104 protein-coding genes, 2 tRNA genes and 2 pseudogenes (2 of these 108 running past the window's edge) are annotated in these 113,823 nt (G+C 62.7%); 49 read left to right on the top strand and 59 right to left on the bottom strand.

The window, feature by feature from the left end:
* Positions 1-431: the end of a transglycosylase domain-containing protein gene (locus tag SJY33_RS10115; RefSeq protein ID WP_379922635.1), read on the top strand. It extends 1,762 nt beyond the left edge of the window; only the last 431 of its 2,193 coding nucleotides appear in the window; its start codon lies beyond the left edge, outside the window; the stop codon is at positions 429-431.
* A 79-nt stretch (positions 432-510) separates the two neighbouring features.
* Here the strand turns inward: SJY33_RS10115 and SJY33_RS10110 are convergent, their stop codons facing one another.
* The 3 genes from SJY33_RS10110 to hflK form a co-directional block, all read right to left on the bottom strand.
* Positions 511-2,052, bottom strand: a complete 1,542-nt coding sequence (locus tag SJY33_RS10110; RefSeq protein ID WP_379922634.1) for a Do family serine endopeptidase — start codon at positions 2,050-2,052, stop codon at positions 511-513.
* Between the two features lie 173 nt (positions 2,053-2,225).
* A complete protein-coding gene (gene hflC, locus SJY33_RS10105) occupies positions 2,226-3,071 on the bottom strand; it encodes a protease modulator HflC (RefSeq protein WP_379922633.1) in 846 nt (281 codons plus the stop codon).
* A gap of 4 nt (positions 3,072-3,075) precedes the next feature.
* Positions 3,076-4,242 carry an FtsH protease activity modulator HflK gene (gene hflK / locus SJY33_RS10100; RefSeq protein WP_379922632.1) on the bottom strand — a complete coding sequence of 389 codons (1,167 nt, stop codon included), beginning with the start codon at positions 4,240-4,242 and terminating at the stop codon, positions 3,076-3,078.
* Positions 4,243-4,317: 75 nt separating this feature from the next.
* Here hflK and SJY33_RS10095 point away from each other — a divergent pair, with 75 nt between their 5' ends.
* From SJY33_RS10095 to SJY33_RS10080, 4 genes are all read left to right on the top strand, one after another.
* On the top strand, positions 4,318-5,325 hold the full coding sequence (locus SJY33_RS10095) for an Mrp/NBP35 family ATP-binding protein (RefSeq protein WP_379922631.1): 1,008 nt from the start codon (positions 4,318-4,320) through the stop codon (positions 5,323-5,325).
* A 5-nt stretch (positions 5,326-5,330) separates the two neighbouring features.
* The gene (locus tag SJY33_RS10090; protein WP_379922630.1) at positions 5,331-7,616 is read left to right on the top strand and encodes a molybdopterin cofactor-binding domain-containing protein; all 2,286 of its coding nucleotides are present in this window, start codon (positions 5,331-5,333) and stop codon (positions 7,614-7,616) included.
* Positions 7,617-7,695: 79 nt separating this feature from the next.
* Positions 7,696-8,730 carry a ferrochelatase gene (hemH, locus tag SJY33_RS10085; RefSeq protein ID WP_379922629.1) on the top strand — a complete coding sequence of 345 codons (1,035 nt, stop codon included), beginning with the start codon at positions 7,696-7,698 and terminating at the stop codon, positions 8,728-8,730.
* A gap of 67 nt (positions 8,731-8,797) precedes the next feature.
* On the top strand, positions 8,798-10,213 hold the full coding sequence (locus SJY33_RS10080) for a cytochrome P450 (protein WP_379922628.1): 1,416 nt from the start codon (positions 8,798-8,800) through the stop codon (positions 10,211-10,213).
* A 32-nt stretch (positions 10,214-10,245) separates the two neighbouring features.
* Here the strand turns inward: SJY33_RS10080 and SJY33_RS10075 are convergent, their stop codons facing one another.
* On the bottom strand, positions 10,246-10,416 hold the full coding sequence (locus tag SJY33_RS10075; RefSeq protein ID WP_379922627.1) for a DUF1674 domain-containing protein: 171 nt from the start codon (positions 10,414-10,416) through the stop codon (positions 10,246-10,248).
* Between the two features lie 123 nt (positions 10,417-10,539).
* On the opposite strand from SJY33_RS10075, the gene SJY33_RS10070 reads away from it, so the two are divergent.
* Positions 10,540-11,793, top strand: coding sequence for an RsmB/NOP family class I SAM-dependent RNA methyltransferase (locus tag SJY33_RS10070; RefSeq protein ID WP_379922626.1), 1,254 nt, complete (start codon positions 10,540-10,542; stop codon positions 11,791-11,793).
* 186 nt (positions 11,794-11,979) lie between these two features.
* Positions 11,980-13,155: a serine hydrolase domain-containing protein gene (locus SJY33_RS10065; RefSeq protein WP_379922625.1), complete on the top strand. Its 1,176-nt coding sequence runs from the start codon at positions 11,980-11,982 to the stop codon at positions 13,153-13,155.
* A 166-nt stretch (positions 13,156-13,321) separates the two neighbouring features.
* Here the strand turns inward: SJY33_RS10065 and msrA are convergent, their stop codons facing one another.
* A complete protein-coding gene (msrA, locus tag SJY33_RS10060) occupies positions 13,322-13,876 on the bottom strand; it encodes a peptide-methionine (S)-S-oxide reductase MsrA (RefSeq protein ID WP_379922624.1) in 555 nt (184 codons plus the stop codon).
* 92 nt (positions 13,877-13,968) lie between these two features.
* Here msrA and SJY33_RS10055 point away from each other — a divergent pair, with 92 nt between their 5' ends.
* The 5 genes and pseudogenes from SJY33_RS10055 (at position 13,969) to SJY33_RS10035 (ending at position 17,186) form a co-directional block, all read left to right on the top strand.
* Positions 13,969-14,844 (top strand): class I SAM-dependent methyltransferase, encoded by an 876-nt coding sequence (locus tag SJY33_RS10055; RefSeq protein WP_379922623.1) that lies wholly within the window; start codon positions 13,969-13,971, stop codon positions 14,842-14,844.
* Between the two features lie 45 nt (positions 14,845-14,889).
* Positions 14,890-15,696, top strand: a pseudogene (locus tag SJY33_RS10050) (SIMPL domain-containing protein).
* A gap of 10 nt (positions 15,697-15,706) precedes the next feature.
* Positions 15,707-16,585: an N-carbamoylputrescine amidase gene (gene aguB / locus SJY33_RS10045; protein WP_379922622.1), complete on the top strand. Its 879-nt coding sequence runs from the start codon at positions 15,707-15,709 to the stop codon at positions 16,583-16,585.
* Positions 16,586-16,590: 5 nt separating this feature from the next.
* Positions 16,591-17,079 carry a 2-amino-4-hydroxy-6-hydroxymethyldihydropteridine diphosphokinase gene (gene folK / locus SJY33_RS10040; protein ID WP_379922621.1) on the top strand — a complete coding sequence of 163 codons (489 nt, stop codon included), beginning with the start codon at positions 16,591-16,593 and terminating at the stop codon, positions 17,077-17,079.
* 31 nt (positions 17,080-17,110) lie between these two features.
* Positions 17,111-17,186, top strand: a tRNA-Lys gene (locus SJY33_RS10035).
* A gap of 34 nt (positions 17,187-17,220) precedes the next feature.
* Here SJY33_RS10035 and SJY33_RS10030 read toward each other — a convergent pair.
* Entirely contained in the window at positions 17,221-17,544 is a 324-nt protein-coding gene (locus SJY33_RS10030; protein ID WP_379922620.1) for an MliC family protein, read from the bottom strand.
* Positions 17,545-17,596: 52 nt separating this feature from the next.
* On the bottom strand, positions 17,597-18,307 hold the full coding sequence (locus SJY33_RS10025; protein WP_379922619.1) for a queuosine precursor transporter: 711 nt from the start codon (positions 18,305-18,307) through the stop codon (positions 17,597-17,599).
* A 213-nt stretch (positions 18,308-18,520) separates the two neighbouring features.
* Between SJY33_RS10025 and SJY33_RS10020 the strand changes: the two genes are divergently transcribed.
* The 3 genes from SJY33_RS10020 (at position 18,521) to SJY33_RS10010 (ending at position 24,685) form a co-directional block, all read left to right on the top strand.
* Positions 18,521-20,002 (top strand): NupC/NupG family nucleoside CNT transporter, encoded by a 1,482-nt coding sequence (locus SJY33_RS10020; RefSeq protein ID WP_379922618.1) that lies wholly within the window; start codon positions 18,521-18,523, stop codon positions 20,000-20,002.
* A 55-nt stretch (positions 20,003-20,057) separates the two neighbouring features.
* Positions 20,058-20,987 (top strand): isopenicillin N synthase family dioxygenase, encoded by a 930-nt coding sequence (locus SJY33_RS10015; RefSeq protein WP_379922617.1) that lies wholly within the window; start codon positions 20,058-20,060, stop codon positions 20,985-20,987.
* Between the two features lie 263 nt (positions 20,988-21,250).
* On the top strand, positions 21,251-24,685 hold the full coding sequence (locus SJY33_RS10010; RefSeq protein WP_379922616.1) for a carboxypeptidase regulatory-like domain-containing protein: 3,435 nt from the start codon (positions 21,251-21,253) through the stop codon (positions 24,683-24,685).
* A 134-nt stretch (positions 24,686-24,819) separates the two neighbouring features.
* Here the strand turns inward: SJY33_RS10010 and SJY33_RS10005 are convergent, their stop codons facing one another.
* A complete protein-coding gene (locus SJY33_RS10005) occupies positions 24,820-27,978 on the bottom strand; it encodes an ATP-binding protein (protein ID WP_379922615.1) in 3,159 nt (1,052 codons plus the stop codon).
* A gap of 119 nt (positions 27,979-28,097) precedes the next feature.
* On the opposite strand from SJY33_RS10005, the gene SJY33_RS10000 reads away from it, so the two are divergent.
* From SJY33_RS10000 to SJY33_RS09990, 3 genes are all read left to right on the top strand, one after another.
* On the top strand, positions 28,098-28,823 hold the full coding sequence (locus SJY33_RS10000) for a TonB family protein (RefSeq protein WP_379922614.1): 726 nt from the start codon (positions 28,098-28,100) through the stop codon (positions 28,821-28,823).
* A gap of 86 nt (positions 28,824-28,909) precedes the next feature.
* The gene (locus SJY33_RS09995) at positions 28,910-29,950 is read left to right on the top strand and encodes a mannose-1-phosphate guanylyltransferase (protein WP_379922613.1); all 1,041 of its coding nucleotides are present in this window, start codon (positions 28,910-28,912) and stop codon (positions 29,948-29,950) included.
* Positions 29,950-30,753 (top strand): class I mannose-6-phosphate isomerase, encoded by an 804-nt coding sequence (locus SJY33_RS09990; RefSeq protein ID WP_379922612.1) that lies wholly within the window; start codon positions 29,950-29,952, stop codon positions 30,751-30,753. Before SJY33_RS09995 ends, SJY33_RS09990 begins: the two co-directional genes overlap by 1 nt.
* Before the next feature lie 7 nt (positions 30,754-30,760).
* On the opposite strand, the gene SJY33_RS09985 is transcribed toward SJY33_RS09990, so the two are convergent.
* The 4 genes from SJY33_RS09985 to SJY33_RS09970 form a co-directional block, all read right to left on the bottom strand.
* Entirely contained in the window at positions 30,761-31,120 is a 360-nt protein-coding gene (locus SJY33_RS09985) for a hypothetical protein (RefSeq protein ID WP_379922611.1), read from the bottom strand.
* A gap of 180 nt (positions 31,121-31,300) precedes the next feature.
* On the bottom strand, positions 31,301-31,600 hold the full coding sequence (locus tag SJY33_RS09980) for a polyhydroxyalkanoic acid system family protein (protein ID WP_379922610.1): 300 nt from the start codon (positions 31,598-31,600) through the stop codon (positions 31,301-31,303).
* Between the two features lie 3 nt (positions 31,601-31,603).
* Entirely contained in the window at positions 31,604-32,422 is an 819-nt protein-coding gene (locus SJY33_RS09975) for a hypothetical protein (RefSeq protein ID WP_379922609.1), read from the bottom strand.
* Positions 32,422-33,633, bottom strand: coding sequence for a toxic anion resistance protein (locus tag SJY33_RS09970; protein ID WP_379922608.1), 1,212 nt, complete (start codon positions 33,631-33,633; stop codon positions 32,422-32,424). Before SJY33_RS09970 ends, SJY33_RS09975 begins: the two co-directional genes overlap by 1 nt.
* Positions 33,634-33,867: 234 nt before the next feature.
* Between SJY33_RS09970 and SJY33_RS09965 the strand changes: the two genes are divergently transcribed.
* Positions 33,868-35,487 carry a TIGR00341 family protein gene (locus tag SJY33_RS09965; RefSeq protein ID WP_379922607.1) on the top strand — a complete coding sequence of 540 codons (1,620 nt, stop codon included), beginning with the start codon at positions 33,868-33,870 and terminating at the stop codon, positions 35,485-35,487.
* 2 nt (positions 35,488-35,489) lie between these two features.
* Here SJY33_RS09965 and SJY33_RS09960 read toward each other — a convergent pair whose 3' ends face one another.
* Positions 35,490-37,223 carry a fatty acyl-AMP ligase gene (locus SJY33_RS09960; protein ID WP_379922606.1) on the bottom strand — a complete coding sequence of 578 codons (1,734 nt, stop codon included), beginning with the start codon at positions 37,221-37,223 and terminating at the stop codon, positions 35,490-35,492.
* Between the two features lie 143 nt (positions 37,224-37,366).
* Between SJY33_RS09960 and SJY33_RS09955 the strand changes: the two genes are divergently transcribed.
* From SJY33_RS09955 to SJY33_RS09940, 4 genes are all read left to right on the top strand, one after another.
* Entirely contained in the window at positions 37,367-38,032 is a 666-nt protein-coding gene (locus SJY33_RS09955) for a regulatory protein RecX (protein WP_379922605.1), read from the top strand.
* The gene (locus SJY33_RS09950) at positions 38,026-38,532 is read left to right on the top strand and encodes a DUF192 domain-containing protein (RefSeq protein ID WP_379922604.1); all 507 of its coding nucleotides are present in this window, start codon (positions 38,026-38,028) and stop codon (positions 38,530-38,532) included. The genes SJY33_RS09955 and SJY33_RS09950 overlap by 7 nt, the downstream gene beginning before the upstream one ends.
* Positions 38,533-38,627: 95 nt before the next feature.
* A complete protein-coding gene (locus SJY33_RS09945; protein ID WP_379922603.1) occupies positions 38,628-39,059 on the top strand; it encodes an NADH:ubiquinone oxidoreductase subunit NDUFA12 in 432 nt (143 codons plus the stop codon).
* Positions 39,060-39,067: 8 nt separating this feature from the next.
* Positions 39,068-39,664, top strand: coding sequence for a DUF2155 domain-containing protein (locus tag SJY33_RS09940; RefSeq protein ID WP_379922602.1), 597 nt, complete (start codon positions 39,068-39,070; stop codon positions 39,662-39,664).
* A gap of 62 nt (positions 39,665-39,726) precedes the next feature.
* Here the strand turns inward: SJY33_RS09940 and aat are convergent.
* Positions 39,727-40,317, bottom strand: a pseudogene (aat, locus tag SJY33_RS09935) (leucyl/phenylalanyl-tRNA--protein transferase); the annotation flags it as partial.
* 81 nt (positions 40,318-40,398) lie between these two features.
* On the opposite strand from aat, the gene SJY33_RS09930 reads away from it, so the two are divergent.
* From SJY33_RS09930 to SJY33_RS09910, 5 genes are all read left to right on the top strand, one after another.
* A tRNA-Trp gene (locus SJY33_RS09930) sits at positions 40,399-40,474 on the top strand.
* A gap of 230 nt (positions 40,475-40,704) precedes the next feature.
* Positions 40,705-40,947, top strand: coding sequence for a preprotein translocase subunit SecE (gene secE / locus SJY33_RS09925; protein WP_379922601.1), 243 nt, complete (start codon positions 40,705-40,707; stop codon positions 40,945-40,947).
* 56 nt (positions 40,948-41,003) lie between these two features.
* On the top strand, positions 41,004-41,540 hold the full coding sequence (gene nusG, locus SJY33_RS09920) for a transcription termination/antitermination protein NusG (protein ID WP_379922600.1): 537 nt from the start codon (positions 41,004-41,006) through the stop codon (positions 41,538-41,540).
* 137 nt (positions 41,541-41,677) lie between these two features.
* Positions 41,678-41,878, top strand: a complete 201-nt coding sequence (locus tag SJY33_RS09915; RefSeq protein ID WP_379922599.1) for a hypothetical protein — start codon at positions 41,678-41,680, stop codon at positions 41,876-41,878.
* Positions 41,879-42,298: 420 nt separating this feature from the next.
* The gene (locus SJY33_RS09910) at positions 42,299-42,901 is read left to right on the top strand and encodes an L-2-amino-thiazoline-4-carboxylic acid hydrolase (protein ID WP_379922598.1); all 603 of its coding nucleotides are present in this window, start codon (positions 42,299-42,301) and stop codon (positions 42,899-42,901) included.
* 367 nt (positions 42,902-43,268) lie between these two features.
* Here SJY33_RS09910 and SJY33_RS09905 read toward each other — a convergent pair whose 3' ends face one another.
* The 9 genes from SJY33_RS09905 to SJY33_RS09865 form a co-directional block, all read right to left on the bottom strand.
* Entirely contained in the window at positions 43,269-43,997 is a 729-nt protein-coding gene (locus SJY33_RS09905; RefSeq protein ID WP_379922597.1) for an MFS transporter, read from the bottom strand.
* Between the two features lie 9 nt (positions 43,998-44,006).
* Positions 44,007-44,207, bottom strand: a complete 201-nt coding sequence (locus SJY33_RS09900; protein WP_379922596.1) for a hypothetical protein — start codon at positions 44,205-44,207, stop codon at positions 44,007-44,009.
* Complete coding sequence (locus tag SJY33_RS09895; protein ID WP_379922595.1) at positions 44,204-44,851, bottom strand: hypothetical protein; 648 nt, start codon at positions 44,849-44,851, stop codon at positions 44,204-44,206. The genes SJY33_RS09900 and SJY33_RS09895 overlap by 4 nt, the downstream gene beginning before the upstream one ends.
* Positions 44,835-46,199 carry an APC family permease gene (locus tag SJY33_RS09890; protein WP_379922594.1) on the bottom strand — a complete coding sequence of 455 codons (1,365 nt, stop codon included), beginning with the start codon at positions 46,197-46,199 and terminating at the stop codon, positions 44,835-44,837. Before SJY33_RS09890 ends, SJY33_RS09895 begins: the two co-directional genes overlap by 17 nt.
* Positions 46,192-46,560, bottom strand: coding sequence for a nuclear transport factor 2 family protein (locus SJY33_RS09885; RefSeq protein ID WP_379922593.1), 369 nt, complete (start codon positions 46,558-46,560; stop codon positions 46,192-46,194). The genes SJY33_RS09890 and SJY33_RS09885 overlap by 8 nt, the downstream gene beginning before the upstream one ends.
* A gap of 136 nt (positions 46,561-46,696) precedes the next feature.
* Complete coding sequence (locus SJY33_RS09880; RefSeq protein WP_379922592.1) at positions 46,697-47,152, bottom strand: hypothetical protein; 456 nt, start codon at positions 47,150-47,152, stop codon at positions 46,697-46,699.
* Between the two features lie 61 nt (positions 47,153-47,213).
* The gene (locus tag SJY33_RS09875) at positions 47,214-48,578 is read right to left on the bottom strand and encodes an MFS transporter (RefSeq protein WP_379922591.1); all 1,365 of its coding nucleotides are present in this window, start codon (positions 48,576-48,578) and stop codon (positions 47,214-47,216) included.
* On the bottom strand, positions 48,578-48,862 hold the full coding sequence (locus tag SJY33_RS09870) for a hypothetical protein (protein WP_379922590.1): 285 nt from the start codon (positions 48,860-48,862) through the stop codon (positions 48,578-48,580). The genes SJY33_RS09875 and SJY33_RS09870 overlap by 1 nt, the downstream gene beginning before the upstream one ends.
* Positions 48,863-49,035: 173 nt before the next feature.
* Positions 49,036-51,102, bottom strand: a complete 2,067-nt coding sequence (locus SJY33_RS09865) for a hypothetical protein (RefSeq protein ID WP_379922589.1) — start codon at positions 51,100-51,102, stop codon at positions 49,036-49,038.
* Between the two features lie 430 nt (positions 51,103-51,532).
* Here SJY33_RS09865 and SJY33_RS09860 point away from each other — a divergent pair, with 430 nt between their 5' ends.
* Entirely contained in the window at positions 51,533-52,165 is a 633-nt protein-coding gene (locus SJY33_RS09860) for a tyrosine-type recombinase/integrase (RefSeq protein ID WP_379923565.1), read from the top strand.
* Between the two features lie 682 nt (positions 52,166-52,847).
* Here the strand turns inward: SJY33_RS09860 and SJY33_RS09855 are convergent.
* Both SJY33_RS09855 and SJY33_RS09850 read right to left on the bottom strand, forming a co-directional pair.
* On the bottom strand, positions 52,848-53,036 hold the full coding sequence (locus SJY33_RS09855) for a GNAT family N-acetyltransferase (RefSeq protein ID WP_379923564.1): 189 nt from the start codon (positions 53,034-53,036) through the stop codon (positions 52,848-52,850).
* 141 nt (positions 53,037-53,177) lie between these two features.
* Positions 53,178-54,068: a LysR family transcriptional regulator gene (locus tag SJY33_RS09850; RefSeq protein ID WP_379922588.1), complete on the bottom strand. Its 891-nt coding sequence runs from the start codon at positions 54,066-54,068 to the stop codon at positions 53,178-53,180.
* A gap of 97 nt (positions 54,069-54,165) precedes the next feature.
* Here SJY33_RS09850 and SJY33_RS09845 point away from each other — a divergent pair, with 97 nt between their 5' ends.
* From SJY33_RS09845 to SJY33_RS09820, 6 genes are all read left to right on the top strand, one after another.
* Positions 54,166-55,281 carry an aldo/keto reductase gene (locus SJY33_RS09845; protein WP_379922587.1) on the top strand — a complete coding sequence of 372 codons (1,116 nt, stop codon included), beginning with the start codon at positions 54,166-54,168 and terminating at the stop codon, positions 55,279-55,281.
* 287 nt (positions 55,282-55,568) lie between these two features.
* Complete coding sequence (locus SJY33_RS09840; RefSeq protein ID WP_379922586.1) at positions 55,569-56,390, top strand: alpha/beta hydrolase; 822 nt, start codon at positions 55,569-55,571, stop codon at positions 56,388-56,390.
* A 373-nt stretch (positions 56,391-56,763) separates the two neighbouring features.
* Positions 56,764-57,483 carry a spore coat biosynthesis protein F gene (locus tag SJY33_RS09835; RefSeq protein ID WP_379922585.1) on the top strand — a complete coding sequence of 240 codons (720 nt, stop codon included), beginning with the start codon at positions 56,764-56,766 and terminating at the stop codon, positions 57,481-57,483.
* Between the two features lie 521 nt (positions 57,484-58,004).
* Complete coding sequence (gene rplK, locus SJY33_RS09830) at positions 58,005-58,436, top strand: 50S ribosomal protein L11 (protein WP_379922584.1); 432 nt, start codon at positions 58,005-58,007, stop codon at positions 58,434-58,436.
* A gap of 4 nt (positions 58,437-58,440) precedes the next feature.
* Positions 58,441-59,133, top strand: a complete 693-nt coding sequence (rplA, locus tag SJY33_RS09825; protein WP_379922583.1) for a 50S ribosomal protein L1 — start codon at positions 58,441-58,443, stop codon at positions 59,131-59,133.
* Between the two features lie 280 nt (positions 59,134-59,413).
* Positions 59,414-59,719 carry a hypothetical protein gene (locus SJY33_RS09820; protein WP_379922582.1) on the top strand — a complete coding sequence of 102 codons (306 nt, stop codon included), beginning with the start codon at positions 59,414-59,416 and terminating at the stop codon, positions 59,717-59,719.
* Here the strand turns inward: SJY33_RS09820 and SJY33_RS09815 are convergent.
* From SJY33_RS09815 to SJY33_RS09800, 4 genes are read right to left on the bottom strand one after another with little or no spacing between them, the layout of a single operon-like run.
* Positions 59,678-60,577 (bottom strand): GNAT family N-acetyltransferase, encoded by a 900-nt coding sequence (locus SJY33_RS09815; protein WP_379922581.1) that lies wholly within the window; start codon positions 60,575-60,577, stop codon positions 59,678-59,680. The genes SJY33_RS09820 and SJY33_RS09815 overlap by 42 nt on opposite strands.
* An 8-nt stretch (positions 60,578-60,585) precedes the next feature.
* Entirely contained in the window at positions 60,586-61,566 is a 981-nt protein-coding gene (locus SJY33_RS09810) for a hypothetical protein (RefSeq protein ID WP_379922580.1), read from the bottom strand.
* A gap of 58 nt (positions 61,567-61,624) precedes the next feature.
* Positions 61,625-62,386: a competence/damage-inducible protein A gene (locus SJY33_RS09805; RefSeq protein ID WP_379922579.1), complete on the bottom strand. Its 762-nt coding sequence runs from the start codon at positions 62,384-62,386 to the stop codon at positions 61,625-61,627.
* Between the two features lie 60 nt (positions 62,387-62,446).
* A complete protein-coding gene (locus tag SJY33_RS09800; protein WP_379922578.1) occupies positions 62,447-63,955 on the bottom strand; it encodes a flavin-containing monooxygenase in 1,509 nt (502 codons plus the stop codon).
* A gap of 138 nt (positions 63,956-64,093) precedes the next feature.
* Between SJY33_RS09800 and SJY33_RS09795 the strand changes: the two genes are divergently transcribed.
* The gene (locus SJY33_RS09795; RefSeq protein WP_379922577.1) at positions 64,094-66,136 is read left to right on the top strand and encodes a TonB-dependent receptor; all 2,043 of its coding nucleotides are present in this window, start codon (positions 64,094-64,096) and stop codon (positions 66,134-66,136) included.
* Between the two features lie 205 nt (positions 66,137-66,341).
* Positions 66,342-68,900 (top strand): TonB-dependent receptor, encoded by a 2,559-nt coding sequence (locus tag SJY33_RS09790; RefSeq protein ID WP_379922576.1) that lies wholly within the window; start codon positions 66,342-66,344, stop codon positions 68,898-68,900.
* 178 nt (positions 68,901-69,078) lie between these two features.
* On the opposite strand, the gene SJY33_RS09785 is transcribed toward SJY33_RS09790, so the two are convergent.
* Positions 69,079-70,242 (bottom strand): acyl-CoA dehydrogenase family protein, encoded by a 1,164-nt coding sequence (locus SJY33_RS09785; protein WP_379922574.1) that lies wholly within the window; start codon positions 70,240-70,242, stop codon positions 69,079-69,081.
* Positions 70,243-70,309: 67 nt separating this feature from the next.
* Positions 70,310-71,083 (bottom strand): crotonase/enoyl-CoA hydratase family protein, encoded by a 774-nt coding sequence (locus tag SJY33_RS09780; RefSeq protein WP_379922573.1) that lies wholly within the window; start codon positions 71,081-71,083, stop codon positions 70,310-70,312.
* A 123-nt stretch (positions 71,084-71,206) separates the two neighbouring features.
* Between SJY33_RS09780 and SJY33_RS09775 the strand changes: the two genes are divergently transcribed.
* The 4 genes from SJY33_RS09775 to SJY33_RS09760 all read left to right on the top strand — a co-directional run bounded on the left by SJY33_RS09775 (position 71,207) and on the right by SJY33_RS09760 (position 75,775).
* On the top strand, positions 71,207-72,475 hold the full coding sequence (locus SJY33_RS09775) for an acetyl-CoA C-acetyltransferase (RefSeq protein WP_379922572.1): 1,269 nt from the start codon (positions 71,207-71,209) through the stop codon (positions 72,473-72,475).
* Entirely contained in the window at positions 72,465-74,000 is a 1,536-nt protein-coding gene (locus tag SJY33_RS09770; protein WP_379922571.1) for an acetyl-CoA acetyltransferase, read from the top strand. Before SJY33_RS09775 ends, SJY33_RS09770 begins: the two co-directional genes overlap by 11 nt.
* Positions 74,001-74,084: 84 nt before the next feature.
* Positions 74,085-75,209, top strand: coding sequence for a 4-hydroxyphenylpyruvate dioxygenase (gene hppD, locus SJY33_RS09765; protein ID WP_379922570.1), 1,125 nt, complete (start codon positions 74,085-74,087; stop codon positions 75,207-75,209).
* Positions 75,206-75,775, top strand: coding sequence for a VOC family protein (locus tag SJY33_RS09760; protein WP_379922569.1), 570 nt, complete (start codon positions 75,206-75,208; stop codon positions 75,773-75,775). Before hppD ends, SJY33_RS09760 begins: the two co-directional genes overlap by 4 nt.
* A 9-nt stretch (positions 75,776-75,784) precedes the next feature.
* Here SJY33_RS09760 and SJY33_RS09755 read toward each other — a convergent pair whose 3' ends face one another.
* Together SJY33_RS09755 and SJY33_RS09750 are read right to left on the bottom strand one after the other, a co-directional pair.
* Positions 75,785-76,003, bottom strand: a complete 219-nt coding sequence (locus SJY33_RS09755; RefSeq protein WP_379922568.1) for an Arc family DNA-binding protein — start codon at positions 76,001-76,003, stop codon at positions 75,785-75,787.
* A gap of 3 nt (positions 76,004-76,006) precedes the next feature.
* Positions 76,007-76,909: an SPFH domain-containing protein gene (locus tag SJY33_RS09750; RefSeq protein WP_379922567.1), complete on the bottom strand. Its 903-nt coding sequence runs from the start codon at positions 76,907-76,909 to the stop codon at positions 76,007-76,009.
* Between the two features lie 199 nt (positions 76,910-77,108).
* Between SJY33_RS09750 and SJY33_RS09745 the strand changes: the two genes are divergently transcribed.
* Complete coding sequence (locus SJY33_RS09745; RefSeq protein ID WP_379922566.1) at positions 77,109-79,070, top strand: hypothetical protein; 1,962 nt, start codon at positions 77,109-77,111, stop codon at positions 79,068-79,070.
* 40 nt (positions 79,071-79,110) lie between these two features.
* Here SJY33_RS09745 and SJY33_RS09740 read toward each other — a convergent pair whose 3' ends face one another.
* On the bottom strand, positions 79,111-79,662 hold the full coding sequence (locus SJY33_RS09740; protein ID WP_379922565.1) for a DUF2306 domain-containing protein: 552 nt from the start codon (positions 79,660-79,662) through the stop codon (positions 79,111-79,113).
* A gap of 11 nt (positions 79,663-79,673) precedes the next feature.
* On the opposite strand from SJY33_RS09740, the gene SJY33_RS09735 reads away from it, so the two are divergent.
* Positions 79,674-80,672 carry a LytTR family transcriptional regulator DNA-binding domain-containing protein gene (locus SJY33_RS09735; protein ID WP_379922564.1) on the top strand — a complete coding sequence of 333 codons (999 nt, stop codon included), beginning with the start codon at positions 79,674-79,676 and terminating at the stop codon, positions 80,670-80,672.
* A 64-nt stretch (positions 80,673-80,736) separates the two neighbouring features.
* Here the strand turns inward: SJY33_RS09735 and katG are convergent, their stop codons facing one another.
* The 5 genes from katG to aroC form a co-directional block, all read right to left on the bottom strand.
* The gene (katG, locus tag SJY33_RS09730) at positions 80,737-82,953 is read right to left on the bottom strand and encodes a catalase/peroxidase HPI (RefSeq protein WP_379922563.1); all 2,217 of its coding nucleotides are present in this window, start codon (positions 82,951-82,953) and stop codon (positions 80,737-80,739) included.
* Between the two features lie 258 nt (positions 82,954-83,211).
* Positions 83,212-84,801 (bottom strand): alkyl hydroperoxide reductase subunit F, encoded by a 1,590-nt coding sequence (gene ahpF, locus SJY33_RS09725; RefSeq protein WP_379922562.1) that lies wholly within the window; start codon positions 84,799-84,801, stop codon positions 83,212-83,214.
* A 212-nt stretch (positions 84,802-85,013) separates the two neighbouring features.
* Complete coding sequence (gene ahpC, locus SJY33_RS09720; protein ID WP_379922561.1) at positions 85,014-85,580, bottom strand: alkyl hydroperoxide reductase subunit C; 567 nt, start codon at positions 85,578-85,580, stop codon at positions 85,014-85,016.
* 215 nt (positions 85,581-85,795) lie between these two features.
* A complete protein-coding gene (locus SJY33_RS09715) occupies positions 85,796-86,626 on the bottom strand; it encodes an alpha/beta fold hydrolase (protein ID WP_379922560.1) in 831 nt (276 codons plus the stop codon).
* 137 nt (positions 86,627-86,763) lie between these two features.
* The gene (aroC, locus tag SJY33_RS09710; protein ID WP_379922559.1) at positions 86,764-87,834 is read right to left on the bottom strand and encodes a chorismate synthase; all 1,071 of its coding nucleotides are present in this window, start codon (positions 87,832-87,834) and stop codon (positions 86,764-86,766) included.
* A 255-nt stretch (positions 87,835-88,089) separates the two neighbouring features.
* Here aroC and ruvA point away from each other — a divergent pair, with 255 nt between their 5' ends.
* Genes ruvA through ruvB form a run of 3 tightly spaced genes read left to right on the top strand, consistent with a single transcriptional unit; the run spans position 88,090 to position 90,286 of the window.
* Positions 88,090-88,698 carry a Holliday junction branch migration protein RuvA gene (gene ruvA / locus SJY33_RS09705; RefSeq protein ID WP_379922558.1) on the top strand — a complete coding sequence of 203 codons (609 nt, stop codon included), beginning with the start codon at positions 88,090-88,092 and terminating at the stop codon, positions 88,696-88,698.
* Between the two features lie 11 nt (positions 88,699-88,709).
* On the top strand, positions 88,710-89,255 hold the full coding sequence (locus SJY33_RS09700; RefSeq protein WP_379922557.1) for a DsrE family protein: 546 nt from the start codon (positions 88,710-88,712) through the stop codon (positions 89,253-89,255).
* Entirely contained in the window at positions 89,252-90,286 is a 1,035-nt protein-coding gene (gene ruvB, locus SJY33_RS09695) for a Holliday junction branch migration DNA helicase RuvB (RefSeq protein WP_379922556.1), read from the top strand. Before SJY33_RS09700 ends, ruvB begins: the two co-directional genes overlap by 4 nt.
* 578 nt (positions 90,287-90,864) lie before the next feature.
* Here the strand turns inward: ruvB and SJY33_RS09690 are convergent.
* The 4 genes from SJY33_RS09690 to SJY33_RS09675 form a co-directional block, all read right to left on the bottom strand.
* The gene (locus SJY33_RS09690) at positions 90,865-91,830 is read right to left on the bottom strand and encodes a hypothetical protein (protein WP_379922555.1); all 966 of its coding nucleotides are present in this window, start codon (positions 91,828-91,830) and stop codon (positions 90,865-90,867) included.
* 53 nt (positions 91,831-91,883) lie between these two features.
* Positions 91,884-92,378: a rhodanese-like domain-containing protein gene (locus SJY33_RS09685; protein ID WP_379922554.1), complete on the bottom strand. Its 495-nt coding sequence runs from the start codon at positions 92,376-92,378 to the stop codon at positions 91,884-91,886.
* 8 nt (positions 92,379-92,386) lie between these two features.
* Positions 92,387-95,059 carry an aconitate hydratase AcnA gene (acnA, locus tag SJY33_RS09680; protein WP_379922553.1) on the bottom strand — a complete coding sequence of 891 codons (2,673 nt, stop codon included), beginning with the start codon at positions 95,057-95,059 and terminating at the stop codon, positions 92,387-92,389.
* A gap of 128 nt (positions 95,060-95,187) precedes the next feature.
* Complete coding sequence (locus tag SJY33_RS09675; RefSeq protein WP_379922552.1) at positions 95,188-96,078, bottom strand: DMT family transporter; 891 nt, start codon at positions 96,076-96,078, stop codon at positions 95,188-95,190.
* A 181-nt stretch (positions 96,079-96,259) separates the two neighbouring features.
* Here SJY33_RS09675 and SJY33_RS09670 point away from each other — a divergent pair, with 181 nt between their 5' ends.
* Positions 96,260-97,669 carry a L,D-transpeptidase family protein gene (locus tag SJY33_RS09670; RefSeq protein WP_379922551.1) on the top strand — a complete coding sequence of 470 codons (1,410 nt, stop codon included), beginning with the start codon at positions 96,260-96,262 and terminating at the stop codon, positions 97,667-97,669.
* An 87-nt stretch (positions 97,670-97,756) separates the two neighbouring features.
* On the opposite strand, the gene SJY33_RS09665 is transcribed toward SJY33_RS09670, so the two are convergent.
* From SJY33_RS09665 to SJY33_RS09635, 7 genes are all read right to left on the bottom strand, one after another.
* Positions 97,757-98,458: a murein L,D-transpeptidase catalytic domain-containing protein gene (locus SJY33_RS09665; RefSeq protein WP_379922550.1), complete on the bottom strand. Its 702-nt coding sequence runs from the start codon at positions 98,456-98,458 to the stop codon at positions 97,757-97,759.
* A gap of 70 nt (positions 98,459-98,528) precedes the next feature.
* Positions 98,529-99,452 carry a histone deacetylase gene (locus SJY33_RS09660; RefSeq protein ID WP_379922549.1) on the bottom strand — a complete coding sequence of 308 codons (924 nt, stop codon included), beginning with the start codon at positions 99,450-99,452 and terminating at the stop codon, positions 98,529-98,531.
* Between the two features lie 161 nt (positions 99,453-99,613).
* On the bottom strand, positions 99,614-100,159 hold the full coding sequence (locus SJY33_RS09655) for a manganese efflux pump MntP family protein (protein ID WP_379922548.1): 546 nt from the start codon (positions 100,157-100,159) through the stop codon (positions 99,614-99,616).
* A complete protein-coding gene (locus SJY33_RS09650) occupies positions 100,156-100,653 on the bottom strand; it encodes a thioredoxin family protein (RefSeq protein ID WP_379922547.1) in 498 nt (165 codons plus the stop codon). Before SJY33_RS09650 ends, SJY33_RS09655 begins: the two co-directional genes overlap by 4 nt.
* Complete coding sequence (ispG, locus tag SJY33_RS09645) at positions 100,650-101,807, bottom strand: flavodoxin-dependent (E)-4-hydroxy-3-methylbut-2-enyl-diphosphate synthase (RefSeq protein WP_379922546.1); 1,158 nt, start codon at positions 101,805-101,807, stop codon at positions 100,650-100,652. The genes SJY33_RS09650 and ispG overlap by 4 nt, the downstream gene beginning before the upstream one ends.
* Before the next feature lie 88 nt (positions 101,808-101,895).
* Positions 101,896-102,846, bottom strand: coding sequence for an SDR family NAD(P)-dependent oxidoreductase (locus SJY33_RS09640; RefSeq protein ID WP_379922545.1), 951 nt, complete (start codon positions 102,844-102,846; stop codon positions 101,896-101,898).
* A gap of 16 nt (positions 102,847-102,862) precedes the next feature.
* Complete coding sequence (locus tag SJY33_RS09635) at positions 102,863-103,375, bottom strand: GNAT family N-acetyltransferase (protein WP_379922544.1); 513 nt, start codon at positions 103,373-103,375, stop codon at positions 102,863-102,865.
* A gap of 74 nt (positions 103,376-103,449) precedes the next feature.
* Here SJY33_RS09635 and SJY33_RS09630 point away from each other — a divergent pair, with 74 nt between their 5' ends.
* Entirely contained in the window at positions 103,450-104,514 is a 1,065-nt protein-coding gene (locus tag SJY33_RS09630; protein WP_379922543.1) for an isoaspartyl peptidase/L-asparaginase family protein, read from the top strand.
* 114 nt (positions 104,515-104,628) lie between these two features.
* Here the strand turns inward: SJY33_RS09630 and bla are convergent, their stop codons facing one another.
* The 8 genes from bla to SJY33_RS09590 form a co-directional block, all read right to left on the bottom strand.
* Complete coding sequence (bla, locus tag SJY33_RS09625) at positions 104,629-105,564, bottom strand: class A beta-lactamase (RefSeq protein WP_379922542.1); 936 nt, start codon at positions 105,562-105,564, stop codon at positions 104,629-104,631.
* Positions 105,561-106,469: an RDD family protein gene (locus tag SJY33_RS09620; protein WP_379922541.1), complete on the bottom strand. Its 909-nt coding sequence runs from the start codon at positions 106,467-106,469 to the stop codon at positions 105,561-105,563. Before SJY33_RS09620 ends, bla begins: the two co-directional genes overlap by 4 nt.
* On the bottom strand, positions 106,466-107,539 hold the full coding sequence (locus SJY33_RS09615; protein WP_379922540.1) for a stage II sporulation protein M: 1,074 nt from the start codon (positions 107,537-107,539) through the stop codon (positions 106,466-106,468). Before SJY33_RS09615 ends, SJY33_RS09620 begins: the two co-directional genes overlap by 4 nt.
* Before the next feature lie 7 nt (positions 107,540-107,546).
* Complete coding sequence (locus SJY33_RS09610) at positions 107,547-108,911, bottom strand: DUF58 domain-containing protein (protein ID WP_379922539.1); 1,365 nt, start codon at positions 108,909-108,911, stop codon at positions 107,547-107,549.
* A gap of 1 nt (position 108,912) precedes the next feature.
* Positions 108,913-109,875, bottom strand: a complete 963-nt coding sequence (locus SJY33_RS09605; protein WP_379922538.1) for an AAA family ATPase — start codon at positions 109,873-109,875, stop codon at positions 108,913-108,915.
* The gene (locus tag SJY33_RS09600) at positions 109,872-111,146 is read right to left on the bottom strand and encodes a DUF4350 domain-containing protein (protein WP_379922537.1); all 1,275 of its coding nucleotides are present in this window, start codon (positions 111,144-111,146) and stop codon (positions 109,872-109,874) included. The genes SJY33_RS09605 and SJY33_RS09600 overlap by 4 nt, the downstream gene beginning before the upstream one ends.
* Positions 111,143-111,859 (bottom strand): hypothetical protein, encoded by a 717-nt coding sequence (locus SJY33_RS09595; protein ID WP_379922536.1) that lies wholly within the window; start codon positions 111,857-111,859, stop codon positions 111,143-111,145. Before SJY33_RS09595 ends, SJY33_RS09600 begins: the two co-directional genes overlap by 4 nt.
* A 73-nt stretch (positions 111,860-111,932) precedes the next feature.
* Positions 111,933-112,838, bottom strand: a complete 906-nt coding sequence (locus SJY33_RS09590; RefSeq protein WP_379922535.1) for a prephenate dehydratase — start codon at positions 112,836-112,838, stop codon at positions 111,933-111,935.
* 119 nt (positions 112,839-112,957) lie between these two features.
* Here SJY33_RS09590 and SJY33_RS09585 point away from each other — a divergent pair, with 119 nt between their 5' ends.
* On the top strand, positions 112,958-113,707 hold the full coding sequence (locus SJY33_RS09585) for a c-type cytochrome (protein WP_379922534.1): 750 nt from the start codon (positions 112,958-112,960) through the stop codon (positions 113,705-113,707).
* Between the two features lie 57 nt (positions 113,708-113,764).
* Here SJY33_RS09585 and SJY33_RS09580 read toward each other — a convergent pair whose 3' ends face one another.
* Positions 113,765-113,823, bottom strand: the end of a protein-coding gene (locus SJY33_RS09580) for an RlmE family RNA methyltransferase (protein ID WP_379922533.1). Its footprint extends 601 nt past the window's final position; 59 of the gene's 660 nt are visible here — the last part of the coding sequence; the start codon falls outside the window, past its right edge — the gene reads right to left on this strand; the stop codon is at positions 113,765-113,767.

Here is a 113,823-nt window from a genome sequence, read left to right as displayed (position 1 = left end):
TCTGGATGGGCCGTGACGATGCTAAAGCCGTTTCGGGCCTGCAGGGGGGGCGTGCGCCCGCGCAGGCTTTTGCCGCATACATGCGCTATGCCGTCAAGGAACGTCCGATCGAGGAATTCGACGTGACGCTCAATCTGCCCGAATGGCAGCTCGAACCCGATGAAGAGGCGATGTTCGGTGCGCCTGACGATTATTACTACATCGATGAACAGGGCAATCTGGTCGAACCCGGGCGACGCGATGCGGAACCCGAACCGTTCGGGCAGGAACGTGAACGCGGGCCTAATGCGCCGCCAGCGGCCAGCCAGGATTTCCTTGAACAAGCCATTGGAAGCGCGCTTCCCCCGCAGCCTCAGCCACAACCCCGGCCGCAGCGCGAACCGCGCCGTCCGGCGCTGCCGCCACAAGCACCAGTCAGGCAGGGCGAGTAACCCCGCAACGATCACAAAAAAAGGCGCCGGGACAAAATCCCGGCGCCTTTTGTCTTTGCGCGATATTCGCCCTGTCTGGTCAGCGCATACGCACCGCAACGAAGGCAGGCGGCTGGGTACGGCGCTGAACGCGAAGGAGCAGCGCGTCACGGTTTTCGCTGACCGCGCTTTCGACCTGCGCCAAAAGCTCCTCGATCGAAGCGACGGCCTTGTAATTGGCTGACAGGATGATGTCGCCGCGGCGCAGACCCTTGCGTGCTGCGTCCGCATTGGGATCAACCGCAGCAATCACGACGCCGCTGATATCAGCAGGGACGCCCAGCGAACGGGCGATAGCCGGGGTCATCGGTGTGACCTGCATCCCAAGCTTTTGTTCAATCGTGCTGTTCGATGTGCCCGGCGCCATCGGCTCTTCCGCGTCGGGGTCGAAGGTCTGGACCTGCTGCTGCAGTTCGGCCTCGGTCGGGCGCTTGCCGAGCGTCACATTGACGTTCAGTCGGCTACCATTGCGCAGCAATTCAACGGGCACCTGCGCGCCTGGCTGAAGGTTTGCCACCAGGAACGAAACAGACTGATCGGCTGTCACATCCTGCCCGTTGACCTTGGTCAGAATGTCGCCCGGCCGCAACCCGGCGCGCATTGCAGGGCTATCGTCCTGAACGGTCTGTACCAGTTCACCCCGGCGTTTCTGCAAGCCCAGCGAGGAGGCAATATCCTCGTCGATCGGCGCAAGACCAACACCCAGGAACCCGCGCTCGATCTCGCGTCCGGCGCGCAGCTGTTCAACGATTGGCGCGGCAATTTCCGCAGGGATCGCAAAGCCGATACCGACGCTGCCGCCCGAAGGCGAGAAGATCGCATTGTTGATGCCGATCACATTGCCGCGCATGTCGAACAGCGGGCCGCCCGAATTGCCGCGGTTGATGCTGGCATCGGTCTGAATGTAACGGTCATACGGGCCGCCCTGACCGGTGTTGCGATAAACCGCTGAAATGATCCCGCTGGTGACCGTGCCACCAAGGCCGAAGGGGTTGCCGATCGCAACGACCCATTCGCCGACGCGTGCTGCACTCGAATCGCCGAAGCGTACGAAGGGGAACGTCCGATTGGCGCGGATCTTGAGCACGGCAAGGTCCGATGCGGCATCCGCACCCACCAGATCGGCTTCGTATTCGGTGCCATCGGGCAGGGTGACGGTGATCGATTCAAGCTTGGCACGGGTGTCGGGCGGATTGACGACATGGTTGTTGGTTACGACAAACCCATCGGCCGAAATGATGAAGCCCGATCCCAGAGACTGCGCCTCACGCGTGGCAGGCTGGCCATTGCCCCCGCTGCCGCCGCGGCGATTGAACAGTTCAGCGAACGGGGTGCCCGCGAAGGGGTTGTTGGCCACTTCGACACGCTGGCGGGTGGCAATGTTGACCACGGCGGGCTGCAGCTGCGCAGTCAGATCGGCGAAACTGGCGGGTGCGCCGGCAACCGGCACCATCCGGTCCATGACCGCCCCGTCGTTCTGCGCCACCTGCGCGCCCACGGGCGAACCGGTGATAAGAGAAAGTGTAGCGCCGCCTACCAGCAACGCGCTTGTCAGTCCGTATACATAGCGCACTTTGTTCACGTCCTCATCGTCCTTATCATTGCAGCAATGCGCGACATTGTCGCTGCGTTCCTGAAGCCTTTGCGGGGCCGGCCGGAGGGGCCGGTTTCCTTATCCAAATGCCCTTCCCGGGGCTGAACGCCGATTGAACGCGCACACCGTTCACCGCCGACGATCAGCACTTTGTCGATTGTCTAGCGTTCACCCTTGAACTGGCGGAAATATTCGCTGTCTTCAGACAGAACCATCGTGCTTTGCCCTTCGCCCTGAAGGAAGGTTTTGCGATAGCTCTGCATCGCACGGTAGAAATCGTAGAACTGCGGGTCCTTGCCGTAGGCATCGGCATAAATGCGCGCGGCTTCGGCGGAGGCTTCGGCCTGAATGATCTGCGCATCACGCTGACCAGCGGCACGGATCGTCGCAGCCTGTTCCTGACGATCGGTTTCCATCCGGGTGAAAGCAGCGTCCAGCGGGCGGCCTTCGGGAAGGTCAGCCGCCTTGATCCGCACGTCAAGAACCTGAGCGCCATAATTGCGTGCCTGCCGGTCGAGCGCCGCGGTAATGTTGGTCATCGCTGCCCCGCGTTCGGCATTGATAAGTGAAGAGAACGGGATACGCCCCAGTTCCTGCCGCAATACCGACGTGAGAATAGGCAGAAGCTGCGTTTCGAACTGGCTTTCGGACCCGGCCCGTTCGACCAGCTTGACAGGATCGATGACACGATAACGCGCATAGGCATCGACCTGAAGCCGCTGTTGATCATTCGAGAGAACCTGCGTGCGCTGCATGTCGACATCGAGCACGCGGCGATCGATCATCCGCACCTGCTCGTAGAAGGGTATACGGAACTGCACGCCCGCGCCCGTCTGACCATAGGGCACTTCAGGACGGAACAGGTTGAAGACCCGCACCGGCTTACCCGCAGCGATTACCACCGCCTGATGCGTTTCGGGAACGATCACCACGCTTGAAACCAGCACCACGACCGCGGCTGCGGCAAGGATCAGCACGTTGCGCGTGCTTTGGAAGAAGCGGCTCATGACCTCAATTTCCTTCCTGCTGCTGCGGCGGCTGCGCTTGCGCACGGCGGCGTAGTTCGGGCAGTGGCAAGTACGGCGTCACATTGCCGGTTTCGACAATGGTCTTGTCAGTCTTGGACAGGATCTGCTCCATGGTTTCATAATACAGGCGGCGCCGCGTTACTTCGGGGGCCATCCGGTATTCTTCATAGATATCATTGAATTCGGACGCATCACCCTGCGCGCGCGCAAGCGTTTGCTGCGCCACGGCACGCGACCTGTTGATCGCGGCATCGGCATCCTGCTGCGCAGACGACACGTCCTTGAATGCTTCCTCGACCTGCGATGGCGGATCGACCTTGTTGATTTCGATACCTTGCACGCTGATGCCCGAACGATAGGAATCAAGCCTCGCTTGCATCCGCTCGCGCACTTCCTGTTCGATCTCGGCGCGGCCTGCGCCGGTCAAAACAGTGTCGAGATTCTGGCGAGCGACTGCGGCACGCATTGCCGCTTCGCCAATTTCCAGCAGGGCGTTACGCGGATCGTTCAACTGATACTGGTACAGCGCGAGGTCGGAGATGTTCCACCGGATCAGATAGGACAGATCGACCAGATTCTGATCGCCGGTCAGGATGAGCTTTTCGGTGTTCGTGCCCGGCACTTCTTCAAGACGAACCTGCGTCACATTTTCTTTGGTGACCATCTGGATCGGCCAGGGCGCGGTCATCTTGATGCCGGAATTGAGCGTGTCGGAATACTTGCCGCCCAGCCAGGTCACGACCGCCTGCTCGCCCGGCTGGATCACATGAAAGCTGGTCACCCCGACCCAAATCAGCGCGACGCCGCCGATGATGATCGGCAACCAGCTCTTACCCCCGGGACGTTCGGGCAGGCGGAAGGTCGGTCCATTGCCGCCACCACCTGCGCGGCGAGGGCCTTCGGGGCCGCGGTTCTTGAAAATATCCTCGATGCTGGCTGACCGCCGCTTGCCCGGATCGCCCCCGCCGGGAAGCCAGGGATTGCGCGGGCCGTCATTGCCCCCGCCCGCGCCGCCGCCGTCACCCGAAGGGCCGTCCGCGCGGGGTTCGTCGCCGTTGCCGCCGCCGCCCCAGGGGTTGTTCTTGCCTGCCATGGCAAGGCCCTTGAGGCCAGCGCCAAGACGTTCTCTCCAGCCGTCTACTCTTTGCATAAGGTGTTTATAGGCATGGGTTCCGGTGAAAAACAGGGGTCCGCTACGTGAATTTGGTGGTAGAGGCGTGGCGCCATGAGCAAGTCACCGCAACAACCCCGCCAGCCCGAGGCCGAAGAGGCGCTGATCCGCGCCGCTCTGACCCCCGAAATGAACCAGCGTTTGCGTTCGGCCCGCCTTGTGGCACGCCGTGCGATCATCGTTGCCGAAGCGGGAGATCTCACCGGTTCCGCCCGCGCAGAACTGGAGGCTGCGCTTACTGCCGCGTTAAGCCCGCTTCCCGAAATTGACGAAGTGCGCGTTGCCCTGATCGGGGAACGCCGCCGCCGCCGATTGATTGCCATCGGCAGCGGCAAGGGCGGGGTTGGCAAATCGACCTTGACCACAAACCTCGCGGTCGCGCTGGCCAGAATGGGCCACAAGGTGGGTGTGATCGATGGTGATATTTATGGGCCTTCGCAGCCCAAGCTGCTGCGCACCGAAGGGATCAAGCCCGCCGCAACCCCCGACGGGTCGCAGCTTGTGGCCATTGATAGCCCCTACGGCGTGAAAGTGCTTTCGATGGGGCACATCGTCGCCCCCGGCAAGGCGCTGGCATGGCGCGGGCCAATGACCGGCAAGGCGTTGAGCCAACTGGTCGACGCCGATTGGGGGGACACCGACCTGTTGCTGATCGATCTGCCGCCGGGGACGGGCGATGTCCAATTGTCGATGCTGTCGGCGCACAAACCCGATGGCGCGGTGCTGGTTTCGACGCCGCAGGATCTGGCGCTGATTGACGCCGCGCGCGCAGGACAGCTGTTTGAACAAGGCGAGGTGCCGATTATCGGGCTGGTCGAAAACATGGCGGGCTACGCCTGTCCGCACTGCGGAGAAATCAGTGATCCTTTTGGCCAGGGCGGTGTCGAAAAGTTTGCAGCCGCGCTGGACATTCCGTTTCTTGGCCGCGTGCCGCTGACGCTGGCGACCCGGATCGCGGGCGACAAGGGCAATCCGCCCGCGGCAGGCGATGACGACACCGCCGAACCGTTCCGTGCCATTGCAACGCGGCTTGCGCGTTGGCTTGATACCGGGACGGTCTGAAGACCATGCAGGTTTCGCGGCGTGGATTGCTGGCGGGGGCAGCGGCTGGCGGCGGGCTGGTGGTCGCGTGGTGGTTGATGCCGCGCAGCTACCAGACCCCGCTGATCGCCGCCACGGGTGAACACGTGTTCGGGGCCTGGCTCAAGATTGCCAGTGACGGCGTGATAACCGTTGCCGTGCCGCAGCTTGAGATGGGGCAGGGGATCACGACGCTTCTGCCTCAGATTGTCGCAATTGAACTTGGCGCCGACTGGCGTCAGATCGCAGTGGAGCCGGCGCCTGTATCGGGTGCCTATGCCAATGTTCCGCTGGCCCGCAAATGGATGGCGTTGTGGGATTCGATTGGCGCGGGCAGTGCAGAACAAACCGATGCGCTTCTGGCCACGCGCTTTGCCCAGTCGCGTCGGTTCAGCGCCACGGCCGCCGGTACATCGCTGGACGCGTATGAACAGCCCTGCCGCGAAGCTGCCGCTGCTGCACGTTCGATGCTGGCGCAGGAGGCCGCTGCGCGATGGGGTGTAGCGTGGGAGGAATGCGAAGTCGAAAACGGCTTCGTCATCCACGGGCAGCAGCGCGCCAGCTTCGGTGAATTGGCCGAAGCGGCTGCGGACTATGCGCCGATTGATCCGCCCCCGCTGCGCACCGAGCCGCCCCGCGAAAAACCCTTGCCCGCCGACCTTGATGGTGCGCCCGCCTATCCGCGCATCGATTTGCCATCTAAGGTCGATGGTTCTTACGGCTTTGCAGGGGATGTGCGCCTGCCGGGCATGGTGTTCGCCTCGATCCGGCATGGCCCGTCGGGGACGTCGGAACTGACGGGGTTCGATCGCGACGGCGCAACCGGGATTAGGGGGCTTGCCGGGATCGTCGAAAGCAAGCGCTGGCTCGCCGTGGCCGCCGATACCTGGTGGAGCGCAGAACAGGCGCTGGCCGCCATGAAACCCAAATTCGCGGTTCCCTATCCGGTCGACAGCACCGATGTTGCCGCTCGGCTGGATGCGACGCTGACCGGGAGCGAGGCGTTTACCATCGCCGAAACCGGATTTGGCGGCGCAGCGCTGCAGCGGGTGGATATTGGCCGCCGCTATGAAGTGGAGGCGTCCTATGCTGCGCCGATGGAAACCGCCTGTGCGGCGGCGCACTTTGTCAATGGGCGGTTGGATTTGTGGATCGCAGCGCAGGCGCCCGAACAAGCGCGCATTGCAGCAGCGCGGGCAATCGGCATCTCTGTCGAAAATGTGGCGCTGTATCCCATGCCCGCCGGGGGCAGCTTTGATGCGCGGCTGGAACATGACCATGCCATCGAGATCGCCTTGATCGCACGCGAACTTGGCCGTCCGGTCCAGTTGACCTGGCCGCGGCGTGACGAATTGATCCGCGCCAGGCCACGTGCGCCGGCGTGGCTGCTTCTGGGCGCGCAGCTTGCCAAGGGTGCAGCCATGGGCGAAGGCGGCGCCATCGATGCCATGCGCATCCGTATCGCCACGCCGCCCGCCATGCTGGAGTTTGGCAAGCGCCTTTTCGATAATCTCACCGCCGCTGCTGCCATCCGCGAAACCGCCGGGAAACCCGATGCGCTCGCCTGTGAAGGCGCGGTCCCGCCCTATCAGATCCCCGCGTTGCTGGTGGAACACGTGCCGGTGAACATCGGCTTGCCTGTCGGGCGGGTGCGCGGCAATTCGTATGGCCCCGCCATCTTCGCGATCGAAAGCTTCATTGACGAGATCGCATCTCGCAATGGCCGCGAGCCGCTGTCGTTCCGCATGGCGATGCTGGGAAGCGATGTGCGGCTGGCCGCCTGCCTGCAACGCGCCGCCCAGTTGTCGGGATGGGATGGCGGCCTTGATCAAAGCGGACAGGGCCTGGCCTGCGCGCGCATCGGTGATGGGCCGCAAGCAGCCCGTATCGCCTGCGTTGCCACAGCGCGTCAGGGCGAAGGCGGAGTGCGGGTCATCCGGCTTTCCGCGGCTGCTGATATCGGCCGGATCGTCAATCATGATATTGCCCGCCAGCAGATTGAAGGCGGGCTGGTGTTCGGCATCGGGATTGCGCTGGGCAATGCCGTGCGGCTGCGCGCCGGGCTACCGGAAGGTGGCGAGGATCTTGCGCTCGGTCTGCCCGGGTTGGCCGATTGTCCGGACATGCGGATCGAATTCATCGCCAGCGAAGCGCCCCCTGCCGATCCGGGTGAACTTGGCGCAGTTGTTGCCCCGCCTGCGATTGCCAATGCGCTGTTTTCGGCTACGGGGTTGCGGCTCAGGCGCTTACCCTTACTTTCGGACGGCATATGATCCCGATATTTTCGCCACATTCGGCACGGGCAATCTTTTGCGCCCGGAAACGAAATGCCTGCCAATCGTTAGGCGGGCTATGACCTGGCAGACCCAGCGCCTTCCGGGCGACCATCCTCCTGTATCCAGCGGCCGCGTTGGCGTGCTGATGATCAACCTTGGCACGCCTGATGGCCCTGATCCGGATTCGGTCAGACGCTATCTCAAGCAGTTCCTGTCCGACCGTCGCGTGGTCGAAATCCCGCCGATCGTCTGGCAGCTGATCCTGCGCGGCATCATTCTCAACACCCGGCCCAAGAAAAGCTCTGAAGCCTACACCAAGATCTGGACCGAGCGCGGATCGCCATTGGCCGACATCACCGCGCGTCAGGCCGAGGCGATGATGGGGCGTTTTGGCGAAAAGGTGCAGGTCGATTGGGCAATGCGCTACGGCAACCCTTCGATCGAAAGCCGGCTCCATGCCATGATGGCCGATGGTTGCGACCGCATTCTGATCGCGCCGATGTATCCGCAATATTGCGCCGCCACCACCGCGACCGTGTTTGATGAAGTCGCCCGCGTGCTTGCCAACAAACGCTGGCAGCCCGCGCTGCGGTTTGTGCCGCCCTATCACGACCATCCTGGCTATCTTGCGGCCCTTGCGGGCGATCTGACACGGCAGGTGCGAGGGTTGACCTTTACACCTGAAGTGATGCTTCTCAGCTTCCACGGGATGCCGCAGCAAACGCTTGAAAAGGGTGATCCCTATCACTGCCATTGCTGCAAGACCGCACGCCTGCTGCGCGAGGAACTGACAACCCGGCCCGAATTTGCCGGGGTGCGATTTGAAACCACCTTCCAGTCGCGGTTCGGCCCTGCAGCGTGGCTCGAACCGTCCACCGATGCCACGCTGATGGCAGAAGGTGACAAGGGCACAAAGCGGCTCGTGGTTGCTGCGCCTGGGTTCGCTGCGGACTGTGTCGAGACGCTGGAAGAGCTGGCGCTTGAAGGCCGTGACGAATTTCTTTCGCATGGCGGGGAAGATTATGCCGTGCTCGATTGCCTCAACACCTCGGACGATGGGGTGGCGATGATCGAAGCGATGCTGAACCGCGAGCTTTCCGGCTGGATTTGACGGCTCCGATTATTTACATCAAGGTTAGTTGCGAATCCGAACCCTTCACCGGAGCATCGACCGAACCATGGCTACCCTTGCCGACGCTTCGCGTCCGTCTCACGCGCCTGCCACCACCGCGCCCCGTCACTGGGGTGAGCTTAGGCTGACAGAAGCGGACTTGGCCCACATTCCGGGAGAGGCGGGCTGGCCCGTGGTGGGCAACACCTTCACCATGCTGGCCGATCCCCACGCCTTTGCTGATCGTATGATCGCAAAGCACGGCAAGGTGTACAAGAACCGCGCTTTCGGGGGCTGGCAGGTCGCTTTGATCGGCGCCGAAGCGAACGAGCTTTTGCTGTTCAACAAGGACAAGATCTTTTCGTCCGAACAGGGCTGGGGGCCAATCCTCGACCAATTGTTCCCGCGCGGGCTGATGCTGATCGATTTCGACCATCACCGGATCGATCGCCGGGCATTGTCGATCGCCTTCAAGCCTGAACCGATGCGCCATTATTCGGGCGCGCTCAATCGCGGCATCGCGCGCGAAGTGGCGGGCTGGTCGGGGCCGATGACCTTTTATCCGGCTATCAAGAAACTCACCCTCGATCTGGCGGCGGACAGTTTCATCGGTCTGCCATGGGGGCCTGAAGCCGACAAGATCAACGAAGCCTTTGTCGATATGGTGCAGGCTTCCGTCGCACCCGTGCGCAAACCGCTTCCCTTCACCAAGATGAAGAAGGGCGTGGATGGCCGCGCGTTTCTGGTCGATTATTTCACCAAGGAAACGCTGCGGCGTCGCAGCGAAGGCGGCGGGAAGGACATGTTCAGCCAGTTTGCCACAGCTACCCGCGAAGATGGCAGCCTGTTGCCGGTTGACCAGGTAGTCGATCACATGAACTTCCTGATGATGGCGGCGCATGACACAATCACCTCATCAGCCTCGTCTTTGATCTATCATCTGGCCACCAATCCTGAATGGCAGGAAAAGCTGCGTGAGGAGATTTTTGCGGTCACAGGCGGTCCGGATGGCGCAGGCAATCCCCGCCCGCTTGATTACGAAGATCTGGGCAAGCTCGACCTCACCGAAATGGCGTTCAAGGAATTGCTGCGGATGGTGCCGCCCGTTCCCTCAATGCCGCGCCGGGCTTTGCGAGAATTCGAATATGGCGGCTATCGCATTCCGGCCGGTACAATGGTTGGGATCAACATTCACTGGACCCACCATTCCGAGGAATATTGGGACAATCCTGCCAAATTCGATCCGCTGCGGTTTACTCCCGATCAGGTGAAGGCGCGCCACAAATACGCTTGGGTGCCCTTCGGCGGCGGCGCGCACATGTGTCTGGGGCTGCACTTTGCCTATATGCAGGTGAAGGTGCTGTTGGCGCAGGTGTTGCAGCGATACCGGATCGAAGCGGCGACGGGCTACAATCCCGAATGGCAGGATTGGCCGATCCCGCAGCCAAAGGACGGACTGAACGTCACCTTCACGCCCTTGTGATCGCATTCAAACCAGGTCGGCCGCGTCCTGTGTCAGAAATCCCAGGCGATTCCGTCCTTTTCCCAATCGCCATAACGCGTGGGGGATAGATCACGCGGTTCGTCTTTCAACGGATCGGTCTGTTTTGGGGCGGGCACAGGATCGTTGGTCCAGTGCGCAGGCTTCTTGAACTGCAGGGCGGCTTGCGACTTTTCTTTGGTCATGATGTGCAAATGCGCGTGCGGGCACTTGGTTTCAAGAAAGGTCAGGGGCGCATTGTGAGGTCTGGATCGTTTTAGGCGAAAAACCGGTTCCCACTTTTTCACGCGATGCTTTAGGGCCGTGTTATGCCACAGACCCCCGGACTTCCCGTGCGCCGCGCTGCGCTCCGCCTGCTCGATGCCGTGTTCCGGCGGGGCGAGACACTCGAACAGGCCGAAGGCGGCGCGCTGGGCGATGTGCGCAAGGCGCCCGACCGCGCCTTGGCGAAGGCAATCGCAGGCGAAACGCTGCGCTGGCTGACCGATCTCGATGCGCTGATCGACAGCGCGACCAAGCAGAACCTTCCCGATGATTCGAAAGCGCGAATGGTGCTGCGCATTATGTTGGCGCAGGCGCTGCGGCTGGACACGCCGCCCCACGCGATAATCGCGACCGGGCTGCCGCTGCTGGCGGGCGGGCCGCGCCGCCTTGCGCACGGGGTGTTTTCCGCGCTGGTGAAGCCGGGGCGCAGCATTTTGCCCGAAGTGCCGACGCTTCCGCACGCCGTCGTCGAACGCTGGGGACCGGAAAAAGCCGCAGCGATCGCGCCGGGCCTTGCCTTCCCGCCCGAACTCGATCTGGCGTTGAAAAACTCAGCTGAAACCGAAACCCGCGCCGTGGCGATGGGAGGGGTAACATTCGCCCCCGGCCATGTGCGCCTGCCGCGCGGTGCGGCGGTGGACACGCTTGCCGATTACAAGGCGGGCGACTGGTGGGTGCAGGATTTGGCCGCTTCGATGCCGGCGCGCCTGCTGGGTGATGGGGCGGGGAAGAATGCACTCGACCTGTGTGCTGCGCCCGGCGGCAAAACGATGCAACTGGCTGCGGCAGGATGGAACGTCACCGCGCTCGACAGCTCGAAGCGGCGGCTGGAACTGCTGAAAGAGAACCTGAAGCGCACCGGGCTGAAGGCTTCCCCCGTGCGCGCCGATGCGCTGACGTGGGAGCCCAAGCACCGCTTCGACGCGATCCTGATCGACGCGCCCTGCACCGCGACCGGCACCTGCCGACGCCACCCCGATGTGCTGCACCGTATCGGTGCACGGCAGATCCCCGAGATGGTCGAACTGCAACGCGCGCTGGCAGCCAAGGCCGCCGAATGGCTCAACCCTGGAGGGCTGCTGGTCTATGCGGTGTGCTCGCTGGAGGCCGAGGAGGGCGAGAGCCAAGCGGCGTGGATTGATGCGGAGTGCGGCCTTACGCCCATGCCGATCACGGCGGCGGAACTGCCCGCTGGCCTTGCGCCCACAAGCGAGGGATGGCTGCGCACTCATCCGGGGATGCTCGCCGACCAAGGCGGGCTGGACGGGTTTTTCGTCGCGCGGTGGCGCAAGCCATAACGCCCCATGTCGCCGCGGACTTGACCCTGGGCTTGGCTTGCTTTCCGCTCCTGCCAGCCCGGCCCTTAGTCAAACTGGCCGCTTTCAGGATTTGCTGCGGTCGGCTGGAACGTCTGATTTTGAGTGGTTTTCAGACATTGCGTTTCTGGCCTCGATACCAGAAGGTGCGCAAATGGGAGAAGGCTAATGCCGAAGCGTCTTAAGCTTGCTTTATCTTTAGCCTTCGTTGCCGGGATGGCTAACCCAGCTTCGTCTGCAAGCCTCAAGTCGAAGCTGGATATGAATGTCCCTCAATTGATGGAGGAGACCGGAACTCAGGGCTTAGCCGTTGCAGTTATCGAGAACGGTCGCGTTCGGCACACACAAACTTGGGGTTTACGTAACGCTCAAGGCGGCCCGCTTACAACGAGCACTGTGATGTATGGTGCGTCGCTGACCAAAGCAGTTTTTGCTTACACTGTCATGCAGTTAGTTGAGGAAGGTCGGATCGATCTCGACACCTCCATAGCCAATTACCTTGCCAAGCCGCTTCCAGATTATCCAGAAGAGGATAAATATTCCAGTTGGCAGGATCTTGCCGGAGACGAACGATGGCGGATGCTGACGCCGCGCATTCTGCTTAACCATGGTTCGGGATTTGCGAACTTCGGATTTTTGGAGCCGGATCAGAAGCTTCGTTTCCATTTCACGCCGGGATCACGATACGCCTATTCAGGTGACGGCATCATTCTTCTCCAGTTTGTATTGGAACGAGGTCTCGGACTCGATGTTGGTGCCGAGATGCAGCGAAGGGTCTTTGATCGTTTTGGAATGGCCGACACGAGCATGATGTGGAGGCCTGATTACGCGTCGAACCTGGCTGACGGATGGCATGCGGACGGAAGCACAGAGCCTCACGATGAAAGAAACACGGTCAGAGCGGCAGGCTCAATGGATACGACGATTGCCGATTTCGCCAAGTTTTCGGCAGCGTTCATGAAAGGTGAGGGCCTCACAAGGCGCGGCCGCGCCGAAATGATCCGCCCTCAACTTCGGATAACCACGGCCTCCCAGTTTCCAAGTTTACAGCCCGAAGCGTCACCGGAGAGCCAGTTCAATAATCTCGCCTCAGGCCTAGGTGTGGTGACGTTCGACGGCCCTCAGGGACGGGGGTTCTTCAAGGGCGGCCACAATGATTCGACAGGCAACATGTGGGTTTGTCTGGAGAAAGGCAGAAGGTGCGTCGTTCTTATGGCCAATGATGTGAGAGCCGAAGCGGCGTTCCCGAGGATTACTAAACTCATCCTCGGCGAGACCGGTCTTCCTTGGATTTGGGAATATGGGCCCGAGCCTTGGGCGATCGCAGCTACGCCAGGCAGATGAACTGGCGATCAAGCGGGCATCCGATTTTGGGCTAATGGCCGCTTTGGGGTCGCTAGCCGAACGTCTGCTTTTTTCCGAATGACCACGAAAGCAGCCATTCCACCACCCGCGCTATCCGGGGCAATATCCTCCGGATCGAGCGCGGGTCGAGGGTGTGGGCTCTCTCTTAGTCCTTCACATATTTCTGAAAGCTCTTGCGCAGCTTCATCAGCTTGGGCGGGATCACCGCCTGGCAATAGGGATTGCGCTGGCCTTCGCCGTCCCAGTATTCCTGATGGTAATCTTCGGCCGGATACCATTCCATGCCTTGCGCGCCATCCGACAGGCCTTCGATTGTGGTGACGGCCATCTTGCCGTTCTCTGCGTTCCAGCGCCCAATCGCGGCTTCGGCTTCGGCGCCCTGCTGCGCTGACAGCGGGAAGATCGCGCTGCGGTACTGCGTCCCGACATCGCCGCCCTGGCGGTTCAGCTGCGTCGGATCGTGCGTACCGAGAAACACGTCATAAATTTGCGGCAGGCCAATCACGTCGGTATCGAAGGTCACGCGGATGCCTTCGGCGTGGCCGGTCGTGCCGGTGCAGACTTCCTTGTAGGTGGGATTTGCCTTGGTGCCGCCGATATAGCCGCTTTCCACTTTGGTAACGCCCACCACATCGCGGAACACCGCCTCGGTGCACCAGAAGCAGCCGCCTGCGATGATCGCTGTGTCCAAGTTGCTCATCAAAATCTCCATTGGTATTGCGCAAAGATAGGCTAGCAACGCCTGATTGCCACACATGATGGCCGCAAATTTCCACCTATCGGAGAGAGCCCATGAAAAAACTGATCCTTGCCGCTGCTGTCAGCAGTCTTGCCGCCGTCGCCCCACTCGCGGCGCACCAGCACATGGACCATAGCGCCCACGGTGAAGCGCATGTTCGTGACACCGCGGCCTTCAACACAATGCACGGTGAAGCGGTATCGGGCGCGATCAATCATCCCACCCGCGCCGAAGACCGCGTGCGTGACGTCCATCGCCATCCTGCCAAAGTGCTCGCCTTCTTCCATGTCGGGCCCGACATGAAGGTGGGTGAATATTCACCCGGCGGCGGCTGGTATTCGCGCCTGCTCGGCCATTATCTGGGCGGAGAGGGTCAGCTGGTGGGCCTCTATACCAACCCGATGACGGCCACGGCCGATCCCGCCCGTCAGCAGCGTTTGCGTGATCAGGCAGCCGGGTTCGGCGCGGAAGTTGCGGGCTACACCGGCCTTCCGGCCGACCGCTTCAGCGGCCTTACACTCGACAAGGCAGACGAACAGAAGGGCACCTTCGATCGCATTCTGGTGATTCGCGCGATGCACGGCATCACCCGCGCCGGTATCGCCGACACCGAAATCCGGGCAATGCGCGAACTGCTCAAGGATGATGGCTACATCGGCATCGTCCAGCACCGGGCCAAGGCGGATGCGCCGTGGGCCTATGCCAACGGGTCCAAGGGATATCTGAAGCAGCAGGACGTGATCGATTTCATGCGCCTGAACGGCTTTGCACTTGTGGCGGAAAGCGAAATCAACGCCAATGCCAAAGACCCGGCCAACCACCCAGAAGGCGTGTGGGAAATGCCGCCGGTGCAGGCAACCAAGCGCGCCGATCTGGCGGGGCTGGGCGAAAGCGACCGAATGACGTTGCTGTTCAAGAAGGCGATGTGACCATGTGCGCGGGGTGAGCAATCGGCTTCACCCCGCGTTCACAATATGGCGGAAATAAGGCAGTCTTCGGGACGGAACGATCCGGGCCACGATGGGGAGAAGATCATGCCACGTTTCTATGTTGCGATACCTGCCCTGACCGCATCGATCACACTGGCGGCTTGCGGCAGCACCGCCTCCGATCCGCGCGGCGTTGACCATCAGGAAACGCTGCTTTCTGTCAGCGCCACAGGCGAGGCCGAGACGCGACCCGATCAGGCGTTTTTTCAAGTGGGGGTCGAAAATTTCGGCGCCTCGGGCGAAGCGGCGAGCATCGCCAACCGCGGTGATATCACAGCACTGCTGGCTGCGCTAAAGGCGGCAGGGGTTGCGGAAAAAGACATTCAGACCCGCGCGGTCAACATCCAGCGCATCGAATGAGGCGACCGCAAAGGGCAATATCAGGCGACCAATATCATCGCGGTTACAGTGCGTGACATTGCCAAGGCCGATGCCGCGGTCGCTGCTGCGACCGGCGCGGGTGCCAATGTAATGAGCGGGCCGGACCTGCGGATGACCGATCCCGAAGCCGCAGCGAATTTGGCATATGCCGCTGCCTACACCAACGCTCGCAGGCGTGCCGAAACCTATGCCGAGGCAGCGGGTATGGAGATTTCTCGCGTGCTCACCATCCGCGACTCGGGCGGGATGCAGGGCGGCCGCTACCTTCCCGGCGCAGTGCCGCCGCCGCCTCCTGTCATGGCGCAGATAATGGTGGAGGAACGTACGACCGCTGGCGGCGGGGTCATCCAGCCCGGCCAGACGACCAGCACGGTTAGCGTGCAAGTGGACTTTGCCCTGCGCGAGAAGTAGTCGAAGCGGCATGACTCACATTACCGTCGCCGCGCTTCAGCTTGATCTGGCTTCCGAGGATGAAGCCGCCAATATCACCGCCGTGTCGGCGCTGGTCGAGGAAGCGGCCACGAAAGGCGCGCAGCTGATACTGCCTCCTGAACTTTTCTCCGGCCCCTATTTCTGCCGCGAGGAGGACGAGGCGCTGTTCGCGCTCGCCCGCCCGACGGCGCAGCACCCCAGCGTGATTGCTATGTGCGAGCTCGCCGCGAAGCTGAAGGTGACGATTCCCACCAGCTTCTTCGAGCGCGACGGGCACCACTATTACAACACACTCGCCATGATCGGTCCCGACGGCGCGATCATGGGCACCTATCGCAAAAGCCACATCCCTGATGGGCCGGGATACGAAGAAAAATACTATTTCCGGCCCGGCAACGACGGGTTCAAGGTGTGGGACGTGCCTGGCGAAGATGGCGCGTTGGTCAAGGTCGGCGTCGGCATTTGCTGGGATCAGTGGTATCCCGAATGCGCGCGGGTGATGGCGTTGATGGGCGCCGAAGTGCTGATGTACCCCACCGCTATCGGATCGGAGCCCTATGATGCCGATCTGGATACCAGCCGGATGTGGCGGCGCGCTATGCTGGGCCATGCGGTGTCGAACTGCATGCCCGTGGTCGCCGCAAATCGTATCGGGCACGAAGGGCCCTTGGACCGGGCGCAATCTTTCTATGGCCATTCGTTCATCACGGATGAATGGGGTGATTATCTGGCCGAATATGGCTGCGACGAAACCGGCGTGCTGATCGCCCGGCTCGATCTGGCCCGCGCCGCCCGGCACCGCGCCGGGATGGGCTTCTTTCGTGATCGTCGCCCGCAGCTTTACGGGCGGATCGCGCAGGATATCTGACTGGTTTGAGCAGCACCTATCTTGTCGCGTTAGGCAGCAACCGGCGGCATCATCTCTACGGTCCGCCGCAGAGCGTGGTACAGGCTGCGCAGGAAGAATGCGCCGCATTCGGCACTGTCAGCGCCCGTGCGCCCGTGATTGCCACTCCGGCCATCGGTGCAGCGCGGCGCTGCTTTGCCAACAGTGCGCTGGTGCTGGAAAGCGATCTGTCCCCCACCGCGCTCCTTGCTGCGCTGAAACACACCGAGCGCGCCTTCGGTCGGCGGCGCGGGCAACGCTGGGGTGACCGTGTGCTTGATTGCGATATTATTTTGTGGAGCGGCGGCGTGTGGCGCTCACCTGGTCTTGTCATTCCGCACAACAGCTACACGCAGCGCGGTTTCGTTCTGGAGCCAGCGCGTGCAATCGCATCTGATTGGCTTGATCCCGTGAACAATTTCACGATCGCGCATCACCATGCACGCTTGACCCGCCGCCGCCCCCTGCCTAGGTGAGCGCGCCTGTCGCGTAGTGCGACGCATGTGTGGGCCCGTAGCTCAGTAGGTAGAGCAGCTGACTTTTAATCAGCGGGTCACAGGTTCGAATCCTGTCGGGCTCACCATTTCCGCGTTCGCCACACGGGGCGCCAAGGGCGGTTACATGTTCCCCGGGAACATTACGCGCGCGCAGGTCATGGGTGCCATGCGGCCCACGGTCCACATCGCTTCTGCGCCCTTGTCCCAGAACTGGTGAGTCGCGGTCATGTAACGCGCACCCGATGCGGCCGGTTCGGGGGGCAGCGTAAGGGGGGCGTCATCGTTCATCTGAACCAGAACCCGACTGCCAGAGAGTTTTTCGACCTTGAGCTGCGTTCCATTGGCGCAGTCGTATAAACTGCGTGTTTCCGGACCGTTCACCGGTGCGCAGGCGGCCAGCACGGCAGCGATGGCAAGTGCGGGCTTGAATGCACGTATGATCATGAAAGCTCCCCTGCGTTGATCGGGGGAACGATTACACCGCTTCGTCTGCGCTTCAAAGCGCTGGCGTGCGCCCGCGGGCATCCAGCCACCGCGCAGCTTTTACCCCGCCCGTAATCAGGAACGGCACCAGCACCACGCTCAGTACGACCTTGGCAATGACCTGACCGATCAGAAGGTTCATGATCGGGAACAGGCCATAGAACGCCAGTGTGATGAAGATCACCGAATTGATCGCTTGCGACAGGGCCGAGGCAATCGCGCCGCGGACCATCAGGCCGATGGTTGTTTCCGCGCCGTCTCCCTTCAACCGATCAAAAATCCAGATATTGAGCAGCAGCGACGTGATGTAGGCGGCCGGACCTGCGGCCCATACCCGCCATACGGTGCTATGCACTCGTTCGAATGCGGCCAGATCTTCAGCGCGGCCGGCCGCCATTTCGGTCGAGGCAGGCAAGTTCAGCACCAACGCCATCAGCAAGGACGCAATCAGCAATGGCAGGAACCCCCACCACACGATCCGCTGGGCGAACTGGCGCCCATAAAGTTGCGACATCGTACTGGAAATGACCACCAGCAGCAAAAAAGCGAAGATGCCGCTCTCCACGGCTAAATTCGTGGGCCACAATTGGACCTGTTTATAGGCCAAAACGCCCGCCAGCACTGTCATCCCCCCATAGACCAGCGTGAACACAAACAGGCCCAATGGCATGTTCGGGGGCACGTTCGCGTGCGGGGCGGAAGCGTGGGGCGCGGTCTGGTTCATTTCCGAGTGCTAGCCAGCGCAGCGACAAAAGAAAAGCTGCTCGCATGTCCTGTCACCGGTGGTTTGTCACAAGTTAGCCGCAGTCTTGTTCTGCATGATGCTTGCAACACCCCGCGCAAACTGCCACGCCGAATTCAACACTGTGCGCAGAACGGGCGTTTGTGCGCGCTGAGGGGTCAACGCTTCCCACATGAAGAAGGGCAATGTGCTGCCGTGAACGAGAGTATCACGTCCATCCTGCTGAGCCTTGCAGGCGTGCTTTCCATTCTTGGTATTGCCTTTGCGCTTTCCACTGCGCGGCGCAGGATCAACCTCAGGGTGGTAGGATCGGCTTTTGCGCTTCAAGCGATTACCGCGCTGATCGTGTTGCGGACCGATGCCGGTGTCGCGGTGATCGGCGGACTGTCGCAAGGCGTGATCGCGCTGCTCGATTTTTCGAAGGTCGGGATTGCCAGCGTGTTCGGGCCGATGGAAACCAATCCCTTTGCCAACACCTTCGTTATTGCTGCGCTGCCCGTGATCGTGTTCTTTGCGGCGATCGTTTCGATCCTTTATCACCTTGGCATCATGCAGCGTCTGGTGCGCTGGGTGGGCGGGGCAATCGGCTGGATTACCGGTATCAGCAAGGTCGAAGCGCTGGGCGCTGCGGCCAATATCTTCGTGGGGCAGTCCGAAAGCCCCCTCGTGGTGCGCCCCTATCTGGCCGCGCTTAGCCCTTCGGGCCTGTTCACGCTGATGGCGGTCGGCATGGCGGGTGTCGCAGGCACAATTTTGGCCGCCTATGCAAGTTTCATCGGTGAAGATGCCGTGCCCTTCCTGCTGGCCGCCGCCTTCATGTCGGCGCCGGGCGGTATTCTGATGGCCAAGATCATGATGCCTGACGATGCGCCCGACACCTTTGATGTGAATGCCGGCATCGGCATGGCAGCGGTTGCGCGTGCGCGCGGGCGCGGCAATGGCCTGACCGAAGCGACCCGCGTGGTCATGTATGACGAGAACGGCCAGGAGGTCGAATTGCCCCAGTCGCGCATCAGCGCGGTGGGTCCGGCAGCAATCCTGGAAGGCGGCCTGAAGACCGACGAAGTGAGCACCGCAGAAACCTTCGAGGAAGGTCAGCGTCCAGCCAATATCATCGAGGCCGCAGCGCAAGGCACGCAAACCGGCGTGAAGCTGGCAGTTGCGGTGGGCGCCATGGTGATGGTCTTTGTCGCACTGGTGGCGCTTGCCAATGGCATGCTGGCCGGGATCGGCGGGGGTATCGTTGATCTTGCTGGCGGGATCGGGGCGCCTTTCAGCCCGGAAACGGCGGCATGGTTTGAAAGCATGAGCTTTCAGAAGCTTCTGGGTTATGTGTTCGCGCCAGTGATGTTCCTGATCGGCATTTCGGATTGGAATCAGGCGCAGATCGCCGGCGGTTTGTTCGGCACGAAGATCGTTCTGAACGAATTTGTCGCCTTTATCGATCTGGGCCAGATGCAAGGCGGCGAACTGACCGAACGCAGCCGCGCGATTGTAACCTTTGCGCTGTGCGGCTTTGCCAACTTCTCCTCGATCGCGATTCAGATGGCCGTGACCGGCGGCCTTGCCCCCAACCAGCGTCCCGTGATCGCACGGCTTGGCTTGAAGGCGCTGGCTGCGGGAAGCCTTGCCAACCTGATGAGCGCAGCCTTGGCCAGCCTGTTTTTGCCGCTTTAGCCATAATGGTCTAACCTCTTGGCAGGCGTATCGGCCCCGGTGTAAAGGCCGGGGTATGAGCAATATCGCATCCGTATCGCTGGCCCAGCCGCTTGAAACCATCGCCGATGAACTGGGGCGCAGCTTTGGCGAATATGGCTTTGCCGTGGTTCGCGACCACGGCATCCCGCAAGACCTGATCGACGAGGCCGAGGCGGTTTCAAAGGCGTTCTTTGCGCTGCCCGACGCCGCAAAGCGCGCTTACAAGATAGAAGGCGGCGGCGGCGCGCGCGGCTACACCCCGTTCGGTACCGAAAAGGCCAAGGATGCCGAGGTGTTCGACCTCAAGGAGTTCTGGCACGTCGGCCGCGATCTGCCGGCCGGCCACCCACTTGAACAATTCATGGCCCCCAATGTGTGGCCGTCCGAGGTTGAAGGTTTCCGCGAAACGATGAGCGCGCTGTTCGCAGCGTTTGAGACCGCTGGCGGGCGCGTGCTCGAAGCAATTGCGCTCCATCTCGGTCGCCGCCGCGATTTCTTCATCGAGAGCGTGACGAACGGTAACTCGGTCATGCGGCTGCTGCATTATCCCCCGCTGGCCGAAGGGGCGCCCGATGGCGCGATCCGTGCGGCGGGTCATGAGGATATCAACACCATCACGCTGCTTCTGGGTGCGGAGGAAGCCGGGCTGGAGCTTCTGACACGTACGGGCGAATGGCATGCGGTCGATGTCCCGCCGGGGGCGCTGGTCATCAATGTCGGTGACATGTTGCAGCGCCAGACCAACGGAAAGCTGCGTTCGACCACGCACCGGGTGGTCAACCCGCGCGGCGATGCGGCGCGCCGGGCACGGTTCTCGATGCCGTTCTTCCTCCACTTCCGGCCGGACTTTGTCATCGAACCGCTGCCCGAATGTATAGACGCCGACGCCGCGAATCCGCCGGCCGATCCGATCACTGCGCATGATTACCTGATGCAGCGTCTGCGCGAGATCAATCTGGCCTGACGGGCCAGGGTTTCCTGTCAAAAACCTGATCCGAGAAATTCCCCGGCAGCGTTGCTGCGATGCAACACTGGTGGGTCTAACCCGCGTATTTCCGGCACTTTGCTGGCTTTCGCGCTGCCGCACGCTAGGGGATCGCCGCTGACCCGGCGCAGAGTTTCATCAAACTGTCACAGAACAGTCGCTTTGCCGCAAGCGTTCGGGCCTAGCGCGGCCACACACCGAATCCAGTTTCACTCTCTCCACTGTTCCAGGGGCCTCAATCCATGAAGCTTAAGTATCTCCTTGCGGCGAGCATCGTCAGCCTTGCTGCGACCACCACCATTGCCGCGCCGGCGTTTGCGCAGCAGATCACCACGGGCATCGAAGGTGAAGTGACCGACACTGACGGCACCCCGCTTGCTGGCGCGTCCGTCACCATCACCAACACCCGCACCAACGCGGTTGCCACCGCCACCACCGGCGCCGAAGGCACCTTCCGCGTGCAGTCACTCCCCGCAGGCGGCCCTTACACCGTCACTGTTGAAGCTGACGGCTTCGAAGGCCAGACTGTGGAAGACGTCTTCACCAGCATCGGTGGCCGCACGGCCTTCAACTTTGAGCTGACCTCGGGCGCTGCCAACACCATTGTGGTCACCGGCGCGCGCGCTGGCGCCACCCAGCTGGCGGTCGGCCCGGGCGCCGCCTTCGGCCTGCAGGAGCTCGAAAGCTTTCCGTCGATCACCCGCGATATCCGCGACATCATCCGCCTCGACCCGCGCGTTTCGATCGAAACTTCGGGCGACGGCGTGGACCGCATCTCGTGCCTCGGCGGTAACGACCGTTCGAACACGTTCACCGTTGACGGCATCGTGCAGGCCGACGTGTTCGGCCTCAACGGCACGCCGTTCGCCGCGCGTAACGCCCTGCCGCTGCCGTTCGACGTGATCGAGCAGACCTCGGTCGAATTCGCGCCGTTCGACGTGGAATATTCGGACTTCACCGGCTGTCTCATCAACGTCGTCACCAAGGCGGGCGGCAACGAGTTCCACGGCTCGGCCTTCATCACCTATTTCGATGGCGGCATGGTCGGCGATCTCGATAGCGGCAGCACCGAAAAGCGCTGGGGCGCCACGCTCTCGGGCCCGATCATCAAGGATCGCCTGTTCTTCTCGTTCGGCTATGAAGAAACCGATCTGGCCGACAGCAACAACTTCGGCCCGGCCGGCGGCGGCTTCGTGAACGAAGCAAACTTCGTCACCCAGGACCAGTTCGACGAATTCGCGCGCATCGCCCGCGACGTCTATGGTCAGGACACCGGCGGCTACCCGACCACCCTGCCCGAAGCCTCGGTGCGCTATTTCGGCCGTCTCGACGCCGTGATCGCCGATGGTCACCGCCTTGAAGGGACGTATCAGCGGCTCGAGGAAACCAACGTCGAAACCGACTTCGGCGGCCAGAACCTCGGCGGTCTCAACTCCTTCGAAGACGAAGGCACGATCTCGGATTACTACTCGGTCCGTCTCTATTCGGACTGGAGCGACTCGATCTCGACCGAACTGCGTCTCAGCCGCGCCGAAGTGAGCGACGTGCAGGGGCCGTTTGGTGGCGGTGAAGCGCAGTCGGACAACCCGATCGTGCGTCTCGCCGTCGGCGTGCCGCTGGTTCCGGGTGAAACCACTCAGAACGGTCTGCTGACCACCGGCCCGGGCATCTTCCGCTCGGCCAACCAGCTTGACACCAAGATCGATCAAGCCCGCTTCGTGATGAATGTCGATGCCGGCGATGGTCACTTCTTCAAGATCGGTGCCGAACTGAACGATCTGGAAGTGTTCAACCTGTTCGCGGTCAACGCCACGGGCACGCTGTTCTTCCGCAGCCTTGCCGATTTCGAAAATGGCATTGTTGCCAGTGGCGATTTCTCGAGCGTGTTCGGTGATCTTGCCGACGACCTTATCCTTGGTGACGAAGGTGAATTCCTTGGTGGCGGCACGATCAATGCTACGCCGTCAGGTGACATCAACGAAGCGGCCGCGCTGTTCAATCGCCAGATCTACTCGTTCTTCGTGCAGGACGACTGGCAGGCGACCGACCAGCTGGCGATCAATGCCGGTATCCGCGTGCAGTTGTATGACGGCGGCGCTCCGCGTGCCAACCCGGCCTTTGCCTCGCGCTTCGGCTTCACCAACCGGGTGCCCTTCAGCGCGATCGACACCGTGATCCTGCCGCGCTTGTCGGCCACCTACGAGTTCGATAACGAGGGCTTCTTCTCGGAATCGCGTCTGACCGGCGGTGTCGGCATCTTCACCGGCGGTGACCCGGTGGTGTATTTCTCCAACGCGTTCTCGAACAACGGCTTCTCCACCGGTGAAGGCAGCACATTCAGCGGGCAGTGCGACGGCTTCACCAACCCGGACGGTTCGTTCAACGTGGTTGATGCCAATGGCAACTTCACCGGCTTCCCGGCCTGCGCCGCGGCGGCAGGTTCTGCTCAGGCGGCGGGCGGTCGGGCTGATACCCAGTCGACCGATCCAAGCTTCGACGTGCCGACCGTGGTGCGCGCGAACATCGGCTTCGGCACCAAGTTCGGGACCGAGACTGGCTTCTTCAGCAACTGGCAGCTGAACCTCGACTACATCTACTCGCGGTTCAACGACACGCTGAACTTCGTCGACTTGGTGCAGACCCCGAACATCACCCGCGGTCTCAACGGCTTCACGGTCGATGGTCGTCCGATCTACGCCGCGATCGACAACACCTTCCCGGGTTGCAACGCCCAGCTTCAGGGCACCGGTGGCACGCCGCCGGTCTACACCGGGGTCACTGCTGAATGCTTCCGCAACTCCTCCAACGGCCGCAGCGCGGGCGTGGATGACTTCATTCAGCTCACCAACGGTCCGAGCTACGAAAGCCACTCGGCTTCGGTGCTGGTGTCGAAGCGGTTCGACGGTGGTCTGCTGACCGAGGGTGGTTCGTTCAACCTCAACCTCGGCTACACCTTCGTCGACTCGGAGAACAACCGTAACAATGGTTCGTCGACCGCGACGTCGTCGTACGACATCACCGCGGCGTTTGACCGTCAGAACCCGGCTGTTTCGACCTCAAACTTCGAAACCCGCCACAACTTCGTGGTGAACTTCAACCTGCGTGAAGAGTTCATCGACGGTTACGACACCAGCATCGGCGTGTTCTTCCGTGCCCGTTCGGGTCAGCCCTACAGCCTGACCTTCGACGGCGGCGGGGTGTTCAACAACTCGGCGTCGGGTTCGGACAACGCGCTGCTCTATGTGCCGAGCGGCCCGAACGATCCGAACGTCTCGCCCTCGTCGAACGCGGGTGCCGTGGCGGACCTGATCGATTACGTCGCGGCCAGCGGGTGCAAGTTCACCCCGGGCGCGTCGATCGCGCGCAACACCTGTAACCAGGACTGGTTCTTCGACATGGACCTGCGCTTCAGCCAGGAACTGCCGTTCATTGCCAACGTGGCCGGTCTGACCAACGACAAGGTGACGCTGTTCGCCGACTTCCAGAACTTCCTCAACCTGCTCGACAACAACTGGAACGTGCTGCGCACCCGTCCGGAATTCGTCGACGTGGTGGATGGCGGTGTCGACGCTCAGGGTCGCTACATCATTAGCGGCTTTGCGCCGGACGATCAGAACAACATCTCTGGTGCCCCCTCGGCATGGCGCATTCAGGTGGGCGCACGTTACGAATTCTAATTTGTAACCGTCCATCCCGGACACATGAACGGCGGGGCCTGTGGGCTCCGCCGTTTGTGTTTGTGGCGCAGGCTGGTTAGTGGAAGGTAGTCACGTCGCGGGAGGCTGGGTGGCGCATCGGCAGACGCTGAGTGTCAGCGGGGCGAGCCACCCGGTTCGCAAGTGTCCAAATCAGCGTTCAACGAAGCGGCTTGCAGCAGCGTTCGCGCTTGGCTTTCCCATGCCGCGCCCCCATCAACCGAAGTCAGCGACCGTTCCAACACCGCCGCGGCGTCACCAAGACCGGGCTCTCCAAACATTGCCGCCGAACCGGCGAGCTTGTGCAGCAGGCGGCGCAATTCGTCACGCCTGTTCGCGCCGTCCGGTGCGGTGTAGTCGAGCCAGCCTTGTGCGAGCGCCGCTTCCACCGCTTCGACTGCCTCGCGGCGCCGTTCATGCCAGCGCGCAACAAGGCGCGGCGAAAGATTGGGCGCGGCCGTGCGCGGCAAAGCAGGCGCTGCAGCATGGGCGCGCGGCGGACCGGGCGGGTCGGCTTCGATGATACGGGTGGGAAGCCAGCGTTGCAGCGCGCGCGCAAGCTGGGCAAAGACAACAGGCTTGGCCAGATGGCCCTGCATCCCGGCAGCTCGCGCAGCGGCGACATCTTCGGGAAAGGCATTGGCGGTCAGCGCGATGATGGGCAGCAGGCCGGGGCCAATGCCTTCGCCCCGGATGGCACGCGTGGCCGACAGGCCGTCACAATCCGGCATCTGCACATCCATCAGCACCAGATCATAGGGCCGCCCGCGCATGATCGAATCAATCACCATTGCAATGCCTTCATTCCCGTCATGCGCCACATCGACATCTTGCCCGCAGCGTTCGAGCATTTCGGTCACAAGCATTCTGTTGATGTCATGATCTTCCACCAACAGGATGCGTGACGTCATCAGTGCCTGGGGCAGCAGTTCGTCGGGGCCGGCCTGATCGGGCAGAGGTGTCTCCGGGAGAGGCGGGGCAAGCACTGCGGGAAGCACAAGCGCAAAGCGCGAACCGACCCCCGGTGTGCTTTCCACCTCGATCCGGCCGCCCAGCAGTGCGGCGAGCTGGCGGCTGATCGACAGGCCGAGGCCAGTGCCCCCAAACCGCCGCGCCGTAGTCGCCTCGCCTTGGGTGAAGGGGTGGAAGATCGTTTCAAGCTGAAGCGGACTAATGCCGATCCCGCTGTCGGCCACGGTGACGCGTACCTCGTGCTGGTCGATGCGATAGGTGACTGCGATATGCCCGGCTTCGGTGAATTTGACCGCGTTGCTGATCAGATTGAGAAGAATTTGCCGCAACCGCAGGCCATCGGTCAGCAGCCATGGCGGGTCGCTTTGCCCGCAGCGGCAATCCGGCCCGTTGCCGCAGTGGCACCCCAGTTCAAGCGTCACGCCTTTGCGCGTGGCGGCCGGACGGTGCAGCGCGGTGCATTCGGCAAGGCTGGCGTACAGATCGACCGGCGCCTGATCGATTGCGAACTGACCGCTTTCGATCTTCGACAGATCGAGCACGTCATTCACCAACATCATCATCGATCGTCCCGATTGCACGATCATTTCGGCAAATCGACGTTGATCGTCGGTCAGATCGCCTTGCAGCATCAATTCTGCAAAGCCGAGGACGCCGTTCATAGGCGTTCGGATTTCATGGCTCATGTTGGCGAGAAAGTCGGACTTCGCGCGGGCGGCGTGTTCGGCATGACGGCGGGCGCGGGTGAGCAGCAGTTCCAGCTCCACCCGCTCGGTCACATCGCGCGCGGCAACCACGACGCCTTCGGGTGCGCCTGTGTCGACGTTGCGAACCAGCGCGCAATCGGCTTCGAGAAAGACCGGAGAGCCGTCGACATGATCGGAGAAGCGGCGATAGGTGACACGTTCGCGTTCGGTATCCCCGCTTCGCAGCCGGCCGAGCGCCTGCAAAATGCGCTCACGGGCATCGGGATGCAGTCTGGCGCCCAAGTGCTGACCGATGAAGGTATCCGGCGGGGCGGCCATCACCTCACGCACGGAAGGCGAGGCATAGGTGCATACCCCGGTCAGATCGAAGCGAAGGATCGCGTCGCTGATGTTTTCAGCCAGCAGGTCGGTTTCGCGTTTGCCTTGCTCCAGCCGGGTCATCATCCGATCACGCCCGGCGAGAATCGCGGCAACCGGAAGGCCGGTGAGAAAGTTGGCTGCGATGAACGCCTGCATCAGATGCAATTGCCCGATCGCGCCGCCGCTTGCCGCGGCGATTGGGCCATTTCCTGCCCATGTCATGACACCCGCCACAACCGCCACGACCAAGACATGGAGCGCCGTGCCAAGGCTGCCAAGCCGGAAGGCATGGAGCAGCGTGATCGGCTGGATGAGGACCATCAATGGGTAATGGGTTTGCTTGAAGACGAGGAAGGCGCAAATCATCCCGCCGCAGAGCAATGCGGCACCTTCGACAAGGTGGGTTTTAGCACCGGCGCTTCGGCCCTTGATACGGTCTGCAATCAGCAGTGCCGTCGGCACAATCAGCACCATCGCCATGCTGTCGGTCAGAAACCAGCGGACTGCACCCGCCTGCATTTCGGCTAGGCTGCCACCCATCACCGGCAGCGTCACCATGGCTGACACCAGCGGGCCGACAAGCCCGCCGCCCCACACAAAACGCGCCAGATCGGCAAGACGGCTCATATCAGGCTGCACCCTGCGAGCACCGCGGGTCACGATCAGTACCGTGATGATTTCAGCAACATTGCCAAGCGAGAAGGCCAGCGCCAAATGATCAGGCAGCTCAACCACGGCATTGGCGGCGAGGCTTGCCGAAAGACAGGCCAGCAAGAACGGCACTTCGCTGCGCAGACGGACACGCAACAGAAAGGCAACCGCGCAGGCATTGGGCAGCCAGATGGGACTGACGATTTTTCCTTCATCCGCCAGAAGCAGGCCCAGACAGGCAAGCGCGAGATAGGCCGCGCCGCCGATCAGCGCGATACCAAGGGTTCTGCGGTCGATCGGTCCCGCCTTGATCCGGCCCAGCCCGAACCAGCGAAGCGTTCGTGTCAGGCGTTTCCTCGCCGTCACCGCGATCCTTATGGGTCGGCGTGTTTGCACCGATGTGATCCAACGCGGCGCGGCGTTCGGGCGCGGGTCGCTGCCGGAGCCGATGCCGCGCCCGGTCATGGGGGATGGGCCTGCCACCTTGTCAACGGTTACAGGCGCGCCAGATCCGGTCGCATCTTCACAGACCGACTGTGTTTCGGCGTCCGGCCCATCAAGGCCGCCGCGCCGCTCATGATCCAATGCGCGCTCGATCGGGGCGCTCCATCGCCTATTGCTACGTCTTTGCTATAAAGCGGCTTTACGGCTTGCGGTGACAACCCCATCCGGAATGGACCAAAGTGAAGGAAGTGCCTGCACCGATGTCGAACTCATCCGGCTACCAGATGCGCCATGGTCGGCTGCGCTGGCCGCTTATTTTCGCGATCGTGCTGCTGCATCTGGCCGCGCTGTATGGCCTTGCCCGGGCGCTGGCCCCCGACTTTACCGCAAGCATTGAACGCGATGTCGTTTCGGCCTTCACCGTTCCGCCGGTCGCGCAGCCCGAACCGCCACCACCTGAGAATCGCTCCGAACCGGATGAGGGTGCGCAGGGTGAACCCGGCCGCAAGGCGGTGGCGCAGCCGGTGACTAGCCCGCCGCCGCGGGTGCCGATCCGTAAGGATGCGCCGCTCCCGCAGGCAGCATCGACCGGCACCGCCAGCGAATCGGGTGCAGCGATCGCAGGCGATGGTACGGGCGCGGCGGGCACCGGACTTGGCACAGGCAGTGGCAACCGCGGCAGTGGCAGCGGCGGCGTGGCAATATCCAAACCCGTGCATATCAGCGGCCGGATCGACAATGCCCGCGACTATCCCGTGCCATCCGGCGGCCGCGAGGCGCGGCGCGGAACGCAGGTCATCGTGCGCGTGACAGTCGGCACTGATGGCCGCGCCCGTGATTGCACCATTTACCGGCCCAGCCCCGACCCCGAAGCTGATCGCATCACCTGCCAACTGGTTGAATCGCGGCTGGGATTTCGTCCAGCCACAGATGGCAGCGGCAATCCGGTGCCCGCACCCTTTTACTGGCGCCAGCAATGGTTCTAGTCGCAATCAAGCCCGAATAATCCGCACAACAGGCTCGTTTCCGCCGAACGGGTTGCTATAGTCGGGCGGAAACAAGGAATTTTTGAGTGCCAGCGATTTACCCGGTGATTTTGTGCGGTGGCAGCGGCGCGCGGCTATGGCCGGTCAGCCGCAAGGCGGTGCCCAAACCATTTCTGCCACTGGTGAGCAAGGAAACGCTTTTCGAACAGGCGGTGCGCCGCGTGGCGAGCGACGATCGCTTTGCTCCGCCGATCGTTATCGCAGGCGCGGCGCATGCCGATCTGATCACCGCGCAACTGGGCGATGCGCCCGGTGCGCGGCTGGTGATCGAACCGGCAGCCAGAAACACCGCACCTGCCATCGCCTTGGCCGCAGCCCTTCTGCCCGAAGACGCCGTAATGCTGGTGTGCCCCAGCGATCACCACATCGCCGATGCCCCGGCGTTTCGCGCCGCCGCGCTGGATGCGGCCGCTCTGGCGCGTGAGGATTACCTCGTCAGCTTTGGCATCACGGCCGAACGACCCGAAACAGGGTATGGCTATCTGCGCCGCGGCGCGCCGGTGAGCGGGGGCTACGCAATTCGCGAATTCGTCGAAAAACCCGATTTGGCCCGCGCAGAAGCCTATGTGGCAAGCGGCGAATATTGCTGGAATGGGGGCATCTTCGCGTTCCGCGCCGGGCAACTGCTGGCAGAACTCGCCGCGCATCGGCCTGAAATGGCCCGGCTGGTGCGCGCAGCGGTGAACGACGGCATCACCGATGGCCTGAACTTTCATCCCGCAGCGCAGCCTTTCATCGCGATTGACGGTGATTCGATCGACTATGCCGTCATGGAAAACACCACCCGCGCCGCGATGGTGCCCGCCAGCATGGGCTGGTCCGATATCGGGAACTGGGCGGCGCTTGGCGATGCCTTGGCAGATCAGGCGGATGCCGCGGGCAATGTCGTGTGCGGCACAGCCGACCTGTCGCAGTGCAGCGGCGTCTTCGTGATGAGCGATGGCCCACGTATTTCAGCCGTCGGGCTTCAAGACGTGTGCATCGTGGTATGCGGTAACGAGGTGCTGATCACCACGCGGGATGGTGCGCAGGCCGTGGGCAAACTGCCGGGGGCGGTGCATCAGTAATGGCGCGCCAGCTTCCCACGCGCATGGTCGACAAGGTGTGGGGGCGTAATGTCCTGCCTGCGCCCTTTATCGTCCCGCACGGCGAACGGATCGGGGAAATCTGGTTCGAACCTCCGCCCGAAATGCCGCAGGTGCTGGTGAAATACCTGTTCACGTCGGAAAAATTGTCGGTGCAGGTGCATCCTTCTGACGAGACTGCGCTGGCGGGAGAAGCTGGCAAGGAAGAATGCTGGCTGGTGCTGGACGCGGATGCGGATGCCCGGCTTGCCATCGGGTTTGATCGATCAGTGTCACGTGCCGAAATCGAAACCGCAGCGCTTGACGGTACGATCGAACAATTGCTGACATGGCACCCGGCGCAGGTTGGCGATCTGTTTTATCTTCCGGCCGGCACCGTTCATGCGATCGGCCCCGGACTGTGTCTGGTGGAAGTTCAGCAGGCCAGCGACACCACGTTCCGGCTGTACGATTACGGCCGTCCGCGCGACCTGCATCTGGAACGCGCGCTCGCAGTAGCCCATGGCGCGCCCTATCTTGCGGCACATCATCGCTGTGTCGCCGATGGGCCGGTCTTGGTCGATGGGCCGCATTTCCGTCTTGATCGGATCGAAGGCGCCCCCGGCGCCGTGACGCAGGCCGCCTATCCCGGTGCGTTGCTGGCGCTTCCGCTGGTGGGCGAAGTTGCCGCGCTGGACGGATCGGCGCAGGCCCGCGTGGGCGAATGTCTGGTGGCAGACGGACTGCACAGCCTGGATTTCAGCCGCGCCGAAGTTACGCTTCTGACACGCGCCTATTCTGGCTAGACCCGGCTCAGGCGATGACGAGCAACCGTTCGATTTCGGTCATACCATAAGGTTTGCGCAGCACGGCGGCGGCGCCCATGCATTCAAAGCCGCCAGCACCGTCGGCATAGCCTGTCGCCAGCACAAAGCGCACGCCTGCCGCACGCAAGGCATCGGCAATCGGTTCCGATGATTCGCCGCCCAGATTGAAATCAATGATCGTAAGGTCGGGCGGGTGGTTCTCAATCGCGGCAAGCGCGCCTGCGACGCTGCTTTCCAGTTGCACGTCCGCGACACCCAGCCATTTCGGGTTTTCCGCGGTATCGAGCGCGATGATGATGCTGCGGACAGACCGCCATATTTTTTGCGCTGTTGGCAGCCAGCTCATCTACCACTAGCGCCAAGGTCCTATTTGCTTCGGTCGTGCCCCTGCCTGCGGTCAGGAAACACGCGCTTCCCGCCCGATCCGGCGTTCAGCCAAACTGCCGGGAACGCACGGCGCCTCATAGGGCTTGGCAATTGGAAGCCAGAGTATCGCTTGGCAGACGGATCCGAAACGGCGCGGCAATCAGGGGGCGAGCAACCGCCCGCCTTCTTTCCTGACGGCGGCTTCCAACGGGCCTTTCATGACGCTCAGCAAAAGTGGCAAATCCATTTCAATCACGACATCGTGATCGCGCACTTCGACCCCGCCGGGGATCGTCTGGCCCATGACGTGCGCGGTGATCGCCATGCGGTCTTCGCTGGGCCAATCAGTTGTAACCGATGCCAGTCCCGGGGGAAAGAAGCCGCCGATTTCATCGGCATGAGCGCGCATGCGCCGCCGGACTTCGTCTTTGGTGAGATCATGGGGAAGAGTGACGCGCATCGATCAGCGTTCCTTTGGGGCCGGGGATGCCGAAAAATCGGGTAGCGGTACGCCGGTGTCGGGTGCCGCGCTGTCGCGCATGTCTTCCAGTGCGTCGGCCCCGCCATAGCGATATTCGAGATAGCGGCTCTTGATCGCAAGGTCATCCAGCGCGCCTTCTGCCAGTCGCCGCGTGACGCGGTCGACTTCGCCCGACAGCTTGCCAAGGCTTTCGGTCAGGCGCTGATCAGCGGTCTTGCCCGCGTGTTCTTCCTGACGCAGATGCGCGGGGATCTTGCGATAATTGTCGATCGTTTCGGGAATGTATTCGCCCACCAGTTCGCGCACTTCGGCCATCGCGGGATGCGCGCCGTCGAGCCCCTGCAATTGCAGACCCAGCGCATCGAGCTGCACGCCCATCTGACCCACGATCGCCTGTGCGGGCGGGGGCAGGGCGGGGCGCTGGGCTTCAAGCCACAGTTCGGTGCGGGCGACCATCTGGCCCGGGTTGCCTTGCTTCAATTCACTGCGTTTTGGTGGTTTTGGCTTGGGCACGAAGGCGAAGAACATCACTGCCGTGACCATGGCGGCCAAGGCCATCATCACGCCTGCAAAACCGATCCCGTCGATGATGATACCGGCTGCCACGACCGCTGCGATGATCGCCAGCAGTGTAAAGCCCAGCCCCTTGGCGCGCTTCACCAGGTTCTTGCGCTTGAGTTCCGCCGAACCGCGCCCGATGCTCCCACGCAGTGGGCGGTGGGTGCCGCCATCGCGTTGTACCACTAGGCTGGTCTTGGCATCGCGCAGAATGCGGGCAGAATCGCGGGTCGTATCGGGCATCACTTGTCCAGCGCGAGCAGCGACGGCGCTTGCGAGGCCACCTTGGCCTGCGCTTGCGACTGACCTTCGGCCCGCGCGATGTAGCCCTTCGACTTCTCGACCTCGGCAGACAGCGTCGTCACCGTCTGCTTCATCGAATCGAGCGCGCGCAGCTTGAAGCTGTCGACCTCGTCCATCGTGTCATAGATGTTCTGGAAGGCGCGTTGCAGCGTTTCCAGGGGAATCGTGCTGGAGGCGGCCTGTTCGTGAATTTGCGCGGTTTGTTCGCGCAGCAGCGTGCTGGTCGAATCGATGATGTCGCTGGTGGTTTTGTTCAATGCGGTGATCTGGCCCAGCACAAGGCGCTGGTTGGTCATCGCCTGCGCCACCGTGACCGCAGTGCGCAGTGCGCCGACGGTGGTGGTGCTGGCGCGGTCGACGCCCTTGACCAGTTCGACGTTGTTCTTCTTCACCAGGTCAAGCGCGAGATAGCCCTGCACGCTCACCGCCATCTGCGTTAGCAAGTCCTGCGTGCGCTGGCGGACGTAGAACAGCGCGCTTTCCCGCAAGGCCTTGGCCTTGGCCGGATCGGAGCTGTCGAGTTCAAGCGCCTTGGCCTCAAGCCGCGCGTCCAGCGTCTTGGCAATGTGGATCATCTGCTCCAGCTCGCCCATCGCCGCCCACAGCTTCTGGCGTTCGGTATCGATGGCGGCATTGTCGAGATGCAGTTCCTTCTTGCCGCTTTCCAGCCGCTGAAGGATCGATGCGATATGCCCCTGCGCCGAGGTGTAGCTGTCGAAGTAATTCTTGATCTTGTTGCCAAAGGGAATGATGCCGAGGATCTTGCGCGGGCCCGAAAGCTTGCCCTTGCGCCCCGGATCAAGGTCTTCAACGGTGCGGCGCAGTTCGGCCAGATCCTTGCCCACGCTGCCATCGCCGTCCATCGCGCGCACCGGACGGTCAAGGAAACGGTTGGACATCGCGGCCGCGGAGCGAATCTGTTCCTGGCCCATGCGCGTGATCTGGTCGACCTTTTCGCCAAAGGCGGGGGAGTTGGCATCGATAGCCACCAGTTCGTTCACGAAGCCATCGACCTTGCTGTCCAGCTTCGACTTCTGTTCGGAGCTGACCGGGACCAGACCGGCCGCCTGTTCGGGGGCGACCTGCGGCACCGGATCGGGCGGCGTGAGCGAAAAGGGGGTTGCGGTCGCCGTCTGGTTCTGCGTGCTCATGCCTTGTCTCGTGCTCCCTCAAACCGACCGCGCCCAGAGACGGCGGCACTGCTGACTGTATTAGTGATCTAAAACACGCCTTTCAAGCGCGCCCGTGCAAACCTGCGACTATCCTACGCCCGTTAAGGCCTGCGCGTCCATCGCTCTTGCCGAACCGGACGCGGAAGATCGCTTGGCAAACAGACACGTGCCAAGCTATCGCGCGGATCGTTACTCATCGCCAAGGGCATTTGCATGAACGACAGATCCGGACCCGCTGCATCGCCCGAAGCTGCCATAGCTGCGGAAGCGGGGATTGATCGTCCCTCGGCGCCTACGCCCCCACCCACACCCGCGCCTGCCTCTACCGATACACAAGGCACCATCGCATCGGTCGCCAGCCTGCGGATGGTGATCGACAATGTGCGCGAATGGTGGACGGTTCACGTCATTGGGCAGGTCGATCAGGCCGAAGTGACCGAACGGCGCCGCGAGGATGGCAAGCTGTCCGAACACTACCTGTTCATGACTGCGATGAGCGGCGGGATCGCCATTCTGGGTCTGCTGCTGTCGTCGCCTGCCGTCGTCATCGGCGCAATGTTGCTGTCGCCGCTGATGGGGCCGATCATGGGGCTGGGCTTTGCGCTTGCGATCGGGGATTGGGCCTGGCTGAAACAGTCGGTGCTGACCCTGCTGATCGGCAGCGTGCTGGCGGTGCTGCTGTGTGCGGCGCTGGTGTTTCTTTCGCCGATCCAGACGATCACCACGGAAATCGCAGCGCGCACCCGGCCCAACCTGTTCGACCTGTTCGTAGCGTTGTTTTCCGCCTTGGCGGGCGCCTATGCGATGATCCGCGGGCGCGAAGGCGCGATCGTCGGGGTGGCGATTGCCACCGCGCTGATGCCGCCGCTTGCTGTGGTTGGCTTTGGCCTTGCCACATTCAATTCGACCGTCTTTTCCGGTGCGCTGCTGCTGTTTGTCACCAACTTCATCACGATTGCGCTGACCGCCTTCGGGATGGCGAAGCTGTACGGCTTTCGCAATTCGCTCAGCGCGCGCAACACCATGTTCCAGAACATCGCCCTGCTGGTGGTCTTCTTCGGCCTTGCTGTGCCGCTGGGCTTTTCGCTCAACCGGATCGCGTGGGAAACAAACGCGCAGCGTATTGTCCGCAGCGAAATCAGCGAGCAGTTCGACGGGCGTTCGCAGCTTGATGCGCTGGACATGGAATTCACCGCATCGCCGGTTGTCATTCACGCGGTGGTGTTCACCCCGCGCCTGCAACCCGGGATCGAGGAATCGATCGAACGCGGCCTGACCGAACGACTGGGCGAACCGATCAAGCTGGATCTGGTGCAGTATGAAGTGGGCACCAATGATTCGGCCGCCGAACGCGCACAGCTGACAGCGGCGCGTGCGCGGGAAGAGCGTGAAGCGTCAGCGCGGGTCGAGGCACTGTCGGTGCGTCTGTCATTGGCGGCCGGTGTGCCTGCCAGCGAAGTGCTGATCGACACACGCGGTCGCCGTGCGCTTGTTCGCGCCAAGCGGCTAGACGGCGCCAGCCTTGCGACCTACCGCGCGCTTGAAGAACGCATTGCGGCGGCTGAACCCGATTGGGCGATCGAACTGATCCCGCCGACCGCTTCGCTGCCGCGGGCCATCGCCTTTGAAGAAGGCCAGCTCACGGCATCGGGTCAGGCGGCGCTGGATATCACGCGGTGGGCCGCGCAGCGTCTGGGCCGGGGTGTGATATTCGTCGGTCCGTCCGACGATGCTGACGGTGCTGCGGCGGCGCTGCGCGATCAAGGTGTCGCCGCCGGCGTGCGCAGTGGGCCTGCGCCGCTTCGTCCCGAATGGGCGGCGCAGGAGGAATAGCGTCAGGCGGCCAAATCGATCGGGACGATTTCGCCCGCCAGATACAGCTTCTTGGCCTTGGCGCGGCTGAGCTTGCCTGACGATGTGCGAGGCAGCGTACGCGGCGGCACCAGTTCGACGATGCAGCTCATCCCCGTGACCGAACGCACCTTGTCGGCAATCTGGTCGCGCAGACGCACGCGCTCTTCAGGATCGGACACCTTGCAGTGGACGAGCACGGCGGGCGCTTCTTCGCCATTTTCCATCTCGATCGAAAAGGCCGCGATATCGCCGTGGTTGAAGCCGGGCAGCTGTTCGACCGCCCATTCGATATCCTGCGGCCAGTGGTTCTTGCCGTTGATGATGATCATGTCCTTCGCCCGTCCGACGATGAACAGATAGCCATTGGCGGTGTAACCCATGTCCCCGGTGTCGAGCCAGCCGTCGACCAGACAATCGGCAGTCGCTTCGGGATTGCGGAAGTAGGAATGCATCACCGAAGGCCCGCGGCACCACACCTTGCCGATCTGGTGATCGGCGCGGGTGGCGCCGTCTTCACCCAGAATGGCGACTTCCATATCGGGCAGCGCCTTGCCGCAGTTCACGATCGCCCGGTAGCGCGCCGGACGCGACAGATCGCGCGGGGCGCCCGAAAGGCGCTCTTCCTCGACCAGTTCGACACGAATACCTTCGCCCGGCGGCATCACCGTCACCGCCAGCACCGCCTCGGCAAGGCCATAGGACGGGGTGAAGGACGATGCCCTGAAACCCGCCGGCGCAAAGGCGTTGACGAAGTTCTGCATCACATCCGGGCGGATCATGTCGGCGCCATTGCCCGCAATCCGCCAGCGTGACAGGTCAAACCGCTCGGCAACATTGGATTGGCTGGAAATCCGGCGCGCACAGATGTCGTAACCGAAGGTGGGCGAATAGGATAGCGTGTTGCCCGGATTGCGGCTGATCATGTCGAGCCACGCCAGCGGGCGACGCGCAAAGGCATCGGGCTTCAGGTAATCGCCCGAGACCTGATTGGCGATCAGCGACAGCAGGCAGCCGACCAGTCCCATGTCGTGATACCACGGCAGCCAGCTGACGCAGCGATCATTGGCGCCCAGTTCCATCGTGGTCGAATGGCCGTAAAGGTTATGCAGCAGCGCCCGGTGCGTGACCGCAACGCCGGTGGGGAAACGGGTCGATCCGGAAGAATATTGCAAATAGCAGATATCGTCGGGGTTGGCCTGCGGCAGATCGCATTCGGGCGCGGGGCGCTGGCTGAAATCCTGCCAGCTTTCCGCCGCGCATCCGTGGCGGGCTGCAGCGCTGGCCGCCATTTCTGCAATTTCTTCGGGGTAGAGCAGCAGCTTGGGGTCCGAGCTTTGCAACTGCACCGCCAACTGGTCGATGAAGCTTTCCTTGCCGCCAAAGGTGGTTGGCAGCGGCAGCGGCACCGGCCAAGCCCCGGCATAGACGCAGGCACAAAACAGCGCGGCAAAATCGGCGCCCGTTTCAGCGATCAGCGCAACGCGGTCTTCCTTGCCGATCCCCGCCGCAATCAGGCGGCGTGCCATCACCAGCGCATCATCGCGCATTTTGGAATAGGGATAGACCCGCGCCAGTTCTCCACGCATATCGTGAAAATTGAGGCCCTTCAGGCTCTGCGCAGCGTAGTCGATCGCGTCGTTGAAGGTGTCAAATTGCGCACGAACCCGCGGCAAGTTGCAATCATTCGGCGTCGGCGTCAAAACGGCCTCGGTCATATTTTTCAAAGATACCCGTCAGTTACGGCGCGCTTCATCATGTCATCATGTACGCGCTCTGGCATAACCCCGTGTCGCCGGGCATAGTCCGGCGGCGTCCAGTGTTCCGCATTTGATAAGGAAAGTGGCACGAATAAGGCGAAATGGTTTCACGTAAAGCGAATTCGTCATCACCCGGTAGTGGTTCCGGGGAGGATTCCGGCCTCACACGCCGGAGCGAAAAGCGGGTGAAACCTCCGCTGGGCGAAGCACAGCTGCGCGATCTGGCGCTGCATTACGCCGCCCGGTTTGCCACCACCGGGGCGCGTCTGGAAGCCTATCTGGTGCGCAAGATCCGCGAGCGCGGACTGGCCGAGGATGGTGATGGGCGAATTCTGGACATCGACGTGAAGGCGCTTGTCGCGCGGCTGGTGGAGCTGGGCTATGTCGATGATGATGCCTACGCCCGGATGCGTGCACGTGATCTGGGCGCGCGGGGTTACGGGGCGCGGCGGGTCGAAGAAACCTTGCGGCATGCCGGCGTGGACGAAGGCTTGCGCCAGGCCCATGCACCGGGCGAAGCCGCCGGCCGGCACGCTGCGGCGCTGATGGCGCGCAAACGCAGGCTTGGCCCCTACGGGCGCGAGCATGCGGAGCCGTCCGATCCTCTCGCGGTGCGAAAGGCACGTGAAAAAGCCATTGCAGCAATGCTGCGCGCAGGCCACCAGTACGAACATGCCCGTTTCATCCTAGCCGCGCAGCGAACCGAGGATGTTGACGAATGGGTCGGTGAGGCGGCCGACGATGAAGGGATTGAACACCAATGGTAAAGCACATCCTGGCCGCTGCGACGCTGATGCTGGGGCCGTTGGCCGCCTGTTCGCCGGGCGAAACCGCAACTGCGCGCGCGCAGGTGCCGGCTGCGGCTCAAGCCGGAACAGATGCGCGCCACCCCGATTCAGGCCTCGCCGTGATCGACCTGGTCGTGCAGCGCGGCGACCGGCGCATTCCCTTCAAGGTGGAATTGGCCAACAGCCCCGAAGCACAGGCACGCGGGTTGATGTTCCGCACTGCGCTGGGCGATGATGAAGGGATGATATTTCCGTCTGCTGCACCTGAAGCGCGCAGCTTCTGGATGAAGAATACGCCGCTGTCGCTCGACATCATCTTCATCGGCCCCGACAGGCGGATCGCCAATATCGCAGCCAACACCGTGCCCTATTCGCTCGATTCGGTGCGGTCCGATGGCCTTGTCAGCGCGGTACTGGAACTGCGCGGGGGAAGGGCGGCGGAACTGGGGATCGTGCCGGGCGATACGGTTCGCTGGTAAGGCCCTGCGCCCTGCGCGCCGCAATCGCTGCAATGATGCGACAGACCGACAATCCCGTCTTGGCGGTCGCAGCGTAATCCGCTAGGCGCACGGCCATGGGTATCCTCGCAAAAATCTTCACCTGGTGGGACGGCGCCACACTCGGCACGCAGCTCTGGGCGAGCCGCGCGGGCGGCGATCATGTCGGCACCGATGGCGCCGGCAACAAATATTACCGCGCCAAGCCGAATGCAGCTGCGCCCAACACGGGTTCCTACACCAGCCGGGAAAAACGCTGGGTGATTTACGCGGGCGCGAACGATGCCAGCCGCGTGCCGGCCGAATGGCATGGCTGGCTTCACGGCACATATGACGATGTGCCCGAAAGCCATCTTCCCCCGCCGCGGATCTGGGAAGCCGATTATACCCCAAATGCCACCGGCACCGTTCAGGCCTACCGTCCGCAAGGCGCCCTGGAGCGGGGCGGCCAGCGCGCCCGCGCCGTGGGCGATTACGAAGCGTGGACTCCCGGCGGCACGGACAGCTGAGGCGCACGGTGCGCGCTTACGTCCTGGCGACCGCGATGGCGCTCGCGGCTTGCGATGCTGCGACCGATAACGAAACGGTCGTGGTGCCGCTTGACCCGTCCCCTCCGGCTGCGGCGCCTTCGGCATCGGCCGCGCCTGCGGTCAATGATTATGGCGCTACCCCGATGAACGAACGGGTGGCGGTGATCGGCCTGCTGAACAAGCGGAACAACGTGTCAGAGGAAGTCCGCCTGAAGCCGGGTGAAAGCCGCACAGTGGGACCGGTAATCGTGCGCGTGTCGGCGTGCGAACGCACCGCGCCGTGGGAAATGCCGCAGCAGACCGGTGCCTTTGTCCAAGTCGATATTCAGGGGCGGAGCGAAGCACGGCACAGGCGCGTCTTTTCCGGCTGGCTGTTCGTCGAATCTCCCAGTCTCAATGTGGTCGAACACCCGATCTATGATGTCTGGGTGAAGGACTGCACGATGCGCTTCCCGGGGGAGGAAGGCTCCGCTGCGCCAGCGCCCGAACCTTCGGGAAGGCCGGCTGCGCGTCCTTCGGCTGCGACCACACCGGCTGCCGAACCCGCGCCAGCACCCGCGGCCACCCCTGCGCCCGACGCCTGATCGCCTGACACAAAGTGCCGCCACGCCGTGCCAAGGCTGTGGCGCGGCTGGCCTTCAGCGCGTTCCACCAGCCTTCGGTAATTGGCCTGCGCCAGTTCGATCGCGCCCATGCTGTGCAGATGATCGGTCATAAACTGGCAATCCAGCAACGCAAATCCCGCGCGCCGCATCAGCGCCACCAGCCATGTCAGCGCAACCTTGCTGGCTTCGGGCACCCGGCTGAACATGCTTTCGCCGCAGAACACACGGTCGAACGACACGCCGTAAAGCCCGCCCACCAACTGGGGCGCGCCGGCATAGTCTGTCAGCCAGCATTCAACCGAATGGGCATGTCCGGCGCGGTGGAGCCCCACGTAAGAAGCGATGATTCGTTCGCTGATCCATGTTTCGGGATGATCGGGCCGCGGCTGCGCGCAGGCGCGGATGACGTCTTCGAAAGCGTGATCCACCGTCACCGCAAACCGATCGGCGCGCAGCACCTTGCGCAGCGATTTGGAGATATGCAGTCCGTCCAGCGGAATGATGGCCCGGTCGCGCGGTTCCACCCAGAACACCTCGGTATCGTCGCGCCGGTCTGCCATCGGGAAAATCCCGCTGCGATAGGCAAGCAGCAAGGTTTCAACCGGGATCGGAGGGCGATGAGGCGCGTGCATGGTTGCGCTGCACAATACAGACCGCAAAGAGGATTGCCTATCCCCTGCGCCTTCGATAAAGGCACCGCTCCGACGCGCTGCAGGGGTGTAGCTCAGTTGGTAGAGCATCGGTCTCCAAAACCGAGGGCCTGCGGTTCGAGTCCGCACACCCCTGCCATTTCTCGCAAAGGCCGTTCGCCTGCGTGATGCGCTGTCGCTGACACCGGACATCTTTGACCCAAGCATTCTTGCAATCATGACAGTCCGGGCGTAAGAGCCATCGCGTCTTATCCGACATCGGTGGATCATCCAGCCCCTCCGGCGACCTTGTCCCGGGCGGCGCGGCCCCCTACCTGAAAGCCGCCTCGGACAGGACGTGCAGGCATTACGCGAAGGAACGCAGCTATCATGGCTGATCAGAAGAACGCCGAACTCGGCAAGGTTGAAGAAAAGAAGCGCAAGACCTCGCCTGGCGAGTTCTTCAGTCAGGTGAAGGCCGAAACGAACAAGATCGTCTGGCCGACCCGGGAAGAAACCGTGCGCACCGCGATCTTCGTGTTCATCTTTATGGTGATCCTGTCGGTCTTCTTCCTGGGTGTCGATACGCTGTTTGGCGCCGTCGTCCGGTCTGCGATCAGCCTGCTGCAATAAGGCGTCAGCCTTCGTTTTTTCTGCCCGTCAGATCATCCATTTTCCAAGGACTCTTCATGGCTCGCTGGTACATCATTCACGCTTATTCCGGTTTCGAGAACAAGGTGCGCGACGCGATCATTTCCGAAGCCGAACGTCTCGGCCTGTCGGACGGTGTTGAGGAAGTGCAGGTTCCCACCGAAACCGTGACCGAAGTGAAGCGCGGCAAGAAGGTGCAGGTCGAACGCAAGTTCATGCCCGGCTACGTGCTCGCCAAGCTCAACATGACCGACGATGTCTACCACCTGGTCAAGAACACGCCCAAGGTCACAGGATTCCTGGGGTCAGGCAACAAGCCGCAGGCGATTTCCGAACGCGAAGCGTCGCGCTATTTCGGCGGCGTCGCGGATGCCAAGGCAACCCCCAAGCGCGAGATCAGCGTCGATTACGAAATCGGCGATTCGGTCAAGGTGCTCGACGGCCCGTTCGCCAGCTTCAACGGGATCGTGGAAGAGCTCGATTTCGACAAGGCGAAGGTCAAGGTCAGCGTTTCGATCTTTGGCCGTGCAACCCCGGTGGAGCTCGATTTCGAGCACGTCGAACTGTCGAAATAATGGTTGCGCAGCCCCGCCCGGGGCTGCGTCCTCGGCGCTGTTCCGCGCTTTGCGCGGGCGCCTGCGGGCGGGCGGTCGCCCTTGCGGCGTCGTAAAACGCCGGCCGAGCGCGCATATCGAGGCTGTGAAGGCGGCTTATGAAAACCCGCCGCGGCATCTGCCAGCGCAAGCGTCGTTACGCGACCCGTGCGGATGCCGAGGCGGCGGCGGTGCGTGCCGACATCGTCTTGCGCGCCTACAAATGCGCGCTGTGTCGCCAATTCCACCTCACCAGCCGCACCAAAGGGCTAAGGGTGCCGCGCGCTGCGGCCGATGATGCCGGCAACGGCAAGCCATAGGCAGCGGCCCTCTTCCCTTGCCGATGAGGGTAAGGCGAAGGGGCTGGAGAAGGGCAGAGCCCCGTCTCGACTTCAAGCAGCACGCAAGCTGCCAAGCCTGCGGATCTTTCCCGCAAGGGAAATGAGCGAATGGCCCACTTCGCGATGGTCTGCGACATCCCGGTTTCGGGTCCTTGCCGTAAAAACGTGGATGGCCGGATGTGGGTGGTTTCCTGCCGTCCAACCCTGGACGGGTTGAGGCCGGGCAGGACCAATGACCCTGATTGCAATTCGATTGATCTAGCGTTAAATTTCCGAGGCCGACGCTGCTGGAAATGGCTGAGGATGGAGGAGAAGGCCGTGTCGTCATTCTGACGGCCCGGTTCGCTGTGCGGGCTGGACTCTCGCACCAGTTGAATCCACTGTCCTCGGAGAACCGGGATGCATGATCTTGCATTTCCCATGGCTGCGGGTGATCGCATGATGCTGCGCCATTTCAGAAACAGCCTTCCCAAGCATCACCGATCGCAATTTGACGCTTCCGTGGCCAATCTCATGGAAACCGAGACCAAGTTTGCCATAGATCGGCCTTCTCAGCAGCATATCCTAATGGGAAGCTGTGCTGTGTGCGCCTATCATCAATGGCGAGCCTATGGGCTGGACGAAACCGCCGCAAAGACAGCAGTTGGCCGGTCAATCATGACATTCTCGAGCGGTGTAAGCCGTCTTCTAATCTGGCTTTGGTATCGCTTGTCGAAAGACCCATTCGAAGCCACCCGAAGGTATACGGCACAAATCAACCAAACTTATGGGGCAACGTTCGATATCGCATTTTCAGAGCTAGAGGATGGGTTCGTCTCGGTCGTAAAGGTCTGCGGCTATAAGGCGTTCTTGGCGCGCCACGATGCGGAACATTTGCTTGACTTGTTTTGCGAATGGGACCGGGTCTGGATTGACAGCATCCCAAAAGGCATCCGCTTCAGCCGCCCTTCGACTATCGCGCAAGGCGCTGCATCCTGTCGCTTCGAGTTCAGGAGGAAATAGGCGCCAGCGAGCGACCGGGAGTGGCGGGATCTGGAATCGTGCTCGGAATGTCGGCTGCTGACGAAAAATCCGTAGAAGCTCCCGGGTGGTTCCGCCATCATAAGCTGAACGGCAGGAAGCTGCCTTCGCCGAGAAAAATCTGCCATTTGGTTTCCGACCCCGTTCCGGAAATAAGTCCCCTTTGCTCACACCGGTTATCGCTGTTTCCCGACATTACCTATACGTAGGGAGGTAGGGCGCGAACGGGCCAGTTGCGAGATGGTCAGTCATCGCGCGTCGACGCCACCAACTGCACCGGGGTTGCCCAAGGCTTGGTCAGCCGGCGGCGTCAGCGGCAACGACAAGGGCGCGCAGGACTTTTGGTGCGTTACGGCAGGGCGGACATCAGGCTATCGGTAGCGAGGCGTTCGGGATGGGCGCGGCCAAATGCTGTTCTGCGGTCAGCACCCGCTGTGTCCAGATCGACTGCCTGATCAATCCAGACCATGCCCATGTTGTACATCTGATCGTAACCCAGACCCATGACGACCATTATAACCGGCATCGCCATGATCGCCGCGATGCTGCGCCATTCCTGCCATGTAAGCGCAGCGTCCTGCGTCCGGTCGCGGCGGACGGGCGGTTCCTCCGGAAAATGGCGCAGGCCCAACAGATACACGCCCAACGCCATCAGCATAAGCAGGCCCGCCGCACCGAATCCGTAATGCCAGCCATAGATCTGCGCGAGCAGCCCGCAGACCAAGGGGCCGAAGATCGCGCCGACATTGATCGACAGGCTGAAGACGGCAAAGGCGGTGGTGCGGCGCGCATCCTGAACCGCGTAGAGCTGCCCGACCTGCGCGGCGATATTACCCTTGAGCGCGCCCGACCCCAGGATCAGCAGCAGAAGCGCGAGCAGAAAGCTCTGATCAAACACCATGGCTGCGTGACCGGCAATCATCAGCATTACGCCGACCACCACAGTCTTTTTCGCGCCCAGCCAGCGATCCGCCACCCATCCGCCGATCAGCGGGGTGAAATAGACCAGCCCCGCATAGAAGCCGAAGGTCTGCCCTGCCAAAGCCTGCGCCGAAAGCGGCCCCAGCACCGTCTCCACCGCGCTGCGTTAGGCCGCCATGCCTGCAACATTGTCGATCTGCCCCGGCAGGAACAGCGACTGCACCATGTACAGCACCAGCAGCGACTGCATCCCGTAGAACGAAAACCGCTCCCACGCCTCGGTAAAGGCCAAATAAGCGAGGCCGCGGGGATGGCCGAGGAATGTGGCGGCATCACCTGCCGGTTCGCCAACGGGGGCGATGCTCATCCCGCCGCATCCATCAACACGATGTCCCAGCGATAGATGGCGGGCGCAGCCCTTTGTGCAACCAGCGTTGGCGCGCTCTGGCCTAGATCCTTGTAAAGGAAGTCCTTGGCGTTGGCCTCGGTTTCCTCGGGGAAATACATCTGCGTCACCAATTTCTGCGCAGTGCCGGTCACGTCAAAATGGATATGCGGCGTGCGAACACCCAGCGGGGTGTCATAGAATTTCGGCTTGATCGTCCTGATCCGCCATTCACCGCTGGTGCCGGTCACCAGCCGCGCCACGCCTTGAAAATTGGGATCGAGCGGCGCGGGGTTCTGATCATTGGCATGGTCATAGCGCCCGACAGAATTGGCCTGCCATATCTCGATCGCGGCGTTCTTCATGGGGTTGCCGTATCGATCGAGCACGCGGCCCGTCACTTCGATCACCTCACCCAGCGCGCGCGCGGTGCGGCCTTTGAGCATGGTCATGTCGAAATCATCTTCGCCGGAATAGCCCAGCGGATAGAACGGCCCCATCTGCGAATCCATGGTGGGCATGGGCCCAGGCGTCTGGGCCATGCCGCGCGTCGCGGCGAAGGCTCCGGCGGCTAGGGCAGATCCGGCAAAGGCGCGGCGCGATAGTGGTTTACCTAAGGATTTCATATTCAGGCTCCTGCTTTGTAGTTGGCATCTTCTTGCGGTGCAGGACGATCCCGATCGGAATGCACAGCGCGATCAGAACGGCCATGGTGAGCCCGCTCATCGGATCAGCCGCGATGAAGGCGATCAGCAGGCCGGTATCGATCAGGAGCACCAGTGCCGGCAGCACCGGATAGCCGATGGCGCGAAAGGGTCGCGGCAGATCGGGCTGGGACCCGCGCAGGCGGAACAGCGACGCATCGTAAATGACAAAGCCGAAAATGATCAGCGCACCCATCAGGCGGAACACAAATTCAAAGCTGCCTGAAAAGATCATCAACACGATCATCGCTGCGGTGATCGCGAAGGCGACATGGGGCGTGCCCCCAGCATTGACGCGCGATGCCATGGCAGGAAACAGCCCGTCGCGCGCCAGCCCGAACAGGATGCGCGGACCACCCATGATGTTGGCATTGAGCGCGGTTGACGCCAGAATGATCGCCAGCACGGCCACAGCCGTCGCTCCGCCCGGCCCGAACACATTGCCCAGCACCAGAGCGACCGGCAGGTCGGAGGCGCGGATCGTCTCCAGATCCAGCGCCTGCATGATGCTCACATTGAACAGCACATAGACCAGCGCGACCGCGCCGATCGAAAGCGCCATGGCACGGGGGATATTGGTCAGCGCATTCTTGTCTTCTTCCACAAAGACAATCGCGCTGTCCCATCCGGCATAGGCGCCGTAGACCATCTGATAGGCGACGATGACCGCGAAAAAACCCAGCGCAGGTGCATTGTCCTGTGCCACTTGGGTGAAAGCGCCGGGGCGCGGCGGATCGGCAAAGAACGCGATGCCGATAACCGCGCACAGCAGCATCAGCTTCACGCTGCTGCCAATGGTCTGGGCCATGCCGCCTTCGCGCACGCCCAGCAGGTGAATGGCAATGACGGGGAGGAGGAACAAGCAGGCGACAGGTGCGGTGTATCCGGCAAGTGACGGCAGCAGGATCGTTAGGAAGTCGGCGCAGACAATCGACAAGGAAGCGGCCGCCGCGCCATAAGATAAATAGGTCACCCACCCGGCCAGCAGCCCCATCGAATCCCCGAATGCCTCGCGCACCGCAACGAAGATTCCGCCTGTTCTGGGAATGCTGGTGACAAGTTCTGATGCGACATTTGCCGATAGCAGCACATGGACGCCGCCAAACGCCCACAGTGCCAGCACCAGCCATGGAAATGGCATCTCATCGATCACCGATCCGCTGGTGCGCATCAAACCCGCGCCGACCATCGCGCCCAACCCCACGGCTGCGGCAAAGGCAAAGCCGAGCCGCTTGAGCAATCGTCCATCAGTCGCGGCCGCATCAGCCATAAAAAAATCTTTCCTCGACAATCGCTCCGGCGCGCACCGTGTAGGTCGCGATTTCGCTGAAGGGTTCGCGCGCCCCTGTGGCGCGGCGGGTGATTTCCATGTCGATGAACAGCGCGAACTGATCGCCGGTGATGAACGGGCCGTCGATCAACACTTCCGCAGTCGCATTGCCCTCCAGCCACAGCGCCAACCGTGCGAGTGCTGCGGCTTTGCCGGTCGCCAGTACGGGTTGGCTTGAAGGCTGCTCGTCCGGGGCAAGGCAAACGATATCCTCGGCCCAGTATTTCCGTGCGGCGGCCAAAGCCTCGCCAGCGGCCAGCATCGCGGCATAGTCATTCGCGATCTCGGCGATGCTTGGCATGGGCGCATGTTGCTCCGTTGGAGGTACGACCCGGCAGATGACGGGTCGCAGAACCATCCGCCGGGCCACGCCTCGCCGCAGCCCCCGTGCGCGCCCGATCAACAGCGCGGCGCACGCTGCAGCGAGGCTTGGGGTGTCAGCGCTTCTTGAATTCCTGCAACAGCATCGCGCCCATCACGGTGCGATATTCAGCGCGGTTTCCAGCTGCGGCCTCATTCTCTTCGATGGTCTTCTTCGACCACGCGTCATAGGCTTCGGCCCGGCGCTCATCTTCGGCAGCGTCGGGAATGCTGGGGAAGGTCACCACCAGGTAGATCGACGGCTCTCCCTCGCGGGCATAGACGTTGCCGTACATCTTGTAGCCGGTGATCCAGCCTTGCGATTTGGCAAAGTCCTGATTGCGGGCCCATTCTGTGGCGAGGTATTGGGCGTATTTGTATGAACCGCCATCCTTGATGAATATTCCCGTCATCATGGAATATTCTCCGCCGACAAACGGCCATTCCTGCGCTGCTGCGGCGGTTGGCAAAGCCATCGGTGCAGTCACCATTGCGACACTTGCCGCCATCATCATGCTCTTAATCAATTTCATTGATCTTCTCCCTCTGGACACGCCTAAGATTGCGCGCGACTTCCTAAAAAACTATTCAAGATCATGTGGTTGCCAGCCCAGATGGGACGCCGGGCATCGCTGCGGGATCGCTGAGTTTGGCGGTGCTCCGAGGCGTGCGGATCGTCTCCAGCCGGCCATATCCAGCGAGCAGGCACAATATCGTGCCGAGACCCACGGAAAGCGCTGCGACCAGAAAGGCTGCGTCATAGCCGTAGTTGTCGACAATCTGGCCGTGGACGCCCGCACCAAGCGAGCGCACGAGGTTGGGAATGGCCATGAACAGCGAAAACTGGCTGGCAGCGACAAGTGGATTGGTCAGGTTCATCGACCAGGCAATGCCGAGCACCACTACTCCTTGCAAACCGCCCCAGAACAAGGAGATGTAGGCCTGCATGGCCAAGGTTCCGAAGGCCCCCGACGGAGCAAGATAGGCTGCCAGATTAGGCAGCAGCATCATGCTTGCGAAGGCCACAATAAGGACGCGGTTGCCAAAGCGGCGGCATAGCGGGCCGATCACGACCATCACTACGAGTGCAACGATGAAGCTGCTGATGCTTGTGAAATTGGTAAAAGCCTCGCTGCTCCAGCCCAATTCGGAGACGCTGAAAACAGGACCGACAACATCGACCATCCCCGCGCTCGATTGCATTACGCCAAAGCCGGCCAGAAACAGCGCGGTGCGCCATTGCACGAACCCGCGCAGCACTTTCCCCAGAATAGGCAGAAATTTCGTATGGCTGCGCGCCAGACATTCTGCCGAGGCCGTGCCGGCTGTCCATGGCAGAAGCCTCTCTCCGGGCCGTTCCCGCAAAACGGTGACGATGATGGTGAGCACCGCAACCACCGCCGCAGCCAAAGCAGCCGTCAACGCCACTCCGCCAACAACCAGCGCCGCACCCGCCATGATCGCGGTCCCGGAAATGCCAATCACTTGGCCGCCAAACATGAAGCCATTGACCTTCTCGCGCTCTGCTTCGGGCAAAATGTCGATCGCCATCCCATCCACCGCGACATCGTTCACAGCGCCGCACAGATTGAACGCAAAGGCCAGCCCTGCCAGCAGGGTGATCTCGTCAGGTCCGGGCGCGATGATAGCCGTGACCAAGAGTGCGGCCATCATCATCATTTGCGAACCGATGATCCATGCCCGCGTGCGGCCCATCGGGCTGTAGCAAAAACGCTCTATAACAAGACCATTCACAAGCTTCAGCGACCAAGGCAGCATCGCGGTGCCGATAAAGAAGCCGACTTGCCCGGCGCTCGCGCCATTGGCGACGAGCCAAGCGGGGATCGCCACCTGCACCAATCCAAATGGCACGCCTTGCGAGACATACATGAGGAAGAAGCCCAGCAGCCGCAGGCGGCGGCTTTCGGACAGCGCGGGGATCGCAGACAGCGCGCCCATCACCAATCCTCGCTCAGGCCGCAGCCGGCCTCGAACGGGTTCGGCGAGTTTGTCAGAACTTTCAGGAACTGGCCGAGGCTGCTGCCGCATCGGCTGGTCGGCATCACCTGATGCTTCGCCTGCGGAATTTCGGGTTCAATCGCCACTGGCGGGGCCGGGATCGCCATTTCGGCAAACCGCGCATTGACTGCAGCGTTCTGCGCAAATGCCGCAGCACTCAACGTAATTGCAGCCCCCGCTGCCACCCACACATTCCCAGTCAATCTGCGCAATGCTCTGGCCATGTCATGTCCCTCGACTACCGCAAGCAAAGGATCCCCGTCGGCGGCAAACCGGGTGTCCGGGCCGACCTGAAGGCATTCAATTTGTTTGCGTGTGACTAAGGCTGATAATGCGCCCCAACCCGAATGGGGGTCAACGGCGCTACCGTGAATAAAGCGTCAATTGTGACGGGGGCTCATGCTGGCGGGCCGGACATCACGTCGGGCCAGCCGTGTTTTTCCCATACGGCGACCAACCCGATGCGTTTGGCAAAGTCCATGAAACCGGGATGCAGCCGGGTCTGGCGGATCGGTTCGACATCGGCCCAGAGCGACATCAGGCCGACCATGTTGGGCGGCGTGATCTGCGTGCCCAGCGTCTTGAACACCATCGGCGCATAGCCCATCCAGATGGCTGGCCAGACGATTGTGGGATCATAAGGATCGGGCAGCGTGGCGTGCAGAAAATCCAGCGTCTGGCAGTATCGCTGGCGGTCTTCTTCCTTCCCGCTATTCACGCCTTTTGCAGCAAGCTGCCAATAGGCGTCCATCGCTTCTGGCCCCATCGGCTGTGTGCCTGCGGGCGGAAAAATCACCGAGTTCATCAGCAACCGGCCTTGAAAATACTGCTCCACGGCACGTTCATGGTCGCCCGAAGCCGCAGTTGCTACTGACCAATGGAGCGGCGGATTGCCCAGATCGGCCGAACGCTTCCCGGCAGCAATGGCCGCCTCGATATTGCCCATGTTGAGATGCGCAGCGCACAGCATCCCGTAGTTTCGGCCATCGACCGGATCCTGATCGATCGCCGCTTCGAGATAGGGCAGGGCCTGCCGGGTCCGCCCGCAATAGAGCAGAAAGGAACCCAGCCGCATCGTGACCGCCGGGTTTTCAGGCTCCAGCCGGTATGCTTCGAATGCAAGGTCAAGTGCGGCAAGCGGATCGTTCTGCGTCCACTGATACAGGCCCAGCATGGCCTTGGCATGGCCCTGATCGGGCGACAGGGCGATGGCCCTTGTTGCACATTCGGCCATCCGGTCCACCTGGCCAAGCTTGTCGAGGCAGGGGGTGTAGACGGCCGTGTAGACATGCGCTTCTGCCAGTGCCGTCCAGCATTCCGCAAAATCGGGATCGATCGTCAGCGCCTGTTCCAGCAGGTCGATCGCCGTGGCCAGAACGCCATCGCCTATCGCCCGGCGGGTCAGCGCGCGCCCTTGCAGATACAGGCCGAAAGCCTCCTTGTTGCTGGTCATCCGGCGCACAGCAGGCTCGGCAATTTCAAGCTTGAGCGCACCTGCCAATTCGCGCGTTACAGTCTTTGCAATGCCTTCGCGTGCAGCAAGGATGTCGTCGACCGTCCCTGCGAAACTGTAGCTCCAGCTTTCAAAGCCGGTTTGCCCTTCGATCAGGCGCACATTGATCCGGGTGTCGTCGTTTTGTCGTTGAACAGAGCCTTCGACCAGATGGGAAACCCGCAGCAAGTCGGCAATCTCCGGCAATGTCAGCGCGGTGTTCCTGAACTGGAACGATGATGTTCGCCCGGCCACCAGAAGCTGGGGAACCTGACCCAGCGTCGTAATCAGTTCATCGACAATACCATCGGCAAAATACCCCTGGTTATCTTCGCTGTCGTGGGACACGAACGGCAGCACTGCGACACGCACCCTTCCGCTGTGCAAATCACCCATGATGACCCGTGACGAGGTGGGATGCCGCGCCATCCACGCATCCAGCAGTCCGCCATGATCCGCCAGATTGCCTGCGGCCTTCAATCTGGCCAGCGCCGCGCTGACCTTGGTTTGCAATTGCTGTTCGGTCGCCTGTCTCCGCTCGGTCAGCCAGGTGTCGAATTCGTCCCCGAATTGCATCTGGTCGAGGATCGGCTTGCCGCCGATGGCCGCGATCAGCGCAATCGCCTTTGCCCAGTCACTATCGTCCAGCGCGCATTCCAGATCGGCCATATCGGATCGCACCAGATTGGCATTGAGTGCAATCCGGCTGCGCGACACATCAAGCAAATCGCATCCCAGCGCATCCAGCGTCTTGCCAAGCCCAAGCAGGCATTGCCGCAAACTGGCGCGCGCCTGCGCTTCGAACCGTCCAGTCCAAAGCAGCTTGCAGATATGGTCACGATCAAGCGGCTGACCGGATTGCAGCAAGAGCATGGCAACCAAAGCGCGCGCCCGGCGATTGGCAATTTCGATGTCTTGCCCGCAAACAGTCTTCAGCTGAAAGCTGCCATAAAGCTGGGCTTCCAACAGCATGTTCAGTTTGTCCCCCCCCAAGGGCGTCACTTGCTGACCAGCGCAACACACTGATCTGCGCTCGCCGCTGTCACCATCCATATGTCGGTTACGCAAAATTGGAAACATTAGCCTTCGTCCTGCTTGCGTGGACTGATGCAAGTACGATGAAATTCCCGATTTGCCCCACAACGGTTACGCCGCCGGATGACTGGGATAGTGGCACAATGCTGATGCTGGGATGCCCGGATGCGAAGGGCAGGAAACCACCCATCATCGGTCATGTGTGACGACCCGGCCCGAGTCCGAAAGCTGCCCTTGGGCGAGCGGCTGCTTGGTCAGTGCGCCTTTGGCGGTGCCTTATGCCGATAACTGGGTGAGGCTGACGCGACGCGCTTTGGCCTGACGCCCGTTCTTTCTTTCTGGCCAATCACGGCCAAGGAGAAAGATGATGACCTACTCTCACCTCGACTCTGCCATGCAGAATCGGGTCTCGTGGCATACCGGCAGAACCGTTGGAACAAAGCGGCCACTGACCCAAAAGCAGATTCGGGCAATCCGTTTCTACCTCGATCGCGAAAAGCGGTTCCGCGACCGCGCGCCGTTCGACCTCGCGATCGACAGCAAGCTGCGTGGCTGCGATCTGGTGAAGCTCAGGGTTGGCGGCCTCGTCGCCGGATCTGAAGTCCGCACCCGTGCGATGATCATTCAGCAGATGACAGGGCGACCCGTTCAATTTGAAATCACCGCAGATGCAAGCGCCAGCCTTGCAACATGGCTACTTCGGCGGAGCAACACCATTGATAAGTTCGTATTCCCAAGCCGGATCCTTTTGGGACAACCGTTAAGCACCCGGCAGTATGCGCACCTTGTCGATGAATGGGTCACCGCAGGCGGGCTGCGGCGCGAAGATTATGGCACCCACTCCATGCGTCGCACCAAAACAGCGATGATTTACCGCATGACCGGAAACCTGCGTGCAGTGCAGATCCTGCTGGGCCATTCAAAGATTGAAAATACCGTCCGCAACCTCGGTGTCGTTGTGGAGGACGCCCTTGTCCTGGTTGAGCGTGTCGAGATCTGAGCACCATGGCGGCCGTCGGTCAGGCTCCGATGCCCGCTTTTGGTGACGAGCGAATATCGCCGAACCGGCAACAAGTGGGTGGCTTTGCGACGGTCAGCTTTTATCAGGCATTGCGTTTTAAATGAAAAATTGACCCGGTCGCATTGTCGGCAGCAATGCGCCCTGCATAGTGCAAAGCTTCAAATGGACTGTAAATTCTCAATGTCCACAGTCTTCAGCAAATCGCCTTCTACAACATTCTTCTTCGTCAATCCTGAAAACTTCTCGCCTACACGAACCTGCTCGGTCCATTTGGAAATCCAATCAGTGTTTGGGAAAGCACCATTAAATCGAATTTCTGGGCGTGTGCCATCATTTAGGGACGTAAGATAAGCATGATTCCGGAATAGCCCTGTCCGATATATCTTATCGACCCTAAATATCATGAAACACTCCATTTGACCGGTCATTTACGGCTCGACAGTAGACGGTCGGCTATCGAGTAAGCTGCCAGAGGGCCTCAGCGTCTTCAAGGGGGTCGTTTTCAGAATGGCAGAAATTTTTCAGGAGCGTGGCAAAGCCGCAAGACAGCTTTCAGGATCGCGCATTAGCCCGCTCATGGCTGGTCTTGGGTAATTAGGCGGCGGTCCGGGTTTTATGCTTCGATCGAAAACTGGCCGTTCCGTTTGCTATTTGATGGGCTTCAAGTGCGGTAGTTATGGATAGCCATGCCGCCGATTGTGAAGACATTTCGAGCTTCGACGTTGAAGCCCTGACGTTCAAACAAGCGACGGGCGCCTTCACTCGCATCTACAAAAAGAAGGGAAATCCCTGCTCGTTTCGCAGCAGCCTCAAGCGCCGCATAGATCGCCGATCCTACGCCAGTCCCCACCAAGTCGGGGCGGCAATACAGATGATCGCTGTGACCGTCGGGCTCTCAATCACCATAGCCAATGGGGCAGTTTTCGTCATCGACCGCTAACCGCTCCATAAAAAGCGGTTGAGTCCATTGCTCAATAGGAGGCGCAAAGGATCAGAACACGCGCATCGCTTCCAAGAAAGCTTTGAAAGCGGCAGTGGGCTGACGTTTGCTGGGATAGTAGATGTGGCACGGTGGGAGGGTCGGCGCCCGTCCGGACATTATCTCCACAAGATCACCGGACCGAAGGTGAGATGCGGCCTGATCCATGAGCAGGCAGCAAACCCCAAGACCTTGCAGCGCGGCATCGCGCATTATGTCGATATCGCTGGTGACGAAGTTGGTCGGCACAGCCCGGTCCATGCGCTCGCCGTCATATTCGAATTCCCAGCGGTGGATCGCGCCAGATGTGGCATGTCGATAGCTGATGCATCGATGGCTACCGAGGTCCTCCGGGTTCTCCGGGCGTCCGTGCAGGTCGAGGTAAGAAGGCGAAGCGACGAACACGAGGGCAAGGGGCTCGCTGATCCGCACTGAGATCATGTCCGCTTGCAGTGCTTTGTCGTGCCGCACTCCGCAATCGAAGCGCTCAGCGACGATATCCACCAGTCCGTCGTCTACGCTAAGGTCTATCGATACGTCCGGATAGTCTCGCGAGAACTTGGGAAGCCTCGGCAGGATCAGATAAGCGGCGGCGGGTTTGTGGGCGTTGACGCGAACGCGCCCGACCGGGCGGCTGCGGACGCTGTCCAATTCACCAAGCACATCCTCGACCGAATCCATCGCCGGTCGCAACCGTGCGAGCAGCGCTTGCCCGGCATCGGTCGGGGCGAGTGAACGGGTGGTACGGTTGAGCAGACGAATACCGAGACGCACTTCGAGAGCTCGCATCGCATGGCTCAAGGCGGAAGGGGATATGCCCAGTCGTTTGGCCGCTCCTGCGAAGCTTCCCGCATCGACGATTTCTGCGAACACCGCGAGTCCCGACCATACGTCACGGTCCATTCGTGAATATCCTTCAGCAACCCATTCTGCTTTTACGCCCTAATCAATTCATGTCCCGCGCTCCACATCTTTCCCAAGACATTCTTGGAGACCATGCATGAACCTCGCTACCCTTCGCCCACTCGGATCGTCCGGCCTGCTCGTCAGCCCCCTCGCGCTCGGCACCATGACCTTCGGCACCCCGCGTTGGGGCATGGACGAGGCGGCCAGCAGGTCCGTCTTCGATCGCTATGTCGAACTGGGCGGCAATTTCGTCGATACCGCCGATGTGTACTCCGGTGGCGCGTCGGAGGAGATGGTCGGCAAATTCGTCGCCGAAGCTGCGCTGCGCGAGCAGATGGTCCTGGCGACCAAATCCGGATTCAACACCGGCAACGGCCCTCATGAAGGTGGTCAGGGACGGCGTCATATCGAAGCTGCGGTGGATCGCTCACTCAAGCGAATGCAGACCGATTATATCGATCTCTACTGGATCCACATTTGGGATGGGATCACCCCGGCTCTGGAACTGCTGCAAACGATGAGCGGCCTCGTTGCCAGGGGCAAGGTTCGCTATTGGGGTCTGTCGAACAGCCCAGCCTGGTTCGTGGCGCAGCTTGCAACACTGGCGCGCGTGCATGGCCTGCCTGCGCCTATCGGGCTGCAATATTTCTATTCGCTAGTCGAGCGCGGGGTCGAGGACGAGCATGTGCCCTTGGCGCGGGAATTCGGCATGGGCCTCGTGCCATGGAGCCCGCTTGCCTACGGCCTGCTCACCGGCAAGTATGATCGCGCGACGGTCGAGGCAGGGCCATCTCGGTCGGGAGGCGTACCCAACAGCGGAGGAGACGCCGGTGACAGGCCGGATGATGACAAGCGTCTCGATGGCGACAATCCTTTTGGCGACCAACTGTTCACCGATCGCAACTGGCGCATCGTGGACGTACTGAAAAAGGTGGCTGCGGACATAGGCGAGACCCCTGCCCGTGTGGCGCTCGCCTGGGTGGCCGGACGTCCCTGCGTCGCATCCACGTTGATGGGAGTAAGCCGCGCGGATCAGGTGACCGACAATGTTGGTGCGTTGGGTCTGACCTTGCCTTCGGAAGCGAAAGCCGCTCTCGATTCCGCAAGTGGTGAAGGTGGCAAATTCCTGTACGGATTGTTCCATCCGGCGGCGCGCAACAAAATAGTGTTCGGGGGAGCCGACGTGATCGCACGACCCGCCGAAACTTGAGTATGACAGCACTTGGAAGCGGACGCCGACAGTCCGCTTTGGCCCGATGGAGGAGCGCAAGCCGGTAGTCCGCTATCGGCCCAGTTTCGGACCTTCGACGTGATCTGCCTTAACGACCGCTTTCAGGAACGTCCATGGATCGTCAGTACGACCGAGGTTGGGTGGCTAGCTGCCATTGCGGGCTGGAGTTACGAACCCTCCGCTCATTCAATTTGACCCTTACAATCTAAATCCGCAAACAGTCAGGATCCTACACTCCTGATTGCGGGCAAATTAAAATGAGAATCTTGATAGCGTTCTTCATCGCGGCGATGACATTGACGACGCCGTTATCGGCTCAAGATCGAACTTACGAACTCTCTGTGGACGACAATAACGAGGTCATATCCGTGTGGGAGGCCGAAGGTGAGCCGAAAGGCGCCATCCTTTTCGGGCACGGATGGGGCGCCGAACCAGCCCTGTACGATCGATTGTTCGATGGTTGGACCAAGCTGGGTTTCACGGTGGAGGCGCCGCTCAATCTGGACAGCGAAGTCCACCCCCGACACCAGGCGCTTCCTCCTGAAGGCTTTCCGCGCAGTCAAGCAATCATCGGACAGCGAATGCGGACCCTGATGGAACTTCGGAATGCAGCTTCAAAACGGGGCCGTCCTGTCGTGCTTGCCGGACACAGCTTCGGATCCTTCGTGGCGACGACCCAAGGCGAAGGGAAATGGGCATTCGGTCCGATTGAGGGGCCACGACCAGTCGCCATCCTAGCTTTCTCCTCACCGGGGATAATTCCCATGCTGGTTCCCGAATCTGCCTACGAGACTCTCGATCTTCCGTTCATGATGGTGACCGGAACGAAGGATGCGACAGGGACCTCCATGCCGACTTGGGAAGCGCATCGTTTGGCCTTTGACCGCAGTATCAAAGGCGACAAATACCTTGTCGTTGTCGAGGGTGGCGGACACAATCTGGCTGCCCTTGCTGAAGGGACGCCAGCGGAAGCAATCGTCGAGTGGTCCGGCCGTTTTCTTTCCGCATACGCCTTCAATAACGAAGCGGCGAAGACGAGTCTTACCTCTAGCGACGGTGAAGGACGCATTGCTATTGAACGTCGTTAAATCCGGCGTTGAGGAACGTCCGCAATGGGGTCGTTTGCCGAAAGGCAGCTTTTGGCAAAAATCCTGCCTTAGCTGCCTGTCTGCTATCGGGAACGCGCTGGGTGGTCGGTAATGACTGATGATGGGTGGATTGACGAATGTCGGCTTTTGTCACGTGTATGGGCGACGTAGAGGGCTTTTCCATGCGCGAGAGTTGAAAGCTGAATTCATAACCACATTGCATTGAAGATCGACGCTTATATTATCAAGCGATGCATGTGGGTGAGAGTTTGGGGGGAGCTGAATGAACACCAGAACCGTGCTGATCCTTGCTGGTCGAAGGCCAGATCGCTCGGATCCTCTGGCAGAGGCGCTTGGGATCTCGCATAAGTGCATGACGCCGGTGCTTGGTCGTGCAGCCATTGCATATGTCGCCGAAACCGTGGCACGTGCTCTCCCCGAAGCAGATGTGATTGTGTCGATCGAGCAGGAGGACGTTCTCGATCACGAGCCGACGCTTGATGCTCTCCGCGCCTCCGGACAATTGAAACTGATGCCTGCGAGCCGGACGCTGCTGGAAAGCGTGCTCGCTGCCGCCAAGGTCGCGCAGTTCCCTCTGCTGATCACCACCGCAGACAATGTGCTGCTGTCTGAAGACGCCGTTCACAGCGTCAATGGGTCTGGTTTCAGCAAAGTCGACGCCGTCGTGGTGTTGGCTCGCCGCGAAGCCATCCTTGCGGCTCATCCGGCTGGCAAGGGCCGATACTACGAGTTCAGAGACGGAGCGTTCTCGAACTGCAACCTCTTCTGGTTGCGCGACCGTTCGGCATTGCTTGCTGCTCAGCCTTTTTCGACGGGAGGGCAATTCTTGAAAACCAAGGGCCGGATACTGAAGGCGTTTGGGCTTCTCAATGCCATTCTGTTCGCAACCCGGCTACTCAGCCTTCGCGCGATGTTCGCCAGTGTTTCGCGCCGCTTGAAGGTCAAAGTCGTACCTATCATCCTTGCGGACGGGCGACTTGCAATCGACGTCGACGATTTGAACTCACTCAAGATGGTGGAGGATATCCTGACGCAGGACGCCCTGGAACAGGGCAAAGTCGCCTCCGCGTGACCTAGGTAACTTGTCCCACTGCCGGTGAATATCAGAATTGTCGTCGGGCTTACCTTCAGGGCGGCTTTGGGGTCGGTTCCTGAACGGCAGCTTTTGGCGGTGGTCGTGGGAAAAGCAGCCCTTCCTTAACCGCTGTCGCCCATCGGAACGCGGCGCACCGCCAGCCTTTCCTACACCATGCGCACCAGCCAGAATGCGGCGCACGGCCCGTCGCAATCGTCCCCTTGGCCGCGCATCATGCCTGCTGATGGCGCGCAGAAGTCCGGGGGGCTGTTTTCCTGTTCTGGACAGTGTCTCATGTGTCTCCAACAGCGGCGAACCTGAACGGCGGGCGGGGCGTCGGCGGGCGGCACAGGGTTGCGTTCTGCGGCAAAACCGCTATGCGCCCCGCTTCGCTTGCCCTCGGGCGATGCGATTCCGTGCGGGAGTCTCTGCAATTGCACGCAGCATTGACGCTGGACCGCTTAACATGAGCCTGCGCTGGAAACAGCGCGGCAACAGTGCGACAGGAGTAAGGCCCCATGGCCAAGAAAATTGAAGGCTATATCAAGCTGCAGGTGCCCGCCGGCTCTGCAACGCCCTCGCCGCCGATCGGTCCGGCGCTGGGTCAGCGCGGCGTGAACATCATGGAATTCTGCAAGGCGTTCAACGCTTCGACGCAGGAAATGGAAAAGGGCATGCCTATCCCGACCGTGATCACGGTCTACGGCGATCGTTCGTTCACCTTCATCACCAAGACCCCGCCCGCGTCGTACTTCCTCAAGAAGGCCGCAGGTCTGAAGTCGGGTTCCAAGGAGCCCAGCAAGATTTCGGCAGGCACCATCAAGCAGTCGCAGATCAAGGAAATCGCCGAAGCCAAGATGGCCGATCTGAACGCAAACGACATTGATCAGGCCATGAAGATCATCGAAGGCAGCGCCCGTTCGATGGGTCTCGAAGTGGTGGAGGGCTAAGCACATGACCAAGATCACCAAGAAGGCCAAGGAACTGGCTTCGCTCGACCGCGAAAAGCTTTACAGCGTTGATGAAGCACTGGGCGTGCTGCGTCAGTTCAAGACCAAGTTCGACGAAACCGTCGAAGTGGCGATGAACCTCGGCGTCGATCCGCGTCACGCTGACCAGATGGTGCGCGGCATGGTGTCGCTGCCTTCGGGCACCGGCAAGGACGTCAAGGTTGCCGTGTTCGCACGCGGCGACAACGCCGAAAAGGCGCTGGCTGCAGGCGCTGACAAGGTCGGCGCTGAAGACCTGATGGAAGACATGCTGGCCGGCAACCTCGATTACGACCGCGTGATCGCCTCGCCCGACATGATGGCCGTGGTGGGCCGCCTCGGCAAGACGCTCGGCCCCAAGGGCCTGATGCCGAACCCGAAGCTGGGCACCGTGACCCCCAATGTCGCGCAGGCGGTGAAGGATGCAAAGGGCGGCCAGGTCGAATACCGCGTCGAAAAGCAGGGTATCATCCACTCCGGCATCGGCAAGCTCAGCTTCTCGGACGATGCGTTGAAGGCGAACTTCAAGGCGCTGACCGAAGCGGTTGTGAAGTCCAAGCCTTCGGGCGCCAAGGGCAAGTATGTGCGCAAGGTCACCATGACCTCGAGCATGGGCCCGGGCCTCAAGGTTGACCTGTCGGAAGTCGAAGGCGCGTAAGTTCTAGGGCCTCAAGCGCCGGCGGGGCCATCCGGCCCCTGGCTACCGCGCCAATGGGCGCGACGGCCGGTCGGCCTTGCGATCCATGCAGGATCGAGATTGGTTTCCTACAGCGCTGCTCAGGCGTAACAGAAGGGGCCGGAAGCATCACGCTTCCGGCCCTTTCGTTTGCGTAGGGGGCGGGGTCGGGCCCCTTGTGTTTGTCGCCGCTGCTCCCATCTTGCGATGGCGCGGTTCCGCTGTGTCCTTTGGGGCCGTGCTTCATGAAAGAGGTCAGAATATGCCCGTTCCTCCAGAACGGATCGCCGGGCGGTTTTCGCCCAAATGGCTGGTCGCCGGCGTCGCACTCGCGACATTTGCCATGCTGATGAGTTATGACTGGCGCCTGGGTATGGCGGCCGGTTCGCTGTTGGGCGTGACGGGGGCGATGTGGATGTATCTTGCGGTGCGCTACGGCTCGCTCAGCGGCGCATCGTCGGGACGCACCGCTCTGGTGGCGCAGGTGCGCGCGCGCGAAAGCAACCGCCGCAATGCTGCGGCGCGGTCAGGTCTTGAGCAAGGCGCGGATCCGTTCCAGCGCCCCTGATCGCTGCGCCAGCGTTCGCGCGCCCTTCACGCCCGCATCGAAACCGGCCCGGGCGCCCAGTACGGCGCGGTTGGGGAAGGTGGGCTTCAGAAGGACAAGGCTGGAACAGGTCGCGGCGTGGGTGCCAAACAGGGCCTTGTGCGCCCCGTCACCCTCGGTGAAGTCGAACCAGCGGAAGCGCGCTTCGGCAAACAGAACCTCCAGCGCCTCCATCTGCAGAACGGTGCCTACCGAAAGCCGGGCCCAATCGGGGTCGTACCCCAGATGGGCATAGACCAAGGTGTCGCCTGTCACCGGTAACGCAAGGTAGGCCACCGGCTTGCCGTCGGCGTGGAGGACAAAGGCGCGGATCCGGTCGGCCTGTGCCAATTCCCGCATCGCCCGCCGGGCTGCTGGATCATCGGGAAGCCCGGCCCCCAGCAGGCGCGCCTGATAGGTCAATGCGGACAGCGGCAACGCGGCAGCAAGGAAGGTCGCGATCTCTTCGGGGGTGCGATACGCGGTGACAGTGTACCCGCCCGCGGCCTCCGAAAGCTTGCGGGCCTTGCGCTTCAGGGTGGAGCGGGTCTTGCCCGAAAACCGCGCCAGATACCCGTCAAAACCGCTGGCCATGTCGATGTAGTGGCGGTGGTAATCTTGCCGCCCTCCGGCAATGAACCCGTGGTAGTGCGCCGCCACCTGCGGCAAGGAAGCGGTGGGCGCGGACAGGATACGCACGCCATCGGCGCCGCTGAGGGGCGGATGCGGCAGGCGGGCGGTCAGTACATCCTCCAGAGTGAAGGACCACGTCGAAAGGGCGCGCGGCACGCTGAACAGCCGGCGCGAACCCAGCGTGAAATCGATCCCGGCGCGTGCCATCAAACCCGCTAGATCGCGCCGTACAGCGCGTTCGACACCAGCTGTTCGGCCATGCGCATGCCTGTGCGCACCGCGCTGGCGGGAAGCGGTTGCTGCCCCGTCCCGGTCAGACGCAAGGCGGGCGGCATGTCGGCATAGGTGGCCGACGTGACCCCGCGCATCGTCGACAGATGTCGCAGCAGACCGGCAAACCGGCGCCGCACGATGTGATTGGCGGCCATGGTGCGCCGGTTGAACAGCTCGAACGAATGGCTGACCAGGGTGAAGCTGCCTCGCCCGCCGTCGCGCGCGTGACGGATCGCGCCGAGCATCTCGCTGAGTGTGAGCGCCGTGATCTGGGCATGCCGCAAACCGCCCCCCATGGCGCCGATCGCGCCGACCGGAACTTCCAGTACGCCCATATGTCCCACCGGATCGCGCACGTCTTCACCCAGCGCGATGCGGCAGGCCCCTTTCCCGACAAGCGCAGGGCAGTGGCTGCTGTCATAGGCGATTCCAATCGCGGCAAGCGCGCGCAGGGTATCGTCATTGGCGCCGTAATTGCCAGCGCGGAAGGCCACCGGCGGTGGCGCACCAGCGGCGATCAGGGTCGAACGGGCAAAATCCAGAACAGCGCACTGATCTTCAAACGAAAAGTCGGCAAGATTGGTGCCTGTCGCGCCAGACCCCAGCGGGCTCGCCGCACCGGCCAGCGCGAGCCATTCAGTATGACAGTGAAGCTGCACATCCTGTCCGGCAGCGATGATGGGGCCAACAATGTCTTCGATCGCTGCGACCCCCCAGATCATCGCGGGCATGGGATCGACGAAAAACACCGCCTTCTGACCGTACTGTTTGAGCAGATCGAGCTTGTGCGCGATGCCCACCGGGCCTTCGGGCGTAATGCATGCAATCGAGCGAGCAAAATTGTCGGCTCGGTCCGCAACACCGGAGCCGGAATACAGACCAGAGCTATACTCGGTATCAATCGTGATGAACACACGCGTCATTGCGCATATCGGTCTACTGGCAAAGGGTTAAGAGCCCCTTGATCTTGCGCCCGGTGCGTCAGATGCCGCCGGGTGTGACGCTATGGCCCTGCGTTACGAGCATGTCCGTCAGGCTGGCGCAGCAAGCTTGCAGATCGTCTGCGCTGACCGATCGCACCACGAAGTTGGCGCCCACCCGGCCTTCGCGGAAAAAGGGATAGGAACCGATCTGGCAGGTGGGATGCGCAGCTTCGCTCTGGCGCAGCAGGTCGGCCACTTCACTTTCTGCGACCCAGCAGCCTAGCGTTTCAGTGAGCAGCGGCGCGCCGCCTTCAAGCTCGCCGGTGAGCGCGTCGAGCATCCCGGCGGTGATGTGCGGCACGCCCGCCATCAGGAACAGGTTGCCGCGGCGGATACCGGGTGCGCCCGACATGCGGTTGGGGATCAGTTCCGAACCTTCGGGCACACGCGCCATCCGCAAGCGGCCTTCGTTCAGCCCGCCGCGGCTTTCATAATAGCGTTCCAGCAGCGCCCGCGCTTCGGGGTGAATGACCACGGGGACGCCAAGCGCGGCGGCCACAGCGTCAACCGTGATGTCATCATGCGTGGGGCCAATGCCCCCGGTGGTGAAAAGATAATCGTAAGCAGCGCCCAGCGCGTTCACCGCTTCGACAATCCGTGTCTCGACATCGGGGACTACGCGAACTTCGGACAGGCGGATGCCCTGCACCTGAAGCCAGCTGGCGACCTGCGCGATGTTCTTGTCCTGCGTGCGGCCGGAAAGGATTTCATCGCCAATGACGATAAGTCCGGCGGTCCAGATCTTTTGCGAAGCGGTCATGCGCAAGGATTAGGCGAAGGCGGGCGTAATCGGAAGAGGATAGTGGCCTGCCGCCATGCCTTATTCCGCAGCTTCCAGCTGGTCTTCGCCGCGTTGCGCATTGGCACCGGCGCGGGAGAAGGTCAGTATCCCGTCTGCCAGGGGATCATCCTTCATCCGTTTGCGATCGACCACATATTCCTGATTGAGCCGCCAGGGGTAACTGATCGAATTGCGCGGCATGATGTGCTTGCCGCGCTGGATATATCCTGACGAGAAATCGAACACGTCATCTTCGGTGATCGCGGCCTCGCCCTGCGCAGTCAGCACCGGGGTTGCGATGGTGCTGCCGGACTTGCGCATATGTTCAAGCACGCGGCAGACATAGTCCGAATTGATGTCAGCCCGCAGCGTCCAGCTGGCGTTGAGGTAGCCGAAAACGACCGCAAGGTTGGGCAGGTTCGAGAACATGCAGCCCTTGTAATAGAACCGCTGGTTGAACTTCACCGGCGCGCCATCGACGCGGACGTCGATCTTGCCTGCGACCGCGAGCTTGAGGCCCGTGGCGGTGACGACGATATCGGCCGGGATGAACTGCCCGTCGGTCAGCGTCACGCCGCCCTTTTCGAACCGGGCGATCTGACCGGTGACAACATCGGCCCGGCCTGCCTTCATCGCGGTGAAAAGATCCTGATCGGGCACAAGGCACAGCCGCTGTTCCCACGGATTATAGGGCGGGGTGAAGGTCGCCTTGTCATAATCCGGGCCCAGCGCCTCTTCGATCTTCTTGTAAAGCGCGTCCTTCACCTTTTGCGGGTTGTCGCGCGCCAGTTTGAAGCTGAAGTCCTGCATCTTGATGTTTTTGAACCGCGTCAGCCGGTAGGCGAGCTTTTCGGGCAGGATCTTGCGCAGGAAATTGGCAAAGGCATCCTTGGCCGGGCGCGAGAACATCCAGGTCGGCGTGCGCTGAAGCATCGTCACATGCGCCGCTTCGCGCGCCATCGACGGCACGATCGTCACCGCGGTCGCCCCCGATCCGATCACCACCACGCGCTTTCCCGCGTAATCAAGATCGTCGGGCCAGAACTGCGGGTGGAGCACCTCCCCTTCAAATTCGCCAAAGTCGAAGCCGGGATCGTAAGGCTCGTCGTAATCGTAATAGCCGGCGCCCAGATAGACGAAATTGGCGGTCATGTGGGTGCGCGTGCCGTCGGCCTTTTCCAGTTCGACATGCCAGCGTGCGTCATCATGGTGGAAATCCGCGCTAACGACCTTGTGGCCGAAGCGGATGTGCTGGCGGATGCCGCGTTCATCGACGATCCGGTCGAGGTAATCGAGGATCGCAGGCGCGTCCGCGATGCTCTTTTCGTGGGTCCAGGGTTCGAAATCGAAGCCCAGCGTGTGCATGTCGCTGTCCGAACGGATGCCGGGATAGCGGAACAGGTCCCACGTCCCGCCCAGATTGTCGCGGCGTTCGACGATGCAATAGGAATGGTGCGGGGCTTTCATTCCCATGTGCGCGGCCATCCCGATGCCGGAAATGCCGGCACCCACGATCAGCACGTCGAAATCTGGCGGTGTGGCAAGCATGGGTCTCTCTCTCCCTCAAGCGTGCGATGTAATCACACGTACCCGACAAAAGCGAGTCTTGAATGGCAAAGTGCAACTGAGTTTTGCCGCGATGCTGTCGGGGTGACGTGCGCTGTTCGAACGGTTAGAGGCGCTGGCATGATCCTTTGCACCCGCTTTGCCGCCTGTCTGCTGCCGCTGCCTATGTTGCTGCCCGTTGCAGCATCGCTTTCCGCGCAGGATCAGCCTGCGACCGAGCCAGAGGATGTGGGTGAAGACATCATCGTCACCGGACGCGGGCTTGATGCCGCGCTCTCGACAGGGATTTACGCCACCACCACGCTTGAACGCGATGTAATTGTCGCCAGTCCTTCTGGCCGGATCGAAGACGTGCTGCGCGGTGTGGCAGGGTTTCAGCAGTTTCGCCGGTCCGATAGCCGCTCGTCCAACCCCAGCGCTCAGGGCGTGACGCTGCGCGCGCTCGGCGGCAATGCGACCAGCCGCGCTCTGATGCTGCTTGACGGGGTGCCGCTCGCCGATCCGTTCTTTGGCTACATTCCGCTTTCGGCGATTGCGCCCGAGACGCTGGGGCAGGTTCGGGTGACGCGTGGGGGTGGGTCGGGACCGTTCGGAGCAGGCGCGCTGGCAGGCACGATCGAGCTGGAGAGCGCGGGGCCGGGCACCGCAGCGCCGGTGCTGGGCAGCGCCGCGATCAACAATCGGGGCGAAACCGAGCTTTCGGGCGTGCTGACACAGCGGCTGGGCCGCGGTTTTGCCACCGCGAGCGGGCGCTGGGACCGGGGGCAGGGGTTCTTTACCACACCTGACGATCAGCGCGTCCCCGCCACGGCACGCGCCGCCTTCGATAGCTGGAACGCCGCGCTGCGCGCCGCCGCGCCCCTGACCGACGAAGTAGAGATGCAGGCGCGCGTCGGCGTCTTTCGCGATGCCCGCACGCTGCGCTTTGAAGGAGCTGATTCCACCAGCACGGGCGAAGATGCGTCGGTGCGCTTCGTCGGGCGCGGGGCCTGGGCTTTCGATGCGCTCGCCTATGTCCAGACCCGCGATTTTTCCAACGTCGTGATCTCGTCGACCCGGTTCACCCCCACGCTCGACCAGCGCCGCACCCCGTCGACAGGGATCGGCGGCAAGTTCGAGCTGCGCCCGCCGGTTCTGGAAGGGCACGATATCCGTATTGGCGCCGATTATCGCCGCGCCGACGGGGAGTTGCAGGAAGACGCGTTGAACACCGTCACCGGGGCGATCACCGAACGTCGCCGCGCAGGGGGGGCGACCGGCAATCTGGGCATCTTCATCGAAGATGACTGGCAGATTGGCCCATTGCTGATCAACGGCGGTTTGCGCGCTGACCGCAGCAACATCACTGGCGGCTTTTACCGCGCGGTCGATGCGAACGGTGTCGCGGTGAGCACGGTGTCCGCCGATGACCGCAGCGACTGGTCGCTGAACTGGCGCGCCGGGGCCGCGTTCAATGCAACCCGGCGCCTTGATTTGCGCGCCGCCGCCTATACGGGTCTGCGCCTCCCCACCCTTAACGAACTCTATCGTCCCTTCGTGGTCTTCCCGGTGGTGACACAGGCCAATGCCGCGCTTGAAAACGAGCGGCTTGAAGGGTTCGAGATCGGGTTTGACTGGCAACCGGTCAATGCGCTGGTGGTATCGGCCACGGCCTTTGACAATAAAGTCGAAAACGCCATCGCCAATGTCACCCAGGCGCCCAATCTGCGCCGCCGGGAGAACCTGTCTGCCATAAAGGCGCGCGGGATCGAAGCCAATGTGCTGGCGCGGTTCGGTGCTGTCAGCATTAATGGCGCGCTGGCCTGGACCGATGCGCAAGTGCGCGGCGAGGGCGCGTCCGCCGATCTCGATGGGAACCGGCCGTCGCAAACCCCTGAATGGGCCGCTACGCTGACGCTGGGTTGGCAACCTGCCACAGGTTGGAACGTGGCGGGGACCGTGCGCCATGTGTCTGTCCAGTTCGAGGATGACCGGGAGACTGACCGCCTTGCCCCTGCAACCACGATCGACGCCTTTGTTGCAGCCCCGCTAGCCGGTAACCTGTCGCTGATCCTGCGCGGCGAAAACCTGACTGACGAGGCGATCGTCACCCGCAATCAGGGCGGGTCCATCGACCTCGGCGTGCCGCGCACCTTGTGGATCGGACTACGCCACGGGTTCTGACTGCAAATACAAACCTTGAAATATAATTGCGCTGTATGGATGCGGGGTGATGACATGCTGCGCCGCAGCACAAGATGTGGCATTTTTGCTACTGTCCGCCATTAGTTTCACGCGTCTCTTGTTAGGTCGCGTGGTGCTGATAGGTTCCTTTCACAAGCCCAAGACCGGCATCAAGACCGGCGGGCGATGTGGAGAGAGGAAAGCCATGACGCGCAAGTTCGCACATTTCGCCTGCGGCCTGTTGGCCTGCAGCGCGCTGACAACACCCGCCTTTGCCCAGGATGACGACGTCGATACGCAGCCCACGGTTCGGGATGACAGCGTCATCATCGTGACTGCGACGCGCCGCGCGCAGGACGTGCAGGATATTCCGTTGGCAGTGACGGCGATTTCGCCCCAGCAACTTGAAGCGCAGCGTGTCGTCAACATCCAGCAGATCGCCGCGCTTGCCCCCAGTTTCACCGCCAGTCAGGCGCAGCTTGCATCGGGTTCGGTGGTGCTGCGTGTGCGCGGGATCGGGACGACGTCGAACAATATCGGCTTTGAAAGCGCGGTCGGCATCTTCATCGACGGCGCGTATCAGGCGCGACCCGGCGTGGCGTTGAGTGAATTCGTCGATGTCGAACGGGTCGAAGTGCTGCGCGGTCCGCAGGGCACGCTGTTTGGCCGCAACACATCGGCAGGCGCGCTGAACGTGACCAATGCCCGGCCCGATGTCACCGAATTCAGCGGCTTCGTGAATGCTGAATACGGCAATTTCGATGAAAAAAGCCTGCAAGGCGCGATCAACGTGCCGATCGTCAAGGATACGGTCGCCATACGTCTGACAGGTGCATACCGGGAACGCGACGGTTTCCTTGATGTGGTCGACCGGACGGGCGCCAAGATCGGTGAAACCAACGATGTCGATCAGTGGCTGGTGCGCGGCCAGATTGGCTGGGACACCGAAAGCGGCCTGCGCGGCCGGCTTATCGCGGATTATTCGAAGAGCACATCAAGCTGCTGCGGCGCGATTGAACTGTATCAGTCACCGCTGGTTACCGCCGGCGCCTTTGCTGCGGTGGGGCTTGGTGCAAATGGCGGCAACGGGCAGCCTGTTGTGGCCACGACGCGCAACGATCAGGCCACATTCGAACAAGCGATGGACAATCGCGTCGTCTCGGCCAACTTTGCGCCCAACGCCGATATCGAAAATTACGGCGTGACAGGCGAACTTGAATTCCCCTTGTCCGATAATGCCGATCTCATCTTCATCGGTTCGTACCGCAAGTACGAAAGTTTTGAACAGTATGATTCCGATTTCACCGCTCTTGATATTTTCGATGTCGATGCGCTGAACCTGGAGATCGAGAACTGGACGGCCGAACTGCGGCTTCAGGGCGAAGGTCTTGAAGGCAAGCTCAACTACATGATCGGCGGGTTCTATTCAGATGAAACCATCGACCAGTCGATCAATTTCTCGCTCGGCGCTGATTATGATCGCAACTTTGGGGCGTTCCTTGGTGCCCTGGCCGGGCCGACCCCGTTCCAGACCTTCACCGGGGTCAACCCGGCAGGCACAAGCAGCACCAATCGCTTCCAGCAGGATGCCAAGAGCTACGCAGTCTTCACGCACAATTCGCTGGAGATCATCGACGGTCTGGAACTGACGGTTGGGGCGCGCTATTCTTGGGAAGAAAAGTCCGGCGGTTTCAGCCAGACCGCGGTGAACAATCAGATCTGTCCGGCAACCATCGGGGCGCTGGGCACGATTGCCGGGGTCAATGCGGCGCTGGTGCCGGCCTTTGTCGGGGTCGGGTGTTTCGGCTTTACCGCCCCTGTGAACCTGCCGCAGGCGGCCGCCTTGCCGTTGCCGCGGACCTTCCAGTCCGATTTCGACGATGAAGAACTGATCTACACCGTCAAGCTTGGGTACGAATTCAGCCCGTTCGTGAACAGCTACGCCAGCTTCACCCATGGTTACAAGGCGGGCGGCATCAACCTCGACACCACGGCAGCAGTGCTGGGCGCTGACCCCACCTTCCTGTCCGAAGAAGTGGATGCCTATGAAATCGGGGTAAAGGCGCGGACGGCCGATGGCGCAGTCACGCTGAATGTCGCGGCCTTCTACGAAGAATTCAGCAACTTCCAGGTGCTTGAATTCACAGGCACGGCATTTGCCACGTTCAACGTGCCCCTCGCAGAAACCCGCGGCGTGGAAATTGAAAGCGTCATCCGGCCCAGCAACAATCTGAGCTTCAATTTGGCAGCGACCTTCCTGGAAGCAAGCTACCCTGATGATTGCGCCGGCACGCAGACATCGGTTCAGGTCGTGGCGCTGTGCGGCAATACGCTGACCAACGCGCCCAAGATCGTGGCGCTGGCCGGCGCGCTTTGGGAACAGCCGATCAGCGATTCGCTGGAGCTCTTCCTGTCGGGTCAGGTCAGGATCGAAGGCGATCAGCGCACCTCGACGCAGGCGATCATCATCCCCACCGTCGCGCCTGGATCGACGCAGGCACAAGTTCAGGCTGCGGTCGATGCATCGGACCCCATCATCGCCGACATTCAGGATGGCAAGGCCTTCGTGAACCTGCGCGCAGGCCTGCGGTTTGGCCCGGAACAAAACTTCGCGATCGAAGGCTGGGTGAACAACCTGACCGACGAAGTGGTGCGCGGTGTGACCTTCAACACCACGCTTCGCAGCACCGGGGCAAACAATTCACGCTCTGCCTTCGTGCTGCCGCCGCGCCAATACGGCGTGACGCTGCGCGCCAAGTTCTAAGCGTCAGGGGCTTCGGCTGAAAAAGAAGGCGGCCCGGAATGACCCGGCCGCCTTTTTTGTTGGTGGTGGCACCAGAACGGTCGCGATAGCGACCGCAAGGCCACGCGGCCGCCCCGCAGGTGCTCAAGCCAGCAGGGCTTGAACAGCGCCGAGGACGTGCCCGCGGAGGCGGGCACGCTCACATAGAACGCGCAATCAGCATCTTCATGATCTCGTTCGATCCACCATAGATGCGGGCGATGCGGGTGTCGCGGTACATGCGGGCGATCGCATAATCGTTGATATAGCCTGCGCCGCCGTGGAATTGCAGGCACTTGTCGACCACTTCGCTCTGCAATTCGGTCACCCAGTATTTCGCCATGCTGGCGGTGGCGACATCGAGCTTGCCTTCGAGCAGTTTGGCGATGCAATCGTTCACGAACACCCGCGCCGCGGTGCCGCGGGCCTTCAAATCGGCGAGCACGAACTGCGTGTTCTGAAAGTCCCAGATCGTCTTGCCGAAGGCCTTGCGGTTCTTGACATATTCGACCGTCACATCGAGTGCCTTTTCGATGCCCGAAATGGCGTTCATCGCGATCACCAGGCGTTCCTGCGGCAGTTCGCCCATCAACTGGTAGAACCCGCGTCCTTCGACACCGCCGAGCAGATTGTCCGCCGGAATGAACACGTTGTCGAAGAACAGTTCACTGGTGTCCTGCGCATCGAGCCCGATCTTGTCGAGCTTTTTGCCGCGCGCGAAGCCTTCGGCGCCATCGGTTTCGAGCAGGAGCAACGAAATGCCCTTGGCGCCTTCGGCCGGATCGGTCTTGGCGACGACGATGATGAAGTCCGCCAGCTGTCCGTTGGAAATCCAGGTCTTCGACCCGTTGAGACGGTAGCCGTTGCCATCCTTCAGCGCCGTGGTTTTGATCGACTGAAGGTCGGAGCCGGCATCAGGCTCGCTCATTGCAATCGCGCTGACGAGATCGCCGGCGACGAGACGCGGCAGGTATTTCTGCTTCTGCTCCTCGGTGCCGTGGCGGACCAGATAGGGCAGGATGATGGTGTTGTGGAGGCTTGCGCCAAAGCCGTCGACGCCGTGCTTGCCCTGCTGGTCGATCACTACCATGTCATGCCGGAAATCGCCGCCGTGGCCGCCAAATTCGGTCGGCACCGAGACACCCAGCAGGCCGGCTGCGCCCGCCTCGCGCCAGAATTCGCGTTCCACCATCCCGTCTTCGCGCCATTTTTCGACCCGCTTCTGCGGCGCATGCTGCGCGTAGAACTTGCCGACAGCGTCGGCGAAGATGGCGATTTCTTCTTCTTCCATGAAGGCCGGCTGCGGCACATCGATGACAGGCATTGTTCTCTCTCCTCGTGATCCCCCGGTGTGCGGTGCATCTCTCCTCGCACCGCACACCAACGCGTTCTTACTTGCCGGTCCAGTTGGGTTTGCGCTTTTCGGCAAAAGCGGCTGCGCCTTCGCGCGCATCGTGGCTGACGAACACCGGACCGATCAGCGCGCCCTGTTTGGCGTAGCGATCTTCCATCGCCCATCCGCGCGATTGCTTCATCACCTGCTTGGATACCTTTACGGCGAGCGGGCCATTGGCTGCGATCTTGGCCGCCAAAGCCTTGGCCCCGTCCAGCGCCGATCCTTCGGTCACTTCGTTGATCAGGCCGAGGCTGTAGGCACGATCGGCCCCGATAAATTCACCCGTCAGCGCTAGTTCCAGCGCGATGCGTTCGGGGATCTGGTCGGGCAGCATCATGACGCCGCCCGCTGCGGCAACAAGACCGCGCTTCACTTCGGGGATACCGAACTTGGCGTCCTTGTGCGCGACCACGAGGTCACACGCGATCATCAGTTCAAGCCCGCCAGCCAGCGCATAGCCTTCCACCGCGGCGATCAGCGGCTTGGCAGGCGGGGCTTGCACCACGCCGCCGAATCCCTTGCCCTCGACCGACGGGCTTTCGCCGCGCAGGAAACCTTTCAGATCCATGCCCGAACAAAACGTGCCGCCTGCGCCGGTGATGATCGCCACGCGCAGATCGTCGTCAGAATCAAGCCGCTCCATCGCGGCGGCGATTCCTTCGGCAGCGGCCTTGGTCATCGCGTTCTTGGCTTCAGGGCGGTTGATCGTGACGATGAGGACGCCGTCCTCCACTTCAGTCAACACGTCGGGTGCGGTGGTGTCGCTCACAGCTTCTCTCTCCTGTCAAAAATGTGATTGCATTTTGAAACGCAATTCTTGTGCGAGTGGTGCAGTGGGTTTACCAACCCGTCAACCGCAATTTCAGAATGACGGAAAAGAGAGAGGATCACCATGGCAGAGGCTTACATCATCGACGCAGTGCGCACGCCGCGCGGGATCGGCAAGCAGGGCAAGGGCGCGCTGGCGGCGGAGCACCCGCAGCATCTGGCGGCAACGGTGCTGAAGGCGCTCAAGGAGCGCAACAATCTCGACACCGCCACGGTCGACGATGTGATCTGGTCGGTCTCGACGCAGGACGGGATGCAGGCGGGCGACATGGGCCGGATGGCGGCGCTCGACGCGGGCTTCGACGTCACTTCGTCGGGCACCACGCTCGATCGCTTCTGCGGTGGCGGGATCACCAGCGTCGCGCTGGCGTCCGCGCAGGTGATGAGCGGCATGGAAGATTGCGTCATTGCAGGCGGCACCGAAATGATGAGCCTTACCGCCGCGATGAGCCAGGAAAAGATGCGCGCCGGGATCAAGCCGCCGATGATGGGCAGCTACAACGAACGGCTTCAGGCCGTGCATCCGCAATCGCACCAGGGCATCTGCGGCGATGCGATCGCGTCGAAGGAAGGATTCACCCGCGAAGAGTTGGACGAGGTGGGCTACCGTTCGCAGCAGCGTGCGGCCGAGGCGATAGCAGCCGGGCGGTTCGACAAGTCGGTGGTGCCAGTGGTGGCGGATGATGGCACCGTGCTGCTCGACCGCGACGAATATCCCCGCCCGCAGACCACCCGCGAGGATCTGGCCAATCTGCAACCGGCTTTCCCCAAGATCGCCGATGTGCCGCTGGACGACAAGGGCACGACCTTCCGCAAGCTGATCAACCACAAGTATCCCGATCTCAAAATCGAGCACTTCCACCATGCCGGCAACAGCTCGGGCGTGGTCGATGGCGCGGCAGCGGTGCTGATTGCATCGAAGGATTATGCACAGAAGCACGGGTTGAAGCCGCGTGCGCGGATCGTCGCCACCGCCAACATGGGCGATGATCCGACGCTGATGCTGAACGCTCCGGTTCCCGCCGCGAAGAAGGTGCTGGCCAAGGCGGGGCTGACCACCGACGACATCGATCTGTTCGAAATCAACGAAGCCTTCGCGGTCGTTGCCGCCAAGTTCGTGCGCGATCTCGATCTCGATTGGGACAAGGTCAACGTCAACGGCGGCTCAATTGCGCTCGGCCACCCGATCGGCGCGACAGGCTCGATCCTGATCGGCACGATCGTCGACGAACTGGAGCGCCGGGGCGGGCGCTACGGCCTCGTCACGATGTGCGCGGCGGGCGGCATGGCCCCGGCGATCATCGTCGAGCGGGTCGACGGCTTTGTCGACTGAGGTTGCTGACACCACCCCGGTCATCATCGGGGTGGGGCAATATTCGGAGAGGGTGGGCGAGCCCGGCTATGCCGCCCTCTCCTATATGGACCTTGCGGGCCGCGCGCTGGCAGAGGCGATTGCGGATAGCGGGGCAAGCGGCGATGTGGCTGGCGCCATCGAAACCCTTGCCGCGATCCGCGCCTTCGAAATGTCGCGGCCTGACAGAACGCCGCCGTTCGGCGCGGCGGACAATGTCCCGCGCGCAATTGCCAGGCGGGTCGGCGCCAATCCCGCGCGCGCGATCCTGACCACCACCGGCGGGCAGACCAACCAGCAACTGGTGGGCGAGTTCGCGCAGGCCATCGCAGGCGGCGCCAGCCAGTGCGCGGTGATCGTCGGCAGCGAGGCGATCTCGACCGTGCTGGCGCTCTCGGCCAAGGGTGAGGCCCCCGACTGGTCGGAGGACGTGCCCGGCGATGTCGAGGATCAGGGCTTCGGGGTCGAGGAATTGCTGGAGCCCGCGCTGATGGCCCACGGCGCGATCGGGGCCATCCCGCTCTATGCCCTCGCAGAGAACGCGCGGCGGCACCGGCTCGGATTGGGACTGGAGGAATACCGCCGCGAAATCGGCAAGCTGTTCGCGCCTTTCACCAAGGTCGCGGCGGCGAACCCCCATTCCGCCGCGCCGGTTGAGCGCACGGCGGAGGAGCTCGCCACCGTCACCGACCGCAACCGCATCGTCGCGGAACCCTATCCGCGCATGACCGTGGCGCGCGATCAGGTGAATCAGGCGGCTGCGGTGATCGTCGCCAGCGCGGGTCTCGCGCGCGAGTTGGGCGTTCCACAAGACAAGTGGGTGCACATCCACGCCGTCACCGCCGCGACCGAGCTGAAGCTCTCGCAAAGGCCCGATCTGGCGGGCAATCCGGCCTCGCTCGCATCCGTCGATGCGGCGCTGGCGCGGGCGGGGAAGTCGATTGCCGACATCAGCTACATCGACTTCTATTCCTGTTTCGCCATTCCGGTGTTCAACCAGTGCGACCATTTCGGCCTCTCGGCGGACGACCCTAGGGGCCTGACGCTGACCGGGGGCTTGCCGTTCTTTGGCGGGGCGGGGAACAATTACTCGGCCCACGCCATCGCCGAAGCGGTGGAGCGCGTGCGGGCGGATCGCGGCAGCTTTGCACTGGTGGGGGCGAACGGCGGCTGGATGAGCAAATATGCGACCGGCATCTATTCGACCGAACCTGCGGATTGGAGCGCAAATGACCGCTTTGCCGTACTGCCCAAACCATCGGGCGCAGTCCCGTTGTGCGCAGAACCGGTGCCCAGCGCGGTGGTTGAAACCTACACGATCAACCACACCGCAAAGGGCGCCGAAGCGATTTTCCTGGGACGCTGCGACGCAGGCGAACGGGTGGTCGGAAACGCCGATCTGTCTGACCCGGCCACTGCCGCAGCCTTTAACAGCGGCGAACCGTTCGGACAGCGGCTCACCCTGACGCAGGATGAGCGCGGGCGAACGGTCGGGCGCCTCGCCTGACCTTGCAACTTGCGGCGCATTGGGGTAAATGGTTTCAATTGAAACTAAATGCCTGTGAGAGGGCCTGTAAAAGGGAACGCCACCATGAACGCGCTGACCAGCAACGCTTCGGCAAACGACCTGTTCGAAAACCCTGCCGGACTGGACGGATTCGAATTCGTCGAATTCTGCGCGCCGCAGAAAGGCATGCTCGAACCTGTTTTTGAAGCGATGGGCTTTACCCGTGTGGCGCATCACCGCTCGAAGGATGTCGATTTGTGGCGGCAGGGCGGGATCAACCTGATTGCCAATTACGAACCCAAAAGCGCTGCCTGGTATTTCGCGCGCGAACACGGCGCGTCGGCCTGCGGGATGGCGTTCCGGGTGCGCGATGCGGCAAAGGCCTATGCGCATCTCCTGGAAAAGGGCGCCGAACCTGTCGCCAATGAACCCGGCCCGATGGAATTACGCATCCCGGCGATCCGCGGTATCGGCGGCGCAATCCTGTATCTGGTCGATCGCTATCAGGGCGCGGGCAATGATCTGACAATCTACGACATCGATTTCAAATATCTTCCCGGCGTCGACAGGCATCCGGTAGGCGCGGGCTTCCACACCATCGATCACCTTACCCACAACGTGTATGGCGGACGGATGAAGTACTGGGCCGATTATTACGAGACCCTGTTCAACTTCCGCGAAATTCGGTTCTTCGACATCAAGGGCGAATATACGGGCCTCACCAGCAAGGCGCTGACCGCGCCCGACGGCAAGATCCGCATCCCGCTCAACGAAGAGGGTGAAGGCGGCAAGGGCCAGATCGAGGAGTTCCTGCGCGCCTTTAACGGCGAGGGCATCCAGCACATTGCGCTGATCTGCGATGATCTGCTGGCCTGCTGGGATCGTCTGCAAAAACTCGGCGTCCCCTTCATGACCGCGCCGCCTGCGGCCTATTACGCGATGCTGGATGGCCGCCTGCCGGGCCACGGCGAGGATGTAGACGCGCTTCAGATGCGCGGCATCCTGCTCGACGGCACGACGGAAGGTGGCAACCCCCGCCTGCTGCTGCAAATCTTTGCGCAGGCACAGGTCGGCCCGGTGTTCTTCGAATTCATTCAGCGCAAGGGCGATGACGGTTTTGGCGAAGGCAATTTCAAGGCGCTGTTTGAAAGCATCGAGCGTGATCAGATCGAACGCGGCGTGCTGACCGCAGGGGAGCCAGCGGTATGAGCGCGCACCCCGTCCAACTTGGCGGGATCCACCACGCCGCCTATCGCTGCAAGGATGCCAAGGAAACGGTAGAATGGTACGCCCGCGTGCTGGGCATGACCTACACCACCGCCTTTGCCGAGGACCACGTGCCCTCCACGGGCGAGTACGATCCCTACATGCACATCTTCCTTGATGCGGGGAACGGCAACATCCTCGCCTTCTTCGAACTGCCCAACCAGCCTGAAATGGGCCGCGATGCCAACACTCCGCAATGGGTGCAGCACCTGGCGCTGAAGGTGCCTTCGGAAGATGCGTTGCTCGCGGCGAAGGCGCATGTCGAGGCGCAGGGCATCGACGTGCTTGGCCCGACGCACCACGGCATCTTCAAATCGATCTATTTCTTCGATCCCAACGGCCACCGGGTCGAACTTGCCGCTGATATCGGCACGGACGAACAATATGCCGAACTCGCCCGCGTTGCGCCGGTCATGCTCGAAGAATGGTCGCAAACCAAGAAAGCGCCGCGCCACGCCGATTGGCTGCATGAACTGGCACGGGCCGAACACGCCGCCGCCAAGGATTGACCCTGCAGGTCAGGCTTCGCTGTCGGCATCATCGGGCATCGTCCCCGGCGGGCGTCCCCGCCGGGGCGTTTCGCTTTGCGCCACCTTCATTCCGCGCCGCGCCAGCGCCTCGCGCAGCAGCACCTCAATCTCGGCGTTGACGCTGCGCAGTTCGGCATCCGCCAGGCGTTGAATGGCTTCGTGCAGCGCGGGATCGAGGCGCAGGGGAAAGGCTTTCTTGCCAGGCATCGATCAGTAGAGCGAACCTGCGTTGATCACAGGCTGGGCTTCCTGTTCGGCGCACAGCACGACCATCAGGTTTGACACCATCGCTGCGCGGCGCTCGTCATCCAGTTCAACCACGCCCTTTTCGCTCAGCATGTTGAGCGCCATCTCCACCATCGACACTGCACCTTCCACCAGCTTGGCACGCGCCGCGATCACCGCTTCGGCCTGCTGGCGGCGCAGCATCGCGCTGGCGATTTCGGGGGCATAGGCAAGGTGGGTGAGGCCGCATTCGTCCACAGTAATGCCAGCCACGGCCAGTCGTTCGATCAGCGCTGCGCGCAGTTCGATCCCGACTTCTTCGTGATTGCCGCGCAAGGTAACTTCAAGATGCTCGATATCGTCATAGGGATAACGCGACCCGATCGACCGCACCGCGGCCTCCATCTGCGCCATCACGAATTCGCGGTAGTCGTCGACATCGTACAGCGCCTGCGCAGTGTCAGTAACCCGCCACACGACTTGGGCTGCCATTTCGATCGGATTGCCGCGCGCGTCGTTGACCTTGATCTTTTCGCTGATGACGTTGTTGGCGCGCACCGCGATCTTGCTGCGGGTAAGCCACGGCAGCACCCAGCGCAGCCCTTCAGTCCGGTCGGTGCCCTTGTAGGCGCCGAACAGCTGGATCGCCGCTGCCTCGTTCGGGTTGATCATGTAGAACCCGCACAGGATCAGCAGGCCCACCACAGCCGAAGCGATGGCCGCAATCACCATCAGCCCGTTCTTCGCTTCGCCGCCCACCCCGGCAACAAACATCCAGATGGCCAGCACCACCAGCGCCAGACTGACCAGCAACATCACGTAACCGCTCTGCGTCGAAGCCGGGATTTCGCGACTGCGATTAAGAGCATGGGTTTCAGCAAGGGACATGACGAATCTCCGTAAGCGATATAATTATGATATCGTATTTATATCAGAAGCCATACCCGTCAAGCCAATCCGGCAGAGTGCGATTGCCCGCAATGCGCGGCGTCGCGGCGCGGATGGATCGATGCTTGTCATAGCCCGGCCCAAAGGCGTAAACACTGACACGCGCAGCCGCGTATCCCGGGGGGGAGATCACACGCCTATGTCCGAAAGCCTGCCTGCCCGTATTGGCCTTAGCTGGCAGCCGCATCTGGCGCTGGGGATTACCGGTCACCGCGCGTCCAACCCATCATATTGCACGCATCACGCGGCCATCGCCGATGCGTTGGGCGCGCTGTTTGCGCGGATCGAGGCGATCGCCGATCATCTGCCGGGCGCACGCGGTGCGGTGCGACTGCATAGCCTGCTGGTGGACGGAACCGATCAGGTTGCTGCCGAACTGGCACTGGCTCAGGGCTGGGAACTGGCGGTTCCGATGCCCTTCGGCGCGGCGCTCAACTGTGCAATCAACGCGCATCCCGAAACCCTTGCAGACGCCGATGCGCTGCTTTCCGGCCGCGCCGCACAGAACCCTTTGGTTGAAGCGCGCGCAGCGGCGATCCGCGCGGTCACGCAGCGTGCGTGTCTGTTTGCTTTGGCTGACCGCGATGAAGCGGTCGAAACGCTGTGGCGGGCGGTGATCGCGCGCCCGGAAGATCGCGCCGCGATCCGCAGTTTCGAGGCGCTGGCATCGGACAATGTCGCGCTGGCAGGGCGCTTGATGATCGAACGGACCGACCTTGTCATCGCGGTGTGGGACGGCAAGGTATCCAATCTGCCGGGCGGCACGGGGCACACGGTTGTCACGGCGTTGATGATGGGCACGCCGGTGCTGCTGATCGACCCGGCTGCCCCTTCGGCGTGGAGAATTCTGGCCCGGCCCGAGGAACTGGCCCAGCCCGCACCGGGCTGCGCGCCCGATGTGGACCGGCTTGAAACAATCATTCGGGCTGCGGTCGTGGTGGATGGCTGGAGTCCGGACATGCTCGCCAGCGAAAAATGGCGACCGCGCAGCTCGCGTGCTTTCGGGTTCTACCGCCGGATCGAGCGGGTGTTTGGCGGAGGCGGGCGCGTGTTCGGATCGCTCAAGACCACATACGAAGCGCCCGACGCCGTCAGCGCCGGAAGCGGCGCGGATGTGATTGCAGCGGCCCGAACCATGCCGGGTGGTGATCCGCAGGTGGCCCGCGATCTGGCCGATGATGTCCTGCCAATGTTCACCTGGGCCGATGGCATCGCCTGCCGTCTGGCCGATGCCTATCGCAGCGGGATGTGCGTGAATTTCGTGCTTGCGGCGATGGCGGTCATAATCGGTATCGCGTTTCTGCCGGCCGGACTGGCCGAGTTCAAATGGGCATTTGCGCTGGCCGAACTGATCTTGCTGTCCGGCATATTGGCGGTGACGGCGGCAGGCTCGCGGCTAGGGTGGCATCGGCGCTGGTTTGCGATGCGCCGCGTGGCGGAATATCTGCGCCATGCGCCTGCGTTGCTGTTGCTCGGCGTGGCACGGCCCACCGGACGCTGGGCACGCAGCGGTGGCGGGGCCGAATGGCCCGAACATTTTGCCCGCCATGCCTTGCGCGATGTGGGCTTGCCGCAGGTCAGCGTCACGCGCGAATATCTGCGTGCGGGACTGACAGACACAGTGTTGCCGCATGTCGCAGGCCAGCGCGCCTATCATGAGGAAAAGTCACTGCGGCTGAAGCGTGTGCATCACCGGCTCGACAAGGCCGCTGGCGCCTGTTTCGTCCTCGCGATCGTGTCGGTTACGGCCTATCTTGCCATCAAGGGCGCGGGGCTGGCGGGACTGGTGCCCAAGACACTGGCCGCCGACGTTTCGCCGTTCTTCACCTTCTGCGGGGTCGCTTTTCCGACGTTGGGTGCGAACCTGGCCGGCATCCGCTATTTCGGCGATTTTGAACGCTTTGCCGCGATCTCGCAGGTGGCGGCCGAAAAGCTGCGTGAGATTGAAACGCGCATCGCGCTGCTGCTGTCAGGCGCGCCTGCCGCGCTGACCTATGCGGCGACCGCCGATCTGGTGCACGCGCTTGACGAAGCCGTGGTCGAGGAAATCGAAAGCTGGCAGGCGGTATTCGGCGCCAAGCATATCGCGCTGCCCGCCTGATCGGGCGAAATCTTCGATAACGGCTGGCTTGCCGGTGACGTCAGCCCAGCAGCATCACGTTCATCAGTCGGCCCGGGATCATGAAAGCGGCAATGCCCGGGATCATCAAGGCTGTCAGATAGGTGACAATCAGATGCCGCTTGTGCGCCTGAATGTCGCCGCGCCGTGCGGTAGCTACCACCTTCCACGCGGCGTGAAAGGTTATGGGTACAAACAGGTGGATCCAGCTAAACCCGCCTGAAGACTGGATGAAGATCGCCGATGTGGCCGTGATCAGCATCAACACCAGCCAGACCTTGCCAAGCCGCTTGTGCATTGCCGTCCCCTTTCTTGCCAGCAATAGCCAGCCCCCCAGCGGGACGGTGGGCAACACAGCGGCGACATGGATGATAATGGGGAGCTTGGCGTAGTGGTGGAGGGTCTCGACCATTCCCAGCGATGCCTTGCCCAAAGCGATCAGTATCGCAAAACTCATGGTGAAGCACGCGAGGCTGACAGCGGTACGCTGCGCCGGACCTATGTCGAACTGTGCAGCGGGCCGTGTTGCAGCGGTGCTACGGCGGGCGGTAAAAGCGAGCGGTATGGCGGTCATGGCGGATCTCCTTGGCGGCAGGTAATCGGTTGCTGCGGCCCATGATGACGCTGCACGATCTGCGAGCAACGCCGGATGCGCCAACCGCCTCTGTCATGCGCGAATTGTTGTGCGAGAGCGCGCGCTGCCACTTTACGAAGCGCGAATGGACAGGCACCTATTGCGGCATGATACAGCCCCATGCCTCGCATCGTCCGATCCTGCGCCGGATCGTTATCGATCTGTCGGTCATGGTGGCGATCGGGGTGTTTCTGGGTGTGATCGCGCCGTTCGGTAGTATCGATGTCGCGCTGCCGGTGCGGGTGGCCAGCTGGACCGGCTTTGCACTGCTCGGCTACATCTTTTACCGCCCGATGGACGCTTTCGCCGCGTGGGCGCACCGCACGCTGGATTTGCCGCGCTGGGCGCTTTTGGTCGGAACCTGCGCGCTGGCGACTTTCCCGATGTCCTTTGCCATCATCGCGATCAACAGCTTGCCCGAAGCGCCGGTTTGGCCCGGGCTTGAATCAGCGACGGCGACCTATTTTTCAGTTTTTGTGATCGGCGGTGCGATTACGGCGTTCTTCAATCTGGCAAAGCCCGGCTACAGCGCCGCCGCCATTCCGGCGGCCATGCCCACGCCGCACCCCATGCCCGCGCCGATGCTCTCACCGGTTTTTGCGCCGACGATCCAACCGGCTGTGATACCAACGCCGCCCCCACACCCGCTGCTCGACCAAATTCCCCCGGACCTCGGCAGTGATATCATCGCGCTGGAGATGGAAGATCACTATGTCCGCGTCCACACCGTGCTCGGATCGGCGCTTGTGCTGATGCGACTGCGCGATGCGATTGCCATGTTGGGCGATCTGGAAGGGATGCAGGTGCATCGCAGCTGGTGGGTGGCGCGCGGTGCGGTGGAGGATGTGGCGCGTGAGGGGCGCAATATCCGACTTCGGCTGGCCCGCGGGGTCGAAGCACCAGTCGCCCGCGCCAATGTTGCCGCACTGCGCGACGCACGCTGGATCTGATCGCACACGAAAAAGGCCCCCGGTATTGTGACCGGGGGCCTTTCGTATGTCAGGCGATCAAGGCTCAGTGGTATTTGGCCCAGCGCACATCGAAGCGGTCTGCGTTCATCACCTTGTTCCAGGCCGAGATGAAGTCGCACACGAATTTGCCCTCGTTCCCGTTCTCGGCATAAACCTCAGCCTGCGCGCGCAGGATCGAGTTCGATCCAAACACCAGATCGGTGCGGGTCGCGCGCCACTTTTCTGCGCCGGTTGCACGGTCGGTGGCGACGTATTCTTCGTCACCGCTGTCATCGACAGGCGCCCACTTGGTGTTCATGTCGAGCAGGTTGCGGAAGAAGTCGGGCGTCAGCTTGCCCGGCGTTTCGGTCAACACCCCGATCCGGTGCCCATGTTCGGCATGATCGCTGACCGCGCCCAGTGCCCGCATTCCGCCAACCAGCACAGTCAGTTCCGGGATCGACAGGCCGAGCAGATGTGCCCGGTCGATCAGCATCTCCTCGGTCCGCACCTGAGCCTTGGTCTTCAGGTAATTGCGGAAACCGTCGGCAAACGGTTCCAGCGGCTCGAAGCTTTCAGCGTCGGTGTGCTCCTCGGTCGCATCGCCGCGCCCGCCCAGGAAGGGTACGGTCACGTCATGCCCGGCATCGCGCGCGGCCTTTTCGACTGCCGCATTGCCCGCCAGCACGATCGCATCGGCCATGCTCAGCTGACCACGATGCGCTTCGATGGTATCGAGCACTTTGCCCAGCTCTTCCGGATCGTTGACCGCCCACGACCGCTGCGGTTCCAACCGGATGCGCGCACCATTGGCGCCGCCGCGATGGTCCGAATTGCGATAGGTCGAGGCCGACGCCCAGGCCGCCTTGACGAGCTCGCGCACACTGAGGCCACTGTTCAGGATCGCATCCTTGAAGCGGGCGACTTCGGCGTCCGAGGGCGTAGTGCCTTCAGGAACCGGGTCCATCCAAATCAGCGTTTCTTGCGGCACTTCGGGGCCGAGATACTTGACCTTGGGGCCCATATCGCGGTGGCACAGCTTAAACCACGCACGCGCAAAGGCATCGTCCAGCGCCGCCTGATCGTTCAGGAACCGCTCGGAAATCTTGCGATATTCCGGATCACGCTTCAGCGCCATGTCGGCGGTGGTCATGATCGTCGGTACCTTCTTCGAAGGATCGCGCGCGTCGGGCGCCATGTCTTCGGGATCGGGATTGATCGGCGTCCATTGATGCGCACCCGCGGGCGATGTCACCAGCTCGAAGTCATACTTGAACAGCAGGCGGAAATAGTCATTGCCCCATTGGGTAGGGTTGGGTGTCCACGCGCCTTCGATGCCCGAAGTGGTGATATTGCCCTTTTCGATTTCTTCGGCGTCGTTCAACCAGCCGAAGCCCATCAGGTGCAGGTCTTCGCTTTCGGGCGCGCCGCCGAAGCTATCGGCCGGGTGTGCGCCGTGGCACTTGCCGAATGCGTGACCGCCTGCGGTGAGCGCGACGGTCTCTTCGTCGTTCATGGCCATGCGGGCAAAGGTTTCGCGCATGTCGCGGGCCATGCCTTCGGGGTCATGCGGGTTGCCCTGCGGTCCTTCGGGATTAACGTAGATGAGGCCCATCTGGATCGCGGCGAGCGGGTTTTCCAGTGCACGGCCCTCCTTGGGGTGGATGCGGGTGGGGACGTTTTCGTTGACCCACTGTTCCTCGGTGCCCCAGTAGACGCTCTCCGGCTCATAGACGTCGGCACGGCCGCCGCCGAAGCCGAACACCGGCCCGCCCATCGATTCGATCGCGACATTGCCGGTGAGGATGAACAGGTCGGCCCAACTGATGTTCTTGCCGTACTTCTGCTTGATCGGCCACAGCAGGCGGCGTGCCTTGTCGAGGTTGCCGTTATCGGGCCACGAATTGAGCGGCGCGAAGCGCTGCTGACCGCTATTCGATCCGCCGCGCCCGTCGCCGGTGCGATAGGTGCCGGCCGCGTGCCAGGCCATGCGGATGAAGAACGGGCCGTAATGCCCGTAATCGGCCGGCCACCAAGGCTGGCTGTCGGTCATCAGCGCGGTGAGATCGGCTTTCAACGCATTGTAATCCAACGCGTTGAACGCTTCGGCATAGTCGAAATCTTCGCCGTAAGGGTTCGCGCTCTGCCCGCGTTCGGTCAGAATATCGACCTGCAACGCCTGCGGCCACCAATCACGATTGGTGCGGCCCAGCAGGTTGCGCATATCGGTGCTGCCGTGGAAGGGGCAACCGCCGCTTATATCTCCGGTCTTTGCGTCCATGATGTGTCTCCTCTCGGGGTTCAGACTCGCGCCTGCGCGCGTAGCCTATGATGAGAGAATGACGCTTTGCGGATGGTGCGTCCAATCGATTAATGCGGAAGGTTTGATTGAGTGAGGCGATCAGTTGACGAGTGCGGCAAACGAAAACGGGCTCCCGAAAGGGAGCCCGCAAGGCCGACTGGCCGCCCGCAGCGACGCGACCTTCAGGTCGCGTGAGCGAGGAAGCGCGCCCGCGAAAGGCGGGCGCGCCCGAACTAATTAAGCGGCCTGTGCGATTTGTTCGGCTGGCTCGTTACGGATCAGGAAATCGAACGCGCCCAGACCTGCCTTTGCGCCTTCACCCATCGCCACCACGATCTGCTTGTGCGGGACCGTGGTACAATCGCCCGCGGCATAGATGCCGGGGATGCTGGATGCGCCGTGATCGTCGGTGACGATTTCACCGTGCTTCGACAGTTCGAGGCCGGTCTCGCGCAGCCATTCGGTGTTGGGGACAAGCCCGATCTGGACGAACACGCCTTCCAGCGCGATGCGGCGTTCCTCACCGCTGGCGCGGTCTTTCACCACCATGCCGTTGACGCGGGTGCCATCGCCCAGAACTTCGGTGGTCTGGCCGTTGATGATGATCTCGACGTTGGGCATCGAACGCAGCTTGCGTTGCAGCACTTCGTCCGCGCGCAGCTTGGTATCAAACTCCACCAGCGTGACATGGCCGACGATCCCGGCAAGGTCGATCGCCGCTTCGACGCCCGAATTGCCGCCGCCGATCACGGCGATACGCTTGCCCTTGAACAGCGGACCGTCGCAGTGCGGGCAGTACGCCACACCCTTGTTGCGATATTCCGCTTCGCCCGGCACGCCGAGATTACGCCAGCGGGCACCGGTCGACAGGATCAGCGAACGCGCCTTGAGGCTGGCGCCGTTGTCCATCACGACTTCATGGAAGCCGCCCAGTTCGCTGGCGGGCTTGAGTTCGACGGCGCGGGCAAGATCCATCAGATCGATTTCGTATTCGCCCACGTGCTTCTTCAGGCTGTCGGTCAGCTTGGGCCCTTCGGTGTACGGCGTGCCCGGCAGGTTTTCGATGCCCAGCGTGTCCATCAACTGGCCGCCAAAACGTTCGGCGGCTATCCCGGTGCGGAAACCCTTGCGCGCGGTATAGACCGCCGCCGAAGCCCCGGCAGGGCCGCCGCCGACGACAAGCACTTCAAAGGGTGCCTTGGCAGCAAGCTTTTCAGCCTGCTTGGCACCAGCGTTCTTGTCGAGCTTTGCAAGAATTTCGGCAAGTTCCATCTTGCCGTTGTAGAAGCTTTCGCCGTTGAGGAAGGTCGCGGGCACGGCCATGATGTCGCGGCGCTCCACCTCGTCCTGAAACGTGCCGCCTTCGATCAGCGTTGCGGTGATGCGCGGGTTTTCCAGCGCCATCAGCGTCAGCGCCTGCACCACGTCGGGGCAGTTGTGGCAGCTGAGCGAGAAGAACATCTCGAAATTGTAATCGCCTTCAAGCGCGCGGACCTGTTCGATCAGGTCGGCATCAACCTTGGGCGGGTGGCCGCCAGCCCACAACAGCGCGAGCACCAGCGACGTGAATTCGTGGCCCATCGGCAGGCCGGCAAAACGCACCCACTTCTGCGCGTCCGACGCGCGGCGGATGATGAAGCTGGGCTTGCGATCATCGGTGCCATCAAGGCGTGCGGTGACGAGATCGTGCTGCGCGGCGATCTGTTCGATCAATGCACGGGTCTGGCGCGACTTCTCGCTATCGTCGAGCGAGGCGACCAGTTCCACGCCTTCGCGAAGGTTGGCAAGGTAGGTCTTGAGCTGGGCCTGCATGGCGGCGTCGAGCATAATGTCCTCCGGGCGCGGATAATCGCGCGAGAAACGTAGGGAAGCTTGTAAAAAGGTAACGCGGGACCGGATTGCGCTTGCCCCGAAAGGGGGGAAGGGGCGGGCAATTCCGGTCCCGGCTACGACCCGAGGGCTTCAGGGCTCTCGGGATTTGCGATCAGCGAGGAACGAGGGGGAGGGGGAGAGCCCCGCGCTGACCAATTCAGACAGGCTTAGATCTTTCCAACGAGATCAAGCGAGGGGGCCAGCGTGTCGCTGCCTTCTTCCCAGGCTGCCGGGCAGACCTGACCGGGGTTGGCGCGCACATACTGGGCGGCCTTGATCTTGCGGGTCAGCTCGTTGGCATTGCGGCCTACGCCTTCGCAGGTGATTTCCATGATCTGGATCACGCCATCGGGATCGACCACGAAGGTCGCACGGTCGGCAAGGCCCGAATCCTGACGCAGCACGCCGAACTGGTTCGACAGCACGTGGTTCTGGTCACCCAGGAACGGGAAGGTCAGCTTGCTGATCTTGTCCGAATTGTCGTGCCATGCCTTGTGGCTGAAGTGCGTGTCGGTGCTGACGGCATAGACTTCCACACCCATGCTCTGCAGCTGGCTGTACTTTTCGCCCATGTCTTCCAGCTCGGTCGGGCAGACGAAGGTCCAGTCGGCCGGGTAGAAGAAGAACACCGACCACTTGCCGGCGAGGTCTTCGTTCGTGACGTCGAAGAAGTCCTTACCGGCCTGGAAAGCGGTGGCGGTGAAGGGCTGGATGGTTGAACCGATGATACCCATGGGAGTTTGTCCTTTTGTTGGGTTGAGAGGTAGGATGAAACTTGTGATGCCCAGATAAGGTGTTTTGCGCTGCACAAAAGTTGATTGTTGCGATTGCGAAGATCGCTTTTCTCAATCTGTGGCGCGGGAACCGATCGCTTTTATCGAAACATGATGGGGTCCGGTCCTGCTGCGGCGGCCCGTCATAGGGGCCGCCGCAGGGACATTGATTGGTGTCAGGTATTGGCAGCGAAGAACTCGGCCAGATCGGTCTTCAGGCGATCGGTGACGGTGGCGAACACCGCATGGGGTTCATCGGCATATTCGATCAGTGTCGCGCCTTCGATATGCTGCGCTGCTGCACGGCCCGTTGCATCAATAGGAACGGTTTGATCGTTGGTGCCGTGGATGACCAGCGTGGGAACCTTGAAGTGCGGCAGATCGGGGCGGAAATCGGTGTAGGCAAACGCCGCCGCTGATTGCAGCGTGGCATATTGCGATGCCTTCATCGTGGTCAGCCATGCCCAGTGCCGTTCTTCGTCGCTGACCTGCGTACCCGGGCCGCCGACACCAAAGAAATCCTTGAAGAAGCCGGTGAAGAACGCGCGGAAATCGTCCTTCATGCCCTGCGTCATCTCTTGGAAAGTCGCGTCGGGCACGCCATCGGGATTGTCATCGGTCTTGAGCATGTAGGGCACGACCGAACTGACCAGCGCGGCGGCCGTGACGCCCTTGCCGCCATGGCGGCTCATGTAGCGAGCGATTTCCCCGCCCCCCATCGAGAATCCGGCAAGCGCAATGTTGTCGGTCAGCCCGAGATGCGCGATCAGATCGGCAAGATCGTCACTGAAGGTGTCGTAATCATACCCGCCGGGCGCGTGATCCGACGCGCCGAATCCGCGCCGGTCATAGGCGATGGCGCGCATGCCGTTTTCGGCCAGATGCATCATCACCGGATCCCAGCTGTCGGCCGACAGGGGCCAACCGTGGATCAGAATGACCGGGCGGCCTTCGCCCAATTCCTTGAAACGGATCGCGGTATCATCACGGGTTTTGAATTGCGGCACGCGGCAAACTCCTTGCTTGTAAAAACCTTTCATGGGGAAAGGTCACAAGGAGGCTTTAGGTTCCGTCAGATCAGCGCAGCGCTGCAACGGGCCAAGGCGTTATTGCACGCACTGCCCGCTTTCTTGCCGACTACCGCTTACGCTATTTGAGCGCGGTGCAGCAGCTTGTGGTCCGCCAGCACCAGCGCCATCATTGCCTCGACCACCGGCGTGCCGCGCAGGCCGACGCAGGGATCGTGGCGGCCCTTGGTGACCACCTCGACCGCCTCGCCCGCCGAATTGATCGACTCCACCGGGGTCAGGATCGACGAGGTCGGCTTGAACGCCACCCGGCACACCACCGGCTGCCCGGTCGAGATGCCGCCCGCGGTGCCGCCCGCGTGGTTGCTGGCATATTCCGGCTTGCCGTCCGCGCCGGGTCGCATCCGGTCGGCGTTCTGTTCGCCGGTCAGGCGTGCGGCTTCGAAGCCGTCCCCGATTTCAACGCCCTTGACCGCGTTGATGCTCATCATCGCGGCGGCCAGATCGCTGTCGAGCTTGGCATAGATCGGCGCGCCCCAGCCTGCGGGCACGCCTTCCGCCACGCATTCGACAATCGCGCCGAGTGAGGAACCGGCCTTGCGCGCCGCATCGACCTTCTCTTCCCAGCGCTTGGCCGCGGCGGGGTCGGGGCAGAAGAAGGGATTGTTGGCAATCTCGCTGTATTCGATATTCGCGGGGTCGATCCGGTCGCCGCCCAATTCGCACACGTAGGCGGTGATGGTGACTTCGGGGATCACCAGCCGCGCCACCGCGCCCGCCGCGACCCGTGCCGCGGTCTCGCGCGCCGATGAGCGCCCGCCGCCACGATAATCGCGGATGCCGTATTTGGCGTCATAGGCGTAATCGGCATGGCCCGGGCGGTATTGCTGGGCGATTGCGGAGTAATCCTTCGACCGCTGATCGGTGTTCTCGATCATGAGCGAGATAGGCGTCCCGGTGGTCTTGCCATCGAACACGCCCGACAGGATGCGCACGATGTCATCCTCGCGCCGCTGCGTGGTGAAGCGGCTGGTGCCCGGCTTCCTCGCATCCATGAACGGCTGGATGAAGTCCTCGGAGATGGCCAGCCCCGGCGGGCACCCGTCGACCACCGCGCCCAGCGCAGGCCCATGACTTTCGCCCCAAGTGGTAAAGCGCAGCGCGCGCCCGAAGGTGTTCCAGCTCATGGGTCAGGTTCCTTACCGCAATTGCGCCGCGTGTCGAGAAGGCGCAGATTTCCTACATGCTGCAGGTTGGTTAGGCAGATGCCATGTTCGGCTGCGCTATCTCTTGGGTGTCCTATGATGCAGGGGCGGCAAAAGGGAGGCGGTTTTTGTGTTCCTGGACAGTGTCTCATGTGTCTCCAACACCGGCGCAGCAAGTTGCGGAAAGGGCCAAGCCCGCTCTGGCTTTAGGCCGATGGATGCGGCAAGGAACAAACCATGATTGCAAAGCTATCCGGCAGGCTCGACAGCACGGGCGAGGATTGGGCCATCGTCGATGTCGGCGGGGTGGGCTATCTCGTCTGGTGCTCCAGCCGCACGCTTGCCGCGCTGGGATCGGTGGGTGAGTTCTGCACCGTCCATACGCAGATGCAGGTGAGCGAGACCGACATGCGCCTGCTGGGCTTTGCCGAGGCATCCGAGCGTGACTGGTTCCGGCTGCTAACCGGCGTGCAGAGCGTGGGCAGCAAGGTGGCGCTGGCGATCCTCTCGGCGTTGTCGACCGGTGAACTGCGCGAAGCGTGCGGCAAGGGCGATGCCGCGATGGTGACACGCGCCAATGGCGTGGGGCCGAAACTGGCGGCGCGGATCGTCAACGAATTGAAGGACAAGGCCGGCGGGATGCCGGGCGGCGGCGGCGCCTTCGCCGTGGGCGCAGCGGCTGCTCCTGCAGGCAGCGTCGGCGCAGACGCTGCGAGCGCGTTGGAGAACCTCGGCTTCAAGCCCGCGGTCGCAGCGCAGGCGGTGGCGCGGGCGCTCGAGGAACTGGGCGAGGGCGCAAGCGAAGGCGACCTGATCCGCGTGGCGTTGAAGAAGGCGGCATCCTAGGAGGACTTACTATGCGTATCGCAATGACCATCGCCCTGGCGTTCGTCGCCACGCCGCTCGCCGCGCAGGATACGAGCGCATTCAAACCCGGACCGGTGCTGACCGAATTCGGCGCGCACGCCCCTGTGCCGGGGATCGAGAGCCTCCCCGCGGACGCCCAGTTCGCTGTCGCTTTCGACGTCAGCACCCCGGCGGGTGAGAGTGGACCGAATCGCGGCTTCGACAGCGCGGCGCGGTTCCTCAACATGCACGTGGCCCACGGCGTGCCGCAGGAGAACATCCGATTGGTGGTGGTGGTGCATGGCAAGGCCGCGCTCGAATTGCTGACCAACGCCGCGCACGCCGCCAACCCACGTTCGCTTCAGGGCGACAACCCCTCGGCCAATCTGGTGGAAGCGTTGCTGGCGGAAGACGTGCGCTTCATCCTGTGCGGGCAATCGGCGGCGGCTTATGGCATCAAGCCCGCAGACCTGATGCCGGGCGTGGAAATGTCGCTTTCGGCCATGACGGCGCACGCGCTGTTGCAGCGCGATGGCTTCACGGTGAACCCGTTTTGAGCGAGCCCGTCCCCCTCCACGCACCCACGCGCCAGCCCGGCGACCAGGACGCGGCGCTGCGCCCGCGCCGCCTCGCCGAATTTGTCGGGCAGGAAGCGGCCAAGGGCAACCTCGCCGTCTTCATCGCGGCCGCACGCGCGCGGGGGGAGGCGATGGATCATACGCTGTTCTTCGGCCCCCCCGGCCTCGGCAAGACCACGCTGGCGCAGATCATCGCGGGCGAACTCGGCGTCGGCTTTCGTGCAACCTCCGGCCCCGTCATCGCCAAGGCTGGCGATCTGGCCGCGCTGCTGACGAACCTCGAACCGCATGACGTGCTGTTTATTGACGAGATTCACCGCCTTTCCCCTGTGGTCGAGGAAGTGCTCTACCCCGCGATGGAGGACCGCGCGCTCGATCTCATCATCGGGGAGGGGCCGTCGGCGCGCAGCGTCCGCATCGACCTGCCGCCCTTCACGCTGATCGGGGCGACCACGCGGCAGGGTCTGCTGACAACGCCGCTGCGCGACCGTTTCGGCATCCCTGTCAGGCTCAACTTCTACACCCATGCCGAGTTGGAGCGTGTCGTCACCCGCGCGGCCGGGCTGCTCGGCCTCGCGATCCAGCCCGATGGCGCGCACGAAATCGCCCGCCGCTCGCGCGGTACGCCGCGTGTGGCGGGGCGCTTGCTCCGGCGCGTGCGCGACTTTGCCGATGTCGCAGGGGCGGCCAGCGTCACCCGCCATGTCGCGGATGAAGCGCTGACCCGCTTGGAGATTGACCGGCTCGGTCTGGATGCGATGGACCGCCGCTATCTCACCATGATCGCCACCACCTACAAGGGCGGACCCGTCGGGATAGAAACGCTGGCAGCGGGCCTTGCTGAACCGCGCGACACGGTGGAGGAAGTGGTCGAGCCCTACCTCATCCAGCTCGGCCTGATCGCGCGCACGGCGCGGGGCCGGGTGCTGAATGATGGTGGCTGGGCGCATCTGGAGATGACCCCGCTCAGAGAATCGCCCCCCAGTCAGGCGGGTTTGTTCGAAGACTGATCCCGTGCTCAACCTTAACGCATTGACTAACAAGACCCTCGTTTTCGGTGCCAGTTCGGGACAGCGAGCCTGAAAACCGGCGGTTCGCAAGCGATTCCGCGGTGTCTGATGCGCAAGCCATAGTTAATCGCATTGCCCGCCAGCGCCTTCTGACTTCAAAAGAACTCTGGATTTGAAGGAGGCGCGGGCAGTCCGCATGCGCCCCGCAGGCAAACAGGGTTACCGACTATGTCGCTCAAACTGGCCATCGCGAAGCTTTCCGCCGCTGCTGCGGGTGTCGCCTTGTTACAAGGCGGTGCCGTGCGCATGGCGGAACCGATGAACACCGACGCCCCGGAGTTCTCGACCAACATCGATGGCAAGCTGGTGCAGGTCGATCCGGTCACCGGCGCACGCTACATCAAGACGCGCCAGCGCGAGATTCCGATGCCGGAACAGCGTCGCCGCCGGATTGTGGAACGGACGATCGAATGTCAGCCGGTCGGCCCTGCGGGCACGGTGGCTGCGGCCAGCATGCCAGCAGGTGCCGTGCAGACCTATTACGATGCGGCTGAATGTCCGCCGATCGCGCAGGTCGCCTACATGCCCGCGCCATTGCCACCGCTTCCGCCGATTTCTGGCGGCGGTGGGCCCGGTGGTGGCTGGGGCGGCGGTTTCGGCGGCGGCTTTGGCGGCGGCGGCGGCTTTGGCGGCGGGTTCTTCGGAGGGTTCTTCGGCGGCGGCGGATCGTCTTCGGGCGATGTGTCGGTTTCTACCACCACGTCAACGTCGGGCAGCACCAGCGGCAGCAGCAGCGGATCGAGCGGTGTAGTGGTCGACATTGATATCGACAATTCGACGACCTCGTCATCGGGCCAGATCAGTTCGTCCACCGGCCAGGTCTCAACTTCCACATCGACCGGGCAGGTGTCATCGAGCACCGGCGCCGTGTCGAGCACCACTACATCGGGCAACGTCAGTTCGTCGACAGGTGCCGTATCGTCATCGGGTGACGTTTCGTCCTCGACTGGCGCGGTGTCATCCTCGACCGGTGCGGTATCCTCGTCAGGTGATGTGAGTTCATCAACCGGGGCGGTGTCGAGCTCGTCGGGCAACGTGTCGAGCAGCACGGGTGCTGTGTCGAGCAGCACGGGTGCGGTTTCGAGCAGCACGGGTGCGGTTTCGAGCAGTTCGGGCAATGTCAGCTCGTCGACTGGCGCAGTGTCGAGCTCGTCGTCTTCATCCTCTAGCTCGTCGTCGTCGTCCTCTTCGTCATCGTCATCCTCGTCCTCATCGTCAGGGGACATGACCAGCAGCACCAGCAGTTCGTCGGGGTCGTCATCGAGCGGCTCGTCCTCCTCGTCGGGCAGCGGCGGTTCTTCGGGATCGAGCTCGTCCTCATCGAGCAGCAGCAGCAGCAGCAGCTCGTCCTCGTCATCATCGTCGTCATCGGGCGGGCATGACGTGCCGGCACCGCCAATGACGATCTTGTTCGGCCTCGCCGCCGCAGCCATTCTGGGCCGCCGCAAGTTGCTGGTGTAAACGTCCGAGGCTATCACAAACACAAAGGGCGGCCATTGCGGGCCGCCCTTGTCGTTCTGGTTGCTGCTTCACCGCATCAAGGCGTTTCGATCGGACGGTTTGCGGCCTGCCAGGCAATGATGCCGCCGCCAAGATGCACCGCAGGCGCGCCCGTGACTTGCGCCAAACGTTCGCCTGCGATGGTCGAACGGCGACCCGAGCGGCAGTAGAGCACCACCTCTCGTCCGTCGGACAGATCGAGCGACGCCGGATCGAACTGGTCCAGCGGGATGTGCTCCGCTCCGGTAATGATGCCTTCGGCGATTTCGGCATCGGTGCGCAGATCGATCAGACGGACATGGCCTAGCGCAATCCGGTCGGCCAATTCATCCGGACTGAGCGCGATCAGCGCAGCCTGCGGGCCCGGTTCGGCCGCTTCTGCCGCGCTGTCACCGGATGATACTCCGGCAAATGCCAGTTCAAAGCCCAGCGGAGCAGGAGAGCCATCCTCCCCGCCGCCCTCGCCCCCGCAAGCTGTCAGCGCCGAGGCGAACAGCACAGCCGGAGCGGCAAGGAACGGGGGGGCTTTCATGGCTGGCGTCAGGATGCCAGCTTGCGCAGGACGTAATGGAGAATGCCGCCGTGGCGGTAATATTCCATCTCGTTTGCGGTATCGATGCGGCACAGCGCGGTGAAGGTGAAGCCCGTACCGTCAGGCCGGGTCACTTCGACAGCGATGTCCTGTCCGGGCTTTAGATCGGCAAGGCCGCGGATCGAGAAGGTGTCATCGGCCGAGAGGCCGAGCGTTTCGCGGGTGTCCCCTTCCTTGAACTGCAGGGGCAATACGCCCATGCCGACAAGGTTGGACCGGTGAATACGCTCGAAGCTTTCGACGATTACCATCCGCACGCCCAGCAGGATCGTGCCCTTTGCCGCCCAGTCGCGCGACGAGCCGGTGCCGTATTCCTTGCCGCCGATCACTACCAACGGGGTGCCGTCATCCTTGTGGCGCATCGCCGCATCGTAGATCGGCATCGTCTCACCCTGATAGGTCGAGAAACCGCCTTCGACGCCCGGGACCATTTCGTTCTTGATGCGGATGTTGGCAAAGGTGCCGCGCATCATCACGTCATGGTTGCCGCGGCGCGAGCCGTAGGAGTTGAAGTCGCGCTTTGCCACCTGGTTTGCCTTGAGGAACGAACCTGCGGGGCTATCTTCCTTGATCGAACCGGCGGGGCTGATGTGATCGGTGGTGACCGAATCGCCAAGGATCGCGAGCGGCTTGGCATCGACGATGTCCATGATCGGCGCGGGCGTCATGGTCATGCCCTCGAAATAGGGCGGGTTGGCGACATAGGTGCTGCCCGCGCGCCACTGATAGGTATCGGACGGTTCAACCGTGATCGCCTGCCAGTGCTCGTCACCGTCATAGACGTTGGCGTAGCGGTTGACGAACATCGAACGGTCGATGTTGGCGGCGCGGTTTTCGGCGATTTCGGCGTTTGAAGGCCACAGGTCGGCGAGCATCACGTCGTTGCCGTTCTGGTCCTGCCCGATCGGGGTGGTGGTGATGTCTTCGGTGACGGTGCCCTTCAGCGCGTAAGCCACCACCAACGGCGGCGATGCGAGGAAGTTGGCACGCACGTCGGGGCTGACGCGGCCTTCGAAGTTGCGGTTGCCCGAGAGCACTGATGCAGCGACGATATCATTGCCGTTGATAGCCTGGCTGATCGGCGCGGCCAGCGGGCCGGAATTGCCGATGCAGGTGGTGCAGCCATAGCCGACCAGATCGAACCCGATCGCATCAAGGTGATGTTGCAGACCCGACTTCACCAGATAGTCTGTCACCACCTGCGAGCCCGGCGCCAGGCTGGTCTTGACCCACGGCTTGGGCTTCAGGCCCTTCTCATTGGCCTTCTTGGCCACCAGACCGGCGGCAATCAGCACGTCAGGGTTGGAGGTGTTGGTGCAGCTGGTGATCGCGGCAATCACCACGTCACCATCGCCGATGTCGTGGGCAGCGCCTTCAACGGCGACACGGGCGGCAGCGGACTTGCCATAGATCTTCGAAAGGTCGGAATTGAACAGATCGTCCACCTCCTGCAGGATCACCTTGTCCTGCGGGCGCTTGGGGCCGGCGAGGCTGGGGACGACAGCGGCCATGTCCAGCTTGAGCGTCTTGGTGAAGACCGGCACATTGGCGGGATCAAACCACATGCCCTGCGCCTTGGCATAGGCTTCGACCAGCGCGATGTTCTCTTCGCTGCGGCCGGTGAGGCGCATGTATTCGATCGTCTTGTCATCAATACCGAAGAAGCCGCAGGTCGCGCCGTATTCGGGCGCCATATTGGCGATCGTGGCGCGGTCAGCGAGGGTGAGGTTGGCGACGCCGGGGCCGTAGAACTCGACAAAGCGACCTACCACGCCAACTTCGCGCAGCATCTGCACGCAGGTCAGCACCAGATCAGTCGCGGTGACGCCTTCGGCCATTGCGCCTTCGAGGTGGAAACCGACCACTTCGGGGATCAGCATCGACACCGGCTGGCCGAGCATTGCAGCTTCAGCTTCGATCCCGCCAACGCCCCAGCCCAGCACGCCCAGACCATTGATCATGGTGGTGTGGCTGTCAGTGCCGACGCAAGTATCGGGGTAGGCGACCATGACGCCGTCCGGCCCTTCGGAGGACCACACACCGCGGCCGATATATTCAAGGTTCACCTGATGGCAGATGCCGGTGCCGGGAGGGACGGCGGTGAAGTTCTTGAAGCTCTTGGAGCCCCACTTGAGGAAGTCGTAGCGTTCGGCGTTACGCTCGTATTCGAGCGCCATGTTGGCTTCCATCGCCTTGGGGTGACCAAATTCGTCCACCATCACCGAGTGGTCGATCACCAGATCGACCGGCACCAGCGGGTTGATCTTGGCGGTGTCGCCGCCGAGCTGTTTGATCGCGTCGCGCATCGCGGCCAGATCGACCACACAGGGCACACCGGTGAAGTCTTGCAACAGCACGCGCGCCGGACGGTACTGTATTTCCTCGCCCGTGGCAGGGTTGTTCTGCCAATCGACGATGGCCTGAATGTGCTTGCGATCCACCGTGAAGCCGGCATCTTCGAAGCGCAGCAGGTTTTCCAGCAGCACCTTCATCGAAATCGGCAGGCGCGACACATCGCCCAGTTGCTCAGCCGCCTTGGCGAGCGAGTAATAGGCGTATTGCTTGCCGCCCACATCGAGGGTCTGACGAGTGCCGAGCGAATCCTGGCCGATTGCGGTCATGGGAGGGTTCATCCTTTTCGATTGTCCCGCCCCCGATCCACCAAGGGCGCGGTTTTCACGGGCGCACCTGCGCTGTTAGACGCGCAAGGTCAAGGGGGCCAAGGCCATATCTGGCCTACCGGAATGACTTAAACCGCCGGGATCGCTGAAGTCCGCGCGGGCCGGGCAGCCAGCCAGCACCCCGCTACGATCAGCGCCGTGCCCGCCAGGGTCGGCCATGTCAGTGCCTCGCGGAAGAACAGCCACCCAAAGATGCTCGCCCAGACGAACCCCGAATATTCGGTCGGGACCAAGGCGCTGGCTTCGGCGCGGGCATAGGCCCAAGCGATCGAGAGCGAACCAGCCACGGTCAGCGCGCCGGCCGCAAGCAAGGGTGCCAGCGCATCGGCGGACGGCGGCGTCCAAAGGAACGGGGCGAGGGTCAGCAGCACCAACCCGCCGATCCCGCTGTGAAAGGTGGCGATTTCCAACGGCCCTGCCACCTGTGCCTGCTGCCGGATCACGATGAAGTTGTAGGCATAGAGCACGGCTGACAGGAACAGCGAGGCCACACCCAGCGCCATGCAGCTGTCGAACTGGCCCTGCCCGATCCGTCCGCCCACGATCACCAGCGTGCCCGCAAAGCCCAGACCGCTGGCGCCGATGGCCGCCCGGCTGATGACCTCTCCCAACAAGACCCGGGCAAGGAACAGGGCGATCAGCGGCGCGATGAAGCTCAAGGCGATCGCTTCGGCGAGGGGAAGGCGGGTCAAGGCGAAGAAGAAGGTCAGCGCCATGAAGGCCGACACCACGCCGCGAATCCAATGCAGCCGCCACACACTGCGCGATGGCATCCGCGCCCCGCGCGCCAGCCAGATCGGTGCAATCAGCGCCGCGCCGATGAAGGCGCGCAGCAGCGTCGCTGTGTAAGCGCCGATCAGCAGCGCGGCGTCTTTCATGAACGCATCCATCAATGACAGAAATCCGACGCCCGCCAGTGCGACGGCGAAGGGCAGCAGGGCGTGACGATGCGGCGGCATAAGCCTGTCTTACGCGGCGCAGGCGCAGGGGTCACCCCAAAGACACATCGACGCCGCTGCATTGCCACATTAATCCAGGTGAAAGCCAAGATGGTTGATAGGGCCATGGCTCAGCGCGTATGACATGCGTGATTTGCGCCGCCGCTGTCGCGGGGGCTTGGAGCAAAAAGGCAGTATTGAAATGAAGTTTTCCGGCAAATTGGCAGGCAGCATCGCCGTAGCAGCGCTGGTGGCGGGCACCGCTTTTGCGCAGGACGGCGCGGCCACGGCGTCGGCAGGCACACAGCCTGTGCGCAGTGAAGAACAAGGCGGCCCGCTTCGATCGACAATGCCGCCGCCGCGCGAATCCGTTGCCGAGGTGTTCGGCGAAACGGTTTCGCAGCCGGTTGTTCAGGGCGAGGAAGCCGCCGTGCCTCTGGTGCAGAATTGGACCGTGGGTCAGGCGGCCCGCCTGGTCGCGGTGATCGAAGGGATCGGCGCCGAAGGCCTTGATCCGAAGGACTACGATCTTGAACCGCTGCGCACGGCGTTGGCCTCAGGCCCTTCGACAGAGTTGAACGAACTTGCCTCGCAAAGCTTTGTCTGGCTGGTCGAAGACCTGCGCGACGGGCGCACCCCGATGGAAGCGCGCGAACAATGGTTCGTGGTCGATCCCGACCGTGATCTGAACCCTGCCGGCAAGGTCATGGAAACCGCGCTGGTGAGCGGCGATATCGCCGGGACGTTGATGGCGCTCAACCCGACCCATCCCGATTACGCCAAGCTCAAGGCGGAACTCGCCGCCACGCCGCAAAGCAACGCAGCCAAGCGCAAGCTGGTCCGCGCCAACATGGACCGCTGGCGCTGGCTGGGCCGCGACCTGGGTTCGCAATACCTCATTACGAATGTGCCCGAATTCCAGTTGCGCCTGACCGTGCGTGACCGAATCATCAGCACGTACCGCACCGTGGTCGGCAAGCCCGGCCGGACCGCAACGCCGCAATTGGCCGAAGTGGTCGAAGGTGTTGTGTTCAACCCAACCTGGACGGTGCCGCAATCGATCGTCAAGGGCGAAGGGTTGGGCGCCAAGGTGCTTGGCAACCCGGCATGGGGCAGGCGCAACGGCTATGTCGCCACCAAGAGCGCAAATGGCTATGTTTCGGTAGTGCAGCAGCCGGGGCCGGGCAATTCGCTGGGGCAGATGAAGCTCGAAATGCCCAACGAACACGCGATCTTCTTCCATGACACGCCGTCACGCCACCTGTTCGCCAACGACAGCCGCGCGCTGAGCCATGGCTGCATCCGCACCGAACGCGCGCTGGAACTGGCAATGACGATGGCGATCCTGGGCAAGGGCGCGACCAAGGATGAGGCCGTGGCGATTTCGACCTCGGGCAAATACACCAAGGTCATGCTGGAAAAGCAGTGGCCCGCCTACATCACCTATTTCACGATGGCATCCGATATCAATGGCGAGATGGCGACGTTCAAGGACATCTACAATCGCGATGCGCCCGTGCTCGCCAGCCTCGACAAGCCGCGGGTGCGCAACCGGACAACGGTGCCGACCGACGAAGTGATCGTGATCGAGGACGACCTTCAGGACAGCTAGGGCGTCTGAAACGCCGATACGACAATAGCAAGGAGCCGGACGGTGAACCGGCTCCGGCTAGCCCTGCTTGCGGGTGTAGGAAACGGCTTAATACGCGCTGATGGCAGGCCGCGGCGACAGGTCGAGCGGGGCGCGTTCGATCATCGCAAGTTCGGGCACGGGCTGGATGCTGCCGTCTTCTTCCAGACCCAGCGAATCGGCAAACAGCAACCGCCCGCCCGAAAGCTGCATCAGCGCGATGCGGAACTGTTCTTCGCCCATGGCGAAGCAGCCGTTGGAGCGACCAAGTCGGCCGTAGCGGTCAAGATGCGCCGGTTCGGCGTAATCGGCGCGGTGCATCACGATGTAGCGGCGCAGCGCTGCTTCATTGCTGTGGTCAAGCCCGCCCAGCCGGACTGACGTGCCATACCGGCCCTTGTACCATTCCCAAGTGATATAGGCACCGCGGCTGGTGGCGTTCGAACCTTCGGTGTTGCTGAACTGCTTGAGCCAACCATCATGCTGCGGGTCCGACCCCGTGCCGTGGCTGACGTGATAGGATTGCACATCGCCGCGATCGAGATTGACGAAGTGAAAGCGCGGTTTTGCCGAATGAAGGCCGAAATCCGCGATCCCGACAATATCGCGCTTCCACACCGCATCGCCAGCCCGCGCCAGTTCACGCGCGGCGACATCGAACAGGATCCGATCGCGGCGTGAGCCGGGTGCGACCGTCGCCGCCAGCCGCCCTGGCAAGGCTAGGGCCGCTCCGACAGCTAGAGTGCTTTTCAACAGGTCGCGACGCTTCATTGCCACACAACGTAAACCTGCACGGGCGCGTTCCCAATAGAAGGGCGCAACGGTTTATCGCAGCCCTGCCTCATCTCGTGGAGGAAGGTGCTGGAAACGCGCTGTTCGCCTCGGCCATGGTCAACATCGAAGCCGCGTGGCGCGCTGCCACCCGGCGCGGATCATCACCGTATCCGCCGCCCAGCGCGCTGGCGATGGGCAAGGCGCGGCGACGCGCTTCGCCGATCACGAAGCGGTCGCGGGCTGCCAGCCCGGCGTCGCTCAACGCCAGCCGCCCCAGCTTGTCATCATGGTGCGGATCGACCCCTGCCTGATACAGCACGAAATCGGGGACGAAATCCGCCAGCACATCGGGCAGGTGGCGTGTCAGCGCCGCCATGTAGCCATCATCGTCGGTTGCATCCGGCAAAGCGACATCGCGGCTGGAGCGCGCTTTTCTGACAGGGAAGTTCTTTTCGGCGTGCAGTGACAGCGTGAAGATGTCGGGACGGCCCGCGGTAAGGCTGGCGGTGCCATCGCCCTGATGCACGTCCAGATCGACAATCAGCACGCGGCGCGCATCGCCTTCGGCAATCAGGCGGTTGGCGGTGACGGCCAGATCGTTGAAGACACAGTAGCCTGCGCCGGTGTCGTGCAGCGCATGATGGCTTCCCGCAGCGGAGTTGGCGGCATAGCCATGGCTGCGGGCAAGCTGCGCGGCGAGCCAGGTGCCGCCATTGGTGTGGCGCACCCTGTCGCGGATCGCGGGGGTGACAGGAAAGCCGATCCGCCGTTCCTTGTCGCGCGGCACATCGGCCCGGAACACCTGATCGACATAGTCGGGACAATGCACCGCTTCCAGCCATTCCCGGGGCATCGGCTGCGGGGCGTGTTCGGTGACAGGTGCGCCGCTGGCACGCAGTTCCTCCATCACGAGGTAATACTTGTCGAATCGGAACGTGCCCCGTTCGGGCCGGGGAGCCATGTAATCGGCATGATGGACGACGTGGAGCATTCAGGTCAGCAGCCTCAATCCTGAACCATGAGACACATGAGACACTGTTCAGGAACCAAAAATACGCGCCGCCCGCAGCGATGGTTGCAAAAGCAGCGGGAGTTGGGCGGCAAGCGGGGCATGTCCGCAGTCATGCCAGCTTGATGCGATGTAGGACAGCGTCACAGCCATCCCGAATGTTCGGCAAGGATCTTGCAGCCCAGCGCGATCAGGATCACCCCGCCCGCCCGTTCGGCCCAAGCGCCCCAGCGATCCCCCGCGATGCGCCCCAGCATGACGCCCGCGCCGCTCATCACCGCGGTAATCCCGCCGATCAGAACGAAGGCGATCATCGGGCTGATGCCGAGCGCGGGCAACGTGACACCTGCCGCCAGCGCATCGATGCTGGTGGCAAGGCCTGCGATCATCAGCGCCTTTCCGGTAAGCGCGCAGTCCGCTTCGTCATCGCCACCGTTGCCGCGCAGCATCCGCGCCCCCAGAAACGCCAGCAGCCCGAAGGCAATCCAGTGATCCACCGCTGCAACATAGGCCAGCGCCACCGCGCCGATGCCCCAGCCGATCAGCGGCATGATGCCCTGAAACAGCCCGAATGTCAGCGCGATGGCAAGCGTACCTTGAACGCCCGGGCGGCACCGCGCACCCTGGGTCAAGGCCACGGCAAAGGCATCCATCGCCAGCGCTAACGCCAGAAAGAGCGCCGCAATCATGGGACCGGGGTTTCGGCCAGCGCGGCAAGATCGGCGTAGATCGCGTCTTCGCTGCGGCTGGCTGCATTGCGCCAGCTTGTGGCGGTGTCACGGTTGAGCAATGTGCCCTCGGCGGTCAGCACCAGCAGCGCGGGCGTGCCGGGCATGTCGTCAAGGCCGAAGCGGCGGGCAATGTCGAGATTACGGCCCTTGCCGGTTTGCGGCACGCCGACATCGACATAGACGACCTCGTAAGCCTGCGCCGTCAGCGCGGCAAAGCGCGGCGTTTCAAGCCATCCGGCCAGCGCACGGCTATCGTGGCACCAGTTGCCGCCCATCACCAGCAGCACCCGCTTGCCGCTGGCGGCGGCGCGGGCGAACGCAGCGTCGACATCGGCCATGGCATTGGCTTCCGGCGCATAGAGGCGCGCCTCGGGGTGGGCGGAGGTCAGGGGCACCATCGCGCAGGCGGCCAGCGTTAGCGCCAGCAATCCGGCAATGCTCGTGCGGATCACTCTGCGGCTTCTGCCGGTTGCTGCGGCGCGGCGTGCGGATCGAAGGCCGTCGCCTCTCCCGCGTCGATCGCAGCGGCCTTTTCCTCGACCAGCCGGACGATGTGATCGAGCATCGCCTCGTCATCTATCGCGTGCGCCTTCAGGCCGGACAGGTAGACCATGTGCTTGCCATTGCCGCCGCCGGTCAGGCCGATGTCGGTCTCGCGCGCTTCGCCGGGGCCGTTGACGACGCAGCCGAGCACCGAAAGGCTCATCGGGGTCTTGATGTGTTCGAGCCGCTTTTCGAGTGTTTCGACCGTGCGGATCACGTCGAACCCCTGCCGCGAGCATGAGGGGCAGGATACCACCCGCACGCCGCGGGTACGCAGGCCGAGCGCCTTCAGCATGTGGTAGCCGACCTTGATTTCTTCTTCCGGCTCCGCCGACAGGCTGACGCGGATCGTGTCACCGATCCCGGCCCACAGCAGGCTGCCCATGCCGATGCTCGACTTCACCGTGCCGCCGATCAAACCGCCTGCCTCGGTGATGCCGAGGTGCAACGGGCAATCGACCGTCTCGGCAAGTCCGTGATACGCCGCGACGGCAAGGAACACGTCGCTGGCCTTCACCGCCACCTTGTATTCGTGGAAATCGTGGTCCTGCAGCAGCTTGATGTGGTCGAGCGCGCTTTCGATCAGCGCTTCGGGGCAGGGCTCGCCATATTTTTCCAGCAGGTTTTTCTCGAGGCTTCCGGCGTTCACCCCGATGCGGATCGCGCAGCCATTGGCCTTGGCGGCGCGCACCACTTCGGCGACGCGCTGGGATGATCCGATGTTGCCGGGATTGATGCGCAAACACGCCGCGCCCGCGTCTGCCGCCTCAAGGGCGCGCTTGTAGTGGAAATGGATGTCCGCCACGATCGGGATACGCGCTTCGCGGGTGATCGTTCTGAAATCGCGGGTCGATTCTTCGGTCGGGCAGGACACGCGGATGATATCCGCGCCCACTTCCTCGCACCGCCGGATCTGGTCGAGCGTGGCGCGCACGTCTTCTGTGGGGGTGTTGGTCATGGTTTGCACGGTGATGGGGGCATCACCGCCAACGGGGACATTCCCCACCATGATCTGACGCGATTTGCGCCGTTCGATTGTGCGCCACGGGCGAATGGAAGACATGCAGGGCAATATAGGCTGCAAAGCGCGGGCCTGCAATGATAGACGGGGGCCGGCCGCAAGCTCGCTGGCCGCCGACCCGCCCGCCGCGTTACGTCGGGAACTTTGCCCCGGTCATCTCCTCGCTCATCTTCCACAGACGGTCGGCAAAGCTGGAATTGACCGCATAGGCACGCACGCCGCCGCTGGCGGAATCATTGTCGGTTTCTGCAACGTGGCAGTCTTCGCAATAGACGCCGCCCTGGCCTTCAAGTTCAGGAGCGGTCGCGGCCCAGCAGGTGGTCGCCGCGCCCTGCGGGATCGTCTTCCACTGGAAGCCACTGTCGCGGCTGCCGATCCGCGCCATCAGCGCTTCGCGCATTTCGGGGGTCATGTGGCGCCCCAGATTGGTCTCGATCCCGCCGGGATGCACCGCGTAGGCGTGGATACCCATCACCGCGTAACGTTGTTCGATCCCGACGGTGAACAGCACATTGGCGGTCTTGGACTGGCCGTAGCTGGTCCACGGATCATAGGGGCGCTGCGTGAAATGCGGATCGTCGAAATCGACCGGCGCCATGTGATGTCCGCGGCTCGACAGGTTGACGATCCGCTTGGCCGAACCGCGCTCGATCAGCGGCATCAGTTCGGCGGTCATGGCAAAATGGCCGAGGTGATTGGTGCCCAGCTGGCGTTCGAACCCGTCCTTGGTATGTTCGAAGGGCGTTGCCATGACGCCGGCATTGTTGATGAGAATGTCGATCTTTTCGAACCGCTGGCGCGCGCGCGATGTGCCGGCGCGAATGCTTTCGAGCGAGGCGAGGTCGATTGCGATGGTATCGAGCTGCGCATCGGGCACACTTTCGCGGATCTCGGCCACCGCCTCATCCAACTTGCCCTGATCGCGTCCGGCCATGATGATATGTGCGCCCCTGGCTGCCATCGCGCGCGATGTTTCCTGCCCCAACCCCGAATTGGCGCCGGTGACGAAAACCGTCATCCCGCCAAGGTCGATGCCATCCAGCACCTCGTCCGCGGTGCTTTCCCTGCCGAATGTGCTCATGCTCTCTCTCCTGTGGCTACAGCGTCAATTCGTATAGGAGTTCCGGGTCCAGATGTTCCCCCACCCGGAAGGTAATGTCCGCGATCTTGCCAAAGCCATAGCGCTGGTAGAACCGCTGCGCGCCGTAGTTTTCGGCATAGACCGACAGCACGATCGCATCATGGCCGCCCACCTTGGCTTGCCCCAGCGTCCAGTCCATCAACCGTGCGCCAATGCCTGCGCCGGTATGGCCGGGCAGCGCGTAAAGCTGCGCAAGTTCGAGCGGGCGGCGGGCCTGCGAATAGGCGGTGTAGTGGCTGGGGTAGCGTAGCTTGCAGAACGCGATCAGCGCGCCGTCATGTTCGACCAGACAATGCGTGCATTCGCGTCCGGCAATCTCGGCTGCGACCGCCTGCGTATCGTGAACTTCGGCAAGGAAGGCTTCGAGGTCGGCCGCACGGTAAAGGTGGCCGAAGGCGGCGACGAAGGTATCCGCGCCCAGTTTGGCAAGCGCGGAAGCATCGGCGGGGGTGGCAGGGCGATAGATCATGTCGCTCGCGTAGCGTGCAGGGGCGGCGCTGTTAAGCTGGCACAACGCGAAGGCGCGCGTTACACCTTGCGACCATGCAGAAACTCATCGCGGCCATCGCCCTCGCTTTCTTGTCGCAGCCTGCCTTTGCTGAGGAGGCCCCCAAATGGTCGATTGCGATCCACGGCGGGGCAGGGACGCTTGATCCCGACACAATGACCCCGGAACGCCGCGCTGAATACGAGGCGGCGTTGCAGGTCGCGCTGGATGCGGGGGCGAAAGTGCTGGCCGAAGGCGGCTCTGCGATGGATGCGGTGAAAGCTGCGATCATCCCGATGGAGGATTCGCCGCTGTTCAATGCAGGGCGCGGCGCGGTGTTCACCTGGGACGGGACGAACGAACTCGATTCGTCGATCATGGACGGGCGCGACCGCAGCGCAGGCGCGGTAGCGGGGGTCAAGACGGTCAGGAACCCGATCCTGCTAGCCGACACGGTGCGGACGCAGAGCGAGCACGTGATGCTGATGGGCGCGGGCGCGGAGGCGTTTGCGGCGGAAAAGGGCTTTGCCGTGACCCCGCCCGAATATTTCGCCACGCCTGCAAGGGCCGAGGCGCTGGAGCGGATGAAGGCGCGGAAGCTTTCGGCGCTGGATGTCGATCACAAGTTCGGCACGGTCGGCGCGGTGGCGCTCGACCAGAACGGCAATCTGGCAGCGGGGACGTCCACGGGCGGGATGACCGGCAAGCGCTGGGGCCGCGTCGGCGATGCGCCGGTGATTGGCGCGGGGACCTATGCGGATAATCGCGCCTGTGCGGTCTCGGCGACAGGGTGGGGGGAGTATTTCCTGCGGGTCGGCGTGGCGCACGAGATTTGTGCGCGGTTGCGCGCCACCAATGAAGCCAAGGCCGCGATGGCTGAGGGTGACGAAACCGCCAAGCCCGTCGAACGGGACGAAGCGCAATATATCGCGGATGCGGTGATGGCTGACGTCAAGTCACTGGGCGGCGATGGCGGGGTGATCCTCGTCACCCCCGAGGGCCATGCGATCTTCAGCTTCAACACCACCGGTATGTATCGCGGCCGCGCGACTAGTGCGGGTGTGAGCGAGGTGGCGATTTTCGGCGGCGAAGCGACGGCTTCGGTGACAACGGATCATTGATCGGACAACCGAACGCCGTTCGCCTTGAGCCTGTCGAAGGGCTGCTTTTCTTCGTAAGCCACAAACCGAAAAGAAAGTGCAGGGCTTCGACAAGCTCAGCCCGAACGGGGCTAGCTAGTAAATCTTCCCCACCAGCGGCAACCCGCGTTCCGGCTCGGCGAATTCCTTAATGACGCGGCCCACCCGCGCCAGCGTTTCCGCGCCAATCGGCTGCATCCGGGGTTCGGTCTGGCGGGCGCGGAAATAGCAGGCGAAGGTCAGCGGGCCTTCGCCTTTGGGTCCTTCGGCAAACCCGATGTCGATGTAGTTGTATTCGGTCCCGCCGATCAGCCCGCTGGTCCCGGTCTTGTCGCCCGCCACCCAGCCTTCAGGAAGCCCGGCCCGCACGCGGGTCAGGCCGGTTTCGGTGGCGATCATCCAGCTTTTCAGTTCCGCCCGCTCAGGCTCCGGCAGCACGTCACCGTAAATCAGCTTTGCCACGGTGCGCGCCATCGCGGCGGGGGTGGTGGTGTCGCGGAATTCGGGGGTGGGGACGTTGTTCAGTTCGGGCTCGGTCCGGTCGAGCCTGCTGACATCATCGCCGATGCTGCGCCAGAACGCGGTCAGCGCCGCCGGGCCGCCGAGTTCGCGCAGCAGGATATTGGCTGCCGGATTGTCCGAGGTGATCTGCGCTGCGCGCGCCAATTCACGCAAGGTGGCGCCGGTCGCCATGCGTTCCCGGGTGAAAGGCGCGTGGGGGATCATGTCCGCCTCGCCCCACAGCACGTGCCGATCCGCGTCGATCGTTCCTGCCGCATCGCGCTGCAACAGCAGCGCAGCAAGCGAAAGCTTGAAGGATGACGCATGGCCAAAACGGCGGTCGCTGTTCAGACCGACCGATTGCCCGGTGGCGGTGTTGTAGATTTCCACCCCCAGCGTGCCATCGCCTGCCGCCTCGATGATCCGCAGCTCCGCCGCCAGCCGGCCCAGCGGGCTCTGGTCGGGCGGAATGCAGGCCGAAACCCCCAGCGCCAGCGTGCCACCGATGAAAAACCGCCGATCGATCATCATGAAAACTTGTCCGCCTTGCGTTTGCCGAACCGCATGTTCGCCTCCAGCCGCTTTCGCAATTGCGCATAGAAGGCTTCGAGAAAAGCCCTTTCATCGCCTGCGCCGGGGTCCCACCCGATCTTGCGGCAGATCGCGGCGTGCACGGCCTTGAGCGCATCGGGTTGCCCATCGCGCAAAAGCCGTTCGAGCGTCTGCAGCTCGCGTTCCCCGTACACTGAAAGTTCCGCCTCGCCAAAGGCGTAGCGCACGCCGGTCACGTCAGAGGCGCCTTCGGCCATGGCGGCGCCCTGCGCGCTCAGCACGGCGGCCAGCCGGGTGCCGGGCCGTTCGACCACCCAGGTTCCCGCGATCACATCGCCCGCACGCAAGGCATCGCGGTTGAAGAAGGGGAAAAGCAGGAACACCAGCAGCCAGCCACCTATCACCCACCCCAGCATCCCGGAATCTTCGCCCTGTACGCTTTGCCCCAGCACCATCAGCAATCCGATCAGCGGATAGAAAATCTCGACATCGCGCAGCAGATTGCGGGCGATCACCGCTTCGGGTGTCAGGCGCCCGCCGCCGCGGGCGGCGATGCGGATGCCGACCAGCCGTTTGCCCAGCGTTGCGCCGCGCGGCCCCAGTTCCTGCACCAGAAAATAGCCGTACCACGTGGCAAAGCCCACTAGCACCGACACAACCGCAACAAACTCTGCCGCCGCGCGCGACGATTGCGCAGGATCGGAACCGGCCCCGTCCATCACGCCTTGAAAGACAAGACGCATGATCTGATCGAACGCGAATAGACCTGCGGCAATCACGATCATATCGATGATTAGTCCGCCGGCGCGCGATGCACGGGTTGCCAGCATCAGCGGCAGGGTCAGGCCTTCGGGCGTGATCAGGGTGCGGACGCGCCCGGTCATGCCGCATCCCCGCGACCGGGCGCCGGTTCGACCCGGTAGAGGAAGAAATAGGACAGCCACACAAGCAGCATCGTCCCCCCGATGACGAACCGTCCCGCGGTGTCATCGACCAGTTGGCGCGGAAAGGCTTCGAGCAGCGCGGCCACGATCATCATGATCACCACGCCCACCATCACCACCGCGCTGCGCCGTCCCGCTGCGGCCGCGGCATCAAGCACCGCAGAATCGCCGGGAAAGGCCATCGACCGCCCGATATGCAATCCCGCAGCGCCCGCCAGCAGGATACCGAACAGTTCGGTGGTGCCGTGCACGCTGAGCCATGCGGCCAGTTCCACCACCAGCCGCTGCCCATCAAACAGCCACAAGAGCGCGCCCAGCAGCGCCATGTTGTGCACCAGCAGCAACAGCGATGGGATGCCAAAGGCAAAGCCCAGCGCAAAGGCGAGGATGCACACCGCCGAATTGTTCCCGAACAATTGCGCAGCGAAGGCCGAAAGACCCGATGTGCTGTCTTCTGCGGCAAGTGTGGCGAGCAATTGATCGCGGCTGGCGCCCGGCGTCCGGCTGTCGCCGCCGCCTGTGGGGACCAAGCGGTAAAACCACGCTTCGTCCTGCGCTGCGAGCAGCCAGCCGACGATCGTGCCTGCCACCATCACGAACAGCGCGATGCCAATGTCGAGCCACAGGGCGCGGACTGCGCGGCTCCACCCGCCAAGCAGAAAGTCGCGTAGCCAGCGGACGAACCCCATTCGCGGCCCATAGACCTGAAACCACGCCCGCTGCACCAGCGCGTCGAGATAGGCGAGCGTTGCCGCATCAAGGCTGGTTTCGCGCGCAACCGCAAGGCTGGATGCGGCAATGCGGTACAATGCGGGCAGTGCAATCAGATCATCATCGGCGATCCGTCGCAACCCGCCGCGTTCCATCCGCGTCACAATGGCGTCAAGCCGCCGCCAGTCGCCTTCGCGCTCCTGCCGGAAGCGGTCGGACCGCAGCGCGGCGCTGCCCAGATCGGGCAGGGCTTCGTCGCGGCGGTGTCCGAACCATCGGGGCAGGGCTGGCAGTTTCATCCGGCCTTCACCCGATCGCTTCGCTGCGGCGGATGGTGAGATACCGGTCGATAAGCCCCGGCCCGATCGCTGCCCACGGTGCTTCAAGCACATCGATCCCCAGCCGGCGCAATCGGGTCAGCACCAGCTTGCGTTGCTGCGCCAGGCTGTCGGCGGTGACGCTGCGCGCCAGCGTGGCAATGTCATGGGGCGGGGCGGTGATGTAATCTTCGACCTCGGTGTCGGTCATGGTGACAAACAGCACCAGATGCTTGCCCACCAGCCGGCCAAGGCTTTCGATCATCAGTTCAGCGGCGGTGGGATCGGTGAAATCGGAAAAGATCACTACCAGCGATCGGCGTTTGAGACGCGCTGTCAGCGTGGCCAGAGCCAGCGTGAAATTGGGTTCGACGGGCTGGTAATCAAGACTGGCGGCCGCGCTTTGCAAGCGGTGAAAGGCGCGGGCGCCCCCAATGAAGGGGGTCATCAATTGCGGGGTCCGGGCAAAGCCGAACAGCGCGGTCTTGTCGCCGCCTTTCAGCGCCACGTAAGCGCAGGTCAAGGCCGCCGATACGGCGCGGTCGATGCGGGGAACGCCGTTCACCGGTTCGCACATGGCCTGTCCGCAATCGAAGGCGAAAACGATCTGGTTGTTGCGTTCGCTTTCGTTCTCCCGCGCAAACAGGCGGCTGTGGCGGGCACTGGCTTTCCAGTCGATCCGGCGGCGATCCATTCCGGCCTCGTATTCCGAAAGCGCTTCGAACTGGGTGCCTTCACCCCGGATTCTGCGATTGATGAGGCCGATCTGGGCGTTGCGCAGAAAGGTCTGCAAGTCGGGTGAACGCACAGGCGAAATGTCGGGCCAGATACGCACGGTGCGGCCCAGATCCTGTGTCACCTGCCGCGCGCCAAGACCCAGCGGGCCGGGCCATGCCAGCCATGCGGTGCCCCACCGCGCCGTGCCGCGCCGGGTGGGCGTGACAGCGATCGCGCCGTCCCACACCCCGCCGTGCTGCGACGCAGCAAGATCGATGACAGCGCGGCCGCGTTCCAGCACGCGCGGATCGGCGCTGATCGCTATGCGGGCGTCGCCCATGATCGGCCTTGCAAACGTGGCATGGACGCGCAGGCGGGCAGGCTGGCCGATTTCCATATCGTCCGGGGTGTCGATCCCCCAGTCCATCACCGGGCCTGCCAGCAGCGCATCGATCAGCACCAGCGCCAGCAGCGCCAGCCCCATCACCGGCGCGATGATCCACGCGCCCGGCGCGGTCGCGGCCACCACCACCGCCACCGGCGCCAACCCGGCCGCGATCCACGCCGCCCGCTGCGTCGGGGCAATGGTCTGCACCGATAGCGCAGGCAGCGGCGGTGATGGCGGCGCGGCTTGCACGTCAGCGCGGCGCCTCGGTCGCGTCGATCAGAGCGGCGACCAGTGTTTCCATGTCGCGGCCTTCGATCTCGGCAGCGGGTGACAGGGTCAGGCGGTGGCGCAGCACCGGCAGCGCGAGCGCCTTGACATCATCGGGGATGACATAGGCGCGCCCCTCTAGCGCGGCGCGGGCGCGTGCCGCCCCGGCAAGCAGCACCGCCGCCCGCGGCGACGCGCCGACGATCAGATCGGCAGATGTGCGGGTGGCGCGGATCAGCTGCACGACATAGCGGGTAATCTCGTCTGCGACCGTCACCTGTGCCAGCGCCCGGGTAGCAGCCGATAGTCCGGCGGCATCGGTGATGGCCCGAACCCCCAGATCGCTGGCCCGCCTCGGACCGGCGCGTTGGCCGTAAGTAGCAACAATCCGCGTTTCTTCATCCTCGTCAGGATAGGGCATCAGCAGTTTGAACAGAAATCGATCAAGCTGCGCTTCGGGCAGGGGATAGACCCCCTGATTTTCGATCGGGTTCTGGGTTGCCACCACCATGAAGCGTTCGGGCAGAAGGTGCGTTTCTCCGTCCAGCGTCACGCGGCGTTCCTGCATCGCTTCAAGCAGCGCAGCCTGCGTCTTGGGCGGGGTGCGGTTGATTTCGTCTGCCAGCAGCAGATCGCAGAACACCGGGCCGCGGGTGAGGGTGAACTGGCTGGTCTGGAAGTTGAACAGGTTCGATCCCAGAATGTCGCCAGGCAGCAGATCGGGCGTAAACTGAATGCGCCCGAAATCGAGGCCCAGTGCGGTGGCAAAGGCATTGGCAAGGAACGTCTTGGCGGTGCCCGGCGGGCCTTCCAGCAGCACGTGCCCTTCGGCCAGCAAAGCCACCAGCAGCATGTCGATCGCTGCGTCCTGCCCCACGATCGCCTTTGCCATCTCGGCCCGGATCGCCGCGGCAAGGCTGCGGACATCGTCGAGTGTCATGGTCATGATTGTCCCTGCGAAAGTTTGGAGTGGAGTGCATCAAGGCTTTGCGCGGCGGCCAGAATATCGGCGGGCCGGCGGGCCGCCTGCATCCGTGCTGCACGGCGGGTAAAGGGTTCCTCGTCCGGCAGGCGGCGGGCCAGCGCTGTATCGATTGCCGCGGGATCGGGCCGCGCAAGGCCAAGCCGGTCCGCCAGCCGCCGCGCCATCGCCGCCGTGTAGGGCGCGCCCAGCAATCCGAACCGTCGCGCCCTGACAATCAGACCGGCGCCATTGGCGATCAGCTGGCTTTTGCCAAACGCGATGTCGGGCGCGCCGCGTGTTGCGGGCGGGCCGAACCGCCGTAACCCCCGCCACCCTACGATCAGCAGCGCCACCAGCAGGCTGAGAGTGGCGGCAAGAAAGGGCGGACGAAATGCCAACGTCAGCAGGTTTTCCGAAGCGCCAAAACCGTTCAGCGTCAGATCGAAGGTGACAGCGGAGCTTTGCGCATCAGCGGTCATCCGCGCCACCAATGCCATCACCGCAGCAGCGCGAACAGGATCGGCAAGCCCGTAATTGTTGGCCAGATCCGGCTCTACCAGAAAGACGACCGGGTATTGCTCAGCTTTGGCGACGCTATTGGCGCTGCGCCGAGCCGCAAAGGCCAGCGCCCGCCCGCCTGTATCGGCGATCAGCACATCGTGCGCAAAGGCAGGCGCGGCGTAGGCGCCCGCCGCTGTGGGCAGGACTCCGTGCAGACCCAGTCCCTGCCACCGGGCCGGGCCCGCGCCCGACACCGCCGGGACAGGCCTGTGCGCGAAACGAAACGGCGGCGGCAGCAGCGCAGGCCATGGTGCCAGCTGCCCGCCGGTCAGAATCACCCAGCCGCGCCTGAAACTGCGACGCTGATCGTTTGTCAGCTGCGCAGAGGGCGGGATGGCCGTCCATTTGGGAAGGATCACCAGCGTCGGGCCACGTTCGGACCGTTCTGCAAGGATGGCGGCAATGTCTTCGGCCCTGGATGACGCGGGCGGGGTCAGTACAAGCAACCCTTGCGCGGTGCGCGTTTCGTGGCTGCGCGACAGGGTGACGGCGTAACCCTGCGCCTCGGCCAGCGCCGACAGCCCGGCATAACCGTTAAGCCCGGTGGCCGCCGCATGGGCCTGCGCATCGGTTTCATCGCCGCCCAGACCCGATCCTGTGCCGATCAGATAAAGCCCCGCCACCAGCAGCGCGAAACCGCCCAGCACCAATGCCAGCACTCCGCCGCGTGAAAATGCTGGCGGCGAGTTCATGCGCGGATCGTCTGCGCTGCGGGATGCGGTTCCAGCGCGGCGAGTGCAAAATCGGCATAGGCCGCCCGTGCTGCATCCCAATCTCCGCGATCAAGCATGCGCCGCGCAAACAGCGATCGTTCAACCCGTTCTGCCATGATTGCAAAGGCGGCGCGAGCGGTGGCAGACAAGACGGGCAATGCGGCCAGTTCGCGTGCGGTGCTGGCCGGTTCGACCTGAGCCGGGTGCGCATCGGCAATATGTCCGATGCTGTGTTGAAGCAGCAGGCGCGTGGCCGCTTCGTAGCGTCCTTGCGCAGCGAGGCGGTCGGCATCATCGAGCAGCGCGATGGTTTCTGCGCGGCCGGGTTGCCAGCCTTCGGCCTTGGCGGGCGCCGTCGCGCTGGTGCCCGATGGCCGCGCCAGACGCGCCGCAAGCACGCGCATCAGCAACACGGCTGCGATCAGCACGGCGCATCCCAGCATCGCCCATTGCAACCATGCCCACGAATCGCCCAGCACCTGCCCGACCGGGGCGAGCCATTCGCCAAGCATTTCGGCAAGGTCCGCCAAGGCGCGTTCCAACCAGCCCGGCGGGGCAGGAACGGTGGGCGGTATTTCGACCGGCGCGAACTGCACCCGCCCTTCGGCGCGCAACGCATCCCATCCGGCAGGCGGCGGTACGCCTGTTGTGGCCCAAGCTGCGGTCGGTGAAGAAGCAGGCGCTGCGGTCATCCCGGCGCCGGTGGTGACACGCTGCCTGCTGCTGTGCAACGGGAAAGCGCAGGCCCGCGCGGCCCGCGCTGCCTTACCCGCGTGCGCGTGCCTGTTCGTAGCTGCCAAGGATACGCAATTCCTTGGAATGGAACGCGCATTCCTCCATCGCCCGGTCCACCGCCGGATCACCGGGCGCGCCCATGATATCGGCATAGAATGTGGTCGCCGAAAAGCTGGTGCCCTGCTGGTAGCTTTCCAGCTTGGTCATGTTGACCCCATTGGTGGCGAACCCGCCCAGCGCCTTGTAAAGCGCAGCCGGGATGTTCTTCACTTCAAAGATGAAGGTGGTCATGACCGGGCGGCCTGCCAGACCCGCGCTGTCCAGCGGATCGGCTGCGAGAACCACGAAACGGGTCATGTTGTCGGCGCTGTCTTCGACATTGTGTTCGATTATGGTGAGGCCGTACAATTCTGCCGCCAGCGCTGGGGCAATCGCAGCGATGGTGTGATCGCCGCGTTCGGCCACATAGGCTGCTGCGCCTGCCGTATCGGCATGGCTCAAGGGCACTATGCCGCGCTTGCGCAGGTAGTGGCGCGATTGCCCAAGCGCTTGCGGATGGCTGTAGGCCGCCTCGAACGAGCGACCTTCATCGTGGGCGCCAAGTGCCATCAATGCGTGGTGGATCGGCATGAAATATTCGCCGATGATGTGCAGCCCGCTTTCAGGCAGCAGGAAATGGATATCGGCCACGCGCCCGTGCTGCGAATTTTCGATCGGAATGATGGCCTGGCTTGCCCGCCCGTCCTTCACCGCGTCCAGCGCATCTTCAAAACTGAAACAGGGCAGCGGGTGCAGGGCGGGGCGCGCCTCGCTGGCGGCCCGGTGCGAATTGGCCCCGGGCGATCCCTGAAACGCGATGGCACGCGCCGGTTCGGCTGCAGCGACGGCGCGCATCCGGTCAACGATCGCAAGGGCAGGGCCGGGAAAGGAGCGCATGTTGGCTGCGCGCCTAGAGCCGCAGGCACCAGCGCACAAGCCTGCTTGCAAAAGCTGCACGATTTCATGCCACGATCAGTCTTGCGTGCAGGGTCAGGCAACACTATGGGACGCCCGAGATGAAACAGGATAACTCTTCGCAGGATAACGCTGCAGGCCAGAACGGCGGCGGCGATCTGATCAACACGGCGGCCGGCTGGGTGCTGGGCGCTGCCGCTTTGGGACTGGGTCTTTCGATCCTCTCAAGCAAGTATTTCCACGGCGACGATCCGCAGCGCCCCGAACAGCTGGGCTATGTGATCGAAGGCGTGGTCGATGAAAGCGCCGGCCCGGCCGAAGTTTCCATCCAAGAAGCGCTGAACGCGATGCCCGCTGCCGAACTGATTGCGGCAGGCGAAAAAGCCTATTCCAAGTGCCAGAGCTGTCACACGATCGATGCAGGCGCTGCCAATGGCATCGGCCCCAACCTTGCCGGTGTGATGGGCGGCCCGATCGCCTCCAAGGGCGGTTTTGCCTACAGCGCCGAATTGAAGGCGCTGGGTGGCAACTGGGATTGGGAAAAGATGAACCTGTGGCTCAAGAACCCCAAGGGCTACGTTTCGGGCACGAAAATGAGCTTTGCCGGTCTTTCCAAGGTTGAAGATCGCGCCGCGATTGCCGCCTATCTGAATTCCAAGGGCGCCAATATCGCGCTGCCGGCCTTCACTGCCGAAGCAGCGCCCGATGCAGCCGCCGATGGGACCGCAGGTGCGCCCGATCCGGCCGATGCCGCCGCCCCTGTTGATGGCGAAGATGCAAGCGCGGCCGAAGCGGCTGGCGGTGCCAGCGCCGATCAGCCCGTGCCTTCAAACCCCGGCGCAGCCCAATAGGCAGGGGCGCGTTGCGGTGCGGATGCGGCCCATGTCCGCGGCCGCTGCCAGCAATGCTTAGCCCTTGAATCCCTGAGCGATGACGTACCACTCCGACGAGCCTTTGCGGCTTGCCG

Origin of the sequence: Erythrobacter sp. R86502 (genome assembly GCF_042466465.1) — a bacterium.
Taxonomy (GTDB): domain Bacteria; phylum Pseudomonadota; class Alphaproteobacteria; order Sphingomonadales; family Sphingomonadaceae; genus Erythrobacter.
Note: the sequence above shows the minus strand (reverse complement) of the source record. Positions and strands in the feature narration are given on the sequence as shown.

What these genes read in the sequence shown, in the direction of transcription:
- hflC (WP_379922633.1), bottom strand. Translation starts at nt 3,071, where the DNA reads ATGAGCCGCTTCTTCCAAAGCACGCGCAACGTGCTGATCCTTGCCGCA.
- hflK (WP_379922632.1), bottom strand. Translation starts at nt 4,242, where the DNA reads ATGCAAAGAGTAGACGGCTGGAGAGAACGTCTTGGCGCTGGCCTCAAG.
- SJY33_RS10095 (WP_379922631.1), top strand. Translation starts at nt 4,318, where the DNA reads ATGAGCAAGTCACCGCAACAACCCCGCCAGCCCGAGGCCGAAGAGGCG.
- SJY33_RS10090 (WP_379922630.1), top strand. Translation starts at nt 5,331, where the DNA reads ATGCAGGTTTCGCGGCGTGGATTGCTGGCGGGGGCAGCGGCTGGCGGC.
- hemH (WP_379922629.1), top strand. Translation starts at nt 7,696, where the DNA reads ATGACCTGGCAGACCCAGCGCCTTCCGGGCGACCATCCTCCTGTATCC.
- SJY33_RS10080 (WP_379922628.1), top strand. Translation starts at nt 8,798, where the DNA reads ATGGCTACCCTTGCCGACGCTTCGCGTCCGTCTCACGCGCCTGCCACC.
- SJY33_RS10075 (WP_379922627.1), bottom strand. Translation starts at nt 10,416, where the DNA reads ATGACCAAAGAAAAGTCGCAAGCCGCCCTGCAGTTCAAGAAGCCTGCG.
- SJY33_RS10070 (WP_379922626.1), top strand. Translation starts at nt 10,540, where the DNA reads ATGCCACAGACCCCCGGACTTCCCGTGCGCCGCGCTGCGCTCCGCCTG.
- SJY33_RS10065 (WP_379922625.1), top strand. Translation starts at nt 11,980, where the DNA reads ATGCCGAAGCGTCTTAAGCTTGCTTTATCTTTAGCCTTCGTTGCCGGG.
- msrA (WP_379922624.1), bottom strand. Translation starts at nt 13,876, where the DNA reads ATGAGCAACTTGGACACAGCGATCATCGCAGGCGGCTGCTTCTGGTGC.
- SJY33_RS10055 (WP_379922623.1), top strand. Translation starts at nt 13,969, where the DNA reads ATGAAAAAACTGATCCTTGCCGCTGCTGTCAGCAGTCTTGCCGCCGTC.
- aguB (WP_379922622.1), top strand. Translation starts at nt 15,707, where the DNA reads ATGACTCACATTACCGTCGCCGCGCTTCAGCTTGATCTGGCTTCCGAG.
- SJY33_RS10030 (WP_379922620.1), bottom strand. Translation starts at nt 17,544, where the DNA reads ATGATCATACGTGCATTCAAGCCCGCACTTGCCATCGCTGCCGTGCTG.
- SJY33_RS10025 (WP_379922619.1), bottom strand. Translation starts at nt 18,307, where the DNA reads ATGAACCAGACCGCGCCCCACGCTTCCGCCCCGCACGCGAACGTGCCC.
- SJY33_RS10015 (WP_379922617.1), top strand. Translation starts at nt 20,058, where the DNA reads ATGAGCAATATCGCATCCGTATCGCTGGCCCAGCCGCTTGAAACCATC.
- SJY33_RS10010 (WP_379922616.1), top strand. Translation starts at nt 21,251, where the DNA reads ATGAAGCTTAAGTATCTCCTTGCGGCGAGCATCGTCAGCCTTGCTGCG.
- SJY33_RS10000 (WP_379922614.1), top strand. Translation starts at nt 28,098, where the DNA reads ATGTCGAACTCATCCGGCTACCAGATGCGCCATGGTCGGCTGCGCTGG.
- SJY33_RS09990 (WP_379922612.1), top strand. Translation starts at nt 29,950, where the DNA reads ATGGCGCGCCAGCTTCCCACGCGCATGGTCGACAAGGTGTGGGGGCGT.
- SJY33_RS09985 (WP_379922611.1), bottom strand. Translation starts at nt 31,120, where the DNA reads ATGAGCTGGCTGCCAACAGCGCAAAAAATATGGCGGTCTGTCCGCAGC.
- SJY33_RS09980 (WP_379922610.1), bottom strand. Translation starts at nt 31,600, where the DNA reads ATGCGCGTCACTCTTCCCCATGATCTCACCAAAGACGAAGTCCGGCGG.
- SJY33_RS09975 (WP_379922609.1), bottom strand. Translation starts at nt 32,422, where the DNA reads ATGCCCGATACGACCCGCGATTCTGCCCGCATTCTGCGCGATGCCAAG.
- SJY33_RS09970 (WP_379922608.1), bottom strand. Translation starts at nt 33,633, where the DNA reads ATGAGCACGCAGAACCAGACGGCGACCGCAACCCCCTTTTCGCTCACG.
- SJY33_RS09965 (WP_379922607.1), top strand. Translation starts at nt 33,868, where the DNA reads ATGAACGACAGATCCGGACCCGCTGCATCGCCCGAAGCTGCCATAGCT.
- SJY33_RS09960 (WP_379922606.1), bottom strand. Translation starts at nt 37,223, where the DNA reads ATGACCGAGGCCGTTTTGACGCCGACGCCGAATGATTGCAACTTGCCG.
- SJY33_RS09955 (WP_379922605.1), top strand. Translation starts at nt 37,367, where the DNA reads ATGGTTTCACGTAAAGCGAATTCGTCATCACCCGGTAGTGGTTCCGGG.
- SJY33_RS09950 (WP_379922604.1), top strand. Translation starts at nt 38,026, where the DNA reads ATGGTAAAGCACATCCTGGCCGCTGCGACGCTGATGCTGGGGCCGTTG.
- SJY33_RS09945 (WP_379922603.1), top strand. Translation starts at nt 38,628, where the DNA reads ATGGGTATCCTCGCAAAAATCTTCACCTGGTGGGACGGCGCCACACTC.
- secE (WP_379922601.1), top strand. Translation starts at nt 40,705, where the DNA reads ATGGCTGATCAGAAGAACGCCGAACTCGGCAAGGTTGAAGAAAAGAAG.
- nusG (WP_379922600.1), top strand. Translation starts at nt 41,004, where the DNA reads ATGGCTCGCTGGTACATCATTCACGCTTATTCCGGTTTCGAGAACAAG.
- SJY33_RS09915 (WP_379922599.1), top strand. Translation starts at nt 41,678, where the DNA reads ATGAAAACCCGCCGCGGCATCTGCCAGCGCAAGCGTCGTTACGCGACC.
- SJY33_RS09910 (WP_379922598.1), top strand. Translation starts at nt 42,299, where the DNA reads ATGCATGATCTTGCATTTCCCATGGCTGCGGGTGATCGCATGATGCTG.
- SJY33_RS09900 (WP_379922596.1), bottom strand. Translation starts at nt 44,207, where the DNA reads ATGAGCATCGCCCCCGTTGGCGAACCGGCAGGTGATGCCGCCACATTC.
- SJY33_RS09895 (WP_379922595.1), bottom strand. Translation starts at nt 44,851, where the DNA reads ATGAAATCCTTAGGTAAACCACTATCGCGCCGCGCCTTTGCCGGATCT.
- SJY33_RS09890 (WP_379922594.1), bottom strand. Translation starts at nt 46,199, where the DNA reads ATGGCTGATGCGGCCGCGACTGATGGACGATTGCTCAAGCGGCTCGGC.
- SJY33_RS09885 (WP_379922593.1), bottom strand. Translation starts at nt 46,560, where the DNA reads ATGCCAAGCATCGCCGAGATCGCGAATGACTATGCCGCGATGCTGGCC.
- SJY33_RS09880 (WP_379922592.1), bottom strand. Translation starts at nt 47,152, where the DNA reads ATGAAATTGATTAAGAGCATGATGATGGCGGCAAGTGTCGCAATGGTG.
- SJY33_RS09875 (WP_379922591.1), bottom strand. Translation starts at nt 48,578, where the DNA reads ATGGGCGCGCTGTCTGCGATCCCCGCGCTGTCCGAAAGCCGCCGCCTG.
- SJY33_RS09870 (WP_379922590.1), bottom strand. Translation starts at nt 48,862, where the DNA reads ATGGCCAGAGCATTGCGCAGATTGACTGGGAATGTGTGGGTGGCAGCG.
- SJY33_RS09865 (WP_379922589.1), bottom strand. Translation starts at nt 51,102, where the DNA reads ATGCTGTTGGAAGCCCAGCTTTATGGCAGCTTTCAGCTGAAGACTGTT.
- SJY33_RS09860 (WP_379923565.1), top strand. Translation starts at nt 51,533, where the DNA reads ATGACCTACTCTCACCTCGACTCTGCCATGCAGAATCGGGTCTCGTGG.
- SJY33_RS09850 (WP_379922588.1), bottom strand. Translation starts at nt 54,068, where the DNA reads ATGGACCGTGACGTATGGTCGGGACTCGCGGTGTTCGCAGAAATCGTC.
- SJY33_RS09845 (WP_379922587.1), top strand. Translation starts at nt 54,166, where the DNA reads ATGAACCTCGCTACCCTTCGCCCACTCGGATCGTCCGGCCTGCTCGTC.
- SJY33_RS09835 (WP_379922585.1), top strand. Translation starts at nt 56,764, where the DNA reads ATGACGCCGGTGCTTGGTCGTGCAGCCATTGCATATGTCGCCGAAACC.
- rplK (WP_379922584.1), top strand. Translation starts at nt 58,005, where the DNA reads ATGGCCAAGAAAATTGAAGGCTATATCAAGCTGCAGGTGCCCGCCGGC.
- rplA (WP_379922583.1), top strand. Translation starts at nt 58,441, where the DNA reads ATGACCAAGATCACCAAGAAGGCCAAGGAACTGGCTTCGCTCGACCGC.
- SJY33_RS09820 (WP_379922582.1), top strand. Translation starts at nt 59,414, where the DNA reads ATGCCCGTTCCTCCAGAACGGATCGCCGGGCGGTTTTCGCCCAAATGG.
- SJY33_RS09815 (WP_379922581.1), bottom strand. Translation starts at nt 60,577, where the DNA reads ATGGCACGCGCCGGGATCGATTTCACGCTGGGTTCGCGCCGGCTGTTC.
- SJY33_RS09810 (WP_379922580.1), bottom strand. Translation starts at nt 61,566, where the DNA reads ATGACGCGTGTGTTCATCACGATTGATACCGAGTATAGCTCTGGTCTG.
- SJY33_RS09805 (WP_379922579.1), bottom strand. Translation starts at nt 62,386, where the DNA reads ATGACCGCTTCGCAAAAGATCTGGACCGCCGGACTTATCGTCATTGGC.
- SJY33_RS09800 (WP_379922578.1), bottom strand. Translation starts at nt 63,955, where the DNA reads ATGCTTGCCACACCGCCAGATTTCGACGTGCTGATCGTGGGTGCCGGC.
- SJY33_RS09795 (WP_379922577.1), top strand. Translation starts at nt 64,094, where the DNA reads ATGATCCTTTGCACCCGCTTTGCCGCCTGTCTGCTGCCGCTGCCTATG.
- SJY33_RS09790 (WP_379922576.1), top strand. Translation starts at nt 66,342, where the DNA reads ATGACGCGCAAGTTCGCACATTTCGCCTGCGGCCTGTTGGCCTGCAGC.
- SJY33_RS09785 (WP_379922574.1), bottom strand. Translation starts at nt 70,242, where the DNA reads ATGCCTGTCATCGATGTGCCGCAGCCGGCCTTCATGGAAGAAGAAGAA.
- SJY33_RS09775 (WP_379922572.1), top strand. Translation starts at nt 71,207, where the DNA reads ATGGCAGAGGCTTACATCATCGACGCAGTGCGCACGCCGCGCGGGATC.
- hppD (WP_379922570.1), top strand. Translation starts at nt 74,085, where the DNA reads ATGAACGCGCTGACCAGCAACGCTTCGGCAAACGACCTGTTCGAAAAC.
- SJY33_RS09760 (WP_379922569.1), top strand. Translation starts at nt 75,206, where the DNA reads ATGAGCGCGCACCCCGTCCAACTTGGCGGGATCCACCACGCCGCCTAT.
- SJY33_RS09755 (WP_379922568.1), bottom strand. Translation starts at nt 76,003, where the DNA reads ATGCCTGGCAAGAAAGCCTTTCCCCTGCGCCTCGATCCCGCGCTGCAC.
- SJY33_RS09750 (WP_379922567.1), bottom strand. Translation starts at nt 76,909, where the DNA reads ATGTCCCTTGCTGAAACCCATGCTCTTAATCGCAGTCGCGAAATCCCG.
- SJY33_RS09745 (WP_379922566.1), top strand. Translation starts at nt 77,109, where the DNA reads ATGTCCGAAAGCCTGCCTGCCCGTATTGGCCTTAGCTGGCAGCCGCAT.
- SJY33_RS09740 (WP_379922565.1), bottom strand. Translation starts at nt 79,662, where the DNA reads ATGACCGCCATACCGCTCGCTTTTACCGCCCGCCGTAGCACCGCTGCA.
- katG (WP_379922563.1), bottom strand. Translation starts at nt 82,953, where the DNA reads ATGGACGCAAAGACCGGAGATATAAGCGGCGGTTGCCCCTTCCACGGC.
- ahpF (WP_379922562.1), bottom strand. Translation starts at nt 84,801, where the DNA reads ATGCTCGACGCCGCCATGCAGGCCCAGCTCAAGACCTACCTTGCCAAC.
- ahpC (WP_379922561.1), bottom strand. Translation starts at nt 85,580, where the DNA reads ATGGGTATCATCGGTTCAACCATCCAGCCCTTCACCGCCACCGCTTTC.
- aroC (WP_379922559.1), bottom strand. Translation starts at nt 87,834, where the DNA reads ATGAGCTGGAACACCTTCGGGCGCGCGCTGCGCTTTACCACTTGGGGC.
- ruvA (WP_379922558.1), top strand. Translation starts at nt 88,090, where the DNA reads ATGATTGCAAAGCTATCCGGCAGGCTCGACAGCACGGGCGAGGATTGG.
- SJY33_RS09700 (WP_379922557.1), top strand. Translation starts at nt 88,710, where the DNA reads ATGCGTATCGCAATGACCATCGCCCTGGCGTTCGTCGCCACGCCGCTC.
- SJY33_RS09685 (WP_379922554.1), bottom strand. Translation starts at nt 92,378, where the DNA reads ATGAAAGCCCCCCCGTTCCTTGCCGCTCCGGCTGTGCTGTTCGCCTCG.
- acnA (WP_379922553.1), bottom strand. Translation starts at nt 95,059, where the DNA reads ATGACCGCAATCGGCCAGGATTCGCTCGGCACTCGTCAGACCCTCGAT.
- SJY33_RS09675 (WP_379922552.1), bottom strand. Translation starts at nt 96,078, where the DNA reads ATGCCGCCGCATCGTCACGCCCTGCTGCCCTTCGCCGTCGCACTGGCG.
- SJY33_RS09670 (WP_379922551.1), top strand. Translation starts at nt 96,260, where the DNA reads ATGAAGTTTTCCGGCAAATTGGCAGGCAGCATCGCCGTAGCAGCGCTG.
- SJY33_RS09665 (WP_379922550.1), bottom strand. Translation starts at nt 98,458, where the DNA reads ATGAAGCGTCGCGACCTGTTGAAAAGCACTCTAGCTGTCGGAGCGGCC.
- SJY33_RS09660 (WP_379922549.1), bottom strand. Translation starts at nt 99,452, where the DNA reads ATGCTCCACGTCGTCCATCATGCCGATTACATGGCTCCCCGGCCCGAA.
- SJY33_RS09655 (WP_379922548.1), bottom strand. Translation starts at nt 100,159, where the DNA reads ATGATTGCGGCGCTCTTTCTGGCGTTAGCGCTGGCGATGGATGCCTTT.
- ispG (WP_379922546.1), bottom strand. Translation starts at nt 101,807, where the DNA reads ATGTCTTCCATTCGCCCGTGGCGCACAATCGAACGGCGCAAATCGCGT.
- SJY33_RS09640 (WP_379922545.1), bottom strand. Translation starts at nt 102,846, where the DNA reads ATGAGCACATTCGGCAGGGAAAGCACCGCGGACGAGGTGCTGGATGGC.
- SJY33_RS09635 (WP_379922544.1), bottom strand. Translation starts at nt 103,375, where the DNA reads ATGATCTATCGCCCTGCCACCCCCGCCGATGCTTCCGCGCTTGCCAAA.
- SJY33_RS09630 (WP_379922543.1), top strand. Translation starts at nt 103,450, where the DNA reads ATGCAGAAACTCATCGCGGCCATCGCCCTCGCTTTCTTGTCGCAGCCT.
- bla (WP_379922542.1), bottom strand. Translation starts at nt 105,564, where the DNA reads ATGATGATCGATCGGCGGTTTTTCATCGGTGGCACGCTGGCGCTGGGG.
- SJY33_RS09620 (WP_379922541.1), bottom strand. Translation starts at nt 106,469, where the DNA reads ATGACCGGGCGCGTCCGCACCCTGATCACGCCCGAAGGCCTGACCCTG.
- SJY33_RS09615 (WP_379922540.1), bottom strand. Translation starts at nt 107,539, where the DNA reads ATGAAACTGCCAGCCCTGCCCCGATGGTTCGGACACCGCCGCGACGAA.
- SJY33_RS09605 (WP_379922538.1), bottom strand. Translation starts at nt 109,875, where the DNA reads ATGACCATGACACTCGACGATGTCCGCAGCCTTGCCGCGGCGATCCGG.
- SJY33_RS09600 (WP_379922537.1), bottom strand. Translation starts at nt 111,146, where the DNA reads ATGAACTCGCCGCCAGCATTTTCACGCGGCGGAGTGCTGGCATTGGTG.
- SJY33_RS09595 (WP_379922536.1), bottom strand. Translation starts at nt 111,859, where the DNA reads ATGACCGCAGCGCCTGCTTCTTCACCGACCGCAGCTTGGGCCACAACA.
- SJY33_RS09590 (WP_379922535.1), bottom strand. Translation starts at nt 112,838, where the DNA reads ATGCGCTCCTTTCCCGGCCCTGCCCTTGCGATCGTTGACCGGATGCGC.
- SJY33_RS09585 (WP_379922534.1), top strand. Translation starts at nt 112,958, where the DNA reads ATGAAACAGGATAACTCTTCGCAGGATAACGCTGCAGGCCAGAACGGC.